This window comes from Bradyrhizobium sp. CCBAU 25338 (assembly GCF_028128965.1).
GTDB classification, from domain to species: domain Bacteria; phylum Pseudomonadota; class Alphaproteobacteria; order Rhizobiales; family Xanthobacteraceae; genus Bradyrhizobium; species Bradyrhizobium liaoningense.
Genome location: NZ_LFKY01000039.1, coordinates 340,639 through 450,457, shown reverse-complemented (window position 1 = coordinate 450,457; position 109,819 = coordinate 340,639). Strand labels below are relative to the sequence as shown.

Annotated in this window: 117 protein-coding genes, 3 pseudogenes and 1 riboswitch (2 of these 121 running past the window's edge); of the genes and pseudogenes, 73 read left to right on the top strand and 47 right to left on the bottom strand. The window is 62.7% G+C overall.

Annotation, left to right across the window (positions count from 1 at the left end; genetic code table 11):
- From ACM42_RS24255 to ACM42_RS24235, 5 genes are all read left to right on the top strand, one after another.
- A protein-coding gene (locus ACM42_RS24255) for a hypothetical protein (RefSeq protein WP_128948367.1) crosses the window boundary here: on the top strand, window positions 1–916 show its 3' portion. Its footprint begins 284 nt before the window's first position; 916 of the gene's 1,200 nt are visible here — the last part of the coding sequence; its start codon lies beyond the left edge, outside the window; its stop codon occupies window positions 914–916.
- Window positions 917–940: 24 nt separating this feature from the next.
- Complete coding sequence (locus tag ACM42_RS24250; protein WP_271530255.1) at window positions 941–1,408, top strand: Rieske (2Fe-2S) protein; 468 nt, start codon at window positions 941–943, stop codon at window positions 1,406–1,408.
- Between the two features lie 35 nt (window positions 1,409–1,443).
- On the top strand, window positions 1,444–2,760 hold the full coding sequence (locus tag ACM42_RS24245; RefSeq protein ID WP_128948369.1) for a YCF48-related protein: 1,317 nt from the start codon (window positions 1,444–1,446) through the stop codon (window positions 2,758–2,760).
- 74 nt (window positions 2,761–2,834) lie between these two features.
- The gene (locus tag ACM42_RS24240) at window positions 2,835–4,295 is read left to right on the top strand and encodes a hypothetical protein (protein WP_271530254.1); all 1,461 of its coding nucleotides are present in this window, start codon (window positions 2,835–2,837) and stop codon (window positions 4,293–4,295) included.
- 28 nt (window positions 4,296–4,323) lie between these two features.
- Window positions 4,324–4,689 carry a hypothetical protein gene (locus ACM42_RS24235; RefSeq protein ID WP_128948371.1) on the top strand — a complete coding sequence of 122 codons (366 nt, stop codon included), beginning with the start codon at window positions 4,324–4,326 and terminating at the stop codon, window positions 4,687–4,689.
- A gap of 272 nt (window positions 4,690–4,961) precedes the next feature.
- Here the strand turns inward: ACM42_RS24235 and ACM42_RS24230 are convergent, their stop codons facing one another.
- On the bottom strand, window positions 4,962–5,300 hold the full coding sequence (locus ACM42_RS24230) for a KTSC domain-containing protein (RefSeq protein ID WP_128948372.1): 339 nt from the start codon (window positions 5,298–5,300) through the stop codon (window positions 4,962–4,964).
- 573 nt (window positions 5,301–5,873) lie between these two features.
- Between ACM42_RS24230 and ACM42_RS24225 the strand changes: the two genes are divergently transcribed.
- The 12 genes from ACM42_RS24225 (at window position 5,874) to ACM42_RS24170 (ending at window position 17,008) form a co-directional block, all read left to right on the top strand.
- Window positions 5,874–7,208, top strand: a complete 1,335-nt coding sequence (locus ACM42_RS24225; RefSeq protein WP_128948373.1) for an MFS transporter — start codon at window positions 5,874–5,876, stop codon at window positions 7,206–7,208.
- Window positions 7,209–7,476: 268 nt separating this feature from the next.
- Window positions 7,477–8,391, top strand: coding sequence for a P-type conjugative transfer ATPase TrbB (gene trbB, locus ACM42_RS24220; protein WP_208757083.1), 915 nt, complete (start codon window positions 7,477–7,479; stop codon window positions 8,389–8,391).
- Window position 8,392: 1 nt separating this feature from the next.
- The gene (locus ACM42_RS24215) at window positions 8,393–8,716 is read left to right on the top strand and encodes a TrbC/VirB2 family protein (protein ID WP_271530253.1); all 324 of its coding nucleotides are present in this window, start codon (window positions 8,393–8,395) and stop codon (window positions 8,714–8,716) included.
- Window positions 8,716–8,979: a VirB3 family type IV secretion system protein gene (locus ACM42_RS24210; protein ID WP_128948376.1), complete on the top strand. Its 264-nt coding sequence runs from the start codon at window positions 8,716–8,718 to the stop codon at window positions 8,977–8,979. Before ACM42_RS24215 ends, ACM42_RS24210 begins: the two co-directional genes overlap by 1 nt.
- Before the next feature lie 10 nt (window positions 8,980–8,989).
- Complete coding sequence (gene trbE / locus ACM42_RS24205) at window positions 8,990–11,431, top strand: conjugal transfer protein TrbE (protein ID WP_128948377.1); 2,442 nt, start codon at window positions 8,990–8,992, stop codon at window positions 11,429–11,431.
- Window positions 11,428–12,156 carry a P-type conjugative transfer protein TrbJ gene (trbJ, locus tag ACM42_RS24200; RefSeq protein ID WP_128948378.1) on the top strand — a complete coding sequence of 243 codons (729 nt, stop codon included), beginning with the start codon at window positions 11,428–11,430 and terminating at the stop codon, window positions 12,154–12,156. The genes trbE and trbJ overlap by 4 nt, the downstream gene beginning before the upstream one ends.
- On the top strand, window positions 12,156–12,524 hold the full coding sequence (trbK-alt, locus tag ACM42_RS24195; protein ID WP_128948379.1) for a putative entry exclusion protein TrbK-alt: 369 nt from the start codon (window positions 12,156–12,158) through the stop codon (window positions 12,522–12,524). Before trbJ ends, trbK-alt begins: the two co-directional genes overlap by 1 nt.
- A complete protein-coding gene (gene trbL / locus ACM42_RS24190) occupies window positions 12,521–13,747 on the top strand; it encodes a P-type conjugative transfer protein TrbL (RefSeq protein WP_271530252.1) in 1,227 nt (408 codons plus the stop codon). Before trbK-alt ends, trbL begins: the two co-directional genes overlap by 4 nt.
- Before the next feature lie 91 nt (window positions 13,748–13,838).
- Window positions 13,839–14,522 (top strand): conjugal transfer protein TrbF, encoded by a 684-nt coding sequence (gene trbF, locus ACM42_RS24185; protein WP_128948381.1) that lies wholly within the window; start codon window positions 13,839–13,841, stop codon window positions 14,520–14,522.
- Complete coding sequence (gene trbG / locus ACM42_RS24180) at window positions 14,519–15,553, top strand: P-type conjugative transfer protein TrbG (RefSeq protein WP_164937377.1); 1,035 nt, start codon at window positions 14,519–14,521, stop codon at window positions 15,551–15,553. Before trbF ends, trbG begins: the two co-directional genes overlap by 4 nt.
- Window positions 15,550–16,761 (top strand): TrbI/VirB10 family protein, encoded by a 1,212-nt coding sequence (locus ACM42_RS24175; RefSeq protein WP_128948382.1) that lies wholly within the window; start codon window positions 15,550–15,552, stop codon window positions 16,759–16,761. The genes trbG and ACM42_RS24175 overlap by 4 nt, the downstream gene beginning before the upstream one ends.
- Window positions 16,762–16,765: 4 nt before the next feature.
- Window positions 16,766–17,008 carry a DUF2274 domain-containing protein gene (locus ACM42_RS24170; protein ID WP_128948383.1) on the top strand — a complete coding sequence of 81 codons (243 nt, stop codon included), beginning with the start codon at window positions 16,766–16,768 and terminating at the stop codon, window positions 17,006–17,008.
- Window positions 17,009–17,183: 175 nt separating this feature from the next.
- Here ACM42_RS24170 and ACM42_RS24165 read toward each other — a convergent pair whose 3' ends face one another.
- The 5 genes from ACM42_RS24165 to ACM42_RS24145 form a co-directional block, all read right to left on the bottom strand.
- Window positions 17,184–18,101 (bottom strand): TauD/TfdA dioxygenase family protein, encoded by a 918-nt coding sequence (locus tag ACM42_RS24165; protein WP_128948384.1) that lies wholly within the window; start codon window positions 18,099–18,101, stop codon window positions 17,184–17,186.
- A gap of 395 nt (window positions 18,102–18,496) precedes the next feature.
- A complete protein-coding gene (locus ACM42_RS24160) occupies window positions 18,497–19,126 on the bottom strand; it encodes an FMN-binding negative transcriptional regulator (protein WP_128948385.1) in 630 nt (209 codons plus the stop codon).
- 1,062 nt (window positions 19,127–20,188) lie between these two features.
- Window positions 20,189–20,422 (bottom strand): hypothetical protein, encoded by a 234-nt coding sequence (locus ACM42_RS24155; protein ID WP_128948386.1) that lies wholly within the window; start codon window positions 20,420–20,422, stop codon window positions 20,189–20,191.
- Window positions 20,423–21,694: 1,272 nt separating this feature from the next.
- Window positions 21,695–21,925 (bottom strand): hypothetical protein, encoded by a 231-nt coding sequence (locus ACM42_RS24150; protein ID WP_128948387.1) that lies wholly within the window; start codon window positions 21,923–21,925, stop codon window positions 21,695–21,697.
- Between the two features lie 178 nt (window positions 21,926–22,103).
- Entirely contained in the window at window positions 22,104–23,081 is a 978-nt protein-coding gene (locus ACM42_RS24145) for a hypothetical protein (protein ID WP_128948388.1), read from the bottom strand.
- Between the two features lie 537 nt (window positions 23,082–23,618).
- Between ACM42_RS24145 and ACM42_RS38515 the strand changes: the two genes are divergently transcribed.
- The 7 genes and pseudogenes from ACM42_RS38515 (at window position 23,619) to ACM42_RS24110 (ending at window position 29,085) form a co-directional block, all read left to right on the top strand.
- Window positions 23,619–23,981, top strand: coding sequence for an excalibur calcium-binding domain-containing protein (locus tag ACM42_RS38515; protein WP_333921836.1), 363 nt, complete (start codon window positions 23,619–23,621; stop codon window positions 23,979–23,981).
- A 103-nt stretch (window positions 23,982–24,084) separates the two neighbouring features.
- Window positions 24,085–24,507, top strand: coding sequence for a hypothetical protein (locus ACM42_RS24135; protein WP_128948389.1), 423 nt, complete (start codon window positions 24,085–24,087; stop codon window positions 24,505–24,507).
- A gap of 17 nt (window positions 24,508–24,524) precedes the next feature.
- Window positions 24,525–24,824 (top strand): annotated as a pseudogene (locus tag ACM42_RS24130) (SOS response-associated peptidase family protein); the annotation flags it as partial.
- A 522-nt stretch (window positions 24,825–25,346) separates the two neighbouring features.
- Complete coding sequence (locus ACM42_RS24125) at window positions 25,347–25,514, top strand: hypothetical protein (RefSeq protein WP_164937378.1); 168 nt, start codon at window positions 25,347–25,349, stop codon at window positions 25,512–25,514.
- 1,139 nt (window positions 25,515–26,653) lie between these two features.
- Window positions 26,654–27,340 (top strand): hypothetical protein, encoded by a 687-nt coding sequence (locus ACM42_RS24120; protein ID WP_128948390.1) that lies wholly within the window; start codon window positions 26,654–26,656, stop codon window positions 27,338–27,340.
- Between the two features lie 226 nt (window positions 27,341–27,566).
- Window positions 27,567–28,802, top strand: a pseudogene (gene tnpC, locus ACM42_RS24115) (IS66 family transposase); the annotation flags it as partial.
- A gap of 52 nt (window positions 28,803–28,854) precedes the next feature.
- Entirely contained in the window at window positions 28,855–29,085 is a 231-nt protein-coding gene (locus ACM42_RS24110) for a hypothetical protein (RefSeq protein ID WP_128948391.1), read from the top strand.
- A gap of 227 nt (window positions 29,086–29,312) precedes the next feature.
- On the opposite strand, the gene ACM42_RS24100 is transcribed toward ACM42_RS24110, so the two are convergent.
- The 4 genes from ACM42_RS24100 to ACM42_RS24085 form a co-directional block, all read right to left on the bottom strand.
- Window positions 29,313–29,585: a hypothetical protein gene (locus tag ACM42_RS24100; RefSeq protein WP_164937379.1), complete on the bottom strand. Its 273-nt coding sequence runs from the start codon at window positions 29,583–29,585 to the stop codon at window positions 29,313–29,315.
- A 342-nt stretch (window positions 29,586–29,927) separates the two neighbouring features.
- Window positions 29,928–30,623, bottom strand: coding sequence for a hypothetical protein (locus ACM42_RS24095; RefSeq protein ID WP_271530251.1), 696 nt, complete (start codon window positions 30,621–30,623; stop codon window positions 29,928–29,930).
- A gap of 117 nt (window positions 30,624–30,740) precedes the next feature.
- Entirely contained in the window at window positions 30,741–31,298 is a 558-nt protein-coding gene (locus ACM42_RS24090) for a type II toxin-antitoxin system VapC family toxin (protein WP_128948393.1), read from the bottom strand.
- On the bottom strand, window positions 31,285–32,058 hold the full coding sequence (locus ACM42_RS24085) for a hypothetical protein (protein ID WP_128948394.1): 774 nt from the start codon (window positions 32,056–32,058) through the stop codon (window positions 31,285–31,287). Before ACM42_RS24085 ends, ACM42_RS24090 begins: the two co-directional genes overlap by 14 nt.
- A gap of 820 nt (window positions 32,059–32,878) precedes the next feature.
- Here ACM42_RS24085 and ACM42_RS24080 point away from each other — a divergent pair.
- Window positions 32,879–33,100, top strand: coding sequence for a hypothetical protein (locus ACM42_RS24080; RefSeq protein WP_128948395.1), 222 nt, complete (start codon window positions 32,879–32,881; stop codon window positions 33,098–33,100).
- An 18-nt stretch (window positions 33,101–33,118) separates the two neighbouring features.
- Window positions 33,119–33,523, top strand: a complete 405-nt coding sequence (locus ACM42_RS24075; protein WP_271530250.1) for a hypothetical protein — start codon at window positions 33,119–33,121, stop codon at window positions 33,521–33,523.
- Window positions 33,524–34,076: 553 nt separating this feature from the next.
- Here ACM42_RS24075 and ACM42_RS24070 read toward each other — a convergent pair.
- Both ACM42_RS24070 and ACM42_RS24065 read right to left on the bottom strand, forming a co-directional pair.
- Window positions 34,077–34,403, bottom strand: coding sequence for a hypothetical protein (locus ACM42_RS24070; protein WP_271530249.1), 327 nt, complete (start codon window positions 34,401–34,403; stop codon window positions 34,077–34,079).
- A 166-nt stretch (window positions 34,404–34,569) separates the two neighbouring features.
- Window positions 34,570–34,794: a hypothetical protein gene (locus ACM42_RS24065; protein WP_271530248.1), complete on the bottom strand. Its 225-nt coding sequence runs from the start codon at window positions 34,792–34,794 to the stop codon at window positions 34,570–34,572.
- Between the two features lie 260 nt (window positions 34,795–35,054).
- Here ACM42_RS24065 and ACM42_RS24060 point away from each other — a divergent pair, with 260 nt between their 5' ends.
- The 5 genes from ACM42_RS24060 (at window position 35,055) to ACM42_RS24040 (ending at window position 39,986) form a co-directional block, all read left to right on the top strand.
- A complete protein-coding gene (locus ACM42_RS24060) occupies window positions 35,055–36,014 on the top strand; it encodes an N-carbamoyl-D-amino-acid hydrolase (RefSeq protein WP_271530247.1) in 960 nt (319 codons plus the stop codon).
- Window positions 36,015–37,233: 1,219 nt separating this feature from the next.
- Complete coding sequence (locus ACM42_RS24055) at window positions 37,234–37,851, top strand: TetR/AcrR family transcriptional regulator (RefSeq protein ID WP_271530246.1); 618 nt, start codon at window positions 37,234–37,236, stop codon at window positions 37,849–37,851.
- 57 nt (window positions 37,852–37,908) lie between these two features.
- A complete protein-coding gene (locus tag ACM42_RS24050) occupies window positions 37,909–39,102 on the top strand; it encodes an MFS transporter (RefSeq protein ID WP_271530245.1) in 1,194 nt (397 codons plus the stop codon).
- Window positions 39,103–39,239: 137 nt separating this feature from the next.
- On the top strand, window positions 39,240–39,659 hold the full coding sequence (locus ACM42_RS24045; RefSeq protein WP_271530244.1) for a DUF4118 domain-containing protein: 420 nt from the start codon (window positions 39,240–39,242) through the stop codon (window positions 39,657–39,659).
- A gap of 129 nt (window positions 39,660–39,788) precedes the next feature.
- Window positions 39,789–39,986 carry a hypothetical protein gene (locus ACM42_RS24040; RefSeq protein WP_271530243.1) on the top strand — a complete coding sequence of 66 codons (198 nt, stop codon included), beginning with the start codon at window positions 39,789–39,791 and terminating at the stop codon, window positions 39,984–39,986.
- Window positions 39,987–40,228: 242 nt separating this feature from the next.
- Here ACM42_RS24040 and ACM42_RS24035 read toward each other — a convergent pair whose 3' ends face one another.
- Complete coding sequence (locus ACM42_RS24035) at window positions 40,229–41,206, bottom strand: LysR family transcriptional regulator (protein WP_271530242.1); 978 nt, start codon at window positions 41,204–41,206, stop codon at window positions 40,229–40,231.
- 121 nt (window positions 41,207–41,327) lie between these two features.
- On the opposite strand from ACM42_RS24035, the gene ACM42_RS24030 reads away from it, so the two are divergent.
- From ACM42_RS24030 to ACM42_RS23990, 9 genes are all read left to right on the top strand, one after another.
- Window positions 41,328–42,365, top strand: coding sequence for a class 1 fructose-bisphosphatase (locus ACM42_RS24030; protein WP_271530241.1), 1,038 nt, complete (start codon window positions 41,328–41,330; stop codon window positions 42,363–42,365).
- Window positions 42,366–42,377: 12 nt separating this feature from the next.
- Window positions 42,378–43,253: a phosphoribulokinase gene (locus ACM42_RS24025; protein ID WP_271530240.1), complete on the top strand. Its 876-nt coding sequence runs from the start codon at window positions 42,378–42,380 to the stop codon at window positions 43,251–43,253.
- A gap of 16 nt (window positions 43,254–43,269) precedes the next feature.
- Complete coding sequence (gene tkt, locus ACM42_RS24020) at window positions 43,270–45,288, top strand: transketolase (RefSeq protein WP_271530239.1); 2,019 nt, start codon at window positions 43,270–43,272, stop codon at window positions 45,286–45,288.
- Between the two features lie 12 nt (window positions 45,289–45,300).
- Window positions 45,301–46,386, top strand: a complete 1,086-nt coding sequence (gene fba / locus ACM42_RS24015) for a class II fructose-bisphosphate aldolase (RefSeq protein ID WP_271530238.1) — start codon at window positions 45,301–45,303, stop codon at window positions 46,384–46,386.
- A gap of 30 nt (window positions 46,387–46,416) precedes the next feature.
- Window positions 46,417–47,877, top strand: a complete 1,461-nt coding sequence (locus ACM42_RS24010) for a form I ribulose bisphosphate carboxylase large subunit (protein WP_271530236.1) — start codon at window positions 46,417–46,419, stop codon at window positions 47,875–47,877.
- Window positions 47,878–47,888: 11 nt separating this feature from the next.
- Complete coding sequence (locus ACM42_RS24005; protein WP_271530235.1) at window positions 47,889–48,296, top strand: ribulose bisphosphate carboxylase small subunit; 408 nt, start codon at window positions 47,889–47,891, stop codon at window positions 48,294–48,296.
- Window positions 48,297–48,392: 96 nt separating this feature from the next.
- Entirely contained in the window at window positions 48,393–49,325 is a 933-nt protein-coding gene (gene cbbX, locus ACM42_RS24000; RefSeq protein ID WP_271530234.1) for a CbbX protein, read from the top strand.
- Window positions 49,322–50,059 (top strand): ribulose-phosphate 3-epimerase, encoded by a 738-nt coding sequence (gene rpe / locus ACM42_RS23995; protein ID WP_271530233.1) that lies wholly within the window; start codon window positions 49,322–49,324, stop codon window positions 50,057–50,059. Before cbbX ends, rpe begins: the two co-directional genes overlap by 4 nt.
- Before the next feature lie 166 nt (window positions 50,060–50,225).
- Window positions 50,226–50,438 (top strand): hypothetical protein, encoded by a 213-nt coding sequence (locus ACM42_RS23990; protein ID WP_028176951.1) that lies wholly within the window; start codon window positions 50,226–50,228, stop codon window positions 50,436–50,438.
- A gap of 20 nt (window positions 50,439–50,458) precedes the next feature.
- Here ACM42_RS23990 and ACM42_RS23985 read toward each other — a convergent pair whose 3' ends face one another.
- Complete coding sequence (locus ACM42_RS23985) at window positions 50,459–51,295, bottom strand: universal stress protein (protein WP_271530232.1); 837 nt, start codon at window positions 51,293–51,295, stop codon at window positions 50,459–50,461.
- A 206-nt stretch (window positions 51,296–51,501) separates the two neighbouring features.
- Here ACM42_RS23985 and ACM42_RS23980 point away from each other — a divergent pair, with 206 nt between their 5' ends.
- Together ACM42_RS23980 and ACM42_RS23975 are read left to right on the top strand one after the other, a co-directional pair.
- Complete coding sequence (locus ACM42_RS23980; protein ID WP_271530231.1) at window positions 51,502–53,049, top strand: Do family serine endopeptidase; 1,548 nt, start codon at window positions 51,502–51,504, stop codon at window positions 53,047–53,049.
- A gap of 266 nt (window positions 53,050–53,315) precedes the next feature.
- Entirely contained in the window at window positions 53,316–53,678 is a 363-nt protein-coding gene (locus ACM42_RS23975) for a hypothetical protein (protein WP_271530230.1), read from the top strand.
- A 12-nt stretch (window positions 53,679–53,690) separates the two neighbouring features.
- On the opposite strand, the gene ACM42_RS23970 is transcribed toward ACM42_RS23975, so the two are convergent.
- Both ACM42_RS23970 and ACM42_RS23965 read right to left on the bottom strand, forming a co-directional pair.
- Complete coding sequence (locus ACM42_RS23970; protein WP_028176955.1) at window positions 53,691–53,984, bottom strand: DUF6496 domain-containing protein; 294 nt, start codon at window positions 53,982–53,984, stop codon at window positions 53,691–53,693.
- 86 nt (window positions 53,985–54,070) lie between these two features.
- Window positions 54,071–54,265 carry a DUF3072 domain-containing protein gene (locus ACM42_RS23965; protein ID WP_028176956.1) on the bottom strand — a complete coding sequence of 65 codons (195 nt, stop codon included), beginning with the start codon at window positions 54,263–54,265 and terminating at the stop codon, window positions 54,071–54,073.
- 115 nt (window positions 54,266–54,380) lie between these two features.
- On the opposite strand from ACM42_RS23965, the gene ACM42_RS23960 reads away from it, so the two are divergent.
- On the top strand, window positions 54,381–54,602 hold the full coding sequence (locus tag ACM42_RS23960; RefSeq protein WP_271530229.1) for a hypothetical protein: 222 nt from the start codon (window positions 54,381–54,383) through the stop codon (window positions 54,600–54,602).
- Between the two features lie 117 nt (window positions 54,603–54,719).
- On the opposite strand, the gene ACM42_RS23955 is transcribed toward ACM42_RS23960, so the two are convergent.
- On the bottom strand, window positions 54,720–54,962 hold the full coding sequence (locus ACM42_RS23955) for a hypothetical protein (RefSeq protein WP_028176958.1): 243 nt from the start codon (window positions 54,960–54,962) through the stop codon (window positions 54,720–54,722).
- Between the two features lie 94 nt (window positions 54,963–55,056).
- Window positions 55,057–55,314, bottom strand: coding sequence for a hypothetical protein (locus ACM42_RS23950; protein ID WP_271530228.1), 258 nt, complete (start codon window positions 55,312–55,314; stop codon window positions 55,057–55,059).
- Between the two features lie 140 nt (window positions 55,315–55,454).
- Here ACM42_RS23950 and ACM42_RS23945 point away from each other — a divergent pair, with 140 nt between their 5' ends.
- On the top strand, window positions 55,455–55,676 hold the full coding sequence (locus tag ACM42_RS23945) for a hypothetical protein (protein WP_271530227.1): 222 nt from the start codon (window positions 55,455–55,457) through the stop codon (window positions 55,674–55,676).
- Here ACM42_RS23945 and ACM42_RS23940 read toward each other — a convergent pair.
- A complete protein-coding gene (locus ACM42_RS23940; RefSeq protein ID WP_271530226.1) occupies window positions 55,673–57,160 on the bottom strand; it encodes an HWE histidine kinase domain-containing protein in 1,488 nt (495 codons plus the stop codon). The two genes, ACM42_RS23945 and ACM42_RS23940, sit on opposite strands and share 4 nt — an antisense overlap.
- Window positions 57,161–57,173: 13 nt before the next feature.
- Complete coding sequence (locus tag ACM42_RS23935; RefSeq protein WP_271530225.1) at window positions 57,174–63,470, bottom strand: HAMP domain-containing protein; 6,297 nt, start codon at window positions 63,468–63,470, stop codon at window positions 57,174–57,176.
- A gap of 271 nt (window positions 63,471–63,741) precedes the next feature.
- Between ACM42_RS23935 and ACM42_RS23930 the strand changes: the two genes are divergently transcribed.
- A complete protein-coding gene (locus ACM42_RS23930) occupies window positions 63,742–64,038 on the top strand; it encodes a hypothetical protein (RefSeq protein WP_271530224.1) in 297 nt (98 codons plus the stop codon).
- A gap of 6 nt (window positions 64,039–64,044) precedes the next feature.
- Here the strand turns inward: ACM42_RS23930 and ACM42_RS23925 are convergent, their stop codons facing one another.
- Window positions 64,045–64,557, bottom strand: coding sequence for a DUF4142 domain-containing protein (locus ACM42_RS23925; protein ID WP_271530223.1), 513 nt, complete (start codon window positions 64,555–64,557; stop codon window positions 64,045–64,047).
- A gap of 93 nt (window positions 64,558–64,650) precedes the next feature.
- Here ACM42_RS23925 and ACM42_RS23920 point away from each other — a divergent pair, with 93 nt between their 5' ends.
- The 3 genes from ACM42_RS23920 to ACM42_RS23910 all read left to right on the top strand — a co-directional run bounded on the left by ACM42_RS23920 (window position 64,651) and on the right by ACM42_RS23910 (window position 65,370).
- On the top strand, window positions 64,651–64,845 hold the full coding sequence (locus ACM42_RS23920; RefSeq protein ID WP_271530222.1) for a hypothetical protein: 195 nt from the start codon (window positions 64,651–64,653) through the stop codon (window positions 64,843–64,845).
- 118 nt (window positions 64,846–64,963) lie between these two features.
- A complete protein-coding gene (locus ACM42_RS23915) occupies window positions 64,964–65,095 on the top strand; it encodes a hypothetical protein (RefSeq protein WP_256439311.1) in 132 nt (43 codons plus the stop codon).
- Window positions 65,096–65,166: 71 nt separating this feature from the next.
- The gene (locus tag ACM42_RS23910) at window positions 65,167–65,370 is read left to right on the top strand and encodes a hypothetical protein (protein WP_131866421.1); all 204 of its coding nucleotides are present in this window, start codon (window positions 65,167–65,169) and stop codon (window positions 65,368–65,370) included.
- Window positions 65,371–65,502: 132 nt separating this feature from the next.
- Here the strand turns inward: ACM42_RS23910 and ACM42_RS23905 are convergent, their stop codons facing one another.
- The 8 genes and pseudogenes from ACM42_RS23905 to ACM42_RS23870 form a co-directional block, all read right to left on the bottom strand.
- Entirely contained in the window at window positions 65,503–65,751 is a 249-nt protein-coding gene (locus ACM42_RS23905; RefSeq protein WP_271530221.1) for a hypothetical protein, read from the bottom strand.
- A gap of 336 nt (window positions 65,752–66,087) precedes the next feature.
- The gene (locus ACM42_RS23900; protein WP_271530220.1) at window positions 66,088–66,570 is read right to left on the bottom strand and encodes a hypothetical protein; all 483 of its coding nucleotides are present in this window, start codon (window positions 66,568–66,570) and stop codon (window positions 66,088–66,090) included.
- Entirely contained in the window at window positions 66,570–66,917 is a 348-nt protein-coding gene (locus tag ACM42_RS23895) for a DUF3147 family protein (protein ID WP_271530219.1), read from the bottom strand. Before ACM42_RS23895 ends, ACM42_RS23900 begins: the two co-directional genes overlap by 1 nt.
- Window positions 66,914–67,501, bottom strand: coding sequence for a phosphatase PAP2 family protein (locus ACM42_RS23890; RefSeq protein ID WP_271530218.1), 588 nt, complete (start codon window positions 67,499–67,501; stop codon window positions 66,914–66,916). Before ACM42_RS23890 ends, ACM42_RS23895 begins: the two co-directional genes overlap by 4 nt.
- Window positions 67,502–67,599: 98 nt before the next feature.
- A pseudogene (locus tag ACM42_RS23885) lies at window positions 67,600–67,748 on the bottom strand (SDR family oxidoreductase); the annotation flags it as partial.
- A 242-nt stretch (window positions 67,749–67,990) separates the two neighbouring features.
- Window positions 67,991–68,542 carry a DUF4142 domain-containing protein gene (locus tag ACM42_RS23880; RefSeq protein ID WP_271530217.1) on the bottom strand — a complete coding sequence of 184 codons (552 nt, stop codon included), beginning with the start codon at window positions 68,540–68,542 and terminating at the stop codon, window positions 67,991–67,993.
- 86 nt (window positions 68,543–68,628) lie between these two features.
- Complete coding sequence (locus tag ACM42_RS23875; RefSeq protein WP_271530216.1) at window positions 68,629–68,856, bottom strand: hypothetical protein; 228 nt, start codon at window positions 68,854–68,856, stop codon at window positions 68,629–68,631.
- A gap of 8 nt (window positions 68,857–68,864) precedes the next feature.
- Entirely contained in the window at window positions 68,865–70,652 is a 1,788-nt protein-coding gene (locus ACM42_RS23870) for a thiamine pyrophosphate-requiring protein (RefSeq protein ID WP_271530215.1), read from the bottom strand.
- Window positions 70,653–70,797: 145 nt separating this feature from the next.
- Here ACM42_RS23870 and ACM42_RS23865 point away from each other — a divergent pair, with 145 nt between their 5' ends.
- Both ACM42_RS23865 and ACM42_RS23860 read left to right on the top strand, forming a co-directional pair.
- Entirely contained in the window at window positions 70,798–71,172 is a 375-nt protein-coding gene (locus tag ACM42_RS23865) for a PRC-barrel domain-containing protein (RefSeq protein WP_271530214.1), read from the top strand.
- Window positions 71,173–71,193: 21 nt separating this feature from the next.
- Window positions 71,194–71,352, top strand: coding sequence for a hypothetical protein (locus tag ACM42_RS23860; protein ID WP_018321727.1), 159 nt, complete (start codon window positions 71,194–71,196; stop codon window positions 71,350–71,352).
- 146 nt (window positions 71,353–71,498) lie between these two features.
- Here the strand turns inward: ACM42_RS23860 and ACM42_RS23855 are convergent, their stop codons facing one another.
- A complete protein-coding gene (locus ACM42_RS23855; protein WP_271530213.1) occupies window positions 71,499–71,963 on the bottom strand; it encodes a winged helix-turn-helix transcriptional regulator in 465 nt (154 codons plus the stop codon).
- Between the two features lie 172 nt (window positions 71,964–72,135).
- On the opposite strand from ACM42_RS23855, the gene ACM42_RS23850 reads away from it, so the two are divergent.
- The 5 genes from ACM42_RS23850 to ACM42_RS23830 all read left to right on the top strand — a co-directional run bounded on the left by ACM42_RS23850 (window position 72,136) and on the right by ACM42_RS23830 (window position 77,109).
- On the top strand, window positions 72,136–72,873 hold the full coding sequence (locus tag ACM42_RS23850; RefSeq protein WP_271530212.1) for an SDR family oxidoreductase: 738 nt from the start codon (window positions 72,136–72,138) through the stop codon (window positions 72,871–72,873).
- Window positions 72,874–72,935: 62 nt separating this feature from the next.
- On the top strand, window positions 72,936–73,937 hold the full coding sequence (locus ACM42_RS23845; protein WP_271530211.1) for an NAD(P)H-dependent flavin oxidoreductase: 1,002 nt from the start codon (window positions 72,936–72,938) through the stop codon (window positions 73,935–73,937).
- A gap of 103 nt (window positions 73,938–74,040) precedes the next feature.
- On the top strand, window positions 74,041–74,460 hold the full coding sequence (locus ACM42_RS23840; RefSeq protein WP_271530210.1) for a hypothetical protein: 420 nt from the start codon (window positions 74,041–74,043) through the stop codon (window positions 74,458–74,460).
- Window positions 74,461–74,578: 118 nt separating this feature from the next.
- The gene (locus ACM42_RS23835) at window positions 74,579–76,144 is read left to right on the top strand and encodes an alkaline phosphatase D family protein (protein WP_271530209.1); all 1,566 of its coding nucleotides are present in this window, start codon (window positions 74,579–74,581) and stop codon (window positions 76,142–76,144) included.
- A gap of 146 nt (window positions 76,145–76,290) precedes the next feature.
- Window positions 76,291–77,109 (top strand): aldo/keto reductase, encoded by an 819-nt coding sequence (locus ACM42_RS23830; RefSeq protein WP_271530207.1) that lies wholly within the window; start codon window positions 76,291–76,293, stop codon window positions 77,107–77,109.
- A 60-nt stretch (window positions 77,110–77,169) separates the two neighbouring features.
- On the opposite strand, the gene ACM42_RS23825 is transcribed toward ACM42_RS23830, so the two are convergent.
- Both ACM42_RS23825 and ACM42_RS23820 read right to left on the bottom strand, forming a co-directional pair.
- The gene (locus tag ACM42_RS23825; RefSeq protein WP_028176979.1) at window positions 77,170–77,400 is read right to left on the bottom strand and encodes a hypothetical protein; all 231 of its coding nucleotides are present in this window, start codon (window positions 77,398–77,400) and stop codon (window positions 77,170–77,172) included.
- A gap of 173 nt (window positions 77,401–77,573) precedes the next feature.
- Entirely contained in the window at window positions 77,574–78,023 is a 450-nt protein-coding gene (locus tag ACM42_RS23820) for a hypothetical protein (protein WP_271530278.1), read from the bottom strand.
- A gap of 161 nt (window positions 78,024–78,184) precedes the next feature.
- Between ACM42_RS23820 and ACM42_RS23815 the strand changes: the two genes are divergently transcribed.
- Together ACM42_RS23815 and hpaD are read left to right on the top strand one after the other, a co-directional pair.
- The gene (locus ACM42_RS23815) at window positions 78,185–78,457 is read left to right on the top strand and encodes a helix-turn-helix domain-containing protein (RefSeq protein ID WP_028176981.1); all 273 of its coding nucleotides are present in this window, start codon (window positions 78,185–78,187) and stop codon (window positions 78,455–78,457) included.
- A gap of 18 nt (window positions 78,458–78,475) precedes the next feature.
- The gene (gene hpaD / locus ACM42_RS23810; RefSeq protein WP_028176982.1) at window positions 78,476–79,330 is read left to right on the top strand and encodes a 3,4-dihydroxyphenylacetate 2,3-dioxygenase; all 855 of its coding nucleotides are present in this window, start codon (window positions 78,476–78,478) and stop codon (window positions 79,328–79,330) included.
- Between the two features lie 10 nt (window positions 79,331–79,340).
- Here the strand turns inward: hpaD and ACM42_RS23805 are convergent, their stop codons facing one another.
- Together ACM42_RS23805 and ACM42_RS23800 are read right to left on the bottom strand one after the other, a co-directional pair.
- Window positions 79,341–80,573, bottom strand: a complete 1,233-nt coding sequence (locus tag ACM42_RS23805; protein WP_271530205.1) for an aminotransferase-like domain-containing protein — start codon at window positions 80,571–80,573, stop codon at window positions 79,341–79,343.
- Between the two features lie 52 nt (window positions 80,574–80,625).
- Window positions 80,626–81,153: a DUF3124 domain-containing protein gene (locus tag ACM42_RS23800; protein WP_271530204.1), complete on the bottom strand. Its 528-nt coding sequence runs from the start codon at window positions 81,151–81,153 to the stop codon at window positions 80,626–80,628.
- 67 nt (window positions 81,154–81,220) lie between these two features.
- Between ACM42_RS23800 and ACM42_RS23795 the strand changes: the two genes are divergently transcribed.
- The 4 genes from ACM42_RS23795 to ACM42_RS23780 all read left to right on the top strand — a co-directional run bounded on the left by ACM42_RS23795 (window position 81,221) and on the right by ACM42_RS23780 (window position 86,629).
- Window positions 81,221–82,951, top strand: a complete 1,731-nt coding sequence (locus ACM42_RS23795; RefSeq protein WP_271530203.1) for a cation:proton antiporter — start codon at window positions 81,221–81,223, stop codon at window positions 82,949–82,951.
- A gap of 191 nt (window positions 82,952–83,142) precedes the next feature.
- Entirely contained in the window at window positions 83,143–84,219 is a 1,077-nt protein-coding gene (ribB, locus tag ACM42_RS23790; protein WP_028176985.1) for a 3,4-dihydroxy-2-butanone-4-phosphate synthase, read from the top strand.
- 131 nt (window positions 84,220–84,350) lie between these two features.
- Window positions 84,351–85,565 (top strand): acyl-CoA dehydrogenase, encoded by a 1,215-nt coding sequence (locus tag ACM42_RS23785; protein WP_239621976.1) that lies wholly within the window; start codon window positions 84,351–84,353, stop codon window positions 85,563–85,565.
- A gap of 140 nt (window positions 85,566–85,705) precedes the next feature.
- Window positions 85,706–86,629, top strand: a complete 924-nt coding sequence (locus ACM42_RS23780; protein WP_271530201.1) for an MBL fold metallo-hydrolase — start codon at window positions 85,706–85,708, stop codon at window positions 86,627–86,629.
- A gap of 111 nt (window positions 86,630–86,740) precedes the next feature.
- Here ACM42_RS23780 and ACM42_RS23775 read toward each other — a convergent pair whose 3' ends face one another.
- Complete coding sequence (locus ACM42_RS23775; protein WP_271530200.1) at window positions 86,741–87,595, bottom strand: DUF1499 domain-containing protein; 855 nt, start codon at window positions 87,593–87,595, stop codon at window positions 86,741–86,743.
- Between the two features lie 288 nt (window positions 87,596–87,883).
- A complete protein-coding gene (locus ACM42_RS23770; RefSeq protein ID WP_271530199.1) occupies window positions 87,884–89,512 on the bottom strand; it encodes a fatty-acid--CoA ligase in 1,629 nt (542 codons plus the stop codon).
- A 65-nt stretch (window positions 89,513–89,577) separates the two neighbouring features.
- Between ACM42_RS23770 and ACM42_RS23765 the strand changes: the two genes are divergently transcribed.
- Window positions 89,578–90,660, top strand: coding sequence for an extensin family protein (locus ACM42_RS23765; RefSeq protein WP_271530198.1), 1,083 nt, complete (start codon window positions 89,578–89,580; stop codon window positions 90,658–90,660).
- 36 nt (window positions 90,661–90,696) lie between these two features.
- Here the strand turns inward: ACM42_RS23765 and ACM42_RS23760 are convergent, their stop codons facing one another.
- Window positions 90,697–91,383, bottom strand: coding sequence for a L,D-transpeptidase (locus tag ACM42_RS23760; RefSeq protein WP_271530197.1), 687 nt, complete (start codon window positions 91,381–91,383; stop codon window positions 90,697–90,699).
- Between the two features lie 331 nt (window positions 91,384–91,714).
- Here ACM42_RS23760 and ACM42_RS23755 point away from each other — a divergent pair, with 331 nt between their 5' ends.
- Both ACM42_RS23755 and ACM42_RS23750 read left to right on the top strand, forming a co-directional pair.
- The gene (locus ACM42_RS23755) at window positions 91,715–92,692 is read left to right on the top strand and encodes a magnesium transporter CorA family protein (RefSeq protein WP_271530196.1); all 978 of its coding nucleotides are present in this window, start codon (window positions 91,715–91,717) and stop codon (window positions 92,690–92,692) included.
- Window positions 92,693–92,897: 205 nt separating this feature from the next.
- Window positions 92,898–93,116: a hypothetical protein gene (locus ACM42_RS23750; protein WP_124159684.1), complete on the top strand. Its 219-nt coding sequence runs from the start codon at window positions 92,898–92,900 to the stop codon at window positions 93,114–93,116.
- Between the two features lie 188 nt (window positions 93,117–93,304).
- On the opposite strand, the gene ACM42_RS23745 is transcribed toward ACM42_RS23750, so the two are convergent.
- Together ACM42_RS23745 and pdxH are read right to left on the bottom strand one after the other, a co-directional pair.
- The gene (locus ACM42_RS23745) at window positions 93,305–94,057 is read right to left on the bottom strand and encodes an SDR family NAD(P)-dependent oxidoreductase (RefSeq protein ID WP_271530195.1); all 753 of its coding nucleotides are present in this window, start codon (window positions 94,055–94,057) and stop codon (window positions 93,305–93,307) included.
- A 50-nt stretch (window positions 94,058–94,107) separates the two neighbouring features.
- Window positions 94,108–94,749 carry a pyridoxamine 5'-phosphate oxidase gene (gene pdxH / locus ACM42_RS23740; RefSeq protein WP_271530194.1) on the bottom strand — a complete coding sequence of 214 codons (642 nt, stop codon included), beginning with the start codon at window positions 94,747–94,749 and terminating at the stop codon, window positions 94,108–94,110.
- Between the two features lie 119 nt (window positions 94,750–94,868).
- On the opposite strand from pdxH, the gene ACM42_RS23735 reads away from it, so the two are divergent.
- Together ACM42_RS23735 and ACM42_RS23730 are read left to right on the top strand one after the other, a co-directional pair.
- Window positions 94,869–95,270 carry an RT0821/Lpp0805 family surface protein gene (locus ACM42_RS23735; protein WP_271530277.1) on the top strand — a complete coding sequence of 134 codons (402 nt, stop codon included), beginning with the start codon at window positions 94,869–94,871 and terminating at the stop codon, window positions 95,268–95,270.
- A 106-nt stretch (window positions 95,271–95,376) separates the two neighbouring features.
- The gene (locus ACM42_RS23730) at window positions 95,377–96,342 is read left to right on the top strand and encodes a J domain-containing protein (RefSeq protein ID WP_271530193.1); all 966 of its coding nucleotides are present in this window, start codon (window positions 95,377–95,379) and stop codon (window positions 96,340–96,342) included.
- A gap of 331 nt (window positions 96,343–96,673) precedes the next feature.
- Here ACM42_RS23730 and ACM42_RS23725 read toward each other — a convergent pair whose 3' ends face one another.
- Entirely contained in the window at window positions 96,674–97,444 is a 771-nt protein-coding gene (locus ACM42_RS23725) for an anti-sigma factor family protein (protein ID WP_271530192.1), read from the bottom strand.
- 105 nt (window positions 97,445–97,549) lie between these two features.
- Complete coding sequence (locus ACM42_RS23720) at window positions 97,550–98,038, bottom strand: sigma-70 family RNA polymerase sigma factor (RefSeq protein ID WP_028180365.1); 489 nt, start codon at window positions 98,036–98,038, stop codon at window positions 97,550–97,552.
- A 171-nt stretch (window positions 98,039–98,209) separates the two neighbouring features.
- Here ACM42_RS23720 and fabI point away from each other — a divergent pair, with 171 nt between their 5' ends.
- From fabI to ACM42_RS23700, 4 genes are all read left to right on the top strand, one after another.
- Window positions 98,210–99,025 (top strand): enoyl-ACP reductase FabI, encoded by an 816-nt coding sequence (gene fabI / locus ACM42_RS23715; protein ID WP_124159677.1) that lies wholly within the window; start codon window positions 98,210–98,212, stop codon window positions 99,023–99,025.
- Window positions 99,026–99,037: 12 nt separating this feature from the next.
- The gene (locus tag ACM42_RS23710) at window positions 99,038–99,637 is read left to right on the top strand and encodes a histidine phosphatase family protein (protein ID WP_271530191.1); all 600 of its coding nucleotides are present in this window, start codon (window positions 99,038–99,040) and stop codon (window positions 99,635–99,637) included.
- Between the two features lie 161 nt (window positions 99,638–99,798).
- Window positions 99,799–100,887, top strand: coding sequence for a chorismate synthase (aroC, locus tag ACM42_RS23705; protein WP_271530190.1), 1,089 nt, complete (start codon window positions 99,799–99,801; stop codon window positions 100,885–100,887).
- Window positions 100,888–100,948: 61 nt separating this feature from the next.
- The gene (locus ACM42_RS23700; RefSeq protein WP_271530189.1) at window positions 100,949–102,136 is read left to right on the top strand and encodes an adenylate/guanylate cyclase domain-containing protein; all 1,188 of its coding nucleotides are present in this window, start codon (window positions 100,949–100,951) and stop codon (window positions 102,134–102,136) included.
- Between the two features lie 72 nt (window positions 102,137–102,208).
- On the opposite strand, the gene ACM42_RS23695 is transcribed toward ACM42_RS23700, so the two are convergent.
- The 4 genes from ACM42_RS23695 to ACM42_RS23680 all read right to left on the bottom strand — a co-directional run bounded on the left by ACM42_RS23695 (window position 102,209) and on the right by ACM42_RS23680 (window position 105,104).
- Window positions 102,209–102,973 (bottom strand): hypothetical protein, encoded by a 765-nt coding sequence (locus ACM42_RS23695; RefSeq protein WP_271530188.1) that lies wholly within the window; start codon window positions 102,971–102,973, stop codon window positions 102,209–102,211.
- 77 nt (window positions 102,974–103,050) lie between these two features.
- Complete coding sequence (clpS, locus tag ACM42_RS23690) at window positions 103,051–103,356, bottom strand: ATP-dependent Clp protease adapter ClpS (protein WP_061878702.1); 306 nt, start codon at window positions 103,354–103,356, stop codon at window positions 103,051–103,053.
- Between the two features lie 133 nt (window positions 103,357–103,489).
- On the bottom strand, window positions 103,490–103,873 hold the full coding sequence (crcB, locus tag ACM42_RS23685) for a fluoride efflux transporter CrcB (protein ID WP_028180358.1): 384 nt from the start codon (window positions 103,871–103,873) through the stop codon (window positions 103,490–103,492).
- A gap of 28 nt (window positions 103,874–103,901) precedes the next feature.
- Window positions 103,902–105,104: an MFS transporter gene (locus ACM42_RS23680; RefSeq protein WP_271530276.1), complete on the bottom strand. Its 1,203-nt coding sequence runs from the start codon at window positions 105,102–105,104 to the stop codon at window positions 103,902–103,904.
- A 122-nt stretch (window positions 105,105–105,226) separates the two neighbouring features.
- Window positions 105,227–105,304, bottom strand: a riboswitch (Fluoride riboswitch).
- 328 nt (window positions 105,305–105,632) lie between these two features.
- On the opposite strand from ACM42_RS23680, the gene ACM42_RS23675 reads away from it, so the two are divergent.
- Window positions 105,633–106,502, top strand: coding sequence for a DUF1194 domain-containing protein (locus ACM42_RS23675; protein WP_271530187.1), 870 nt, complete (start codon window positions 105,633–105,635; stop codon window positions 106,500–106,502).
- A 165-nt stretch (window positions 106,503–106,667) separates the two neighbouring features.
- Window positions 106,668–107,303: a hypothetical protein gene (locus ACM42_RS23670; RefSeq protein WP_271530186.1), complete on the top strand. Its 636-nt coding sequence runs from the start codon at window positions 106,668–106,670 to the stop codon at window positions 107,301–107,303.
- A gap of 4 nt (window positions 107,304–107,307) precedes the next feature.
- Here the strand turns inward: ACM42_RS23670 and ACM42_RS23665 are convergent, their stop codons facing one another.
- Window positions 107,308–108,156: a nucleotidyltransferase domain-containing protein gene (locus ACM42_RS23665; protein WP_271530185.1), complete on the bottom strand. Its 849-nt coding sequence runs from the start codon at window positions 108,154–108,156 to the stop codon at window positions 107,308–107,310.
- 109 nt (window positions 108,157–108,265) lie between these two features.
- Between ACM42_RS23665 and ACM42_RS23660 the strand changes: the two genes are divergently transcribed.
- Window positions 108,266–108,865, top strand: coding sequence for a hypothetical protein (locus ACM42_RS23660; RefSeq protein WP_271530184.1), 600 nt, complete (start codon window positions 108,266–108,268; stop codon window positions 108,863–108,865).
- 295 nt (window positions 108,866–109,160) lie between these two features.
- Here the strand turns inward: ACM42_RS23660 and ACM42_RS23655 are convergent, their stop codons facing one another.
- On the bottom strand, window positions 109,161–109,819 hold the 3' portion of the coding sequence (locus ACM42_RS23655; RefSeq protein ID WP_271530183.1) for an Acg family FMN-binding oxidoreductase. It continues 421 nt past the right edge of the window; only the last 659 of its 1,080 coding nucleotides appear in the window; the start codon falls outside the window, past its right edge — the gene reads right to left on this strand; the stop codon is at window positions 109,161–109,163.

The following is a 109,819-nucleotide window of genomic DNA, read 5'->3' as shown; positions in this document are numbered from 1 at the left end:
CTGGCTCGACAAAGAAACGCCCGCCGACAAACCTATCGCTGGTCTGGACCGTGGCGCGGAGCAGCAACGAATCCTGCTGGAGTCGATGAAGCGGGGAAACACACCGCTGCCGGCATTCGAAGAGGACATCGCAAGAGCCTTAGAGAACGAAGAGACCGTCAACGAGACCAGATTAAATCAGGCAACGTTCGAATTTGTGAGGTCAAAGAAGCTCTACAACGTCGACGAACAGATCAAGCTGTTTACGAACCGGGTCCAGACCATCGACTTTCCGCTGGCAGCCAAGGAAGTGAAGGCGCAATGGCGCGAGATCCAGGAGGCCGACAAGCCGCGCTACCACTGGGTCAAGTCCGACAACGGCAAGATCTATGGACTGACGGCGCTCCATATCACGACAAAGGATTTACCGAAATGGCTTTGGGCGACCTTCGAGCACATTGACAACAAGATTCCGGAATCCCAGGGCGGGCGCAAATTCAATATTGGCTGGAATCTGAAGTCGGTGGATCACTTTGCTTGCCCTCAGGCGCCGCATGATTGTGAACAAGCGCCGGCCAATATCGGTCTCGAAGGCACCAAATGGGCAAACTACCGGCTTCGCGGAACGCAGATCGATTTCGTCGACAGCCGCGGCAACATCACGCTGCTCGCGAATTCGCAGCCCGAAGGCGGCTTCCAGAACACGTCGTCCTGCATCACGTGCCACGCCCGGTCGACGATCGGCGCAACGGCACGCATGTCGGTCTTCAAATGTCAGGGGCAGGGTTCGACGGGTATGCCCAGCCCGGCGTGGTTCGTCGACCCGGCCAACAATCTCAAGTTCGTGCAACTTGACTTTGTCTGGTCTCTTTTCCGAGCTCGACGGGCAAATCATAGCGGAGCTCCCCCGGCTCAGGACCCGCTCTGCTCGAATTAGATCGTTTTGCCTAGGGAGAATGAGATGACAACGAACATTCCCGGTTTCGTACAAACCATCAAAGTCAACGATTTTCTGCCGGGTGATCCACCAATCGACATAACTGACATCGTTCGTCAGGCGGATAGCGGCGCAACTCCGCGGATACTTGCGCGGTTAGAGACGGATAAGCCAGATGGAGAGCAACCGCCGTCACCGCCAAAGTTCTTTTCGATTGCACGGCGATGCACGCATGCCGGCTGCAATATCCTCAAGGGCAGTCCGAACTGGGCGACGGCTGACCGGCCCATTGTGTTCAGCATGCTTGGGGAGGGTGCTACGGCTTATCCGGTCATCCAGTGTCCGTGTCATGGCAGCAGATTCGATCTGACCAGTGGCAAGCGCTTGCTGGGTCCGGCGCCGCCCGGTGCCAATCTGGCTCAATTTGAAACCAGGATCGAGACGGTGGGCGAAGATTCCTTTGTGTTTGTGGCGATAAACGCCATGCCCTGACGGGACGAGTTGGCGGTATTTGGCGGAGGCTGACAATGGCAGCAGCTTTGAAATGGACGGCGACGGGGGCGACACCCAGCCAGCGTTACGACGATGTCTGGTTCTTCAATCCCACTGTCGGATGGGCGGTCAACAGCTCGGGATACGTCCAGAAGACGACCAACGGCGGACAGACATGGGAGACCAAGTTCAAGACACCTATCCTCCCCGGGACTAATCGGCCGGTCTACCTTCGCTGCATGGCTTGGCCGAGCGAGCAGGTGGGGTGCGTCGGAACGCTGACAACCGAGCTCCGCCTCTATCGCACCACGGATGGTGGCGAACACTGGAATCCGGTCACTCTACCGGCCGCCGCGCCAAAGAAGGTCTGTGGATTGTATGCGGTAGATCAGTCCGTCATCTACGGTTCGGGGACCAACGATCCCAGCGACGGAGCTGCAGTGATCAAGAGCAGCGACGGAGGAAATAGCTGGATCGCGATCGACATGTCAACGCACGCGTCGAATTTGATCGACATTTACTTCCAGACCAGGGAACGCGGCTGGGTAGTCGGCGGCTTCTCCGACAAGGCGCAGCCCACATATGATGACGTCAAGCCGGTGATCCTCTTTACTGAGGACGGGGGTGAGACATGGGTCGACCGTCTGAAAGACATGCGCTCCCAATTTGTGGAGGGCACCTGGGGATGGAAGATTCAGTTCCTGAATGACCGGCTCGGATTTGTCTCGCTGGAGAACATGACACAGGCCTTCATTCTCAAGACCGAGGATGGCGGCAAGACTTGGTCGAAGTTTTCGGTACACGGCAATGCCAATATTGAAGGCATTGGCTTCCTCGATTCATCCACCGGTTGGGTCGGCGGGTGGGGCGATGAGGACTTTGCCTCGGGCAAGAGCAGCGTCACGAATGATGGCGGCCAGAGCTGGCAGAATGCGGATTCGATCGGAAAGTTCATCAATCGATTTCGCTTCTTCGGCAACCCCGTCAATCTCGGATACGCCGCGGGACGGACCATCTACAAATATGCACCGGACGTGGCAATCAAAGGCGTCGCACCGGTTGCCGTTGCCGCCGCCGCCCGCGCGGAAACCGAAAGCACTCCGTCCTACGACAAGCAGGTGCCGATCAGATTCCAAGTCCCCGCCGGGAGCGAGCGCGCAACGCTCCATATCTGGAATCGCTTCGGCAAGGAGATGCGAACGCTGATCGATGAAAAGAAGCCCGAAGCAGGGTCTCGGGAAATGGTGTGGGACCGCAAGGACGACCGCGGAGAGGCGGTTCGCCATGGCGTCTACATCTATCGCGTGACGGTCGACGGGAATGCAGAGAGTGGCGTGTTCGCGTTGCGCTAGCCGAGATATCACGCGGAAGGCGTAATCTGTATCTGTGTGGGGCGATTGTGTAGTGATGATCTAGGGAGGGATACGTGATGCAAACGCGCTTTGTCGCTGCCGGAGCTCTCCTTGCCACAATTCTCATGAATGCTCACGCCGCATCGGCGCAGGGAGCGCCGGATGTAACGCCCAAGGTGCTGCCGGACCGGATCGACGATGTACCGGACGCTGATGGGAGCCCGTTTCCGTGCTTCGACAATTTCAGTTGGCGGGCCTTCATCGCCCTGAACTGGCCGGCGCTTGAGGGGCCTGAAAATCGCGGCATGCCGGACCGGACCAAAAAGCCGGGTGATAGCGGACCGCGCGTGTGGGAGACCTACAAGGCGCGCTACGAGGTTTTCGCACCGGGGGCACCAGAACCGAAGGGCTGGACCAGTTACGAGGGGGCGAATCCGTGCGGCGGGGTCGACAACGAGACCAAGACACTGAGCGCATTCAGTCATTTTGCGGACTACAATCAGGCATCATTCGTGCTGGGGAGGCTGGCTAATCCGCTGATCGACCAGAGCAAGATGTATACGCGTTATGAGGTCCGCTTTAGCCGCGAACAGTTTGAGTCGATCGTGGATCCGAACAACAAATGGTACATCAAGCAGAATTTGCCGACGGCGGCGAAGCCTGGGACTTTCAAGGATGGCTCGGTTGAGATCAAGGCAGCCTGGCGCGTGCTCAATCCTGGTGATGGCACCGTTCGCAGCCGCTTCTACATCAACAAGGCGATGGTGTTCGATCCGGTTGCGACGGATCAGCAGGGGACAGTCGTCTGCAATGAACATGAAATTGCGCTGGTCGGATTTCATATCGTCATCAAGACGAAGTTGAGGCCACAATGGATCTGGAGTTCTTTCGAGCACGTCGACAATGTGCCGCCCAGGACTGACGAACCCGATGCCAAGGCCGTGCCTGTCCGATACTCATTCAATTCCGGGTTGCCGCCGCAGGTAGTGGCGCCGATGCCGGCGCCAGGGATGATTTCCGAGACCAACCGGCCCGACCCGAATTTGAAGATGCAGGTTATCCGCGCGCAACCGATTCAGCCGGAAACGATGCAGATGAATCGGAATTACTGGAATCTCCCTGACATCAAGGAGACCGTTTGGGCCAACTACATGCTGGTGATGACGCAGTGGCCGAGAATACCGGGCACGCCCGGCATCGGCAACGCGGGAACGCCATTTCCGACCGGTGTTTCATCCACCCTCGCGAACACGACGATGGAGACCTATCAACAGAGAAACGGCAGAAGCTGCATCGAGTGCCATCAAGAGGTTTCCAACTCGCTGGGCAGGGATTTCGTTGCCTTCATGGGCTTCGACGCTACAGATCCTGTGCAGCAGGCGATCGCCGCGACAGCATTCCGGGCCAGTTCCATCCGTGCTGCGAACGCAACCAGGAACTCGCCGAGCCTGGACTCTGTAAGGGGTCCGTCGCGAACTGCACTGGATGATGATCCATCGGTGCAGGCTTTGGTCCGGATCCTTCAGGAGCCGTGAGATAGAACGCCGAACAGGAGGGCGAAGAATGGCCGGCAAGATTAATACATACGGGGAGTTTCAGGACTTCATGGACGCCTGCTGCGTTAAGGTCCAGGCCGATCCGGACCTCTCGGGGCATGGGCGGTGGTGGCGGCAGATGGATCACAATGAGTTTGTCACCACCGGCGAGGTCAAACATCGGCGCGTAGTGGTGGTTGGCGATCCCGACAATTCAGTTATGGTCCAGGCGCTGCGAGGCGTCCCGCCGGACTTTGCCGACGATCCCGGCGCATTGTTTGGCCGTATGCCGCAAAATGCTGCGGCATTTTTCGATGTGGCCGATATCGACGAAATCGCAGACTGGATCAAACGCGGATGCCCAAACGGCGGGGGTGGCGTACCGGCTTCCTGACATGGTGACATTTCTCGGGAAGGGCTGCTCCGGGCGAGTCCGTTCGTGTGCTTCAGTACCTTATTGAGCGCGGTCCAGGCCGGACGGAGGTCGAGCTGGCCAAGGCAATTCATGGTGACAAAGGATATCAGCGACAGGTCAACCAGGACCTGGTGTTGTTGCTGGGAAAAGCAACCGTCACTCGGCGCGGTGAACCATGGCGATACTATCCCGCCTGACTTTTTCCGCTTCGGAATGCTTCAAGGCCAAGGTAGCTGGTTCTGCCTGCGGTCTCAGTAGCCCGGCACGCGATCCGTCCTGCAATCGTATGGACCGTCCTTACCCGTACCCTCAACCCTCGTATCGTAGAAATGGCCCGTGGACGGAGCGGCGAGCCATTCGTCAACAATCGGCTTCGGCATTTCGAAATAGTGGTAGTAGGTCGTTTTGAGCCGGACGACGACGTACTGATTTGAAGCGTCGTAGCAGAGCCTGTTGACGACACTGCTCCGGGTGATGTCCTGGCAAGTGAAGGGTTTGAGTTCAACCGGCCCGCGATACTTCACATCGACAGACTCTGAATCGGCCCAGGTGGCACTCATCAAGAGGAAGATCAGAGACAGGTAGCGCATTGATTTGCTCATTCATTCGAGTGGGCTGCGACTGTAAGCCTCTGGCCGCTGGCAACGTGATCGGCCCATCCGATGCACGTTTTGTCGCCCTCGATTGCTGGGAATCTACGGTGACAACCCATTCCATGCTGTTCAGTTGGAGGCGGAGATCTTGCGCCGCGCGCACGCTCAGCAGCGCGCTGGGCCGCACCGCGTATACGTGGACGACGACGCAATTCGTCCAAGTCATGCTGAACCCTGACGGTCGGCAGTGGATCAACGAGCTTTGGCAGGCCGAGTGAAAGAAGTGAACGGTTCTGCTGCTGATAGCGATCGAATCCTTGACTTGGTGAAGCACCATGTCGGGCGAAGGTCTCACTGGGACCCCGTTTACAAGAGCGGCAGGCTTGTCGGCTAGATCTGGGAGATATCTTTCGTCACATCAAAACAGCGGCCTGATTGCCCACGTGGACGAGTTGCTTCGCCGGTCCTTTCTTTTTCTACGCCAGCCTACGACCGCCGCAATTTAGCCAAGCCGACAAAAAGCTGGACGCGCTATCGGCTCGAATGAGCAGAGGAGCAAGAAGAGCTAGCATGCGGATTTCAGGGACATGGCGTCTCATCGTGCGCGTTTTTCTCCCATTTGCTGCTGGATACTATCTTTCCTACTTTTTTCGAACGATCAACGCTCTGGTCTCTGATCATCTCGTCTCGGATGCCGGGTTCGGTACTGCCGACCTCGGGTTACTCACGTCGGTCTATTTCCTGGTGTTCGCAGCGGCCCAGATCCCAATCGGTATATTGCTAGACCGCTTTGGCCCGCGTCGTGTGCAAAGTGCGTTGCTCTCGGTCGCCGCCGCAGGTGCTGGCCTATTCGCGATATCCACGGGATTGCCGTCACTCTTGATTTCACGAGCAATGATCGGTCTTGGGGTAGCGGCAGCGCTGACCGCTGGGTTGAAGTCCATTGTTCTTTGGTTTCCCAGAGAACGAGTGGCCTTGCTGAACGGTTACATGATCATGCTGGGCTCCCTCGGAGCGGTAACCGCCACGACTCCCGCCGAGCATCTGCTCACCTGGATCGGCTGGCGCCAGCTCTTCGAAATCCTGGCGGCTGCGACTGGTGCCACGGCCGTGCTCATCTATGTGGTGGTTCCTGAACGAGTCGTCGCCTCATCAACAGTACCAACGCGCGTCACGCTAAGCTCCGTTTTTGGCGACAGGCGTTTCTTGCGAGTTGCTCCGTTATCAGCGACTTGCGTGGGATCGGCCTGGTCCCTGCAGGGGTTGTGGGCCTCGCCGTGGCTGACGGACGTGGAGCGGCTCGATCGTGCGAGCCTTGTCGGGCAACTCTTCACGATGTCGATCGTGCTCTGCGGTGGCGCCTGGTTGTTCGGTACGATGGTCCATTACATCAGACGAAGAGGAGTGAAAGCGGAAACAGTATTAGCGATTGTCGCGGTGCTGTTCATCGCTGCCGAGTTTACCTTGATTCTGCGCGTGCCTCTGCCGTCCATTCTGCCTTGGTCCGTTGTCGCAATTGTCGGAACTGCGACCGTGGTCAGCTTCGCGGTCATCGGTGATTACTTTTCGCCAGAACTCACCGGTCGTGCAAACGGTGCCTTGAACGTGCTGCACTTCGGTTGGGCATTTCTGGCCCAATACGGCACTGGCTTGGTCCTCGAGCAATGGCCCACTGACGATGGTCATAAGTCCGTCCTGGCCTATCAAATTGCCTTCAGTCTCAACGTAACAGTACAGATCGCGGCGTTCGCATGGTTCGCGCTACCGTGGCTCCGATCTCTCAACCGGTGGATGGGTTCGGTTCCACTCTTCATGCCGGTTGGCGGTTCCGACGCACTCGAGCCTACCATCTCGAACGAGCAAGCGGTAGTACTAGTGCCCGCTGACGACGACGCGGAGTGGTGAGCAGCGAACTGCAACGTTTAAACTTTGCCGACGAGCATTGATCAACAACTCTCCGAACCGAACGCGTCCGGTCGAGCAGTTGTAGTATGCTCCCAGTCCTTCTTTTTCTACGCCAATCTACGATCCCCGTAAGCGCTTGTTGCGCCAAGTCAGTCGGTGCCTTTTCTAATCATTCCCATCTGAGGACGCTCTTTAATACCCTCATTCGGTGGGGACGACCGTGGCAATCCATTCCTTTCAATCTGAGGCGAATTCGCGAGGTGCGCGAATGCTTCGTAGCGCGCTTGGCACAGCCATTGCGGGCTACTTGGAAGACGACGCGATCATCGAAGTCATGCTCAATCCGGATGGTCGGTTGTGGATTGATCGACTGTCAAGTGGGTTGGTTGACACTGGAGAAACTCTGTCTGCGGTCGACGGCGAGCGCATCGTTCGTCTGGTGGCACACCATGTGGGCGCCGAGGTGCACGCCGGAGCGCCACGGGTTTCGGCCGAACTGCCCGGGACAGGCGAGCGCTTCGAAGGTCTCTTGCCTCCGGTCGTTGCAGCACCGGCCTTTGCTATCCGCAAGCCCGCCGTCGCCGTGTTTACGCTCGACGACTACGTCGCCAGGGGGGTCATGACCTCGGAGCAGGCGAAGATCCTGAGGGCCGCGGTCGATGCACGGAAGAACATCCTCGTCGCCGGCGGGACCTCGACCGGCAAGACGACGCTGACGAATGCCCTCCTGGCCGAGGTGGCGAAGACCTCCGATCGGGTCGTGCTGATCGAAGACACGCGCGAACTGCAATGCAAAGCACCAAATCTCGTGGCGCTGCGGACCAAAGATGGTGTGGCTACACTATCGGATCTCGTTCGGTCCTCGCTGCGACTGCGTCCTGATCGTATTCCGGTTGGCGAGGTCCGCGGTGCGGAAGCGCTCGATCTGCTCAAGGCTTGGGGTACAGGCCATCCCGGCGGCATCGGCACTATTCATGCGGGCACCGCGGTCGGCGCGCTACGGCGGCTCGAGCAACTCATCCAGGAAGCCGTCATCACAGTTCCGCGGGCCCTGATCGCCGAGACGATCAACGTTATCGCCGTACTGGCGGGGCGCGGCGCTGACCGTCGCCTCGCTGAGCTCGCCACGGTCTCAGGGCTCGGTACCACCGGCGACTACAGCCTTTCAACAGCAGGAGACTGACATGCGTCAGCAATTTCGCTTTCTTCGAGGTACGTCGTTGGCCGCCTACGGCGCCCTGTTTTTGGTAGTTCAACCCGCATGGGCGGCTGGTTCGAACATGCCGTGGGAGCAGCCGCTCAATCAGATTTTGCAGTCAGTGGAGGGGCCGGTCGCCAAGATCATCGCCGTCATCGTCATCGTGGTGACCGGGCTCACGCTCGCGTTCGGGGATTCCTCGGGCGGTTTCCGCAGACTGATCCAGATCGTGTTCGGTCTGTCGATCGCGTTTGCGGCCTCAAGCTTCTTCCTGTCGTTCTTCTCCTTCGGCGGTGGCGTGGTGATCTGATGGATGAGGCGATCACAGGCTTTGTCGTGCCCGTTCATCGCGCGCTCACTGAGCCAATCCTGATGGGCGGCGCGCCGCGATCGGTTGCGATCGTCAACGGCACGCTTGCGGCAGTCCTGGGTCTGGGGCTGCGGCTCTGGATCGCGGGTCTGGTCCTCTGGTTCATCGGCCACATGGCCGCCGTCTGGGCCGCCAAGCGCGACCCCGCTTTTGTCGATGTGGTGCGCCGACATCTGCGCATCCCCGGTCATCTCAACACCTGAGCTCTCGGTCATGATGAACCTTGCTGAATATCGCCATTCCAACGCGCGGCTCGCCGACTTCCTGCCCTGGGCAGCCCTGGTCGACGAGGGAATCATCCTAAACAAGGACGGCTCGTTCCAGCGGACGGCGAAGTTCCGGGGGCCTGACCTCGACAGCGCAGTGCCGGCTGAACTTGTCGCCGTCGCCGGTCGCTTGAATAACGCCTTGCGTCGCCTGGGATCCGGCTGGGCCGTGTTCGTCGAGGCGCAGCGACATTTTGCAGGAGCCTATCCTCCGAGCACCTTTCCGGATGTCGCATCCGCGCTGGTCGACACGGAGCGTAGAGCTCAGTTTGAAGAGGCGGGCACCCACTATGAGTCCAGTTATTTCCTGACCTTCCTCTATTTGCCACCGGAGCAAGGGGCTGCCAAGGCAGAACGACTTCTCTATGAGGGTCGGGATCGCACCGTTGGAGCAGACGCGCGTGAGGTTCTCCGCGCATTTATTGACCAAACCAACCGCGTGCTTCAACTGGTCGAAGGGTTCATGCCGGAATGCGCCTGGCTCGATGATCAGGGCACGCTGACCTATCTGCACTCGACGATCTCGACCAAGCGTCATCGCGTTCGAGTACCCGAAATTCCCATGTACATCGATGCGCTGTTGGCCGATCAGCCGCTTACCGGCGGGCTCGAGCCGATGTTGGGCTCAGCCAACTTGAGGGTTCTGACGATCGTCGGCTTTCCGGGAGCGACGACGCCGGGGATCCTGGATGACCTCAATCTACTGCCGTTTTCGTATCGTTGGTCGACCCGCGCGATCATGCTCGACAAGACCGATGCCGCCAGGCTCGTGACCAGGATCCGCCGACAGTGGTTCGCCAAGCGGAAATCCATCGGAGCCATCCTCAAGGAGGTCGTGACAAACGAGGCCTCGACGCTGCTCGATACCGACGCCCACAACAAGGCGCTTGATGCCGACGCGGCGTTGCAGGAACTGGGGTCCGATCAGATCGGACAAGCCTTTGTCACTGCGACCATCACTGTCTGGGACCTTGATCCCAATGCCGCTGATGAAAAGCTGCGCTTAGTCGAGAAGGTCATCCAAGGCCGCGATTTCACCTGCATGATCGAGACGGTGAATGCCGTCGAAGCCTGGCTCGGTGGCTTGCCGGGCCATGTGTACGCCAATGTGCGGCAGCCACCGGTGTCGACCCTCAACCTCGCCCACATGATTCCGCTGTCGGCCGTGTGGGCCGGCGAGGTGAGGGATCTGCACTTCAAGGGTCCGCCGCTCCTGTTTGGGAAGACCGAGGGATCGACCCCATTCCGATTCTCCCTCCACGTCGGCGACGTCGGCCACACGCTCGTGGTAGGGCCGACAGGTGCCGGCAAGTCGGTCCTTCTAGCTCTGATGGCGCTACAGTTCCGTCGTTACCCGAACTCGCAGGTCTTTGCGTTCGATTTCGGCGGTTCGATCCGGGCGGCCGCGATTGCCATGGGCGGCGACTGGCATGATCTCGGCGGTGGACTGTCTGACGGGGACGAGAACCCTGTGGCTCTGCAACCATTGGCCTGGATCGATGATCCCTCAGAGCGCGGATGGGCCGTGGAATGGATTGGCGCGATCCTGGCGCGCGAAAAGGTCGAGATCACGCCGGAGGTCAAGGATCATCTTTGGTCGGCGCTCACCTCTCTCGCTTCGGCGCCGAGGGAGGAGCGCACCCTCACGGGCCTCTCAGTTTTGCTGCAATCCAATTCCCTGAAAAGGGCCTTGCAACCCTATTGCCTAGGTGGTCCCTCTGGACGCTTGCTCGATGCAGAATTCGAGCGCCTCGGCGAGGCGTCGGTCCAGGCATTTGAGACCGAAGGCTTGATCGGAACGAGCGCTGCCCCGGCCGTGCTGGCGTATCTCTTCCATCGTATCGGTGATCGTCTTGATGGTCGGCCGACACTCCTCATTGTCGATGAAGGCTGGCTTGCCCTCGACGACGAGGACTTTGCCGGCCAGCTCCGCGAATGGCTGAAGACGCTTCGGAAGAAGAATGCGTCTGTCATCTTCGCTACCCAGTCGTTGTCGGATATCGACGGCTCCGCGATCGCGCCCGCTATAATCGAAAGCTGCCCAACTCGTCTGTTACTACCGAACGAACGGGCAATCGAACCGCAGACCACCGCCATCTACCGCCGCTTCGGTCTCAACGATCGCCAAATCGAACTTCTGAGCCGGGCAACGCCAAAGCGCGACTACTACTGCCAGTCGCGCCGGGGCAACCGCATGTTCGAACTTGGGCTTGGTGAAGTCGCGCTCGCCTTTACGGCAGCTTCTTCCAAGACCGACCAGGCTGTCATCGCGCAACTCTTTGCCGAACATGGACCTGACGGCTTTGTGCCGGCTTGGCTCCAGCACCGTGACGTCGCGTGGGCCCTCGACCTGATCCCCAATCTCGTCAATCTGGAGAAATTGCTATGAAGCGTCTTGGTCTATTGGCGGCTGCTGGCACGGTCGCGCTGATCCTGGGCGTCACGGCGCCTGCAAGGGCGCTGATCGTCTTCGATCCCAACAACTACGTTCAGAACGTCCTGACTGCCGCACGAGAGCTGCAGCAGATCAACAATCAGATCACCTCGTTGCAGAACGAGGCGCAGATGTTGATCAGCCAGGCGAAGAACCTGGCAAACCTGCCGTACTCGTCGATACAGCAACTGCAATCTTCCATCCAGCGGACTCAGCAATTGCTGGCCCAAGCCCAGCGCATTGCCTACGACGTCCAGCAGATCGATCGTGCCTTCTCGACGAGCTACGCGCCAGCTACCAGTAGCCAGTCGGATCAGTTGCTGATCGCCAATGCTCAATCGCGTTGGCAGAATTCATATGCCGCAACGCAAGACGCGCTTCGTGTCCAGGCAGGCATCGTTGGCAACCTCGACACCAACCGCGTCCAGACCTCCGCGCTCGCTAGCTCGAGCCAAGGCGCTATCGGTGCCTTGCAGGCGACACAGGCCGGCAATCAGATTCTGGCATTGAACGCGCAGCAGCTCGCCGACCTCACGGCTGTCGTGACGGCGCAGGGCAGGGCGCAAAGCCTTGAAGCCGCGCAACGCGCGGCGGCCCAGGACCAAGGCCGCGAGCAGCTTCGGCGGTTTCTCACGCCAGGGCAGGGCTATCAATCATCCAACGTGCAGATGTTCCACTGATGACCGATATCCGGGCATTCACGGCGTTGTCGCTGCTTACGACAATCGGCGTCCTGGTCGTCACTGCCTGCACGATTCAGCTTCGCGGCGGAGACGGTCCTCCGCCGCCGAAGGCGGAGCAAACGGCAGACGCAACCAGCTCAGACCTCGCGCCCTGCCGCAGCGTCACTGCGGAGCAAGCAGAGCGTTATGAGCGTTGCAAGCAAGTTTGGGCCGAAAACCGCCGTCGCTTCTTTGGCAAGATGGACGGTGCCGCAGTTCCAGGCCGCGACGAATCCGCCGCCGGCGTGGCGCTCGCTCCAAAGGATCAAAGCCGGATCCCCCAGGGATATCCGAACCTGGCGACCCCTGAGGCGAGCAAGCCATGACAGGTACGGGGATCATTGACCAGTTTCTTGAAACGTTCACGCGTTATATCGACAACGGTTTCGGACTGCTCGGTAGCGATGTCGGATATCTCGCAACGACTCTTGCGGCGATCGACATCACGCTCGCCGCATTGTTCTGGAGTTGGGGAACGGACGAGGACGTCATCGCGCGCCTCGTCAAGAAGACGCTCTTCGTCGGCGTCTTTGCCTACCTCATCGGTAACTGGAACAGCCTGGCACGCATCGTCTTCGAGAGCTTTGCCGGTCTCGGGCTGAAAGCATCGGGCGCAAGCCTATCTGCATCGGATTTCCTAAGACCTGGAAAGATCGCTCAAGTCGGCCTTGATGCCGGCCGACCATTGCTCGACTCGATCTCCAACCTGATGGGCTACATCAGCTTTTTCGAGAATTTCGTCCAGATCGTCGTTCTCCTGTTCGCGTGGGTCGTGGTGCTGCTCGCCTTCTTCATTCTGGCGATCCAGCTCTTCGTCACCCTGATCGAGTTCAAGCTCACGACGCTAGCCGGCTTCGTGCTCATTCCCTTTGGCTTGTTTGGCAAGACCGCCTTCGCGGCGGAGCGAGTGCTGGGCAACGTGATATCTTCCGGCATCAAGATCCTGGTCCTGGCCGTCATCGTCGGCATCGGCTCCACCCTGTTCTCGCAGTTCACCGTAGGTTTCGGCGATGCACAGCCGACCATCGAAGACGCGATGACGCTGGTGCTCGCGGCGCTTTCCTTGCTGGGCCTCGGCATCTTCGGCCCGGGTATCGCAAACGGCCTAGTGTCGGGCGGACCTCAACTCGGCGCCGGGGCCGCGATTGGAACAGGCCTTGCTGCTGGCGGCATTGTTGCGGCTGGCGCGGGACTCGCCGCTGGCGGTGCCGGTCTCGCTGGCGGTGCGGTTGCAGGCGCCGCGCGCAGTGGCAGCGCTGTCCTAAGCGGAGCATCAGCCGCATATCGAAGGGGCGGCGTTGCTGGCATCGCGGAGGCCGGCAGCTCTGCTGCGATGAGCCCTTTGCGTCGAGCCGCGGCTGCCTTCGGAGGAGGGCGAGCAGGCGAGCAAGGCGCGAGCACCTCGGCTGAAGGGCAGCCTGATTGGGCGCGCCGCATGAAGCGTGCTCAGACCATTCGGCATGGTGCCTCGGCCGCTGGCCACGCTGTCCGCTCGGGCGATCACGGTGGCAGCGGCTCCTCCGTCGATTTGTCCGAAGGAGAACGCTGAGACGCACCACTGCATCTCCGCCGCACAGCAGCGCCTCAAATCCACCTAGCGCACGACTTGAAACCGATCACTCGATATCAAGGGCAACCCGATGTTCAAACGACCATCAGTTCACTACGGGCGCATGCCCGAGCCGATTACGCCTTATCAAAAGGCCGCACAGGTTTGGGACGAACGCATTGGATCGGCGCGCGTGCAAGCCAAGAACTGGCGCCTAATGGCGTTTGGCTGTTTGATGCTGTCGGCCGGTCTCGCTGGCAGCCTTGTCTGGCAATCGAGCCGGGGATCAATCACGCCGTGGGTGGTGGAGGTCGATCATCTCGGCAAGGCCCAAAGGGTCGCGCCGGCAAACATCGACTATCAACCGACAGATGCCCAGATCGCCTACCATCTGGCGCGCTTCATCGAGGATGTCAGAGGCCTGCCGGCCGACGGCATCGTTCTGCGCCAAAACTGGCTCCGGGCCTATGATTTTACGACCGATCGCGGCGCCGCTGCGCTCAACGACTACGCGCGCAACAATGATCCTTTTGCCAGACTTGGCAAGGCGCAAATCTCCGTCGACGTCTCGAGCGTCATTCGCGCGTCGTCGGAAAGCTTTCGGGTCGCGTGGACCCAGCGCATCTACGACAACGGCTCGTTGAGCTCGACTGAGCGCTGGACTGCAATCCTAACGATCGTGATCGAGACGCCGCGCGATGCCGAACGTCTGCGCAAGAATCCCCTTGGCGTCTATGTCCGCGCCATCAACTGGTCAAAGGAGTTGGGTCAGTGACCAAGACGCCGTCTGACGTTCATTCGAAATGTTCCATTCAGAAAAGCAGGCTCAATTCGGCTTGGCCGGAGTTCGTGAGCTCGAAGCGTGCACTTCTATCCGCTCTTCTGCTTTGCTCGTCCGTGCTCGGTGGGTGCGCGACCTACATTCCGCCGGAGATCAGCTATGACGCTGAAGTTCCTCCGCTGCCGGCGACGCCCGTCGCTCTCGACGACAGATCGCGACCTCTTCACGTTCCGCCCCTCTGGAAGCCTGCTCTCGGCGGCAAGTCGGGAGGGAAAGAAGACGCTGAACCCGTGAGCCGGGTTGAGACCGCAAACGGCGCAGCCCGCGTGGAACCGCGCAAGCGGGGGTATTTCAACGCAGCGCAAATCTACGCCTACAGTCCTGGGGCGCTCTATCAGATTTACGCAGCGCCGGGGCAGATCACGGATATCGCGCTCGAGGAGGGGGAGCAGTTGACGGGATCGGGGCCAATCGCGGCCGGAGATACCGTACGCTGGGTCGTGGGCGATACCGAGAGTGGAAGCGGCGACACGCGGCGCGTCCATATCCTGGTCAAGCCGACCCGAGCTTCGATCGAGACCAATCTCGTCGTCAATACCGACCGGCGCACCTACCTGATCGAGCTCCGCGCCCGCGAACGGCCATATATGCCGTCTGTTGCCTGGTACTATCCAGAAACTGCACGGGAACGATCGCGTTCGGTCGCTCTGAGGCCCATTCTTCCGGACCCGGCGCGGCGCATCTCCCGCTATGCCATCGAAGGGGACAGTCCTCCCTGGCGTCCGATTGCTGCATACGACGATGGGCGCAAGGTCTATATCGAATTCCCGCAAGGCATCGTGCAAGGTGAGATGCCTCCGCTCTTTGTCATCGGTCCGGATGGCAAAACCGAGCTCGTCAACTATCGCGCTTACACCAACGTATTGATCGTCGATCGGCTGTTTGCTGCCGCTGAACTCAGGCTAGGCGGTGAGCACCAGCAGAAGGTCAGGATTGTCAGGACTGACGGGAGGCCGTCGTCATGAACACCCGGAATGTAAACGATGGGGAGCAAGCAGTTCCCCCGGAGACACAATGGGAGCAGTCAGAAAGTTTCCGCTTGAGAGCAGAGCATCCGCGCGTGACAAGATTGTCACGAAAGGTCTTGGCCGGCGGGATCGCGTTTGCCCTGCTTGTCATCGGCGGAGCGGTGCTGTGGTCGCTGCAGAACAATCGCTCCCGTAATCAGGCGGCCGATGAGCTTTACGGTACCGACCATCACAATGTTGCCGACGGAATTACGACGCTGCCGAAGGACTATGCTGGCGTTCCGCGCCAGCCAATACCGCAGCTTGGCCCGCCGCTCCCCGGGGATCTCGGTCGACCGATCCTCGCGGCCCAGGGCCAGCCGCCGACGATCGGCGCTGATCCGGACCAGCAGCGTCGAGAACAAGAGACCGAAGCTGCGCGTATCAGCCGTTTGTTCGCTTCGACCAATGGAAGAGACGTGCGTCCGCCCGTCCCTGCGGCGGTTGGAAGTGACCGCGTGGTGCCACCGAACGCAACGAGCACTGGCGACGATGGATCTGCGCAGAACGGCCAGGACCGCAAGCTTGCCTTCGTGAACGCCTCTGTCGACCGTCGCACGGTAAGCCCTGACCGTGTCACCAGACCCGCTTCACCATACATCGTGCAGGCTGGGACGATGATTCCAGGGGCGCTCATCACTGGAATTCGATCGGATCTGCCAGGCCAAGTTACAGCGCAGGTAACCGAGAATGTTTTTGATACGCCGACCGGCCGCTTTCTTCTTGTGCCTCAAGGAGCGCGCCTGATCGGGATTTACGATAGCCTGGTCACTTTCGGCCAATCCCGTGTGCTGCTTGTCTGGACCCGGCTGATCATGCCGAATGGACGTTCAATCGTTCTGGAGCGGCAGCCTGGCGCTGACACCGCAGGATATGCAGGCCTCGAAGATCGGGTTGACAATCACTGGGGCGAACTCTTTAAGGCTGCGGCACTATCGACGTTTCTGGCGGTCGGGACAGAACTGGGGGCCGGTTCGGACTCCAACAGCAACGACAGCGCCATCATCCAGGCATTGCGACACGGCGCCTCCGACTCATTAAGCCAAACTGGACAGCAGGTCGTTCGGCAGAGTCTCAACATTCAGCCTACTCTGATCGTGCGCCCCGGGTATCCGGTTCGCGTTCTCGTCAATCATGACCTCATACTTACGTCGTATAGAAAGTGACAACATGCCGAAACTCAAAATAGGAGAGCTTCCAGACGACAAGCCCGTCAAAGTGAGCACAGAACTGCCTGCGGCCGTGCATCGTGATCTCATTGCATATGCAGAAGCGCTTACGCGTCAGGGTGGTCAAGTGGTCGATCCGACTAAACTCATCGCGCTCATGTTGGCGCGCTTTATGGCGACGGATCGAGGATTTTCTAAACTGAAACGTGAAGGCCACGCCCCCTCCACTGACGAAGGACAGTGACGCTTAAGCGTCCCCGAAGCTGTTGGTCGACGCAAAATAGTTCCGTAATCAACCCAGGCGCTGCCGAGTTGGCGCTAACAGCTGGATATCGTATCGGAAAGTGTGTTCCCGCGTCTGCCCGGAACAACTCCGATTACCGGGTTCTCTCTGTTTTCAGACGCGAGAGTGCTGGAGTCTAGGTGCGGCTATTCGTTACCTTCAGGCGCGTTACACTACTCCGGCCATCGACGCTGACAGGCACGTCACCCTCGATCGTGGCCCGACGTACGATGCGACGCTGGTCCCCGTAGTCGTTGACCGCGTAATGCTGCGTTGCCCGGTTATCCCATATCGCAATATCGTCCTCTAACCAATTCCAGCGCACGGTGTTTTCGGGTGCGGTGATGTGCGACTGGAAAAGATCAAATAGTTTTTGTCCGTCGTATTTGGAGACCCCAACAAAGTGCTTCACCAAGGCGCCGAGCACTAGCGTCCGCTCGCCTGTTTCGGGATGGACGCGTACGACGGGATGCTCGGCCTCGAAAACTGTTCTGGTGAACACCTCGTCAAAGTGTTTTTTGTCGACATCGCGGACACGTGCCATCCCGGCGTAATCGAAAACATTGCTGTGAACGGCCCATAGGCCCTCGGCAAGCCGTTGTAGCGGCGGCGGCAGATCAAGATAAGCGGCAGCTGTGTTCGACCACAGGGTGTCGCCTCCGAACGTTGGCATTACTACTGCCCGTAGGACCAAAATCTTGGGATAGGCGTCGGCGAAAGTCCCATCTGCATGCCAAACGTCGGCGCGACCGCCGCCGCGAGTGGAATCCAACTCGAGGAGCGACCCCATCCCCTTGGTAGCACCGAGCATCGGATGTGGCACTAGCTTTCCGAGGCGAGCGGCAAAGCGCTCCTGCTCGGCGTCATTGAGATGTCCTTGATTGCGGAAGAAGATCACCTTGTGCTCGAGCAATAAGCTGCTGATCGCGGCGATCGCGTGATCCGGTAGATCGCCTGATAGTTTGATATTTTTGACTTCGGCACCGATGCGCGCTGCACGTTTCACAACATCTGTGCTCGGGATGAAGCCACCGATCAAAGCCATTGCGCTCATCTTGCTTTTCCAAGTCCTGGCCGCTCTTCCTCGCCTCTTGAAGCGAGTAATCTTCAGCAAGCATCGTGCCAAGTACCCGTCAATGCGCACTGAACGAACGGTGGTATTTGGCGCGAGCCATAAACTGAGCCGATGGTTGGGCATGCCAGGCGACGCTGGGAAAGCTATGCCGAATGGACTTTAGCTTACTATGCGCGCTGTACTGGATCTGACACCAGCTTGTGCCTCTGTCAGAATACGGACAACTGTTTCTAAACAGTGCGGTAAGTCCGAGCTGACTGTTCCGTTAGTGAATTTCGCGAGGTAATCGATGGCCCGACCGCTGGAGCCTGGGAGAGCTGTAGATGCAACATCAGGTCGAGCGGCGCTGTTGGCTGGTCATGCACATTTGTGTTTCAGTCCTGAATCGGGATAAGAGCTGCGACTTCCTGGTCCCGCGCCAGTTTGCTCGCCGCTAGGCCGGTGGCGACACCAATGCGATCTGCCGCGGGGCGGTTTTGGCTCATCTTGCGCTTGCCTTCGACTTTGGTGATCGGGATGCGCACGCCGACGATTTCACGCAACTGGGCGGTTATGAAATCCGCGGGCGCATCGCTGACCGCCCAGGGCGTCGCACGTGACGTCTCATGGATATTCGTCAGACGCGTCACGATCTCGAGCAGGCGATTGGGATCCTCGAAGAACTCAATCGGCCCATGGGCGTGGACCGCGATGTAATTCCATGTCGGAACCACATGTTCAGCTTGTCGCTTGCTGGGATACCAGGATGGCGTCACATAAGCGTCCGCGCCAGTAAAGATCGCCAGAGCTTCTCCAATCGGGGCCGTGCGCCATTGTGGATTGCCCTTCGCCAGATGCCCGTACAGCGCGCCGTGTTCGCCTTCGCTCTCATTGAGGAAGAGCGGAAGAGGGGTCGCAAGTGGCCCATCTGATGTCGCCGTGATCAGGTTGGCCAATCGGGCGCAGCGGATTGTCGCTCGAATGTTCTCGATGTCGTCGTCTCGAAACGGGACTGGTATGTACATGAAGGCTCTCCACTGGCAGCGTGGAGATAAACCTAAATCAATATGCTAGAAAACTGCCAGTTTCAGTCGTTCCCCTAACCGTGTTTCAAAACCACTACGTCCTGGCCCCGTCGAGTTGAGCAATCAACGCTGATTATCGTCATTGCTGCAGTGCTAGCAGAGCTTCTTCCGATCAGCTGGGGCAAGCTGGGTAAGACTATCCGCGGCTCGATCGCGGGCACGGCCACCGCGATTCATCACCTGCGCCCACCCGGCGGGCCCGCATCGGATCTGCCTTCCGCGTTGTTCACATATCTTGCAAATGAATTGAGGTCCTAATGTCGTTCACTTATCGCCCTATGCTCAAGACGCAAACGGGTGAGGTTGCTGCCCTGCTCCAGTTGGTCGCGCCCCAACGCGGCGCCTTGCGGCGCGACACTCGATGTACCCGGGCCGCATCGCCGAAATGATCCTGAACGGCGCGCTGAAACCGGCGACACGTTTTGCGAGAACCTCTTGGATCTGGACGACGAGTAATGACGTCGTCGCCTGTAACTCGGCAGGCTGAAACGCGGCGCACGCCAGGTCGGCATCGCGGCCGTTCTGGCTTATAGTGAGCCTATACTCTATCGCGCACTCACGGGACGACGTTTAACGCCAAAATTGCGATCACCGCCGTCACCACTGTGACCGTCATGGTCACGGTTTCGAAGCCGATCCCCCAGCTTCCGTTTTCACCAAGGTCCACCACAAAAGAACCAATCCAAATAGTACGCACGCGCCGCCGTTAACGACGACGCGATTAGCTCTTATATCGACAACGAAGGAACCAAGAATGGCTATTCCCAAAATGAGAAGCGCTACTCCTGTTGCGGCAGTCAAAACGTTAGAACCGTTTTTTCGGGGCATCGCTGCTACTCCGATCTTAGTTAGTCCGAATGGTGACAAGCCTGCTTGCAACTTCGGAGCGTAATTACACTGCGCTAAATGTCTAACCGTTTCCAGTCGCAGCGAACGGCAGCAGAGCCGCCGCCATCGAAGTCTGCTGCAACCGTCTCGATGCTGAACGGCCGCGGATCCGCCTCATCCGCCGGGCTGTTGGTCCTTCGCCGAACTCCAGTCAGGACCGTGGATGCGGACCATCTCGCGATGGGACCACTTGATGAAGGCACGCTCAACACAAAAGGCGGCGGCGACCCCAGCGGCCAGCGCAAGGCCGCAGGCGATGTAGTCGTTCGTGAAATTCCAATAGATATTGCTGCCGGCGACCACGACAAAAGTGAGTGCCATCGCCGTATTGCGAAATGCCTTGACCATTTTGCCCCCAGCAAATTGCCTACGAACTTCCTAGCATTGCGACCCTGAGGATCAGCAGCGTCGACGGGGCGTCCTGCGCCGTCTTTCTGCACGGACCCCAGAAAGCCACGCCCGCATCCGAATGCCGGCAGCGGCCCGGCGATGGTTTCGCCTCGGTCGGGCAGCGCCGCTAGGCGTCCACTTGGGCGCGCTTGTGCAGCGACGTCCCGGCGATACGGTCCAGATCGGGGCCTAGTTTCCGGCCGCGCGTAATATCGCGCTCGACGGTCCGAGGCGGTGTCCTGCTCTTTGCCGGTATCCATCACGCCGATCAAACCGCCATTTTGGCGGTTTGATCGGCGATGGATCCCCGCTGTGCTGCGTCTCCGGATGCATCCCTTCATGAGCCGCCTTCCGCTTCGCGATCAGCTTCGCGCTGCGCCGACGTCAGGTCGCGGCGGATCAGGTTTCGTCGGTTTCGGTTAACGCTGCTTGCCTCGTTATCGCACGAACTAAATGGACGTCCACAAGAATGCGCCTCTGACCCAGAAAGGTCGAGAGGCCATGGTGTAGGGTTGTTGAAGGAGGGGTACGGGAGATTGCATCGATGGAAACGTGGTGTCCAAAGCCAATGGCGCGTTCCCCGACCTGGGGCAGGGGCAACTCGCCTTGGACAGCTTCAGCTACACGATCTCCGACGGTACGCTGGGCGATACGGCAAGCACTAGATGATCTTGGAATCGCGGTCGCTGAGAAGAACCTCGTAGAACAGTTGACCTTTGTTACTCTTCAGGCGCGGCCCACCATTGATTGACCTCGTCATGATTTGCGTCAACACAAGGGAATCACGCTCGCCGGCTCGCCTCGGCCGAGGGAATATCCGCTCCCCGGGGAGGACCGGAGTTGATCGATACAGACCCAAAACGACACGATCGACCCGTTCGGACCTTCGATCGGCACCGGAACTACGGGCGACAATGACTTTGGTGAGCGTTGTTTGAGCTGCTCTGGCTTAGGCGCAGGACTTGATAAGGTATCTTAGGTGTGGTGAGTGTGGGGAAAGGCGGTAGCGCTCCCCCGCTATCAACGATCCCCCCGACATAGCCATGTTTGGGAATAGGGCTGGATTGCCGCAGAGGGCCGCTAGCCGCCCCTTGATATCAATCCGCACACTCCGGTCATCCTCGGCATTAGCCTTTGTCCCGGCACCGCCCGGTCGGCTGGGACTGGCATGCACGACAATGGCCGTCACCAATTCGCGGATGGCCGCGAACTCGGTCGGGGCACCGCGCTTCAACTCTGTAGCCAGTTCCACAACGGCGCGCTTGTAGCGGTCGAGCGCCTTGGGGGCAGGGCGATGATGTTGTCGCCTTCTTTGGCGCTTTCGAGCCCGGCTGCGACCATGATCTTCTCTGCCTCAAGTTCCTGCATGCGGGCGACGAGCTGCTCCGGCGGTATGCCGGCAACTACGAAGCAGTCAACGATCCGCGGCCGAGTTGGCGGCCGAGCGCTTTCGTGCAGCATGTGATCCACGCTGATACGGCAGCCGTGCGACGTTCTGCACCAGATCGCGTGCGGTAATCGACGACATCGGGGATCAAAAGGCACAGCGGATGTAACCGGCTTGATGACCTTGAAGGGCCCCGACGTGCAATATCGTCGGGGCCGTTGCCTAGGAAGCACGCGCAAATCCGTTCTTCATCTATTCAGCGGCTCTAGGAAATGTTTCGTTCGCTGTGAGGCGGCCCTGCGCGCATTGAGTGACTTCGCAAGCACCCGTGCTTTGCGTTATTTTGACGCAAACCTTTGCTGGGGTATCCTGATCATATTGCTCGGAATACCGCCCCGGGTCGGAACTCGAAAACTGCGTCACTGAGCGAGTTTTTTGAACAAAGTAGCCGCCCGGGTGCTTTGGATGGATGCAGTCCCCCACCTGTCCGGCGCTGCAACCCGGGTTGGGGCCGTGCGAACAGGTCTTCATTACGGTATCCGAGGTTACAGGCTGAGTATCCCATACAACCTGGGGCGGATCCCTTACGATGACCTTGGAGTTCGTTTCACCGCCGACCTTTAGCTGAAGAAAAACATCGCCGTTGCCAGTACGCTCAATGACTATTTGCTCCGTTTTTCCCTGAGTCCACTTCTCGGGCTTGCTGACTAGGGTGCCACCTTTTACGAGAGGTGGTGCATCATAGTTTGCATTTGCATCGTCGAGGTTTCTTCCAACCCAGAACGCCTCGAACGTGAGAAAATCTCCCTCTCTACTGCGCAACCAGATAGGCAGCCCCGCCGATTTGTGATTGAGGCAGCTTTCGTAAGCGGCTATGGCTCGCGCCGAGTAAGTTTGTGAAAAATAGCTTGTCGCATAGGAGCTGCGGTAGTCAAATTTCGTAGCTTGAGCTATCCGAACAGCTTTTTCCTTGGCTTCAGCGTAGCTGCCCGAGCCGGAAATCAACCCATAGGAACCACTCAAGGCGCCGCTCTTTTTTGCTTGATCGAATTCCTCCTGACTTGCGGTAAGAACAAAGGCCAGCTCGGTTTCTCCCGTGGCGCGAATGTCCTTCATCTCTTGAACCAAGAAAGCTCGCGGGTCACATTGCGCTTCTGCGTAGTTTGTGAAAGCAAACAATGCGACGGCGCTTGCGCACATAGCGCAAAGGAACGCACTGAGGCGGGTCATTTTCCTAACCTCCGCATGAGATGATTAAACAACCAATGCTTGAGCGCCGCTCACCGCTCGTCAAGGGCGAACGTAACTATTCTTAGTACTTGACATTGCGGCAACGGATGCGTGTACATCAACGGCAGGTCGCCCCGCGTGTTGGAAAAATGCCGCGAACCCAAAAACTCGCCCCAGGGATCGACTGAAAGACCTCATCGCAACACGCGCAGCTAACGCGCGCGTCCCATGCGCGTGATGAGGCGCACGCGATCGCCGTCGCGCTCCATGCGGAGGCGATATCCGTCGTACTTCACCTCATGGAGCCAATCTGGGCCGTTCGGGACCGTGGTGCCTTTGGTTGGCAGGCAAAATTCGAATGAACGCATGCGGGAAAAATAGGCATTCTCGCCTGATTTGCGAGGGCGACTTCGTGAGCGCGGACTAATGGGCTGTGGGCTAGGCTCCACAACCTCTGGCAGAGACATTGCTACCAAGCTACTTGGAATAGACTTTTTTCAGTCAGACGCTTTTGTATAGCACTTCCTTGGTTTGGCCATGCCGCACCTTCCGAACCTCAATCCGGTTCGCCCCGGTCCCGGTCCTGAACAGCGACTGCGCAACTTGCAGCGCAGGTTCCGTGCGGTGTCGTCGCGTCATGATCGTGCTATCAAGCTGCGCCGTGTCATGAACGCGGCGATGGCGATCTCAGCCGTTACACTAGCTGTTGCGGTCTTCGGGGTCTTGGCTTCGAGCCCTTGGCCGGTCACGACAACGCTCAGACATATCGCGTCCGCGCCCAACTGTGAGTTTGCCCGCTTGTTTGGCTTGGCACCGGCGAGGCTGGGAGAGCCGGGGTACTGGAGACATCATGATCGCGACAGGGACGGAGTTGCTTGTGAGCCATGGCCGTCGCGGTAGTTTAAGGTTCGTGTTTCGGCCAATTCTCTAGCGGCCCAAGGCTGAGCTCCAAGACATTTAATGGGGCCCCCAGCCGGAAACATGTTGAAACGGGAGGAGGTAAATGTGGGAGCTTACCTACGAACTGATAAAAGCGCTGATCGTTGAGGCTTTGAAATGGGGAATTCTCGCCCTTGGCGGCTGGCTAATCCTGAATGTTGCGCCAATCACAAGATCGATTGCCAAGAAGGGCATTCCTCGCTCTATGGTCATCACCATCATTGCGGCTGTGACCATATCTGGCTTCCTGAATGGCGCTATCACAATACTCTACAACGATTACCAAATAGCTCGCCTTGGCGAGTGGGGCCAGGATCCTGGTCCCTTGGACCCCAAAAACGTCAACGGCGGTTATGGGCCAGTCACGGCGACTTGTCCAAAAGGCTCTTACGTCGTGGGCGTCCGCAACTACGGTAACACGGCTAAGCCATATTGCATCGGGTGCTTCGTGGCCGTTCAGGTATTGTGCCGAAAGCTGAATAACTGACCTTGTTGTTTGCCCACATGTGCAACCTTTACAGCATCACCACCAACCAAGCCGCCATCCTCGCGCTCTTCCGCGTGGTCAACCGCTACGTCGGCAACCTACAGCCAATGCCCGGAGTCTTTCCGGACTACCCGGTGCCGGTGATCCGCAACACGGAAGGCGGGACTGAGATGACGCTCATGCGCTGGGGCATGCCGCCGCCGCCGCGCGCGGGTGGCCCGCCAGTTACTAACATCCGTAATACGTCATCACCACATTGGCGCGGCTGGCTAAAGCCCGAGAACCGTTGCCTTGTGCCGTTCAACAGCTTCGCCGAATAACCGCTTCCGACGAAGCCGCAACTGAAATCTATCGACGGCTGATGGAGCAACTACAGCGGGCGGGATTGCGGCGGAGCGGTTACATTATTTCCCTCATGATCTGGGCGATAAAGAACAAATCGCAAAGTGAGATATTAAACGAGGCGGTCCTTTTGCAGAACTTGATCGACTATGTTCTGGGGCGCATGGATTACACATCAGTTCTGCGACGAGAGTTTGATTTCCACTCTAAGGGGGCATGCTCATCTCTAAAGTGAAGAAGAAGGCGTACACAGGCAGCTCGAAGCAGCCTGAGGATTAGGCGGGTTTTCTATCCGATCGCGCCGCCCTCGATCCGGTGTGGACGTCATTCACCGATGGATACCAGATACTCAGGTTAGCTGTGTCGGGGGGAACGCAGGTAGCGCTCCCCCGCTACCAACGCTTCAGTATGGCGTTCACTTCGATAGTCCGTCCGATGCTCAGACAAAAGCGACGCATCTTAACGACCTCGCTGCGGTGGCGACGAAGAAATCGAACATGACGTTCGAGGACGTTAAGGAGTTGCCGTTCCCGCTCATGCAGGGTTACCGCATCATGCGCCTTTGCAATCGCGCCCTATATGAAGTGAGGGACGCGAAGCCCGATGGTGTTTCGCGGATCGAAGTCAACGTGGTTCAGCTCGGCATTGCAAAGGGGGAGTTCTAGTGGAGCGAATCCAGTACGCGCCCCGGCGGGGCGCAACGTATGAAGCGTCGCTGGACATCCTCGTGCCTGCGCTCGCGAGGCTGCGTGAATGTCAGACCTCGATTGATGCTCTCGTGCTAATTGACTCGCTGCCGGACATGATCTTGCCCGGCTTGGCTTACGTGGCTTCGCGCCGACAGTACGTTCCGCGCGACGCGGTGCAGGCCGTGGTGACGTACTGCGGGCCGTTGTTCCTAGAGCGGTGCCTGGGGCGTCGTCGTTCGCGAGAACTGCTTAAGCGCTGCCCCAAGCGGGCGGCATGCTCAGGCCTCGTGAGGTACGATGCCTGACAGTCTGTAAGGTTTGTCGCCTCACAAACCTTACGTTCTGGGCGCCTATTATCGTTGTGACACGCGCGTCGTCTAGGTAGCGAAGCCCTCGCACGCGAAAAATAAAGCCGTTGTCGATCCGGGTCAGTTCGCACAAAAGTCGGTCGAGCCGCTGATTCCAGGGCGGGTCATTTATCAAACCGAGGGTATGGGGCAAGGGGAATGCAACTAATCGCTACAAGGCACTACCACGACTGTAATCCCGTCACGCGTGAAGAATACGAGCTGCAAGACCGGATGTACCGTAAGTCTGACGTTGATTTCGTCCTGAGGGTGGCAGGCTCCCTGCCGGGCGATCCCGCAATCGAACAGTCGTACGGTCTCGAAGGTGTATTTGAGTGGCTGCGAGAATGTCCGGAGCAGATCGAACGGACGGTAATCGAGAAGACCTAGCTCGACTCATGGAGCTGGTAGTCACGCGGCACATATGGGGCCGGGGCCTGACCGCGGAGCAGATGCAAGACACCCTTGCGTCTGCTCTCGACGAAGGCCGACGCCACTTAGTGCGCGTCCGCAAGGGACCGGACGAGCAGATGGAGATTGAATTTAAGGCTGAACTAGGGGATGTGGGACGCGCGTTCGTTGAAGCGTCCAAGAGCGCTCCCGACAACCGGCCTAGTTGAACGCCATGAGCTTTGACGGGTTACCGGCGCTTTCGCACTCGCGGTAACAGGCGGGTACGCGATTGTCCCGAGCAAAAATCGCTCGCCGCAATTGAAGGCGAGGCCTCCGTAAGATAGGCTACGCGAGCAGCCATCCGGGAGGCGGCCCATGACAGGCAAAACCTTCAAGCAGCAAGTCATCGGAACGATCTTAATAGTGCTCCTACTTTCCCTACTTTCGTTAGCCGCTAGTTGTTGGGGTAACCCAAATGCTAGCGACCCATATAGCAGCGCCCTGCGGGTCGTTCCTGCGGTTTTGATTCCTATCGGGGCTGCTTGGCTCGCGTTCTGCGTTCAGCGGAGGGTTGCTTTCACGAAAGCCCTCTTTGATGTGTGGCAGAAAATTGTGGTTACAGTTCAGGACTCAATACAGTACACGCATTCGCCAACGCACACGCAGGCTGAATACGCGAAGGTCATGCACAGCCTAAGTTGCCGAATAGATGATGTACGGGGTGCGTTTCGGAATGTAGGGGAAGAGCGCACAGCTTTGTCCCATGAAACCAGAAAATTCGTTTTGGCCATTCAACATGCTAAATCACTAAGCGCCTGCGCAAGTGCGTTGGCGACGTACGGCTTCCCAGAAAAGAAATCTATCGGTCTTTATCCATTCGAAAGTCTAAAGCAGATTTCTGCCGTCATCTCACGCTTGGGCTACGGCAGTTCGATAACGTCGCAAGACTCCGAAATCGCACGGGATACAATATTAGCACTCTGGGGGATACTCCGTGGAGAGTTGTTGAAGGAGCTCGACAGAGATTATCCTGATTACCCTGATACACCGTTCAAAGCTTAGTGGCCTCATCGATGTCACGCTTCATGTGCTCAGCCCGAATATGTATTGAACCTACCGTGCTTGACGCCTCGAATGTACCCGCGCGACACCCGCTCTTCCATCTCGCGCTCTAAGAACTCATTCGCAATCAACAGCGCCTTCACAGCTTCGCGGGCGCGCCGCAAGCTGCGATTGCCTGATCGGCAGCAGCGTCTAAGCTGGCCGCATCTGCTGAGAGATTCGGTGCGTGCCGGCGCACCTGCCACGGATCGAGGTCGTCGTCGACATCGAGGACAAGACCTGTCCCTGCTGCCAGGGCGAGTTACACCGGATCGGCGAGGATAGAAGCGAGCGGCTCGACCTAGTCCCGGCGCAGTTCCGGATCCTCGTGACCCGGCGTCCCAAATATGCCTGCCGTGCTTGCGAGGATGGTGTCATGCAAGCGCCGGCCCCGGCGCGGTCGATCGAGGGCGGACTGCCGACCGAAGCAACCGTCGCCCAGGTTCTGGTGTCCAAATATGCCGATCACCTGCCACTCTACCGGCAGGCGCAGATTTACGCCCGCCAGGGCATTGAGCTCGATCGTTCGACGCTGGCGGACTGGGTGGGGCAAGCAGCCTTCCACCTGCGTCCGTTGCATGAGCGCCTCCTCGGCAAGCTCAGGCAACGGCCCAAGCTGTTCGCCGACGAGACGGCGATGCCGGTGCTCGATCCCGGCCGCGGGCGTACCAAGACCGGCCAGCTCTGGGCCTATGCGGCGGACGACCGGCCGTGGGGCGGTGCCGATCCACCGGGCGTCGCCTATGTCTATGCCCCCGATCGCAAGGCCGATCGACCGATCGCCCATCTGGCAGGCTTCAAGGGAATCCTGCAGGTCGACGGCTATGTCGGCTATGGCAAGCTCGCCGAGCGTGGCGACGTTCAGCTTGCATTCTGCTGGTCGCACATGCGGCGCAACTTCTACGAACTTGCCGCCCCCGGTCCCGCGCCTATTGCAAGCGAGGCGCTCAAGCATATCGCCGAGTTCTATGCCATCGAGAAGGAAATCCGTGGTCGCAGCGCCGACGAGCGACATCTCGTTCGACAACAGAAGAGCCGGGCGCTCGCCGACGCATTCCAAAGGTGGCTGCGAACGAAACTCGGTTTGATCAGCCAAAAGGGTAAGCTGGCCGATGCCATTCGGTATGCGCTCTCACGCTGGGAGGGCCTGACGCGCTTCATCGAAGATGGCCATATCGAGCTCGACAACAACAACGTCGAGCGCTCGATCCGCCCGATCACGCTCAATCGGAAAAACGCACTGTTCGCAGGTTCTGACGGCGGTGCCCAACACTGGGCCGTCATCGCCTCCTTGATCGAAACCTGTAAGCTGAATCACATTGATCCGCTGGCCTACATCACCGATGTGCTCACCAGGATCGTCAACGGTCACACGAACCGCCAACTCGACAGTTTGTTGCCATGGGCCTACGGAAACGGCTAGAATCCGGCCTGGGCGAAGAAAATCGACCAACCGACATTCTTGAGGCGCGCCGATGAGCGACAAGAACATCTTGTGGCAACAGGACGGGGTAGATCCCGGTTGGTTTATAGCCGAACAAATCGGGTCGATTAGGAACAGCACGAGTTACCGCCCGGGCGGTTGGTGGTTCTTGCCTGCTTGGCTGCCCGACACGCAAGAACACGACGTTGGTCCGTTTAAAACCAAAACTGCGGCACTAGCTGAGGCGGAACGGCTGGCAGCCCTCCACAAACGAAAAACATAGAGATCAGCTAACGTCTCGAACCCGTGTGTTCGGAACAGCGCTTACTGTTTTTGCATCCCGCTTTTGCAAAAGACCTATTGGGACAGGCCAGCCTCATTGATGGCGACACGCTAGAGATTCACGGCACCCGTATACGGCTGTGGGGGATTGATGCGCCTGAAACCTCGCAGCTCTGCCGGGGTGACGACAGCTTGCCTTATCGCTGCGGCGTTAAAGTGGCGAGCGCGCTAATCGCGCCGTGTTCGATGCAACCCGTCAACATCTTTGGGCACATAGCTGCGGGCGTATTCCACCAAGGTCTTTAAGTCGCGGCCCAGTTTCCATTCCCACGTATTAGGTGCATTCAAATAGCTTTCTCCGCCAAAATTCTTGCCTATGGCGCGGTCAAGAAGATGGTTTGCGAACGCGTCTATATTGTCTGCAAGTTCAGCGAAGTTATGATGTTCGGGCAACTTCCTGTAAGCCCGTCCGAGACGTGACAGACGATTGAACAGTCTCATACTCTATCTCTCTTTCCACGCGCGCTGTTCACTCGTCCCCGTTAAACCAGTCGGGGTGTTGCTGCCGCATGCGTCCTTCAACCGCTCGAAATTGATTGACCATCATCAAGTCTGATTGAGGGTCTGGGTGGTTCCAGCTTAGCTGGCTCAGCGTTTCTCGGTCGCTCTCAGCTCGCCAAAGATTATGATTGTGGAGAGCAGAATCCAAGAAGTGCTCTCGGTCTGAGTCCGCGAACTTGGACCACGACGGGAAGTCGGTCGGCCTGAAGCGGCGATAAAAGGAAGACCGTAGAGCCGGATCACGGGCGCCAAGTAGCGCTTCGTCCGCCTTCAGCAAGTCAGCTAGCCGCGAGCGTAGAAAGTATCCCGCGTCCACTTGATCGGCGCTTCCACACCACGCGCGGGATGGCATGCGTTCAAGAGGTAGTACAAGACACTCGCCCACCGGGGTGTAACGGGGACTGTTGCTGCTAGCTGCCACGCGCAGGAAAAGACCTTGTGATACGAATAATCGCTGTATCCGTCCAAATATGTTTCATCGTACGGAGTGGACATGCGGGGATTTTTTGCGAGTGCGATGATGGCCGACTCGAACGTTTCATCGCTCAATGAATCGAAGGGGGATTTTCGTTCGAGAAGTTTTTCGAGGATGCTGTCGCTTAATGTTGAATTCGAAAATAGCGCGCAAAGCTCCTGGGTGTCAGTAGGCAAAGAAGCGTGAAGTAAAAATCGATCACCAAAGGGGTCAAACCCACCGCTTGGAAAACTAGCTAGGAGCGTGCAACGGATGCCCCGGTGTTCCCGTTCGTATATTCGTTGCGCGACGCCTGCGTTAACGCCGTAACGGGCTAGGCCGAACTCAATGAATGCGTCATTGCGGAGGTAGAGGATTTCTTCTTGGTGCTTGTTGTCGTCGCGCATGAGAAGCGGCGTTTTGCTCGCGCTCTCTCGCCTTCGTTTCAGCCACTCGACTGCCTCTGACGGTGGGCAGACTTCCAAAAAAGCTCCTTCGATTATCTCTTCCGTGCTCAATGCCATGGTAGACGATCAGCCCCCGCATTCAATTCAAGCTACAATCTCGCGGCGCAGTTGCTTCTCAGCTTCGCCCGCGCCATCAAGCGAATTCGTTTGTTCTTATGGCTGGTCCGCGAGGCCTTAATCTTCGGCGGTTGTCGCGCGATCAGCGGCCGGTTCGAGTTCTAAACTGAGCTGAGCCTTTTCAGGCGGCAGGGGTAAATCAGACAAGCTAATGACCTTGATCTTCGCGAGCGCCCCGAGCGCGGCAACGTCTCCATCGTCGGAGTAAATTTCGGTCGCGCCGTGAACCCTCGCGATGGCAACAATCTGACGGTCGACTTTCACCTTCTGCCAAGGGGCTTTTGTTGGCCCTCGCTTATTCCCGTTTGCGAGCGCTGTGCGCAGCATCGCTGCGGCTTCCAAAGCAGCGCGGGTATCAAATGGCTCGATTGCGAACACGGCGTACTTCTGCAAGTCCTCTACGATTTTCTGAGAGGCTTCCGGCCCGGCTGTGACTAGGGCCTCGCTGAGCGCGGGCGTCGGTATGATGATTTTCGATTTGTCCTGACTCAGTCGGTGCACCAAGTACTGGATTCTATCCCGAGGGCGGGTGATGGGCGCGCCGTCCGCTCCATTCGGAATGCGGGTACCTGGGCGCAGCAACAGCAAGAGATTCGTGGAGTCAATGACCACCATTCTTGCTGCCTCCCGGTCCCTTTCGCATATCGATCAGCTCTTGATATGCGTCGTCTCCCCATTCGGTGGGAATGTCGCGTAGAGCCGCGAGCGCGTCGGTAAGCTGAGTCTCGCGGAGAGCTTCAAAGCTCTCCACCCGGAAGCTCTCAAGTGTCCAAGTGCCGTCCGCATCGCGAGTCCACTTGCCCTTGCCGAACAGTCGCACAGGCTCGAAGAGCTTAGCCCCGAGCTGTTTGGCTATGGCGCGTGTGGTTTCGCAGCCGCTTATCTGTTGAGTTTCGGATTGCAGCGTTATGTGGATGGAGCTGTCTTTGCCGCGAATGCCGGTGACAATGCCGTCAATCGAGCCTTGCTGTTTGACGGTGAATCTATCCTCCACCGCCTCGCGCCCGGGGAAGCGGATAATAACCCCACGGGGCGCGGCGTCTCGCAGCACGCCGACCGCGTTGTCGGCCTTAAGAAGCTTGTTCAGGCTGTTGAAGGCCCGGAGGGTGTCTCCGCTAGCATCCCCCGCGCGTACGGCTACCACGCGTGCGCGGACCTTCGGCATGGCCTCCCGGTCAACACGCGCGTTTAGGATCGTGCTGCCCTTTGTGAGGCCTCGAAAGTGCACCGCGTCCCGCTCGCCAAGTAGCGTTGCTAATTCTGCCATGTACTGAGCTAGCCGTCCCATCGGCATGGTTGCCGGGCTATAGGCGTCAATCCTGAATTGATATTCGCTGCCGTGCGGGCGGGTCGCTTTGTTCGGAGGCTTTGCCATCGGCGTCAACTCTTAAGGGGCGCAGGCCAGTAAAGCAGAGCCGCCTTAATATTACTACCAATGCGGGCGCGAACCGACGAAAGTAGAGCAGGGCGCGCAATCGCCCTGCGCCAGGCCGGACGCGGGGTACTTAAGTCAGGCCGCCCGGTAAGTCTTTGAAAACAATGGTTCGAATTGGGTGGGGGACCGTTCGTAGCGCTCCACTGACTCGAACCCCCGACGGTCAGGAACGACTCTGGCCGCACCTCTGTCCTGATCCTGGAGCCGGGCAGGAAGCCTTGAAAGCCTTACCGAATTTGCCGACCGCGAGATACATCACCGGTGCATCGATTACGGCGATTGGCACGTGTGCGGAAGCGAAGATTGGCTGGTCCATGTCGCGACGAAACAATACAAGCCGATCCAGGTCAACGAACAGTGCGAAGTCTTGGGCTCTTGGGCGATTTGGCAGAGGGCAACGACTGCAGGGCCAGCCTGCATTTACACGCTCCACCGACCCTGACGTCGCGGATGGCCTGGTCGAGAAGGCTCCGGACCTGAAAAGAGATGGCCGAGGCGAAGCCTCCCGACGGCAGCGGCTCGATGGCACCGGACCCGGCGATGGTCAGTCCGCGAGGAACAGGCGCCTAGGTGTATTCACTAGCGCACACCGCAGTTCTCCGGAGGAGAACGGAACATCCGGAGGCGGGGGAATATGGCTATCATCTCATGTTGCTCGCATGGCTATCATCTCATGTTGCTCGCGCTGTTATTGCCAAGTCCAAGCCGTGGTGTAGAGTTCGCGAGATTTTGAACACTCTTAAATTCGACGCCGCCGCGATTGCGTTACGATAGTTTTTTCTTCTGGGGGTTCCCCACCACCGCGCTTTTGCGCGCGGTTCTGGACGAGGTCTGTGAAAAAGTCTTCCGGGCCGAGACCGGAGCCCGTACCCACGTGGCGTCGAAAATTCTGGAAGCTGCGACCAGAGGCGACACATCGCCGGACCGCCTCAAGCAGTTTGTTCGCCAAGCTCTCTCGCAAGCGCCGACGATGTGGCGCTGACCGGCCGAGGGGGCGGGGGTGAATTTCCAGGTCACGGTACTAAAGATCCTGGTGAGCTACCCGGGCGGATTTGCCGTGATGGCCGACCTCAAGCGCGACATGGCGATCTTGGCGACCAGCGGTCGCGATTGGGCCAATCGCACCAAGCGGATGGCTGAGCGCATTCCGGAACTCGACATCTTTTCGCAAGGCCTCATTGAGCGCGAAGACGGCGGCCGGAAGATCACCGCCAAGGGGCGCGTCGTGCTGGAATTCATGGAGACCCGCCCCGCCGCCGAGCCGCCGATGGAGTCGGGACCGGCCGAGCAAGAGGATGCGCCAGTGCCACCGCTCCCGCAGCCCGCCGAACGGGCCAGGCGGCGGCGCGAACGTCGCGAGCGCCGGCGCGAGGCGCGCGAATGGGCGAGGGCGAACGCTTCCTAGCAGCGTCCTTTCAGAAGAAGCCTGGCGCATCTCGACTATAGCTCAGTGCGACGGTGCCAATAGACCGCATATACAGGGCCCGCGCGAAGGAGATTGCTCAGGGGTGTGCTGGTCTTCGCCTTCGGACCCGGTGAAACTCCAAGAACCGGATACCCGCAACCCCAGGCAAAAATCCGAACCCAGTGGGCGCCGTTCTCGGCGAGAACGGCCGCAACGAAATCGCAACGAATTAGGCGAAACGACCGTGAACAAAGCGTGTCGAAAACGGACGCCATGCCGAGAAAAATCAATAACTTAGAGGATATACGCTGCGTTCGGGACGCAGGGGTCGCAGGTTCGAATCCTGCCACTCCGACCATTCTTCCAAAAATCGACGTTTTCCAGAGACTTGGCGGACCGGCCGCCGGCGCCTTGGGAGCGCCTTTTTGCAACGATTTTCGGGGCGGGTCCACGGCCGATTTGGCCGGGCAGGGCGGCTTGTCGCGGCGGCATGGCTCTTTCGCCGACACCGATGATTTGTCTAACTTGTCGCTGCGCGGCAGCCGAGACTCGGCTACCGCCGCGCCACCAGCACGCCCACCAGAAACGCCACCATCAGCGACGGCAGCGGCGCTTCGCGCACCATGCCGCGGACGACGTCTTGCCAGTGCTGCTCCGGGACCAGGCTCGGCGATCGCACGTTGGGCGCCGGCTCGATGCCCCAGCTTGATGCGAGCTCGGCGATTTCGCTTTGCGCCAGACGTACATCATCACGGACCCGGAAGACGGCGGCCTCGGATCGCTCGCGCGGCGCGAGCAGCATCAACGTCTCGACGGCCGTGCGCAACGTCATCTCGCCGTAGCCCTGCAGCCGCACCGACTCCTCGGGGTCCGATGTCATGCGAAATCCGTCACAGCGCGAAGTGGCGCGCGATGGTGAAGGCCGCCGCCGCGCGCGCGATGGGCTCGCCTCAGGTGCCTGCTCATGATCTAGCTCCATGCTCTGCATGGAAATGGCGGCGGCGGAACTTGGTTCCTTACGCGCGATGCGAATCGGTGGGCGCCGGCTATCTCCGCAGCAGCTCGCTCAAGGCCGCCGTCGCCTCGGCGCAGCGGATGTCGTCGATCTCGCGCGACAGGCTGAGCGCGCTCGATCTCAGCTCTTCGAGCTTCCAGCTGTCCGGATGCTGGTTTTCGAGCTGGCCGAGACGCTTGTTCAGATCGTCCAGTCTCGATTGAAGCTGCCCGACGCTGGCGGCCCCATTCACTTTCCAAACGCGTTGTGCACGCATCGTCGTTCCCCTGATAGTCTCACGGCCTTGTGAGAGCGGTTCGTGGCCGGAATGGGAGTTTGTTTTGTCCGGCTTCAGATCGTGGGGAACCGTTGCAGATCGGCAACGAATTTCTCTGGTTTCGGCGCGCGCGCGTCTGGCATCCGCACGAAGATACCGCAGGCACGCAATTTGATTGTGCCATCAGGACGATGGGCCGAGGCGGCCTGTGCGTGCGGCGCAGGCTCAAGCCCGACGCAATCAGAGAAAAGGAATGACGCGTGGCGAGATTTGTGACGATTGCAGCCGGCCAGCTCGGCCCGATCGCGAGGAGCGAGACCAGGACCGCGGTGATGGCGCGGCTGACGGCCTTGATGCGGCAGGCCCGGGCCTGCGGCTGCGACCTGATCGTCTATCCCGAGCTGGCGCTGACCACGTTCTTTCCACGCTGGTATTTCGAGGATCAGGCCGAGATCGACAGTTTCTTCGAGCGCGAGATGCCGGGCCCCGAAACGCAGGCGCTGTTCGATCTCGCGCGCGAGCTCGGGATCGGCTTTTGCCTCGGCTATGCCGAGCTGACGGTCGAGGCCGGAATTGTCAGGCGCTACAACACTTCCATTCTGGTCGACAAGAGCGGCGCGATCGTCCTGAAGTATCGCAAGGTCCATCTGCCCGGCCATGCCGAGCACGAGCCATGGCGCGAGTTTCAGCATCTGGAGAAGCGCTACTTCGAGCCGGGCAGCGGCTTCGGCGTGGCCGATGCCTTCGGCGGCGTGATGGGCATGGCGATCTGCAACGATCGCCGCTGGAGCGAGACCTATCGGGTCATGGGCCTGCAGGGCGTCGAGATGGTGCTGATCGGCTACAACACGCCGGTGCACAATCCGCCCGCGCCTGAGCATGACGATCTCTCGCTGTTCCACAATCATCTGGTGATGCAGGCCGGCGCCTATCAGAACGGCACCTTCGTGGTCGGCGTCGCCAAGGCCGGCATCGAGGAGGGCGTCGACCACATCGGCGGCAGCTGCATCATTGCGCCCTCCGGCGAGATCATGGCGGCCTGCACCACCAAGGGCGACGAGATCGCGCTGGCGCGCTGCGATCTCGATCTCTGCAACTCCTACAAGCGCACTACCTTCAATTTCGACGTCCACCGCCAGCCACATGCGTATGGAATGATCGTGGAGCGGAAGGGCGTGACGACCATGGCGGATGGGACGCCGGTGCCGCGCAAGGGGTGAAGCTCTCCCTCCTGTCATTCCGGGGCGATGCGCAGCATCGAGCCCGGAATCCATCGGGCCGCTGTACAAGCGGTTAAATGGATTCCGGGCTCGCCGTTTTGCGGCGCCCCGGAATGACGCCGGGAAGCTCGGTGTTTCGCTCACGTGTCAAGCCGTCAGCGTGAAAATATTCCACTTTACCGAAATTCGGAATTGTCGTATGTGTCGCCCATCCCGGCTCATCCTTGAGGGGCGACCATGTGGTCGTCATTGTCGCGAGCCGGGCTTGCGGTGGACGCGGCAGCGTCGTGCACGAGAGTCAGGGCAGGGCGGATTGCTCTCCGTGAGCCCGAAACCGCGTGCGGACGAGCGGCGCTGTCAGGTTCGTCTCGCCTGTAAGTTTCCGGCTCCGTCGACAGGGCTGGGAAAACTGCGGCGAAATGGCGGGCCGCGCGTACGGCAAAACCGTGTGGTCCTGGCCGTCGTTGCTACGGTCAAGCTCTTGCGGAGGCGGCAGTCGCGTCAACCGGCGCGATTGCCGGTGAATTTCGTGAGGGCGAGGGAGGCCAGAACGAACTCGGCTCCCGGGAGAGCACGGCATAAGTCGTCCGACCATCGCGCAGGGAAGGCCGGGTGATTGGCTACACCTGTATGCTGCTGTGCGGTTCTTCCTGCGTGTGCATTTCGCGCAGCGGACCGCGGGTGCCGGCCGGCACCCGGTCTTCCCTGCGCCCTCTCGGCTCAAGAGGGTGAGCGACGAAGCAAGGCCTCGGGCGAATTCAGCCGCGAGGATGCGAGGGCGTGTCTGCGATTCAAAATGCGTGTTGGAAGAGCGGCATCGCCGCCTCATCCTCCATCATTGCGAGCGCAGCGACTTGTCCGCCGAAGCCTTCGGCGAAGGCGGAAGCAAACCAGAATCTTTCCACAGCGACAGTTTGGATTGCTTCGTCGCAAGAGCTCCTCGCAACGACCAGGAGGAGAGAGCGTGCGCCAAACTCCATTCTCGTGCCCCGGACGCAGCGCAGCGTCCCTTCGACGGTGCGCTGCAGAGCCGGGGCCCATATCGTTGTTGTCGTACCGTGTCGCCCTGGGTCCCGGCTCTGCGCCGCAACGCTCACGCGTTGCAGCTTGTCCGGGACACGAGTGAGAGCCGCGTCTTCAGAACCGTCCAATCCTCCTCCCCGACCCGCTCACAACCACGTGTCTTTATTCGGGAACAATCATTCCCTATTATGCCGCAATGCAAAAGACTGCCCGCCGATCTCAGTCTGCCCGTCGTCCCGGCCGTCCCCGGGAATTCGACATGGACACCGCGCTCGACCGCGCCGTGCGCGTGTTTCGCGAGCGGGGCTACCATGCCACCTCGATCGGCGACCTCACCGCGGCGATGCGGCTCGCCACCGGCAGCGTGTACAAGGCGTTTCGCGACAAGCATGCGGTGTTTCTCGCCGCCTTCGAGCGCTACACGGCGCTGCGCCAGGAGCAGACCCGCAGCGCGGCGGCGCGGGGCGCAAACGGCCGCGAGCAGATCCGCAACGTGCTGCTGTCCTATGTCGAGCACTCCCAGGGAATCGAAGGACGGCGGGGCTGCCTCGTGGTCGGCAGCGCTGTCGAGTTGTCCGCGCATGACGCGATGGTCGCGGCCTGTGTCAGCGCGCAGCTTGCGACCAACGAAAACTTCATCGCCGGCCTCATCCGCGACGGGCAGGCCGACGGCTCGATCCCCCGTCATGTCGCAGCTGACGACACCGCGCGACTGATGCTCTGCATCACGCAGGGGATGCGCGTCGTCGGCAAGGCGCGCCTGCCGCTCGACGGGGAGCGCATCGTCGGGGTCGCGATGAAGCTGCTCGCCTGAATTTTGTGTCAGAATAGGGAATGGTCATTCCCTAAAGATTATCTGGAGACTATGCGAATGACGATGAATGCCACGATCGAGACCGCACCCGAACCGGATGCGGTGTCGCAGCGCCTTACCTTCGTGCTCGCCGCGGCCTGTGGCATGGTCGCCGCCAACATCTACTATGCGCAGCCGCTGATCGCTCCGATCAGCGCCGCGCTCGGCCTGTCGCATGCCGCGGCGGGACTGATCGTCACCATGACGCAGATCGGCTACGGCACCGGGCTGCTGCTGATCGTGCCGCTCGGCGATCTCGTCGAGAACCGCGCCCTGATCTGCTCGGTGATCACGCTCGGCGCCGCGGCGCTGCTCGCCGCCGCGTTCGCCACCCATGCGCTGCCGTTCCTGATCGCCGCGCTGTTCATCGGCCTCGGCTCGGTGGCCGTGCAGATCATCATTCCCTATGCGGCGCACCTGGCGCCGGCAGCCATCCGCGGCCGCGTCGTCGGCAACGTCTCGACCGGCCTGATGCTCGGCATCATGCTGGCGCGTCCGGTGTCGAGCTTCGTCACCGCGGCCCTGTCCTGGCACGCGGTGTTCTTCTGCTCCGCCGCGCTGATGATCGTGCTCGCAGCCGTGCTCTGGATGACGCTGCCGAAGCGCAAGCCGGTGATGCGGATGCACTACGGCGAATTGTTGCTGTCGATGCCGCATCTGGTGCGGGCCACGCCGCTGCTGCGGCGCCGCGCGCTCTATCAGGCGAGCCTGTTCGGCGCCTTCACCCTGTTCTGGACGGTGGCGCCACTCCAGCTCGCCGGCGAGTTCGGCTTCTCCCAGCGCGGCATCGCGCTGTTTGCGCTGGCCGGCGTCGCCGGCGTGTTCGCCGCACCGATCGCCGGACGCCTCGCCGATCACGGCCATAGCCGCATCGCGACGCTGGTCGCGATGCTGCTCGCGGCCGGCGGCTTCCTCGTGACCTATGTCGGCGCGCCCGGCTCGATGCTGAACCTCGCCTGTCTGGTGGTGGCCGCGATCGCCATCGATATCGGCGTCCAGGGCAACGTCGTGCTCGGCTTCCGCGCCATCTTCGCGCTCGGGCACGAGCACCGCAGCCGCCTCAACGGCCTCTACATGGCGACGTTCTTCGCAGCCGGCGCGGCCGGCTCCGCGGTCGGAGCCTTCGCCTTCGCGCAAGGCGGCTGGGCGCTCGCATCGGCCATTGGCCTTGCCCTGCCCGTCGCCGGCCTGCTCTATGCGGCCACCGAGTAGTTGCCGGTATGGCCGAACTGTGCGATGCGGCCTGTTCGCCAGCCCCGCGAGGACGCAATTTCCGTCTCGCGGCCCCGACGCCGCTGTAGTAAATTGGTTGCAAACGCACCTGGTTAACGGGCGGCGGGGGGACGCTGATGAGGCGTGCGGGGCTGTTTGGCGTAACGTGGGTACGTCCATGGTCGTGGCAGGCGTTTCTGCTCGGGCTGGCCGTCATCGCAATGTCGGCCGTGCTTCAGGGCATCTGCGTCGCGCTCGGCGCAAAGCTCTATTTCGCGGCGTTCCTGCCCGGCCTGTTCGTGCTTGCGTTCGTGGCGGGCGCGCCGGCGGCGGCATTCGCCGCGCTGCTCACCATTCCGCTGGTGTGGTGGGCGTTCATTCCGCCTTTCTTCGCGTTCAATGCGCTGACCAGTGCAAGCGCCGATTCCATCAACCTGTTCTGCTTGCTGGCCATACTCCTGATCGGCCTTGCCGATCTCTGCCGCAAGACGGTGACGATCATCAGAAGCGGCGGGCTGAAGCCTTCCGGCAAGAGCGCGGCAACGAATTCGCAATAAACCCCACCGCGCGCGTTGCGGACGTGCAACAGTCCGGCAACCATCCGCGAACTTGCCGCGCGCCGCTAACTTTTCGAAAAAGATTTGGCCGCAGTTTCTCCCGCGGGAATGACGAGGGAGTTTTCGGACATGAATGGTCACGCCATCCTGGAGAACGTGCGCCGCTACCGCGGCATCGCATCGCTCTATCGCCAGACCGCCGCATTCCGCCCGGGCCAGAGCTGGTCGCTGCTGGAGCAGGCGAGGGATTGGGAAGCGCGGGCGCTGTCGGAGCTGGAAGCCTATTTCGCGACGCGCACGGACCACGCCGCCCCGCTCGCGGCCTGATCGCCGGCCATCGGCGCGGGCGCGAACCGGCCCGCCGAAGCCGCCACCAGCCACGGGGCAAGTACGGAGTTGTCTCCGTCCCCTTCTGTGCTAGCAACGGGCCGATCGAGATCTCCTTCACGTCGGCCCGGGCAAGCGATGACCACCTTCAACCGCATCTTCACGACCGAGCGTCTGCTCCAGATCATCGTGGTGCTGGCGGCGACCGTCGCCATGAAGCTGATGAGCTGAGCGCCGGCCTTCTATCGCCCGCCGAGCTCGGGCATGTCCGGCAGATAATTCGATCCTTCCGAGCCCAGAAAATCGAACATCGCCTGCGCGGGCGGCAGCAGCACCTTGTCGCTGCGGCGGATCACGTACCATTGCCGGACGATCGGCAGGCCCGCGACGTCGAGCACGACGAGCCGGCCCTCGGCGAGCTCATGCGCCACGGTGTGGGCCGAGATGAAGGCGATGCCGAGCCCGGCGATGACCGCCTGCTTGATGGTCTCGTTGCTGCTCATCTCCATGCCGATGATCGGCTCGAGATCCGACTTCTGGAACAAGCCCTCCATCAGCGTCCGCGTGCCCGAGCCGGGCTCACGGGTGAGGAAGGTCTCGTGCACGAGGTCAGTGAGGTTGAGGCCGGAATCCTTCTCCAGCCAGTGGCCCTTGCGCGCGACGATGATGTGCGGATTGCGCCCGAGCTGGCGGACGTCGACGGTGACGTCGGCCGGTGGCCGACCCATCACCGCGAAGTCGAGGTCGTAGCCGTGCATGGCTCCGCGGATCTCCTCGCGATTGCCGATGGTCAGCTTGATCTCGATCTTGGGGTAGCGCTTGGAGAACGCCGCGATCGCATGCGGCACGAAATATTTCGCGGTCGAGACCGCGCCGAGCTTCACCGTGCCGCCGGTCCGCCCCGCGAGCAGGTCGAGCGCGCCCTGGCAATCCGTGATGGCGGCCTCGACCCGCTCGGCCAGCGCCAGCACCTCCTTGCCCGCTTCCGTCAGCAGCATGCCGTCGCCGGTCCGCTGCACCAGCGGCAGGCCGGCGAGGTCCTGCAGCTGCCGGAGCTGCTGGGTCACGGCCGGCTGGGTCAGCCCGAGATGGCTGGATGCCGCCGTCACGCTGCCCTTGGCCGAAAGCGCCGCGAGCGAGCGCAGCTGCCGGATCGTTAGATGCCGGAGCTGGGCCGCCGCATGGCCGGGACCATTATAAGAAAATTCTTTGAGGCTCATTATAAATAGAAATTTTCCTTATTAAGTCGCCCCTGTCAATCTCCTGATGCCGGGACTGATCGCACCGACCTCCAGCGGGGGAGGAAACTGGATGCGGCGCCGGCAGAGGGGATGGACGCAGATGACCGGGCAACTCAGGCTGGACGACCACCTTCAACGGTATTCCGAGACCGCACCCCACGCGCTGGCGGTGGCGGGCGCGGTGGATGCCATCGCGGCAGCGGCGATCGAGATCGCCGATCTCATCGCCTCGGGCGATCTCGCCGACGCTTCGGGCCTGACCACGGGCCGCAACAGCGACGGCGATCTCCAGCGCGATCTCGACGTCCAGGCCGATGCGATCCTGCGCCGCTGCCTCGGCCGGCTGCCGATCGCGGCGCTGGCGTCGGAGGAGATGCGCGAGGCCCAGATCGTCGACCGTCAGGGGCGCATCTGCATCGCGATCGATCCGCTCGACGGCTCCTCCAACATCGACATCAACATGACCGTCGGCACGATCTTCTCGATCCTGCCCGCACTCGACGATCTCTCGCTCGCCTTCCATCAGCGCGGCTCGGCGCAGCTCGCTGCCGGCTTCGTCACTTACGGTCCGCAGACCGCGCTGGTGCTGACGCTCGGCGACGGCGTCGACATCTTCACGCTCGACCGCAAATCCGGCTGCTTCCGCCTCGCGCGCAGCGGCGTGCAGATTCCCGAGGCCTGCGACGAGTTCGCGATCAACGCGTCGAACCGCCGGCACTGGGATCCGCCGGTGCGTGCCTTCGTCGACGAGTGCCTCGCCGGTGTCGAAGGGCCCGCCAATCACGATTTCAACATGCGCTGGATCGGCTCGCTGGTCGCGGAAGCCTATCGCATCCTCACCCGCGGCGGCGTGTTCCTCTATCCCTCGGACGCGCGGCCCGGCTATGGCGACGGCCGCCTGCGCCTCACCTACGAGGCGCATCCGATGGCGATGATCATCGAGCAGGCCGGCGGCTCGGCATCGACCGGGCGCGAGCGCATCCTCGAACTGTCTGCGCAGAGCCTGCACCAGCGCGTCCCGCTGATCATGGGCTCGAGCAACGAGGTCCGGCGCGTCGAGGAGCTGCATTGCGATCCGCTGCTGGTTGCCAGCGTCTCCGCACCGCTGTTCGCGCGGCGCGGCTTCTTCCGGCTCTGAGCGAGGCGCGCCATGTCCAGGAAGCACCCGATCATCTCCATCACCGGCTCCTCCGGCGCCGGCACCACCTCGGTCAAGAAGACCTTCGAGCAGATATTCTTCCGCGAGAAGGTCAACGCCGCCTATATCGAGGGCGACGCCTTCCATCGCTACGACCGCGCCGAGATGCGCGCGCAAATGGCCAAGGAGGCCGAGCGCGGCAACAAGCATTTCAGCCATTTCAGCCCCGAGACCAATTTGTTCGAGGAGCTGGAGCGAGCGTTCCGCGATTACGGCGAGACCGGCACCGCGGTGACGCGGCACTATGTGCACGACGCCGAGGAATCGGCGCTGCACGGCGCAGCACCCGGCACCTTCACCGACTGGAAGCGGCTGCCGGAGAATTCGGATCTGCTGTTCTACGAGGGCCTGCACGGCGCCGTGGTCACGGACAAGGTGAATGTCGCGCGCTATGCGGATCTCAAGATCGGCGTCGTGCCCGTGATCAATCTCGAATGGATCCAGAAGCTGCACCGCGACCGCAGTGCGCGGGGCTATTCCACCGAGGCCGTCACCGACACCATTCTGCGGCGGATGCCAGACTACATCCACTACATCTGCCCGCAGTTCACCGAGACCGACATCAACTTCCAGCGCGTGCCGACGGTGGACACCTCCAACCCGTTCGTCGCGCGCTGGATTCCGACGCCGGACGAATCGATGGTCGTGATCCGCTTCAAGAACCCGCGCGGCATCGACTTCCCCTATCTGCTCTCGATGCTGCCGCAAAGCTGGATGTCCCGCGCGAACTCGATCGTGTGTCCGGGCGCGAAGCTCGACCTCGCGATGCAGTTGATCCTGACGCCGCTGATCATGCAGCTGATCGAGCGCAAGCGAAACCTGAAGTGAACGAGGAGAGAATCCGATGAACATCTCCGTCCACGCCGAAGCCGACCTCACGGCGGTCACGCACCACGATCTCGCCAACGCTGTCCGCTTCCTCGCGGTGGACGCCATCGAGACCTCGCAGTCCGGCCATCCCGGGCTGCCCATGGGCATGGCCGATGTCGCGACCGTGCTGTTCTCGCGCTTTCTGAAATTCGACTCGGCGCATCCGAACTGGCCCGACCGCGATCGCTTCGTGCTGTCGGCGGGCCACGGTTCGATGCTGCTTTATGCGCTGCTGCATCTGACCGGCGGCGATGTCAGCCTCGACGACATCAAGGCCTTCAGGCAGTGGGGCTCGAAGACGCCGGGCCATCCCGAATATGGCCATACGCCTGGTGTCGAGACCACGACGGGACCGTTGGGACAGGGCATCGCGACCGCCGTCGGCATGGCGCTCGCCGAGCGCATCGCCAATGCGCGGCATGGCGACGGCCTTGTCGATCATTTCACCTATGTCGTCGCTGGCGATGGCTGCCTGATGGAAGGCATCAGCCAGGAGGCGATCTCGCTTGCCGGCCATCTCGGGCTCGGCCGGCTGATCGTGCTGTTCGACGACAACGGCATCTCCATCGACGGCCCGACCTCCCTTGCCACCTCCGACGACCAGCTCGCGCGCTTTGCCGCCTCCGGCTGGTCGGTGCGCCGCGTCGACGGCCACGATCCCGAGGCCATTGCACGGGCGATCGCGGAAGAGCGTGAAGCGACGAAGCCCTCGTTGATCGCCTGTCGCACCATCATCGGCTATGGCGCGCCGGAACGGCAGGGCACCGAGAAGGCGCATGGCGCGCCGCTCGGCACCGACCAGACGGCAGCGGCGCGGCGGACGCTTGGTTGGGACTATCAGCCCTTCGTCGTGCCGATCCCGATTCAGAAGGCCTGGCGGATGATCGGGCAGCGCGGACAGCTCGACCGTCTCGCCTGGCTCGATCGCTATGAAAGCGCAACGCCCGAGCAGCGCGATCTGTTTGTCGAGGGCAAGGCCGTGGCTCTGCCCGCCGTCTATGCGCTGGCTGCGGCGAAACTGCGCGAGCGCTTTGCCGGCGAGCGGCCAAAGCTCGCGACGCGGCAGGCCTCGCAACAGGTGCTCGACGGTATCGCCGGAACGATTCCCGGCCTTGTCGGCGGCTCGGCGGACCTGACACATTCGAACCTGACGCATGCCAAGGCGCAGACTCCGGTCAAGAGCGGTGCGTTCACCGGCGATTACATCCACTACGGTATTCGCGAGCACGGCATGGCGGCTGCGATGAACGGCCTCGCGCTGCATGGCGGCTTCATCCCGTACGGCGGCACGTTCCTCGCGTTCTCCGACTACAGCCGGCCGGCGATCCGACTTGCGGCCTTGATGCGGCTGCGCGTGATCCATGTGATGACGCACGACTCCATCGGACTCGGAGAGGATGGCCCGACGCACCAGCCGGTCGAGCATCTCGCGGCGCTGCGCGTCATTCCCAACTTGCTCGTGTTCCGGCCGGCTGATGCCGTGGAGACGCTGGAGGCCTGGGACTGCGCGCTTTCGGCGGAGCATCGTCCGTCCGTGTTGTGCCTGTCGCGGCAGGCCTTGCCGACCTTCCGCAGCGATGCGCGCGGCAAGAACCGCGTGGCGCGCGGTGCCTACCTCGTTGTCTCCCCGGACGGCGGCCGCGACGTGACATTGATGGCGACCGGCTCGGAAGTCTCGATCGCGCTGGAAGCTGCCCGCCTGCTCGCGACCGAGCACATCCGGGCGGCCGTCGTCTCCGCACCCTGCTTCGCGCTGTTCGAGGAGCAGCCGGAAGACTACCGCGCCTCCGTGCTCGGCACCGCGCCGCGCGTCGGCATCGAGGCGGCGGTGCTGGGCGACTGGCCACGCTGGATCGGCGCCGACGGCGAGTTCGTCGGCATGCGCGGCTTCGGCGCCTCGGCGCCCGCGCCGGTGCTGTACCGCGAGTTCGGCATCACGCCGCAAAGCATTGCGGAAGCGGCCCGCCGGGCGATCGCCCGCAAGAGACAATAAGGAGGACGTCCCGTGGCCCGTATCACACTTCGCCAGCTGCTCGATCATGCCGCCAGCCACGGCTATGCCGTGCCGGCGTTCAACATCAACAACATGGAGCAAGGCATCGCGATCATGCAGGCGGCGGCCGAGGTCGACGCGCCCGTCATCATCCAGGCCTCGCGCGGCGCGCGCAGCTATGCCGGCGATCTCATGCTCTCGCACATGATCGACGCGCTGGAGCGGACCTATCCGGACATCCCGCTCTGCATGCATCAGGACCACGGCAATGACGAGGCGACCTGCGCCTCGGCCATCGCCCATGGCTTCACCTCGGTGATGATGGACGGCTCTCTCAAGGCCGATGCCAAGACCGCGGCGGACTACGACTACAATGTCGCGATCACCCGCAGGGTCGTCGATCTCGCGCATTGGGTCGGCGCTTCCGTCGAAGGCGAACTCGGCGTGCTCGGCTCGCTCGAGCATGGCGGCGGCGAGCAGGAAGATGGCCATGGCGTCGAGGGCAAGGTCAGTCACGATCAGCTCCTGACCGATCCCGACCAGGCCGTCGATTTCGTTCGCGCCACCCAGGTCGATGCGCTCGCGATCGCGATGGGCACCTCGCACGGCGCCTACAAGTTCAGCCGCAAGCCGGATGGCGATATCCTGGCGATGCGGGTGGTCGAGGAGATCCACCGCCGGCTGCCAAACACCCATCTGGTCATGCACGGCTCGTCCTCGGTGCCGCAGTCGCTCCAGGATATGTTCAACCAGTTCGGCGGCGAGATGCCGCAGACCTGGGGCGTGCCGGTGGACGAGATCGTCCGCGGCATCAAGAGCGGCGTGCGCAAGGTCAATATCGACACGGATTGCCGGTTGGCGATGACCGCGGTGTTCCGGAAGGTGGCCGCGCAAACGCGCTCCGAGTTCGATCCGCGCAAGTTCCTCAAGCCCGCGATGGACGCGATGCGCGAGCTCTGCCGCGACCGCTTCGAGCAGTTCGGCACCGCGGGTCATGCCAGCAAGATCAAGGTGATTCCGATGAGCGAGATGGCGCGGCGCTATCGCGCCGGTGAGCTCGATCCGCGCATTGGCACGCGTGAGCCGGTTGCGGCCTAATCAATTCAGAGAGAAGAGCAGGAGAGAGCCATGAATGCACATGCAGGAACCGTCCGCGGCAAAGAGCGCTATCGATCGGGCACGATGGAATACGCGCGCATGGGCTATTGGGAGCCCGAGTACACGCCGAAAGACACCGACGTCATCGCACTGTTCCGCGTGACTCCACAGGAGGGCGTGGATCCGATCGAGGCTTCGGCTGCGGTGGCCGGCGAATCCTCGACCGCGACCTGGACCGTTGTGTGGACCGATCGCCTCACCGCTGCGGAGAAATATCGCGCCAAGTGCTATCGCGTCGATCCGGTCCCGGGCTCGCCCGGCTCGTATTTCGCTTATATCGCCTATGACCTCGACCTGTTCGAGCCGGGCTCGATCGCAAACCTGTCGGCCTCGATCATCGGCAATGTGTTCGGCTTCAAGCCGCTCAAGGCGCTGCGCCTGGAAGACATGCGCTTCCCCGTCGCCTATGTGAAGACGTTCCAGGGGCCGGCGACCGGCATCGTGGTCGAGCGCGAACGCCTCGACAAGTTCGGCCGGCCGCTGCTGGGCGCAACGGTGAAGCCGAAGCTCGGTCTATCCGGACGCAACTATGGCCGCGTGGTCTACGAGGCGCTGAAGGGCGGGCTCGACTTCACCAAGGACGACGAGAACATCAACTCGCAGCCCTTCATGCACTGGCGCGACCGCTTCCTCTACTGCATGGAGGCGGTGAACCGGGCGCAGGCCGCCTCCGGCGAGGTGAAGGGCACGTACCTGAACATCACCGCGGGAACGACGGAGGACATGTACGAGCGCGCGGAGTTCGCGAAGGAACTCGGGTCGTGCATCGTCATGATCGACCTCGTGATCGGCTACACCGCGATCCAGTCGATGTCCAAATGGGCGCGGCGCAACGACATGATCCTGCATCTGCATCGCGCCGGTCACTCGACCTATACGCGGCAGAAGAGCCATGGCGTGTCGTTCCGCGTCATAGCCAAATGGATGCGGCTCGCCGGTGTCGACCACATCCATGCCGGCACGGTGGTCGGCAAGCTCGAAGGCGATCCCAACACCACGCGCGGCTACTACGATGTCTGCCGCGAGGACTTCAACCCGACCAAGCTCGAGCACGGCCTGTTCTTCGACCAGTCCTGGGCGAGCCTCAACAAGATGATGCCGGTCGCCTCCGGCGGCATCCACGCCGGCCAGATGCACCAATTGCTGGATCTGCTGGGTGAGGATGTCGTGCTGCAGTTCGGCGGCGGCACCATCGGCCATCCCATGGGCATTGCGGCCGGCGCGACCGCCAATCGCGTGGCGCTGGAAGCGATGATCCTCGCCCGCAATGAGGGCCGCGACTACGTCCACGAAGGGCCGGAGATCCTCGCCAGGGCGGCCCAGACCTGCACGCCGCTGAAGGCCGCGCTCGAGGTCTGGAAGGACGTCACCTTCAACTATCAATCCACCGACACGCCGGACTTCGTGCCGACGGCGCTGGAAACCGTCTGAGGAGATTTGAGATGAAACTAACTCAGGGCTGCTTCTCGTTCCTGCCCGATCTGACGGACGAGCAGATCACCAGCCAGGTGCAGTATTGCCTTGCCAACGGCTGGGCGGTGAACATCGAGTTCACCGACGATCCGCATCCTCGCAATACCTATTGGGAGATGTGGGGTCTGCCGATGTTCGATCTGCAGGACGCCGCCGGCGTGATGATGGAGCTCGCCGAGTGCCGCAGGGTGTACGGCGACCGCTACATCCGCATCAGTGGCTTCGATTCCAGCCACGGCTGGGAATCGGTGCGCATCTCTTTCCTCGTCAACCGGCCGAAGCACGAGGCGGAGTTCGAGCTGGTGCGGCAGGAAGTGGCCGGGCGCGCGATCCGCTACACCACCGTGCGAAAGCCCCCGGCCCACGCCTCTCAATAGCCGTTCTCCTCCGCGCGGAGCTCTCCCTGCTCCGCATCCTTGGCGGACCACTGCTTCGCCGCTCCCAGCGGCGAAGCTCTTTTCTTCGAGGTGCCGATGCTCGATGTTCCCCATGCAACGACGACCGAACAGAACGAGACTCGTTTCGATCTCCGCAAGGAGGCCGAAGCGGCCGGGATCACCGATACGCTGCAACAGCTCGATCAGGAGCTGATCGGGCTCAAGCCGGTGAAGGACCGCGTGCGCCAGATCGCCTCGCTGCTGCTGGTCGAACGTATCCGGCAGCGGGCCGGACTGGCCTCCGCGCCGCCGTCGCTGCACATGTCGTTCACGGGCAATCCCGGCACCGGCAAGACCACGGTGGCGCTGCGCATGGCCAAGATCCTGCACGGCCTCGGCTTCGTGCGGCGCGGGCAGGTGATTTCGGTGACGCGCGACGACCTCGTCGGCCAGTATATCGGCCATACCGCGCCGAAGACCAAGGAGATCCTGAAGAAGGCGATGGGCGGCGTGTTGTTCATCGACGAGGCCTATTACCTGCATCGTCCCGACAACGAGCGCGACTATGGCCAGGAATCGATCGAGATCCTGCTTCAGGTGATGGAGAACCAGCGCGAAGACCTCGTCGTGATCCTTGCCGGCTATGGCGAGCGGATGACGAGCTTCTTCGCCTCCAATCCCGGCTTCCGCTCGCGCATCGCGCACCACATCGAATTTCCTGACTATGCGGAAGCCGAGCTGCTCGTGATCGCTGAGTTGATGCTGAAGGAGCGCGGCTATCGCTTCTCGGCGGCCGCGCGCGAGGCTTTCGAGAAATACATTGAATTTCGCCGGGCCCAGCCGTTTTTCTCCAACGCCCGCTCGATTCGCAACGCCGTCGACCGCATTCGTCTGCGGCAGGCCGATCGCCTGGTGTCCGATCTCGACCGCATGCTCGATGTCGCCGACCTCGAAACCATTGATCCCGCGGACGTCCTTGCGAGCCGCGTCTTCAGCGGTGGCGCCGACGCGCGGAGTGCCAAGCCATGAGCGGAGACATCCTCATCGCCCCATCGATCCTGGCCGCGGATTTCGCCCGTCTCGGCGAGGAGGTCGCGGCCATTGATGCGGCCGGGGCCGACTGGATCCATTGCGACGTCATGGACGGGCATTTTGTGCCGAACATCAGTTTCGGGGCTGACGTCATCAAGGCGATCCGGCCGTTGACGAACAAGGTCTTCGACGTGCATTTGATGATCGCGCCGACCGATGCCTATCTCGAGGCGTTCGCGAAAGCCGGAGCGGACCTCATCACGGTGCACGCCGAAGCCGGCCCGCATCTCGACCGCTCGCTCCAGGCGATCCGCTCGCTCGGGAGGAAGGCTGGCGTCAGCCTTTGTCCGTCGACGCCGGAGGCGACGATCGAATACGTGCTCGACCGCATCGATCTCGTGCTGGTGATGACGGTCAATCCGGGCTTTGGCGGCCAATCTTTCATCGGGTCGCAGATCGAGAAGATCGAGCGGATCAGGACCATGATCGGCGAGCGGCCGATCCGTCTCGAAGTCGATGGCGGCGTCACGCGCGACAATGCCGCTGCCGTGGCCGCAGCGGGCGCCGATACGCTCGTCGCGGGTTCCGCCGTGTTTCGCGGCAGGGGCGCGGCTGAATATGCCGCCAATATTGCGGCCATTCGTGCCGCCGCCGAGGCCGGCCGAGTTCCCCACCTGCAAAACAGTTCTGCGCAGCGGATGCGTGTCAGTGATGGAGGCCGTAACCGGTAGACTACAGGAGGCCGAGCGTTCCTTGGCGCCATTTGGAACTTTGACCCGAGTACGCATTTCCCAGGAACGAGCCGAGCGAGGTTGGGCGCAGCGAATCTTTTGCACAATCGCCATCGGCCTGACGTAAATTAAGGCGATAACCTCGGCAGATGCGAGGGAGGGTCTCATGGAGAACGTACGTCGCTACCGGGCGCTGGCGTCCCTCTGTCGTCAGCAGGCGGCCTACCGGCCGCTCCAGACCTGGGAACTCCTTGGCCAGGCAGAACATTTCGAACACCTCGCCGAAGTCGAACTCAAGGCGCATTTCGACGCGTGCAATGTGCAACGCGACGGGGACGCTACCGCGCCCCCGCCATGGGAAGCTCCCGTCGCGGCGTAATGGCGCCAAGCCGGCTCGACTCAATGCGACATCAGCGTCGGCACTGTCATGGCCTCCAGCATGGCACGGGTGACGCCGCCGAGAACGCGCTCCTGCAACCGCGAATGGCCGTAGCCGCCCATCACCAGGAGATCGAGGCTTTCGTCGGCCGCCAGCGATAGGATGGTCGGCTGAATGTCGGCGCGCGCCGCCGACAGGCTGACCGTGCGGGTCGGCAGTCCGCGCCGGCCGAGATGTTTTGCCAGACTGCTCGCTGAAGCCTCGCCGGAGACGGCGTCGGCCTCGTTGATGGTGATGATCACGATCTCTGCGGCGCGCGCCAGGAACGTCGCTGCGTCGCGCACGGCGCGGGCAGCGAGGCGGCTGCCGTCCCAGCAGATGCCGATCCGGTTCGCCTTGAAGGCGCCACGGAAGGTGTAGGGCAGGAACAGCACCGGGCCGCCCGCTTGAAACAGGATCTCGCCCGGCACGTCGTTGTCAAACGCGCCCTGCGTCGGATCCGGCTGGACCACGATGCTGAGGTCGTGCAGTCGCGCCATCTCGCCGAGCGAGACGGCCGCATCCGCCGGGATCGCGCCGAGCGCATGGCAAGTGTAGGAGATGCCGGCGTTCGCCGCTTCGCTCCTGAACACCGCGAGCGCGGCCTCGGCCCGCTCCACGGCCCGCTCGCGCTCCAGTTCGAACACGGCCGCGACCGCCGCGCCGCCCTCCATCACGTAAGCTGCACTGGTTGCGACATAGCCGACCGCGACCGCGTCGAGATGGGCGTTGAGGTACGACGCGAGCGAAATCGAGCCCTCGATCGCAGACCGCATGGGACGTTCGGTGGGAATGTGGACGAGAATGTCTTTGTACATGGCGCGCCTCCGGTGGACCTCATAAGCGCAGTTTTTCACTGCGCGAAGCGCCCGTGTTGAGCTGCATCAAATGGGCGGCGACGATCTGCCTGCTGCGTCCGCCCTCCCGTTCTTTGCCGAGATTTAATCGAATGGACGGGACGCCGTAAGGTGGCAGCGACCATGTTGAGGGCAAGGCGACACCAGCTCAACATGGATATTTCGACATGAACGATCGCGTCAATTCCGACACCACCACGTCCCGCAAGATCTTGAGGCCGCGCCGGCTCGCGCTGCTCGGCACCGTGGCCGCGCTGGGCGTGGCCGCCCTGTCAATGGCGCCAGGCTCCGCGCCGTTCGGTACGAACTCCTTCATTGCGCCGGCTCAGGCTGCGGAAGCCGCCGCAACGCCGCCGGGCTTCGGCGATCTGGTCAGCAAGGTTAAACCCGCGGTGATCTCGGTGCGGGTCAAGATCGACCAGGACAACGACAAGACCGCGATGCTGCAGCAGAACCGGATGGATTCGGACGAGGATACGCCGTTCGACCAGTTCTCGCGACAGTTCGGCTTCCGCTTCCCGGGCGGCATGAACGGCATGCCGCGCCAGCGCCATCAGATGATCACGGGTGAAGGCTCCGGCTTCTTCATTTCCCCCGATGGCTATGCCGTGACCAACAACCACGTCGTCGACCACGCCGAGTCCGTGCAGGTGACGATGGATGACGGCACGACCTACACTGCGAAAGTCGTCGGGACCGATCCGAAGACCGATCTCGCGCTGATCAAGGTCGATGGCAAGAAGGACTTTCCGTTCGTCAAATTCTCCGACCAGAAGCCGCGTATCGGCGACTGGGTGGTCGCGGTCGGCAATCCCTTCGGTCTTGGCGGCACTGTGACCGCGGGCATCGTCTCGGCCAGCGGCCGCGATATCGGCAATGGTCCCTATGACGATTTCATTCAGATCGATGCGCCCATCAACAAGGGCAATTCCGGCGGCCCGGCCTTCGACATGAACGGCAACGTGATCGGCGTGAACACTGCGATCTTCTCGCCCTCGGGCGGCTCGGTCGGCATCGGCTTCGACATTCCCGCCTCGACCGCCAAGCTCGTCGTCGCGCAATTGAAGGACAAGGGCGTGGTCACCCGAGGCTGGCTCGGCGTGCAGGTGCAGCCCGTGACATCGGAGATTGCCGACAGCCTCGGCCTCAAGGAGGCGCGCGGGGCGATCGTCGACAATCCGCAGGATGGCAGCCCGGCGGCGAAGGCCGGCATTGAGGCGGGGGACGTCATCACCGCCGTCAACGGCACCACGATCAAGGACTCTCGCGACCTCGCGCGCACCATCGCCACCTTGGCGCCGGGCACGTCCGTGAAGCTCGATGTCTTCCGCAAGGGCGACAGCAAAACGGTGACCCTCGCGCTCGGCGAGCTGCCGAACGAGCGGCAAGCCAAAGGAAACGGCAATGCCGACGAGGGCAGGGGGCAGCCGAATGCCGGCGCGCCGCGCCTCGGCCTCAGTCTGGCGCCGGCAGGTGACGTCCAGGGCGCGGGCCAGAAGGGCGTCGTCGTCACCGAGGTCGATCCGCAAGGGCCGGCGGCACAGCGCGGCATTCAGACCGGCGATGTCATCCTCAATGTCGGCGGCAAGGCGGTCGCCAATGTCGGCGACGTCCGTTCGGAGCTGGCGCAGGCCAAATCGTCGGGCAAGCGCAGCGTGCTGTTGCAGGTGAGAAGCGCGGAGGCGACAAGATTCGTCGCAGTTCCGCTCGCGTAGAGTCGCGCGTATCGAGCGACGCAGATCAAAAAAGGCGGCCCTCAGGCCGCCTTTCCTGTTCCGCCTCGAAGTTCCCGTTGGGTTATCGATAACATTCTCGTTAACACAGGAATGGTGAAGCAGTTCGTCCGAAAAAGCCGTGTTCGTTGATCACAGTTCCAGCACCGCTGCGACAAAGGAGTCGCAAGGTGGGTTGCAGTCGTGGAACTCGAACTTGCCGCCGCTTTGTGGAACTTGCCGGCGGTTCGCATTTGATCGGTGCCGACATGGTTCGATTGAAGCTCTCGCGGAGGAGTGCACTGCTCACAGCGTCATTGGTGCTCTGGGGCGGAAACGCGCTCGGACGTGACGACGGCCGCTACGCGAACTCCCCTCTAAAACCATGGTTCGACAGTCTGCGCAGCCAGCTCGGTCCGTGCTGCTCGGATGCGGACGGATTTGCCGTCGCCGATCCCGACTGGGAGTCGCATAACGGGCGTTACCGCGTGCGTCTGGACGGGCAGTGGATCGAGGTGCCGGACGAAGCCGTCATCACCGAGCCGAACCGGGCCGGCCGCACCATGGTGTGGCCGGTGAAGACGGCGTTCGGGATTTCGATCCGTTGCTTCATGCCGGGCAGCATGATCTGAGACGGGTCAGCGTCAGCGCTTGCTGGATTTGCGCTTCGACGACTTCTTAGACGACTTGCTTGACTTAGACGATTTTCTCGACGTCTTCTTGGCACTCTTCCGCTTCGATGCCTTCTTCGGGACCTTCTTGCCCTTCTTGCGCGCCTTCGACAGTCCGATCGCGATTGCCTGCTTGCGGCTCTTCACGCGGCCGCCGCGTCCCCCGCGCCCGCTCTTCGCGGTACCCTTTTTGTAGCGCCGCATCTCGCTTTCGACATCGCTGCCGGAGCTGCGTGAGTAGCGACGTTTCTTTGCCTTACGTGCCATGCATGTTCTCCCTTGGCGAAGGAGAACCACACGGCTCAGCCATGGTTCCGGCAGCGCGTACACAACGTGCAGGCGCGCGACGCAGCCTAGAAGGAGTTCGCTAGCTCGATCTCCGCCTCCAGCGCCTGGATGCGCCGTGCGGCCTCACCGAAGGACAGGTCCCGTGCAAACTGGGCGGGCTGATAGGCCTCTTCGCTCAGCCGCTTCAGCCTGAGACCCTGCGCCCGCGTCATCTGCTCGCCAAGAAAAACCCTGGCGTCGTATTTACCCTGAACCTGCATCTGTTTTCTCCGTTCTGAAATCGTGACTTGACTATATGTTCTTATTTTGTTCTAATAAACCATGGACAACAGAATTAATGAAATTCGACGTAAAATCAGAGTCTTGAGGCTAGAAATGGCCGACGTCGAGGCGTCGGTGCGCGATCTCGTCGAGCGCGACCGCGACTGTACGGAAAGGGCCCTGGCGCAGATGGATCTGCGCCGGAGAATCAACCTCCTGATCGGCGAATGGAAGGCAGCTGGTGGCAGCGACGTTCTGCCTGACGTCCGCGACCGGGTGCGCCTTCGTCCCGCGAAGACGGGCGGCAATCCCGTGCGCGCGAGCGGGCCCCGCTGATCAGGGAGCGGGCGGTGGAAGAGGATCCGGACGCGTATCGGATTTGAAACTGCGCCCGAGTACCAAGAGAAAGGGCCCCGCAATGGGCGGAGCCCTCGATGGATTCCAGGGAGTGGCCTATTTGGTGTTGGTCATGCCGCCCTTGTTCGTCATGGTGCCACCCTGATCGGAGCCGGGGCCGGAGCCGCCTTGGCCGGAAGGATCAGCACCCTTGGAGGACTTGGTGTTGGCGCCGGTGGTCTGCGACGATGACATCGAGGATCCATGCTTGGCCTTGTGTGACTTGGCCTGCACGGCGAACGGCGCGGCGGCAAGGCCGGTTGCCAACATTACGGCGAGAGCGAGCTTGGTCGTCTTCATGCGGGAAACTCCCTGAGTTAATTTGACGCAGGCAGCCAACCGCTCTTCGCCGCAGGAGTTCCCGACAAAGCATCTCCTGCGGGTCACGCGCGCTTCAAGATTGCTTGTCCTCGTCAATGATGAAGACGACGCCAGTGAGCGTCGCACCGATCGCGAACGTCGTCACCAAGGTGAGAGTGAAGACCAGAATGGCCTGGCTTCCGCCGTTATTGAGCAGGTTGGCCACGGCTGGATTGGACAGAACCAGCATGAGGCTGAAGGTGAGGCCGAGGGCCGCGCCCATCATTGCCTGCGTCAGCAGCTTGATAAGTCCGCTGGCAGAGATCAGCTCAGACGACTTATTCGTGCGCATGGGAGTGCATCCCGAATTGGCATGCAAACACCCGCGTGATTGTCTGGTTCCATTCGGTTGAAATAATTGTCATCGCCCGCTTCATCCGACGTTCATGCCGGGCTTGCGAGGATGAGCGCCATCAAAACGGGAACATGGATATGGGTAAGGTAGTCTTTCTTTACCGCTCGCTGGCCTATCGCAACGCGGCTGCGGACATTCTGCGCAAGGCCCGCAGGCTTCCGCGCGGAGCAGAACGAAGCGCGGCGCGCCGCTACGCCAGGGCCCTGCGCGATCTCGCACGGACGGAAGCCTGGCTGGAAGGGCGGGTCCCGCGCGAACCGCGGATGGCCCAGCACATGACGAGCGCGGCGTCCGGTTAACCCGATGCGCGCTGCAATTCTGCGGAGCCGCCGCTGTCGAACTTGCCGGGTCCGGCCGTGGCCGTCTTGCGCGTCAGAGGCACCTCCAGGCGGCACAACAGGCCCTCGGCGCGCCAATCGAACTGCGCCTGTCCGCCAAGCTGGGACTCAACGCTCGCAAGCAGGCTCCGCGTACCGAAGCCGCGAGATTTCGGTGCCATGACCAGCGGACCGCCGGATTCCTCCCAGCTCAGCGTGAGCAGCTCGTCCTCGACCTGCCAGTCGATCGCGAGCTGCCCAGATCGAGTCGAAAGCGCGCCATACTTCGCCGAGTTGGTGAAGAGCTCGTGCAGCGCGAGCGCCAGCGTCTGGGCCGTCGCCGGCAGCAACTGAACCTCGGGACCCGACAATCTGATCTGGTCGCCGAGCGAATAGGGCGCAAGCTCCTCGTCGATCAGCCTGGAGAGCTCGGCGCCCTGCCAGCTCGACAGCGACAGGATGGTGTGCACGCGCGCCAGTGCATTGATGCGTCCCTCGACGGCGTTGACGTAGTCCTTGACCTCGTCCGCCCGGGTGAGGCGCACGATCGACTGCGCCAGCGCCAGCGCGTTCTTGGCGCGATGATCGACTTCCCGCGCCAGGAGATTCTGCCGCTCCTCGGCGCGTTTGCGTTCGGTGATATCGACGGTGACGCCGCTGACGCGCACCACGCGCCCGCTCTGGTCGACCGTCGCCGCCGCCGTGCCGACGCACCAGCGCACCTCGCCGTCGGGCCGCACAATGCGGAACTCAGTTTCATAGGCGCGCGTGCCCTTGTTGAATTCGGCGATCGCCTTGCGCAACTGATCGACGTCATCGGGATGCAAAAGCGCCTGGACGTTGGCCGGATTGACCTCGAAACGCTCCGCGCTGACGCCGAAGATGCGGTACTGCCCCTCGTCCCACATCCAATCGCCGCTGACCCAGTCCCAGTCCCAGGACCCCATCTTTCCGGCAGCGATCGCCATGCTGCGCCGCTGCTCGCTCTCGCGCAGCTTCGCGGTGGAGCTCTCCAGTTCCGCGGTGCGTGCGCGGACGCGGTCCTCGAGCTCGTGGTTCAGCCGTTCGAGCTCGCGCGTCTTGCGGTAGAGCTCGGCAAACACCTTGATCTTGGCGCGCAGCACCTCCGGCACGACCGGCACCGGCACGTAGTCGACAGCGCCCATCTCATAGCCGCGCAACCGGTCGATGTCGCTGACCTGGATGGCCGAGATGAAGATCATGGCGGTCTTCTGGAAACGCGGATGCTCGCGGATCATCGCGGCGAGCTCGAAGCCGTCGAGCTCGGGCATGCAGACGTCGACCAGGATCACCGCGATCTCGGTCTTGAGCAGCACCTCCAGCGCCTCTCGCCCCGAGGAGGCGATCACGAGGTTCTCGCCGAGATCCTTCAGGATCACCTCATAGGCGAGCAGCTTGGCCGGCTGATCGTCGACGAGCAGGATGTTGACCTTTTCCTGGTCCATATGCGGGCCCAACTCAGCGGTGCAGCCACATGCGGATCGCAAGCAGCAATTGGTCGGTGTTGACCGGCTTGGCGAGGTAATCGGACGCGCCGGCTTCGAGGCATTTCTCCCGGTCGCCCTTCATCGCCTTGGCGGTCAGCGCGATGATCGGAAGACGGGCGAAGGCCGGGTTCTCGCGGATCACGCCGATGGTCTGATAGCCATCCATCTGCGGCATCATGATGTCCATCAGCACGATCGCGATCTCCGGATTGGATTCGACCAGTGTAATAGCCTCGCTGCCGGTCGTCGCCGTCAGCACTTTCATGCCGCGTCGTTCCAGCACGCTCGACAGGGCAAAGATGTTGCGGGCGTCGTCGTCGACGAGCAGGGCGGTCTTGCCGATCAAGTCCTCGTCGGAGCTGTTCAACTTCTCCAGCATACGCTGCTTCTCGATCGGCAGCTCCGTGATCACGCGGTGCAGGAACAACGCGGTTTCGTCGAGCAGGCGTTCCGGCGATTCCACGCCCTTGACCACGATGCTGCGCGCCATGGTGTGGAGTTCCGCGTCCTCCTCCGCCGAAAGCTCGCGGCCGGTGAAGACCACGACCGGGATGTTCGACAGTCGCTCGTCGTTGCGGATCTGGTCCAGCACCTCGAAGCCGCTCATGTCGGGCAGCCGGAGATCGAGCACCACGCAGTCACACGGCTGCTCGCGCAGCGTCGAAAGTGCCTCAGCGCCGGTGGCCGTCGACACGATCTCGATGTCGTCGTGGTACAGCAGCTCGCGGATAGAAAGCTGCTCGGCCTCGTTGTCCTCGACGATCAGCAGCCGCTTGCGCCGCGGCCGCGCATATTCCTTGATTTGCGTCAGCGCGGCCGCGACGCCTTCAGGCGTGGTCGGCTTGTTGACGAATGAGAACGCGCCACGCGCCAGCGCATGCTGGCGGTCTTCGTCGAGCGTGATGATCTGCACGGGGATGTGGCGGGTCAACGGATTGTGCTTGAGCTGGCTCAGCACGGTCCAGCCGAGCATGTCGGGCAGGAACACGTCGAGCGAGACTGCTCTCGGCTGATACTGCTTGGCGAGCTCCAGCGCCTCCGCGCCCCGCGCGGCGACCAGAACCTTGAATCCCTTGTCGCGCGCGAGGTCGACCAGCACACGCGCGTAATGCGGGTCGTCCTCGACGATCAGGAGGATGCTGTCGCCAGGCTCGAGGTTCAACCGGTCGTCGGGAAGCTGCTCGATGACGCGCTGCTGCTCCGGCGCGGCCGGCTGCAGCGCAGGCGGCTGGCTGTATTGCTGCGGCGCCGGCGCGGCCCGCGGCGCGAGCGTCGGGCCGGAATATTTCAAAGGCAGATAAAGCGTGAAGGACGAGCCCTTGCCCGGTGTGCTGCGGAGATGGATCTCGCCTCCGAGCAGGCTCGCGAGTTCGCGGCTGATCGCGAGCCCGAGGCCGGTGCCGCCGTATTTCCGGCTGGTGCCGGCATCCGCCTGCTGGAACGCCTCGAAGATCAGTTTCTGCTTCTCCAGGGGAATGCCGATACCGGTATCGGACACTTCGAAGGCGATCACGGCCGGCGCGGAATTCAGCACCGGGTGATCCGTCCCCCAGCCGCCGATCGCGCCGGCGACCTTCAGGCGCACCTCACCTTCGGCGGTGAACTTGAAGGCGTTGGACAGCAGGTTCTTCAGGACCTGTTGCAGACGTTTGGAGTCGGTGACGATGCTGCGTGGCAGGTTCGGATCGACGTCGATCTTGAACGACAGATTTCGGTTATCCGCCTCGTGCCGGAACGGGCGGCCGACGGTCTCGAGCAGGTTTGCGGTCAGGATCTCCTCGGCGTCGACCGTTACCGTGCCGGACTCGATCTTGGAGAGATCGAGAATGTCGCTGATGAGGTTGAGCAGGTCGGTGCCGGCGCCATGGATGGTGCGGGCAAATTCGACCTGCTTTGCCGAAAGGTTGCCATCCGGGTTGTCGCTGAGCTGTTGTCCGAGGATCAGGATCGAATTCAGCGGCGTGCGCAGCTCGTGGCTCATATTGGCGAGGAACTCGGACTTGTATTTCGAGGTCAGCGCAAGCTCGGTCGCCTTCTCCTCGAGCGCGCGGCGAGCCTGCTCGATCTCCTGGTTCTTGCGTTCCACCTCGACGTTGCGTTCGGCGAGCTGCTGCGCCTTCTGCTCGAGCTGGTCGTTGGTCTGCTGCAATTCCCGCTGCTGGGTCTGCAGCTCGCCGGCGAGCTGCTGCGACTGCTTGAGCAGGCCTTCGGTCTGCATCGTCGCCTCGATTGAGTTCAGAACGATGCCGATGGAGTCGGTGAGCTGTTCCAGGAACGTCATCTGCGAGGTCGTGAAGGAGACGAGGGAGGCGAGCTCGATCACGGCCTTGACCTGGCCTTCGAACAGGACAGGCAGCACGACGAGGTTTTTCGGTGCGACGCGGAACAGCGCCGAGTTGATCGGCACCACGTCGGACGGAATGTCGGAGACCATGCGCGGCCGCTTGTCGAGGGCGCACTGGCCGATCAGGCCTTCGCCGAACTGGAGCACGCGCTGATAGGGATAGATACCGTCGCTGGCGTAGGACGCGAGCAGAAGCAGCTGGGAATTGTCCTCGTTCTCGACCTGGTAGATCACGCCGGTATGGGCGTTCACCAGCGGCGACAGCTCGGTGAGCAGCAGCCGGCCGACGGTGGTGAGATCGCGCTGGCCCTGGAGCATGTTGGTGAACTTGGCGAGGTTGGTCTTCAGCCAGTCCTGCTCGGTGTTCACGTCCGTCGTCAGACGGAGATTCGTGATCATCGTGTTGATGTTGTCTTTCAGCTCCGCGACTTCACCGCGGGCGTCGACCTGGATTGATCGCGTCAGGTCGCCCTTGGTCACGGCGGTCGCCACTTCCGCGATCGCGCGCACCTGCGAGGTGAGGTTGGCAGCCAGAAGGTTCACGTTGCCGGTGAGATCCTTCCAGGTGCCGGCAGCACCCGGCACGTTGGCCTGGCCGCCGAGCCGGCCTTCGACGCCGACCTCGCGCGCAACCGACGTCACCTGGTCGGCGAAGGTCGCGAGCGTCTCGGTCATGTTGTTGATGGTGTCGGCGAGAGCGGCGACCTCGCCGCGCGATTTCATCGTCAGGTTCTGCTTGAGGTCGCCGTTGGCGACCGCAGTCACCACCTTGACGATGCCGCGTACCTGCTCGGTCAGGTTCGCAGCCATCAGGTTCACGGTGTCGGTGAGGTCCTTCCAGGTGCCGGCGACACCAGGCACCTGTGCCTGGCCGCCGAGCTTGCCCTCGGTGCCGACCTCGCGCGCCACGCGCGTCACTTCGCCGGCGAAGGCGTTGAGCTGGTCCACCATGGTGTTGATGGTGTTCTTGAGCTCGAGGATTTCGCCCTTCACGTCGACGGTGATCTTGCGGGACAGGTCGCCGCGTGCCACGGCCGTTGTCACTTCGGCGATGTTGCGGACCTGCGTGGTGAGGTTCGCCGCCAAGAGGTTGACGTTGTCGGTGAGATCCTTCCAGGTGCCGCCGACGCCGGGCACGACGGCCTGACCGCCGAGCCGGCCTTCGGTACCGACCTCGCGTGCGACGCGCGTGACTTCGGCGGCGAAGGAGCGGAGCTGCTCGACCATGGTGTTCAGCGTGTCCTTCAGGAGAAGGATCTCGCCGCGCACGTCTACCGTGATCTTCTTCGATAGGTCGCCGCCGGCGATCGCGGTCGCGACCTCGGCGATGTTGCGGACCTGGGCCGTCAGGTTCGAGGCCATGAAGTTGACGTTGTCGGTGAGATCCTTCCAGGTGCCGGCGACGCCGGGCACTTCGGCCTGGCCGCCAAGCTTGCCTTCGGTGCCGACCTCGCGCGCCACGCGCGTGACCTCGCCGGCGAAGGCGTTGAGCTGGTCCACCATGGTGTTGATGGTGTTCTTGAGCTCGAGGATTTCGCCCTTCACATCCACGGTGATCTTGCGGGACAAGTCGCCGCGCGCCACGGCGGTCGTCACTTCGGCGATGTTGCGGACCTGGGCGGTGAGGTTGCCCGCCATCGAATTGACGCTGTCGGTGAGATCCTTCCAGGTGCCGGCGACGCCGGGCACGTTGGCCTGACCGCCGAGGCGTCCTTCGGTGCCGACCTCGCGCGCCACGCGTGTCACCTCGCCCGCGAAGCGGTTGAGCTGGTCGACCATCGTGTTCAGCGTGTCCTTGAGCTGAAGGATCTCGCCGCGCACGTCGACGGTGATCTTGCGCGACAGGTCGCCGCCGGCGATCGCGGTCGCCACTTCCGCGATGTTGCGGACCTGGGCGGTCAGGTTGCCCGCCATCGAGTTCACGCTGTCGGTCAAGTCCTTCCACGTGCCGGCAACGCCGGGTACGTCGGCCTGGCCGCCGAGCTTGCCGTCGGTGCCGACCTCGCGCGCCACGCGCGTGACTTCACCGGCAAAGGCGTTGAGCTGGTCGACCATCGTGTTCAGCGTTTCCTTCAGCTGAAGGATCTCGCCCGACACGTTCACCGTGATCTTCTTCGACAGATCGCCCTTGGCGACCGCAGTTGCGACCTCGGCGATGTTACGGACCTGGCCGGTGAGGTTCGAGGCCATCGAGTTGACGCTGTCGGTGAGATCCTTCCAGGTGCCGCCGACGCCGCGCACGACGGCCTGACCGCCGAGCTTGCCTTCGGTGCCGACCTCGCGGGCGACGCGCGTGACTTCGCCGGCGAAGGCGTTGAGCTGGTCCACCATGGTGTTGATGGTATCTTTCAGCTCCAGAATTTCGCCACGCACGTCCACGGTGATCTTCTTCGACAGGTCGCCGCCGGCGACCGCCGTCGTCACCTCCGCGATGTTGCGGACCTGGGCCGTCAGGTTGGAGGCCATCGAGTTGACGCTCTCGGTGAGGTCCTTCCAGGTGCCGGCGACGCCGAGCACGTTGGCCTGGCCGCCGAGCCGGCCCTCGGTGCCGACCTCGCGCGCGACGCGCGTGACTTCGCCGGCGAAGGCGTTGAGCTGGTCGACCATGGTGTTGAGCGTCTCCTTCAGCTGAAGGATCTCGCCGGAGACGTTCACCGTGATCTTCTTCGACAGGTCGCCGCTCGCGATGGCGGTGGCGACGTCGGCGATGTTGCGGACCTGCGCGGTCAGGTTCGAGGCCATGAAGTTGACGTTGTCGGTGAGGTCCTTCCAGGTGCCGGCCACGCCCGGCACTTGGGCCTGGCCGCCGAGCTTGCCCTCGGTGCCGACCTCGCGCGCGACGCGCGTCACTTCCGAGGCGAACGAGTTGAGCTGGTCCACCATCGTGTTGATGGTGTCCTTCAGCTCCAGGATCTCGCCGCGCACGTCCACGGTGATCTTGCGGGAGAGGTCGCCGCGCGCCACGGCGGTGGTGACGTTGGCGATGTTGCGGACCTGCGCGGTGAGGTTGCCGCACATCGCGTTCACGGAGTCGGTCAGGTCCTTCCAGGTGCCGGCGACGCCGGGCACGATCGCCTGGCCGCCGAGCTTGCCGTCGGTGCCGACCTCGCGCGCCACGCGCGTCACTTCGGAGGCGAAGGAGCGGAGCTGGTCCACCATCGTGTTGATGGCTTCCTTGAGCTGGAGGATCTCGCCGCGGACGTCGACGGTGATCTTCTTGGAGAGGTCGCCGTTGGCGACTGCGATCGTCACCTCGGCGATGTTGCGAACCTGGTTGGTCAGGTTGTTCGCCATCGAGTTGACGCTCTCGGTCAGGTCCTTCCAGACGCCGGTCACCTCAGGCACCTGGGCCTGACCACCGAGCTTGCCCTCGGTGCCGACCTCGCGCGCCACGCGCGTCACCTCGGAGGTGAACACGCCGAGCTGCTTGATCATGGTGTTGACGATGTTCGCCGACTGCAAAAATTCGCCGCCGAGCGGACGGCCATCGACGTCGAGCTTGACGGTCTGGAGCAGGTCACCTTGTGCGACGGCGGCGACCGCGCGTGTGACCTCGCGCGTCGGCCACAGCAGGTCGTCGATCAGCGTGTTGACCGAACCTTCCATGTCGGCCCAGGAGCCTGAGGCGAGGCCGAACTTGACGCGCTGGCGGGTCTTGCCCTCGCGCCCCACCACCTGGCCGACCAGCTCGAGCTGCTGCGCCATGCGCTGGTTGGCGGCGATGATTTCGTTGAGAGTGTCGGCGATCTTGCCGTCGATACCAAGGTAGTCGCCACTCATGCGCACCGAAAAGTCACCGCTGCGCATCGCCTGCAAGGCGAGCAACAGTTCCGCCCGGGAATCCGGATCGGACGTACCGTTGGTTTTTGGCTTTGGGACGCGCCGACCGGAGCGTGACGCAGTTCCGGGATCGAGGTCGCTCATACTGATTCCCCCGCAGACGTCGGCCGAATCCGCGGCACGACGCGTTTGGTCGAAATGAAATAGAGCGTCAGCCAAATTCGAAATCAAGCGCCAACGTGTGGCGCGAGGAAATGGAACCCGCCTTGCTCAGCCCGGCTGAACTAACGAGGGTCCGCCGAATTGGTTCCACGCTATTCAGATTCGTGGAGGCCGCCACTTTGCTCGTCCCGTGCCCGGCATTCATCCTTCGGAACGGAGCGCGAGCCTTAAGGTCAGCCCGCAGAGAACGGATATGAAAACAGGACTCGCCGCCGTCGCCATTATTGTGTTTGCCGCGGGATCGGCTCTGGCACAGGGCGGTGCGCCCAGCGGGCGCGGCGCCGTGACTGGCGATCCCGCCGCGAGCTCCGCCAGCCCGCGGGCGGAAACGCCGACCACCGGAACGGCCAGCCGGTCGAATCCGAGCGGCAGCGGCACGTCGTCTTCGGGCGGCAAGGACGCCAATGGCGATGCGGGCCGGGACAAGATGCCGGAGAGCGATCGCACCGTGCGGCCGCAGAGTCAGCAACATCATCCCAGCGACAAGTAGAAACGACTACTTGTCCGCCATGGTACGCTCGGCGTCCCTGACCTGCGAGCGCAACATCGGGAGTTGTTCGCGCGCGAACGCTGCAAGCGCTGCATTGTCGGGCGCCTTCAGATAGCGCTCGAGCAGTCCGATGACAGATTCATACTCGGGAATCTGCGCGGCATAGAAGCTTCTGACGTAGGTCGGGCCATCCGACATCTCAGGCTCGACCAGGCTCGCGGTCGAGGATGTTGCCTTGCCGACGCGCGGCTCTGCGCCAATGGCCTCCTGGACCTTCTTCAGGCTTTTGTCGCGCTTGGCCGCTTCCTCGGCGCGCAGCGCGGCGAGGTTCTTGACCTCTGCATTGCCCTTGAGGTCGGTATTCTCAAGAAGACCCTGTTGAAATCGGCTGAAATTGTAGACGCCACTGATAACCTCAGTCGCGGTCGGTCGCCGTTCGCCGGGCTTACGCTCGCCAGTATTGTCGGCAAGCGCCGCAGTGTTGATGAACGCCAGGATGAGGACGGCAAGAACTCGCATCGATATCAATGATGAATGGCGGGCGAAGTTCCCTTACCATTACGATCCGGTAAGCGGGTTGCGGCGCGAGAGTTCCGTCCCCACGTCCTCCACATGAAACAGTCTGATATCTTCAGGGATAACGCCGACAATTGTCTTCAGCTTGCCGAGCGAGCCGAAGGACAACCCGCCCACAAGCGCTATTCGCGTATGGCCGACGCCTGGACGGCGCTCGCCAACGAGCAGGATTGGCTCGACGGCGAAATCCCGCCCGTCGCGGTCCACGCTCGTCCAAAGCGGAAGGCGTGAGCCGCTCGTTCTCGTGAATCTGCGTGTGAGACCGCTCACGGAAGGCAAGCGACTGATTTGGGATCATCCGGGACCATTCGATCGCGTCGATTTCCGGTTTCAGAAGGAGGTTTTGGCGATGGCTCCACGTCTGGCTCTTCTTTCCCTCATTCTCGCCTTTGGCGTCTCGGTCGCGTTCGCGACGGTGACGACGTTGCGGCAGGTGCATCTTGAGAACGCATCGGCCGCGGTCCACGCGGTGCGCAGTTAGCACTGCACCGGAACATTCGACGCCGCGGTGCGTAAGCGTTCCGAGACACCAGAACAAGCGAGAGCCCCATCATGGCCCATTCCGACCAAGGTATCGTCAAGGACAAGCGCGGGGAGGAGCAGCCGCGCGACAAGGAGCGTGCACAGTCCGTGCACAAGACGAACCCGAAAGGCTCGCCTTCGCGTGAAGCGACGCGCGATCCCAAGCTGAATGACAATAGCAAGACGCCAGGCTCCGGCGTGATGCCGGACGGCTCGAGCGACGCGACAGGTTAATTCTCACGAGGAACGAATCCCCGCGGGAAGAGTCGACGGATTGCTTCCGGTTGTCATGCCCCCGGTGCGCCGGAAGCAATCTCCAAGGACGGCCCTGGCACCCACCGTGCCGGGGCCGTCTGCTTATTTGCGTCAGCCGCCGGTGCCGCTCTCTGGATCTCCCTGAGTATGTCCGACAGGTCCGCGGCCGAACACGCCAAAGCTGCTCGACTTCACGCCCACGGCGGCATCGACGCCGACGGCGGTCAGTCCAAACCTGAGGAGTTCGCGGACTGCGGCCGCCCGCGTCGGCATTCGGTGCTTGAACCTGAAATCGTCGATGGCGGCCAACTCTTCCGGCGAGAGCATGACCTGAAGGCGCTCGGCGCGAAGGTCGTTCATGGCGATCACGCAAATTGAGTAAGTTGAGTAGTTTACTCAACGAATAAAGCTGGCGAGAGTTCCGCAAGAGTCGACAAAGCCTCCCATGAGTAAATACACAATAGAATCAGCGGGTTAATTTTGAAACGTATCCTGCCATGGCGCATTCTTCTCGAGAGGAGGAGAGGCCATGGCGGATGAAGTCAGGTTACCTCGCAAGCTTTCCGAAGAGCCGGAAGCATCCAAGCCAGTGCGGCCAAGCCACCAGCAAATCATTGACAGGTCGAGCGCTGGGCCAACCGCCCGGGGCTCAGCCGCCGCAATCGCAGATCTCGACGACGGCGAAAGCGAGCTGGTTTAGGGCTTCACGAAGCGGGAGCCCTTCGCCGATGGCGAGTGGGCACGGCGACTGTGCGAGACGATGCGAAGCTTGCGCCTGAGCCACCAGGCCGTCACGGAAACGGTGGCCCAGACCGTCAACGCGGCGATGAAACCGAGCGCGACACTTGCACCGACGGTGGCATGGAAGACGGCAGCGAACGCCGCGAGGCCGATGCCGCCGAGTGCTGCACCTGCGGCATCGAGCGCTGCGGCCTCCTGTCCGCGACGTCGCCCGCTCAGCCCGGCCTTCTCCTTGGCGTGACGCTCATGGCTTTCTATCAGGGTCGCGCTGGCACAGAAGATGGCCGGAAGTGCAAGAAAGAGCCCGCCGACAGAAACGCCGAAATGCGAGCCGATGACTCCCGCGAGCACCGTCGCGCAGCCGCCGAGCGCGAAGCGAACGGCGTATTCGTACCACCGCGTCTGTTTCAATGCCGATGACGACAGCTTCACCAGCATCAGGCGGCACCTCCCAAACCGGCGAGCAGACCAAAGGCGATCCCGAGCCATACGGCAAAGGCAAGGATCGTCGCGGGGAGCGCGCCGAGACGGATCCTCATCAGGAGATGGCAGACGACGAGGCAGTAGCAGGCGAGCGCGATAGCGCCATAGATCATCGTCCAGCTTCCGGCCGCAGCATATTGCGGGCCGTGCTGGACCACGGCGATGCCGAGAGTGGCCAGCGCGACCGACGGCGCCGCGCCGAGAAGCCCGGCAAAGCTCTTTGGCCGCAGCATGTCAGCGAAGATGGCGAACACGGATACGATCAGCCCGCCGGCGACGAAGCGCACGAGATATTCCGTCATGGCCATACCCGCGAGGCTTCAGGCCGCTGCTGCGGTGATTTCGCCAGCGTGAACCGCCTGAACAGTCGCTCGACGACGATGCCGAGCGTGAAGCCTGCCACCACGTCGCTGATCCAGTGCGCCAGCAGCGCCACGCGCGTCAGCGACAACGCCACGGCGAGCGAGCGTGCCAAGCGGCGCGAGGCCGGCGGCAACAGGCCGGCCGCCGAGGCGAGGGCGCCCATATGCACGGCGTGACCCGAGGGAAACGCGTCGTTGGGGCGTCCCGAATAAGGAATACCGTGCCGGTGGCCGCTCACCGTGAGCCGGTCAGGCCTCGTCTGGTCGAATACGGATTTCAAGACATGCGGCACTATCGCCGTCACCAGCGATACCACCAGGACGTGATCGGCAACGGGACGCCGCTGCGGATGCCGGATGCAGGTGTAGAGCCATCCCGCCGCAGCGAGCGCGAGCAGCACATGCTCATCGGCGCCCCAGGTCATCGCCTGGGCGGCATACTCGAGGCCTGAGTTGGTATTGTGTGCGATCTCGTTGGCGATCGCCGTATCGATCCGGGTGGGTTTCACTGTTACGAGCGCCATCGGTCCGCCGGCGAGTTTTCCTCCATGACAATTTTGTAAAGCCCGGAGACATAGAAGGTTCCTGAGTTCTACCGGGGCCTCAGGCCGCGGCGCCGCAACTACGGTTGCCCGGAGCCACCGGCGGCGCCATAGACCTGTCCCGTCGCATAGCTTGCGTCGGCGGCCGCAGCTGCACGTAGATCGAGGCGAGCTCGACGGGCTGGCCGGGACGGCCGAGCGGTGTCATGCCGCCGAATCTTTCGAGCTTCGGACAGCGGGTTACGGGATTGGTCAAGTCGGTATCCGCCATGGGCGCGTTTCCCTTCGCTGCCGAGGACGACAGCGAAGCCGCCGCGAGCGTTCGGCTCGCGGCGTGAACGACGTGCCGGCGGGACAGTTCTTGCTGTGGTTCGACATCATGCTCTCCGCGATGGTCGAGGCTCAATGCGCGGAGACGTTTGTCGTTGCCAAGCGAAGGACGCGGGCCGGCCGGCGTCCTTCAGCAATGCGTTACTTGGATTGACCGACGCTCGGTGCCTTGCCGAGGTTCTTGGCCATGTCGAGGTGGTGCTTCAACGCGGGGAGCGTCTTGCCGGCCCAATCCTTCAGCGCGGCATTGTCGCCGCCCTTGGCGTAGCGCTCGAACAGGGAGACGGCCTCCTCGTGGGCGCTGACCTGATAGGAATTGTAGTCCGAGCTGAAGTCCTTGCCGGTCGCGCTCTTGAGCTTGTCGAGTTTGCTCTGATGGGAGCTGTCGAGCGCGGTCGGTAGCGTCGCCTGCACCTTGCTGTCGTTGACAAGCCCCTTGAGCTCGGTGCTGGTCTTGTTGTGATCGGTCACCATCTGTTGCGCGAAGCTCTTCTCCTGCGCGTTGCCCTTTTGCTGGGCGAGCTTGCTCGATTCGATCTCGAACATGTCGCTGATCGCCACCTGCTTGACGAAGTCGGCAGTGGATGGAGCGACGCCGAGCGCCGAGTTGACGCCGGTCTTCTCGCCGAGCGACTGGGCCAGCGCCGGGCCCGCGAGAGCCACGCAGGCAAGGGCGATGATGGTTCGTTTCATGGTCAGATCCCTCCGATAGGTCGCGCGGCCGTTTGCCCGCGAATGTGCGCCGACCAACACGCCGCAAGAGCCGAGGTTCCTAATCACTAGTCCGCAGGACGGCGACCGGTCCGCGGATTGATCGGGTCGGTCGCCTTTCGCCGCAGCCGCTCCGGAAGGAAAGGCTCCGCCCGCGTGGGGGTCGCATCAGCCCGCACATCCGCGTGGTGCTGCGCCCGCTCATGCGGCGTGCGGTTGTCGTTGATCTGCCGCTTGACGTCGAGGCCTCCGACTGGATCGTTGACGCCGTGCTGGATGTCGCGGAAGTCACTCATTGTACACCTCATTGCTTCCCGGGCAGGATCGATTCGAACATTTGGCGCGCCGCTCCCTTGATCATCCCGCTTTCGTTCGGATCGCCCTTCATCAGGGCGAGCGAGAAATTCTTCGCCTGCTGGAGCGTGATGTGCGGCGGCAGCGGCGGCACCTCGGGATCGGTTTTCACCTCCAGCACGACCGGCATCTCGCTCGCCAGCGCCTGCTCCCAGGCCGAGCCGAGCAGCTGTGGGCTGTCGACGAAGATGCCGGTGAGGCCGATCAGCTCGGCGAAGCGCGAATAGGAGACATCGGGAATGCGCTGCGAAGCCTCGAATTTGGGATCGCCGTTGATGATGCGCTGCTCCCAGGTGACCTGGTTGAGATCTTCGTTGTTGAAGACGCAGACGATGAAGCGTGGATCCCGCCACGAGCGCCAGTATTTCGCGGCCGTGATCAGTTCGGCCATGTTGTTCATCTGCATCGCGCCATCGCCGACCAGTGCGATCACCGGCCGGTCCGGTTGGGCGTATTTCGCGGCAAGCGCATAAGGAACCGCGGCGCCCATCGAGGCAAGGCCGCCGGACAGCGAAGCCGTCATGCCGCGCCGCATCTTCAGGTCCCGCGCGAACCAGTTGGCACACGAGCCGGAATCGCTGGTGATGATGGCCCGGTCGGGCAGGCGCGGGGACAGTTCCCAGGCGACGAGCTGCGGATTGATGGGCGCTGCAGGCTGATGCGCGCGTTCGTCCAGTGTCTTCCACCATCCGGCAACATCGTCTTCAATACCCCGGCGCCAGGCGCCGTCGGCTTTGGGCTCAAGCCGCGGCAGCAATGCGCGCAGCGTCTCGGCGGCGTCGCCGACAAGACCGACCTCCATGGGAAAGCGGATCGACAGCATGCTGGCGTCGATATCGATCTGCACGCCGCGCGCGCTGCCTTCCTTGGGCAGGAATTCGGCGTAGGGAAAGGCCGAGCCGACCATCAGCAGGGTGTCGCACGCCATCATCATGTTGTAGCTGGGCTCGGTGCCGAGCAGGCCGATCGAGCCTGTGACCCACGGCAGGTCGTCGGGCAGCGCGGCCTTGCCGAGCAGTGCCTTGGCGCAGCCGGCCGACAGCCGCTCGGCAACCGCGATCACCTCGTCGGTGGCGTGAAGCGCGCCGGCGCCGACCAGCATCGCGACCTTCTTGCCGGCGTTGAGCACTTCCGCGGCGCGGTCGAGATCGGCCTCACGCGGCGTGATGCTGGGTGGGCTGTAGCCGATGCCGGAATGCAGCGTGCCGTGTTCACGGGGCGGATCCTCATAAGGCTCCTCCTGCAGGTCGTTGGGCAGGATGATCACGGTCGGGGTCCGCCGCGCCAGCGCAATCCGCACCGCGCGGTCGATCAGGTGCCGCACTTGCGCAGGCGAGGATGCCTGCATGACGTAGGCGCCGGCAACGTCCTTGAACATCGAGACAAGATCGAGTTCCTGCTGATAGTGCCCGCCGAGGGCGTTGCGCGACTGCTGGCCGACAATCGCCAGCACCGGCTGGTGATCGAGCAGCGCATCGTAGAGCCCGGTGACGAGATGCGAGGCGCCGGGGCCGGAGGTCGCAATGCAGACGCCGAGTTCGCCCGAGAATTTTGCGTAGGCGGTCGCCATGAACGCTGCCATTTCCTCATGCCGCGCCTGCACGAAGCCGATCTTGCCGTCGGCCCGGTTCATCGCGCCGAACACGCCGTTGATGCCGTCGCCGGGATAGCCGAAGATGTGGCGCACGCCCCATTGATGCAGACGCTGGACGATGAAGTCGGAGACGGTCTGGGACATTGCGTGTGGCCCTTGGTTTGTCAGGTGCATGAAACTCAGAGAACTGCTCGTTTGGTGCGATGTTCCTGACCGCTCACGGAACATGCGCCGGAACGATCCCGTGCCCATCCGGTTGGTTTTGCACGTGGCCGAGTGGAGAATTGCGATGTTGAACCAAGACGAACTGGATCGCAGTGAGACGGGCCGTTTGATCGGCAGCGACAAGGTCGAGGGAACATCGGTCTATGGCGCCGATCGCAACCGGATCGGTTCGATCGAACGCGTGATGATCGACAAGATCAGTGGCCAGGTTTCCTACGCCGTGCTCGGCTTTGGTGGATTTCTGGGGCTTGGCAACGACCACTATCCGTTGCCTTGGCAGTCGCTGAAATACGACACCGAGCTTGGCGGTTATGTCACCGGTATCACCACCAAGGAGCTGGAAGGCGCGCCCAAATATGGCTCACCAAGCGATTGGAACTGGGGGGATGACGCCGCCGTGCGTGGCATCAACTCCTATTACGGCGTCCCCTTCGCTTGAAGCTTCAGGAAAGGAAGATCGATGAGCAAGGAACGGCCCAATGACGATCCCCGGCAGCAGAACGACTGGGGTTCGCATCGACAGACGGACAAGCCCTGGAAGGGCAATCCCGAGAAGGAGCAGGGATCGGACGAGGAGAAACCCGATCTCGAGAAGTGGCACGAGACGAAGACGCACTGAAGGTGTGCCCCACTGCAGGCTACTGAGGCAAGCGCGGCGTCCATGGTGCCGGGCTGCTCTTTTTGAGCCATGCGATCACGAATGACAGCGCGCGCTGGCGCAGACCATTCCGGCGCAGCGCCAGCAATTTCACCAGAGCCGCCGGCTCACCCCACCGCCTGGTCCCGCCCTGGCCCCGCATGCACATGCACCTGCTTGGCGTGCAGCGGCTCGCCGCATCCCGAGCATACCATCACGGGATCAAACAGCTTGCCGCAAATCTTGTGCTCGTGCAGCAGCGGTCGGCCGCGCTCGTCGCCCATATGGGTGTCACCCCAATGCACCATCGCCATGATGATGGGGTAGAGGTCGAGCCCCTTCTGAGTGAGGATGTATTCGTAGCGCTTCGGTGCCTCGGAATACGGGACGCGGCGCAGGATGCCGAAGCGGACCAGCTTCTTCAGCCGCTCGGAAAGCAGATGACGCGTGATCTGGAGCGAGGACTGGAACGCCTCGAACCGGCGCACGCGCAAGAAGCACTCTCGCAGGATCAGAAGCGTCCAGCGGTCGCCGACAACGGCGACGGTGCGGGAGAGCGAGCAGGGCTCCTCGTCCAGCGTGTCCCATTTCATGGTGCGGTCTCCAGCGACAGTCAGTCTGAAAAAGGAACTAACATGAATGGCCAGCGCTATTTCGTAGCAACGCTACCACTCTCCACCTGAATTTGACAGTTCTATTTCGGAACTATAGTCTTCGGTAAACTGCCCGCCGCATGCCTATAGCGGCTCACCGGAGGAGGCGACCTTGCCCAAGCGAAACGCCACAGCGGCCGTCATCGGGGCCGGCGATTTCATCGGCTCCGAAATCGCCAAGAAGTTTGCCGCCGAGGGGTTCTCGATCTTCGCTGGCCGCCGCAATGGCGACAAGCTCGCGCCGTTGGTGCAAGATATCGAAGCTGCCGGCGGTGACATCCACGCGCGCTCGCTCGATGCGCGGAAGGAGGATGAAGTCATCGCGTTCCTCAACGACGCCGACAAGCACGCGCCGCTGGAAGTCTGCATCTTCAATGTCGGCGCCAACGTCAATTTTCCGATCCTCGACACCACCGAGCGCGTGTTCCGGAAAGTGTGGGAGATGGCCTGCTATTCCGGCTTCCTTGCGGGGCGCGAGGCGGCGCGGCTGATGCTGCCGCGCGGCCGCGGCAACATCTTCTTCACTGGCGCCACCGCCTCCTTGCGCGGCGGCAGCGGCTATGCCGCCTTCGCCAGCGCCAAGTTCGGCCTGCGCGCGGTGGCGCAGGCGATGGCGCGCGAACTCGGGCCGAAGAACATCCACGTCGCCCATCTCATCATCGATTCCGGGGTCGACACCGAATGGGTGCGGCAGCGCAGGCTCGAGGCGCTCGGGCCGAATGCGCTCGACAATCCCGACCTCCTGATGCCGCCGTCGTCGGTCGCGAACGCCTATTGGCAGCTCTATCAGCAGCCAAAGAGCGCCTGGACCTTCGAGATGGAGATACGCCCGTTCGGAGAGAAATGGTGACCGCGGCGCAGAAGTCCGGCTAGACTGACCTCAACATCAAGCAAATTCCGGGAGGTACTTAAGTGAAGACCGCGATTACCGAACTGTTCGGCATCGAGCACCCCATCATTCAGGGCGGCATGCATTTCGTCGGCTTTGCCGAGCTGGCCGCCGCCGTCTCCAATGCCGGCGGACTCGGCATCATCACCGGTCTCACGCAGAAGACGCCGGAATTGCTCGCGAAGGAGATCGCGCGCTGCCGCGACATGACCGACAAGCCGTTCGGCGTGAACCTCACCTTCCTGCCGACCTTCTCGGCGCCGCCCTATCCCGAGTACATTGCGGCCATCGTCGAGGGTGGCATCAAGGCGGTGGAGACCGCAGGCCGCAGCCCGGAAGCCTACATGCCGGCCCTGAAGGCGGCCGGCATCAAGGTCATCCACAAATGCACCTCGGTGCGCCACTCCCTGAAAGCCGAACGCATCGGCTGCGATGCCGTCAGCGTCGATGGTTTCGAGTGTGGCGGACATCCCGGCGAGGACGACATTCCCAACATGATCCTGCTGCCGCGCGCGGCGGAAGAGCTGAAGATCCCGTTCGTCGCCTCAGGCGGCATGGCCGATGGACGCAGCCTGGTCGCGGCACTGTCGCTCGGCGCAGCCGGCATGAACATGGGCACGCGCTTCATCGCCACCAAGGAAGCTCCGGTGCATCAGAACGTGAAGAATGCGCTCGTCGCAGCGACCGAGCTCGACACCCGCCTGATCATGCGGAGCTTGCGCAACACGGAGCGTGTCCTGAAGAACGCCAATGTCGACCGCCTGCTCGAGATCGAGCGCGAGAAGGGCGACAAGCTCACGATCGACGATATCCACGATCAGGTCGCGGGCGTCTATCCCAGGATCATGCTGGACGGCCAGATGGACGCGGGCGCCTGGAGCTGCGGCATGGTCGCAGGCCTGATCCACGACATCCCATCCTGCAAGGAGCTCATTGATCGCATCATGGGCGAGGCGGAAACCATCATCCGCAGCCGCCTGATCGGGTTCCTGGACGGGACGGAAGCGACGCGAAAGGTCGCCTGACACCGTCAAACTTCTTAACCACGGCGGCATTTGACCGCTGGAATTGCGCGCGCCGCCTCCTAGATAGGGATAAATTATCCTTTAATAGTTTCAGGAGGCGTCCGTGGTCCTGAAAAACGTTCCCTTCGCAATTGCCCTTGCCCTTGTGATCGCAGGGGGCGGCATTGCGCGCGCTGACGACTACAAGCCCGGCGAATATCTCGGGCTCGATCTCTCCAAGGCCGTTTTGTCGCCGAAGCGTCTCGGGCCGGAGACGCGCTTCGCGCCGCTCGCACTCGAAGCGCGCGGGGGCGTCGAGACGCAGGCTCGCGCTGAGCCTGTCGACGTGCCGAAGAAGGTCGCGGCCGAGCGCGTTCGTGTGGCCGAGCCGAAGGCCGCGCATGCCAGGAGCGCACAGGCGCGCGGCGCGGCCCGCGCCAAGCTTGCGCGCCGCCACGGCAATCCGCTCGACGCGCAGGCAATGGATACCCGCATCCAGACCTGGCCATGCCGCTCCGGCGGTATCTGCAACTGGAAGCGTTAGTCCAGGCCAAAGCCGTCATCGCCGCGTCGTAAAACCGTAGGCGCGGAGTCAAGAAACCGTAAGCTGGCAGTCAAGGAGCGCAGGCACCTTCCGTCGTGATTCGACGAAGGTTCTCTGAATGGCAACGCTCCGCGCCGCGCGCGCATGGACCCGGCGGCAGTTCCTGGTCCGCTCCGCCTCCAGCCTCGCCATCGCCTCGCTTGCGAAGCCCTCGATCAGCCGTGCCGCCGACCGCACGCAGATCGCGGGCGGGATCCAGTCCGGCGATGTCTCGGACGGCTCGGCCGTGATCTGGGCGCGCGCCGACCGGCCCGCGCGGATGCAGGTGGAATGCTCGACCGTCGAGAGCTTCAAAACGATCATTGCGTCGGCTTCCGGCGATGCACTGCCCGACGCTGATTTCACCTCGAAGCTGCTGCTGACGGATCTGCCACCGGGCCAGGATGTCTTCTACCGCGTGCGCTTCGACGACGTCGCCACTGGTCTCGCCGGCGAAAGCCGCCTCGGCCATTTCCGCACTGCGCCGGTTGCCGGCCAGTCGATTTCGTTCCTGTGGTCCGGCGATACCGCGGGGCAGGGCTGGGGCATCGACGTCTCGCGCGGCGGCTATCGCAGCTATCGGACGATGCTCGACAACCGTCCGGACTTCTTCATCCACTCCGGCGACCACATCTATGCCGACTGCCCGATTCCTTCCGAGTTGAAACTGTCGAACGGCGAGACCTGGCGCAATGTCGTGACCGAGGAAAAGTCCGAAGTCGCGCACACGCTGGCGCAGTTCCGCGGCAACTACAAATACAACCACCTCGACGAGCACTTCCGTGCCTTCCACGCTGAGGTGCCGATGTTCGCGCAATGGGACGATCACGAGGTCACCAACGACTGGTCACCGATCGGAAGCTATGATGATGCCGGTTACGCCGATGATGGCACCCCGCGCCTGGTCGCGCGCGCCCGCCGCGCCTTCTTCGACTTCATGCCGATCCGCGACATCGGCGCGCGGCAGGGCCGGGTCTATCGCAAGATCGCCTACGGCCCGCTGCTCGACGTCTTCATGATCGACATGCGTAGCTTTCGCGATGAGACCTGGAACAAGGGCGACGACCATCGCGGCTGGATCCTCGGCGCCGAGCAGCTCGCCTGGCTCAAGCGGGAGCTCGCCGCCTCGCGCGCAACCTGGAAGGTGATCGCGGCTGACTTGCCGATCGGCCTGATCAGCCTGGACGCCGTCGCGCTCGGCAACGGGCCGCCCGACCGACGCGAGCACGAGATCGCCGATCTGCTCTCGTCCATCAAGCGCGCCGGCATCCGCAACATCGTCTGGCTCACCGCCGACATGCACTACACCGCCGCGCACTACTACGACCCGAACGAGGCGCGATTCCAGGATTTCGAGCCGTTCTGGGAGTTCGTCTCCGGCCCGTTGCATGCCGGCACCTGGGGGCCTGGCGAGCTCGACGACACCTTTGGCCCGGTCGCGATGTATCAGCAGGGCTGCAGCGCAGCGCAGGGCGAGAACCTCGCGCCATGTTTCGGACTGCAGTTCTTCGGCAGGGTCGACATCGATGGCCGCAGCGGTGTGATGACCGTGACCTTGAAGGATGTGGACAATCGTCATCTCTGGTCGGTCGATATCGTGCCGCAGCCGCAGGTGCGTCCGGCCGTGGTGGCGCAGCATTCCTAGCCGCGAACCCGAGCTTGATGATTGGCTGGCCAGCGACTCGCGCGCTATAGTCGTTACTCTCGCCGCTTCTTTTCCATCACCGAAGAGTCTGCTCACGCGGCGTTGCCGCAGGCATCGGCGGCTGCGATATCTCAGGAGCCTGTTTCATGGACCATCTGAAAACACAGGGCATCAGCTTGCCCAAGCTCGGCCTCGGTACCTTCCGCATGCAGGGCGATGCCTGCCGCGCCGCAGTCGAGAGCGCGCTGTCGATCGGTTATCGCCACCTCGATACTGCCGAGATGTATGCCAATGAGGAGCCGATCGGCTCGGCCATCGCGTCGTCCCGCGTGCCGCGGGAAGAGCTGCACGTCACCACAAAGGTCTGGCACGAGAACCTCGCCCCTGACGCAATCCGGCGTGCCTTCGATGCCAGCCTGAAGAAGCTCGGGCTCGACCATGTCGATCTCTATCTCGTGCACTGGCCGTCGAAGGCTGCGAACTGGGGCGCGGTGTTCGAGACCCTGATGAAACTACAGGAGCAGGGGCGCACGCGGGCCATCGGCGTTGCCAATTTCACCACCGCGCTGCTCAAGGTCGCGGTCGAGGACGTCAAGGCGCCGATCGCCTGCAACCAGGTCGAATATCACGCCATGCTCGATCAATCGAAGGTGCTGGGCTATCTCCAGGCCAAGTCGATCCCGCTCGTCGCTTATTGTCCTCTGGCGCAGGGGCGCATCGCCTCGGATCCGGTGCTGGCCGAGATCGGCGCCAGGCACGGCGCGACCGCCGCGCAGGTCGCGTTGAAATGGCTGCTCGACCAGGACGGCGTCGCCGCAATCCCGAAGGCCTCGCGCCGCGAGAGCCAACAGGCCAATCTCGACGCGCTGAAGATCACGCTCGACGATTCCGACCGCAAGAAAATCGCCGCGCTGGCGAAGGACAGGCGATGCGTCAATCCCGGCTTTGCGCCGGCGTGGGATTAGCTCCAGTGCTCAGGCAATAGAAATGGCCCCGCGAGGGGCCATTTTGATTCGCGTTGCGCATTAGTCCCAGTGATGGTGGCGGTGGCTGCGCTTGATCACGACCACTCGGTCTCCGCGATGATGACGGTGCCAGCCGCGGTCCTGATGGTGCATGCGATATTCGGCGCGGGCGCCGTACGGACCGTGATGATGATGACCGCGCTTGATCACCACCGTCTCTGCGCTTGCCAGCGTCGGCGCCGCGATCACGAGCGCACCCAGGGCCGCAACCACATAACCAAGTTTCTTCATGATGTCCTCCTCCAAACGAATGCACATCTAAACCGCAGATCGGCGCGAACGTTCCGGAGCAACGGGGAGAGAATTCTGAATGGATGTTCAGGTGAGCATGATCCGGACTCAAAGAGCCGCGTCAGCGCAAAGTGTGCGGCGGTTTCCGATTGGATCATGCTTGGGAATGACGGCTAATCGCAGCGTTGCTGCGCGGGCGTTGGTGCGCCGGTCGCGACGTACTTGCCGTCTTTGATCGTGTACTCGCCGCGCTCGCTGCGATTGTAGATCGCGCGCAGGCTGCCGTCCTGCTGCAGCAGGAGTCCGAATTCGCGAGTCTGATGCAGCGCCGGGAAGAACACCATCACGTCGAGCAGGCCCTCGGCATTGACTGTGGCCGACACCACCTCGTTCTCGTCTTTGGCTTCGCCGAAATTGCGCCGGTACATCACCCGGCCATCCTTCCTGATCTCGTAGGTCAGGAGCGCCCCCTTGTCGCGGTCTGGCCGGGCCGCGCAGTCGACCGCCCACGAGCCGAGCAGGCCCCATTGCTCGACGGTCGCGGCCAGCGTCTCGGCACCGGCCATGGAGGTGAACGCAACCCACAGCACCACGGCCGCGATCCAGCGGTTCAAACGTCGCATCATGTCCTGAAAAACCCCGCCTCGAAGACTTCCAAAGTGTACCATCGCGCCCGCGGCCGTTCCACGGCGGCCGGCGATCACTCGTGAATTTGATCCGCGTCAATGAGGCGGTGCATTTCGAGGGTAGGATGACATTCCCGAAGGCGAACGTGGATAGACCAATGCTGAATCAAGTCGTGGATTTTGCGGGCGAAGTGCTGCCGGGGAGCTGTGCCGTACCGCCTTACTCGGAGGCGGCGTTTCTGACCGAACTGGGCGATCGCTTGCGGTCCTCGCGCATGCGCTGCGACCTCTCGCGCCGCGAGCTCGCCCGCCGCTCCGGAATCTCCGAGCGCTATATCGCCCAGATCGAGGCCGGCAAGGGCAACGTCTCGATCGTCCTGTTGCTGAGGCTCGCCTCCGCGATCCACGGCAGTCAGCCACAGGTGGCCTGACGCTTCGAGGTGACGGCCATGGGGCAGCTCGTACTCGCGGCCAAGGTCACCCATGTTCCATCACTGATGTTGTCGGAGCAGCCCGGCAGCCCGTTGCGTGCCGCGCGAGAGCCGGCGGTCAGCTCCTTGCGCGAGCTGCGCCGGCGAGCGAAAGAGCGCGGCGTCACCAGCTTCGTGGTGTTCGATACCCACTGGCTCTCCAATTTCGGCTACCATGTCAACGCCAATGCGCGGCATCGCGGCTCGTTCACGAGCCACGAGGCGCCGCAGATGATCCAGGATCTGCGCTACGATCTGCCGGGTGATACGCGCCTCGCCGAGGCTATCGCGGGCAGGGCGGCAGACGCGGGTCTCAACGTCACCGCCCACCAGGTGGCCAGCCTCGGGCTCGAATACGGCACCATCGTGCCGATGCACTACATGAACCCGGACGGTTTTGCGAAGGTGGTCTCGGTCGCCTCGCCCCTGTTCACCTCGTTCGAGGAGAGCCGGATCCTCGGTGAAGCCACTCGCCGCGCAATCGATGAATCCGATGAACGGGTCGCAGTCCTCGCCAGCGGGTCGCTCTCGCACCGGCTCTGGCCGAACAAGAAGCTCGGCCCCGAGGCGTGGACGTCGGTCGCCAGCGAGTTCAATCGTCAGGTCGACCTGCGCGTGCTCGAGCTGTGGCAGAGCCGCCGCTATCGCGAATTCCTCGACATGCTTCCGGACTATGCCACCAAGTGCAACGGCGAAGGCGGCATGGCCGACACCATCATGCTGTTCGCCGCGCTGGGCTGGTATGACTACTGCGGCACCGCCGAGCAGCTTTGCGACTATTTTCCATCCTCCGGGAGCGGCCAGGTCAACGTGGAGTTTCACGTCGGGGCGTGAGGCAGCAGCTTCAGGCCCGCTTCTCCACATTGGCGCTGCGGGCCGGCACGCCGAACTCCTTGCGGCACACCTCGGCGAGCGCGGCGACGCCCTCGCGGATCTGCTGATGCGTGGGGCTTGCAAAGCACAGCCGCAGCCGTGAGCGGGAATGGCCCTTGTTGGTCGACCATTCCGGTCCCGGATTGATCGACACGCCGGCGGCGAGCGCGGCCTGGTACAGCTTCAGCGTATCGACCTGGTCGGGCAGCTTCACCCAGAGGAAGATGCCGCCCCTGGGCTCCTCGAATTCGGCGGCCGTCCCGAACTGCTCGTTGAGCGCCTCCATCAGCGTGTCGAGCTTGGTGCGTAGCGCCTTCGTCAAGGCCGGCACGTGGGTCGCAAAATGCGGCTTGCAATAGGCGGCGAGTACCATCTGCTCCAGCGCGCCGGAGCCGGCATCGGTCTTCAACGCCAGCATCCGCGACATCACCTCCCAGGGCGCCACGATGAAGCCGACGCGCAGCGCCGGCGCGATCGACTTCGAGAACGAGCCGATATGGATTACGCCGCCGTTCGGACTCATGGCGTAGATCGCCGGCGGCCGCTGCCCCGACCAGGCGAGGTCGGCGTAACAATCGTCTTCGAAGATGGGCACGCCATACTCCGTCGCGAGCCGCACCAGTTCGGCGCGGCGGCTCTCGGGCATGATGCTGCCGGTCGGGTTCTGCACGGTCGGGATGGTGTAGATGTATTTCGGCCGGATGCCGCGGCTCTTCAGGTCGGCCAGCGTCGTCGCCAGCACGTCCATGCGCATGCCGTCCTTGTCGAGGGGAATGCCGACGACATTGACACCGAGCCGCGCCAGACGGGTCAGGGAGCCCTGATAGCTGTCCTGCTCGAAGATCACGGTGTCGCCGCGCGCCAGCAGCGTGGCGTTGACGAGGTCGAGCGCCTGGAGCGAGCCCGAGACGATCAAGAGATCGTCCACCGTGCAGGTGATACCGGCATCGCGCTTGAGTTTCGTCACCAGGAATTCGCGCAACGGGAGGTAACCCTGCGGGCCGTGTGCGAGACCGTAAGTGGCGAGCGAGCGGCCCTCGCGCCGCAGCACCGTGTTGGTCGCTTCGATCAGTTCGTCGAGCGGCACCTGTTCGGAATCATTGTTGCCGCCGACGAAGCTGTATTTGGCAAGACCCGTCCAGCGCGCAGAGGGGGCCGGCAGCCCTGCCGGAAACAGGGGGGCGAAATCGAAGCTGGACGTCATGGGAGCGTTCCTCGTTTTGTTCTTGTTGAGCGGCGGCTTTGCACCAGCCGCCTTACTTCTTGCCGGCCGTCCTGGTCGGACGGCCCTGGCTGATGAAAGCGTAATGCGCATTGGCGATGCCGCCAACCATCAGGGCCTCGGCCACCGGCTCGGCGATCTCGCCCGTGGCGGCCCAGTCGACGAGGAAGTTGGCCCCGGTCCCGCCGCGCACGTCGTCGGTTGGGATAAAGATCGAGACGGTGGCGAGCGGCTTCAACGCCACCGGCGCCTTCAGATAGCTCTCAACCTGCTTGCCTGCGGTGTCGAAATAGGCGATGCGTTTGACGACCAGCGGCTGGGTCTCGGAGGCGTTGTGCACGCTCAACGTCACCGAGAAGTCGACACGCAGCTTGCCCTGGCTCATCGCGACGCTGGAATAGGCGGGCACGTAAAACCCCCCGGAAACGGCGAGGTCCTCCTTCGGCAGCGCGGTGAGCGAATCGGCAAAGTTCTGTTCGATATTGACCTTGGATTGCGCGGCGGCGGGCACGGCAAAGGCGAGGGGACCTAGCAGCATGGCTGCGACGAGCCATCTCCGCATGTGACGAATTGCTCGCTTGCCGCACCGCAACCCGCCTCTAGGGTGCGGCAAAACGGACCAATTTGGCATGCACGAGCTCATTCGCGACATCACTCTCTCTATCCTGTTTGCCTGGATGCTGGGCCTGCTCGCCCATTTCTCCCGGCAGCCGCTGATCCTGGCCTACCTTATCGCCGGCTTTTGCATAGGTCCATTCGGCGCCGGCTGGGTCCATTCGCAGGAATCGATCAGCGTCATCTCCGAGCTCGGTCTGATCTTCATGCTGTTCATGATCGGGCTCGAGATCGACCTGAAGAAGATCGTGCGGGCAGGGCGGGTGATCCTGTTCGCGGCGGGCAGTCAGCTGCTCGGCGGCTGTCTGCTCGGAGTTCTGTTCTTCGTCGGCATCGGCCTGTCGCTCGGCGGCGGGCATTTCGATGTGGTCTATCTCTGTGTCGCCTGCGCGCTGTCGAGCACCGTCATCATCGTCAAGGTGCTCTACGAGAAACGCGAGCTCGATACGCTGCCGGGCCGCATCACCCTGGGCATTCTGGTGCTCCAGGACATCTTCGCGATCCTGTTCCTGGCGGTGCAGCCGAGCCTGGCCAATCTGCAGGTCGGCGTCATCCTGCTCTCGATCGGCCGCGTCGCGGTGCTGGTCGCCGCCGCGCTTCTGGTCAGCCGCTACGTACTGCCGCGCCTGTTCCACCAGATCGCCCGGCGGCCCGAGCTGATCCTGCTCGGAGCGCTGGCCTGGTGCTTCCTCGTCGCCGAGACCGCCGAGCGGCTCTCGCTGTCGCGCGAAATGGGTGCGCTGATTGCCGGCGTATCGCTCTCGACCTTCCCTTACGCGCTCGACGTGACCGCCAAGGTCACCACGCTGCGCGACTTCTTCATCACGCTGTTCTTCGTCGCGCTGGGCATGACCATCCCCGTGCCCGGCCTCTCGGTGATTGGCCTTGCCTTGATGATCGCGGCGTTCACGGTGGTGAGCCGCCTCGTCACCACGTTCATGCCGCTCTATCTGATGAAGCAGGGCCTGCGCGCCAGCCTGTTGCCGGCGCTGAACCTCGCGCAGATCTCCGAGTTCTCGCTTGTGGTGATCCAGACCGGGGTCGCCGACCACCATATCGCAGCGGAGACGGCAAATGCCACCTCCTTCGCCTTCGTGGTCCTGGCGGTGCTCTCGACCTTCGTGATGACCCGCAGCGACGAGATCACCCGCTGGGCGATCGGGCCCTTGAAGCGGATCGGCCTGCGCGACCTCGACCATGGCAACGGCCATGCCGAGGAGGAGCACGAGGGCGGCCATGGCGAAGCCCGCCGCATCGTCATCCTCGGCTTTTTCCGCGCGGCGAGCGCGCTCTTGGCCGAGATCGAACGGCAGACGCCGGTGTTGCTCGAGCAGATCACCGTGGTCGATTTCAACCCAAATGTGTACCAGACCCTGCTTTCGCGCGGCTTGCATGTGATCTATGGCGACATCAGCAATGTCGATACGCTGCTCCATGCCGGCATCGGCAAATCCGAGATGATAATCCTCAGCGTGCCGGATTCGCTGCTCAAGGGCGCCACCAACGAGAAGCTGGTCCGCCACGTCCGCGCGCTCAATCCGACCGCGCTGATCGTCGCCACGGCCGACCTCCTGGCCGACGTCGGCGCGCTCTACGAGGCCGGCGCCAGCTACGTCACCGTGACCCGGCTCAGCGACGCCCATGAGCTGTTTACCGTGATCGAAGCCGCCCAGGCCGGCCTGCTCGCCGACAAGCGTGCCGAGCTCGATCTGCGGCTCGGTGAGCGGCGCGAGGTGCTGCCCTGACGGCGTCCCGGCCGCCTTCCTTGCGGGCCCTGTGCGCCTATATCCCTGGTATCTTCGGTGCAAGCCTGAAAACCGCTTGGGACAGGCCTGCCCCGGGCATATGCGGTTGCGTCCGGGACACTAGCGTCCCGGGCCAAGTCCAGCTAAGGCGTCCGGCTAAGCCTCCGGCCCATAACCGATAGAGATTGGGAATGCCCGATACCGTCCAGGAAGTCTTGCAGGCCTTTGCCCGGGGTGAGCTCGTCGTCGTCACCGACGACGAGGATCGTGAGGGCGAGGGCGATCTGATCGTCGCAGCCTCGCTCTGCACCGCCGACAAGATGGCCTTCATCATCCGCCATACCTCCGGCATCGTCTGCGCGCCCGTGACGACCGAGGATGCGCGCCGCCTGCGGCTCGATCCGATGGTCGCCCACAACGATTCCGCGCACACCACCGCGTTCACGGTCTCGATCGACTACAAGCCCGATGGCGGCACCGGCATCTCCGCCGAGGAGCGCGCCTCGTGCTGCCGCGCGCTCGCCAATCCCAATGTCGGCGCCAACGACTTCGCCCGGCCCGGCCACATCTTCCCGCTGATCGCCAAGGATGGCGGCGTGCTGCTGCGCTCCGGCCATACCGAGGCTGCCGTGGACCTCTGCAAGCTCTCGGGCCTGCCGCCGGTCGGCGTCATCAGCGAGCTCATGAACGACGACGGCAGCGTGATGAAGGGCGAGCAGGTTGCCCGCTTCGCCGCCCAGCACAAGCTCAAGCACGTCACCATCGCGGATATGATCGCCTACCGTCAGGCGCGCGAAAAACTGATCGAGCGGGTCTCGACCTTCGTCACCGAGAGCCCGATCGGTCCCTTGCAGGGCTATGCCTACCGCTCGCCGTTCGATTCCATCGCTCACGTCGCCTTCGTCTATAACGGCGTTGGCGACGGCAAGAACGTGCTGACGCGCTTCCACAAGCCGAACATCGTCAAGGACACCTTCACCGGTCACAAGCGCATGGCGGTCGTGCTCGAGCATTTCAAGAAATCGGGCCGCGGCGTGCTGGTTTACCTGCGCGATGGCGCGGCCGGCGTCCCCGTGGCGCCGCTGCCGGACGAGTCGTCGACGGAGGCCGACCGCAACCGCCAGTGGCGCGAGGTCGGCGTCGGCGCGCAGATCCTGCGCGACCTCGGCGTCACCTCGATCCGGCATCTCACTTCCTCGGTGCACGACTACAAGGGTCTGTCGGGCTTCGGCATCGAGATCGTCGCCAACGAGCAGCTCGAAAGCTGACCAAGACGTTTCCAGGTTCACGCCATGGCGCGAGCCGGAACGACCGAAACCAGGATGCAATTGAACTTGTTGCCGCGGCGCTTTAGTTTGTCGGGCAATTGTTGACGGAACCAGACGCGAAAGGACGTTTCATGAGCGTGCGCCCTCAGGCCAAGGACAAGCCGGCTGCGGCTTCTTTCCAGTGGGACGATCCGTTCCTGCTCGACGAGCAGCTGACCGAAGACGAGCGCATGGTGCGCGACACCGCCCGCGCCTACGCCCAGGACAAGCTGCTGCCGCGGGTCGCCAAGGCCTATCTCGAAGAGAAGACCGATCGCGAGATCTTCAATGAGATGGGCGAGCTCGGCCTGATCGGCATCACGCTGCCCGAAGAATATGGTTGCGCGAATGCGAGCTATGTCGCCTATGGCCTCGTCGCACGCGAGATCGAGCGGGTCGATTCCGGCTATCGCTCGATGAACTCGGTGCAGTCCTCGCTGGTGATGTACCCGATCTACGCCTATGGCGACGAGAACCAGCGCAAGAAGTACCTGCCGAAGCTCGCCAGCGGCGAGTGGGTTGGCTGCTTCGGCCTGACGGAGCCTGACGCCGGCTCCGATCCCGCCGGCATGAAGACCCGCGCGGAGAAGGTTTCGGACGGCTATCGCCTCACCGGCAGCAAGATGTGGATCTCGAACGCGCCGATCGCCGACGTGTTCGTGGTCTGGGCCAAGTCGGCCGCGCACGACAACCAGATCCGCGGCTTCGTGCTGGAGAAGGGCATGAAGGGCCTGTCGGCGCCGAAGATCGGCGGCAAGCTGTCCTTGCGCGCCTCGATCACCGGCGAAGTCGTGATGGACGGCGTCGTGGTTCCGGAGGACGCCCTGCTGCCCAACGTCTCCGGCCTGAAGGGCCCGTTCGGCTGCCTCAACCGCGCCCGCTACGGCATCTCCTGGGGTGCGTTGGGGGCCGCCGAGGACTGCATGCATCGCGCCCGCCAGTACACGCTCGACCGCAAGCAGTTCGGCAAGCCGCTCGCCGCGACCCAGCTCGTGCAGAAGAAGCTCGCCGACATGGAGACCGAGATCGCGCTGGGCCTGCAAGCCTCCTTGCGCGTCGGCCGCCTGATGGACGAGGGCAAGTTCGCGCCCGAGATGATCTCGATCGTCAAGCGCAACAATTGCGGCAAGGCCCTCGATATCGCCCGCACCGCTCGCGACATGCACGGCGGCAACGGCATCTCGATCGAATATCACGTGATGCGCCACGTCCATAACCTCGAGACGGTCAACACCTACGAGGGCACCCATGACGTCCACGCCCTGATCCTGGGCCGCGCGATCACGGGCATTCAGGCGTTTTTCTAGACGCCTAGGGAGCGAGGCGAGAAAACTCTCCTCCGTCATGGCCGGGCTTGTCCCGGCCATCCACGTCTTGGGCCGTGCGAAGAGCGTGGATGCCCGGCACAAGGCCGGGCATGACGAAGTCAGCAAGGTATGAGCAAGCCATGTCCGACAATGACGACGTCCCGTTCAACCGCAACTTTCCGCTGAAGCCCGGCTTCGTCGAGGAGGTCCGCCCCGGCGTGCGGCGCGTGCTCTGCAACAATCCGAGCCCGTTCACCTTCACCGGCACGGTCAGTTACATCGTGGGCAAGGGCAATGTTGCGATCATCGATCCCGGTCCGGACGATGAGGCGCATGCGTCTGCGCTGCTCGATGCCGTCCGCGGCGAGACGGTGAGCCATATCTTCGTCACCCACACCCACCGCGACCATTCGCCGAACACCGCGCGCATCAAGCAGGCGACAGGTGCGCCGGTCTATGCCGAAGGCCCGCATCGCGCCTCGCGCCCGCGTTTCGAGAGCGAGAAACACAATCCGGAATCCGGCGCCGACCGCGATTTTGCGCCAGACGTCAACCTCGCGCACGGCGACGTCGTCGAAGGCGACGGCTGGCGGCTCGAGGCCGTGGCGACGCCCGGCCACACGGCCAATCATCTGGCATTCGCCTGGCCCGAGCGAAAGTTCAACTTCGTCGGCGATCACGTGATGGGCTGGTCGACCTCCATCGTGGCGCCACCCGACGGCTCGATGATCGACTACATGGATTCGCTGGACCGACTCGCGGCACGCGAGGAGGATCTCTACTTCTCAGGCCACGGCCCCGAGATCTCCGAGGGCCAGCGCTTCGTGCGCTTCCTGATCCGTCACCGCAAGGCGCGTGAGGCCTCGATCCTGCACCGCCTCGCCAAGGGCGAGACCGACATCCCGACGATGGTCCGCGCGATCTATATCGGTATCGATCCGAGGCTGACGACGGCCGCCGGCTACTCCGTGCTGGCGCACCTCGAAGACCTGGTCGCACGCGGCGTGGTCGCGACCGATGGCGATCCCGTGATCGGCGGGACATATCGGATGGCGAACGCGTAGCTCTCCGCCGTCATTCCGGGGCGATGCGCAGCATCGAACCCGGAATCTCGCGCCATATTTTCGAGATCCCGGGTTCGCCGCCTTGCGGCGCCCCGGGATGACGCTAGCGCGTCACTTCTTCACCGTCTTCGCCGGCGCCTTGGGCGGCGCGACCGGCGTCTTCTTCACCGGCTTGAGCGCGTCGGCATCGGCGGCGGTGTTGAGATCGTCGATGAACTTCTTGATGCGCGCGGCGTTGCTGCCGAGATCGCTGTCGAAATTGCGCGAAGCGGAGCGCATGTCGACCCGGGAATCATCGCCATCCGGCACGACCCTTATCGAAACGTCCTCGCGAAAACCCATGATCGGCGTGCGCGCCACCGCCTCGATGCGGCCGATGCGGCGCGGCGGCTGCGGCGCGCGCTCGTCGATGACGATCCATTTGCGCTTGTGCACGAGCTGGAGCGCGATTGCATAGGCGCGGTCGACGGAAATCTCGAGCTCGACGGGCACGATTTCGGGATAGAAGCGGCGCTGCTGCTCCGCCGAGTAGAGGCCGGCATAGACCGCGGTGTTGGTGCCCTCGCCGGTGCGCAGCCGCGCCATCGCGTCGAAGCGCGGCGGATCGATCGGGTCGGTGGTGATGTCGTAGATGGACGGCAGCTTGCGATACTGCAGGCCGAGATAGGCGGGATAGGCGAGGATTGCGCCGTCGATCAGGAAGGCGAGCAGGATGCGCGCCATGCCCCGCGAGCCGTTCTGCCAGATCGCGGCAAAGCCCGCGAGCCCGAACAAGATCGAGAGGCCGGCGATCGCGAGCCCGCCGAAGAAAGTCGCAAGCGCCGGCTTCGGCTCCAGGAAATCGAAGCGGACGACGATGACCGACACCACCACCGCCACCACCGCGAACACGGCCAGATTGCGCGCCCAGCTCGCCAGGCTGGACACGGGCTCCGACTGATAGGGAGCGGAAAACCTGCGGGCCATCGGTGAGCTCTGCCGGATGTTGAGGGCGGCGCCGGCCGATCTGGCGCGACGATACGCCGTTGAGACCACGGCCCGAGAGCAAATTCAAGGGACTCACCCTCCCCTGGATGGGTCCGGGACGAGCGTAGCTCGCCCGTGGTTGATCGCGCAGAGCGCGAGCGGGGTGGGGTGACAGTCTCTCCGTCAGGGCGCTACCCGTGTGGAGAGATCACCCCACCCCGTCTCACATTGCGCTTCGCTCCATGTGAGCCGACCCTCCCCCTCCAGGGGAGGGTGGCAGCCAGCCCTTTACGCCGCCGCGTTCGGGAAGCGATAATCCTTGAACTGGTCGCGCAGCGCCGTCTTCAGGATCTTGCCGGTGGCCGTATGTGGGATGCCTTCGACGAAGGCGACGTCGTCGGGCATCCACCATTTGGCGATCTTGCCATCCATGAACTTCAGGATGTCCTCGCGTTTGGCCTGCTGGCCCTGCTTGAGCTGCACGATCAAAAGCGGCCGCTCATCCCATTTGGGATGGAATACGCCGATCACGGCGGCTTCCGCCACGGCCGGATGGCCGACTGCGAGGTTTTCGAGGTCGATCGAGGAGATCCACTCGCCGCCGGACTTGATCACGTCCTTGGAGCGGTCGGTGATCCGCATGTAGCCGTCCTCGTCGATCGTCGAGACGTCGCCGGTGTCGAAGAAGCCGTCTTCGTCGAGGATGTTGGTGTCGACGCGGTAATAGGCCTTGGCGACCGCGGGGCCGGAGACCTTGAGCCGGCCGAACGTCTTGCCGTCCCAGGGCAGCTCCTTGCCGGCATCGTCGGTGATCTTCATCTGCACCGCGAAGGGCGCATAACCCTGCATCTGGAGCACGTCGAGCTTGGCATCGCCCGTCGCATTGTGGAACGGAGGCTTCAGCGCCGCGACGCTGCCGATCGGGCTCATCTCGGTCATGCCCCACGCGTGACGGACGTTGGAGCCCATGTCGAGGAAGGCCTTGATCATCGAGCGCGGCATCGCCGAGCCGCCGCAGATCACCATCTTCAAATCCGGCAGCTTGAGATTGTTGGCGGCCATGTGCTGAAGCAGCATCAGCCACACCGTCGGCACGCCGGCGGTGTGCGTCACCTTCTCGGTCGAGAGCAGCTCATAGACCGAGGCGCCGTCGAGCTTGGCGCCGGGCATGACCAGCTTGGTGCCCTGCGAGGGCGCGGAAAAGGCGATGCCCCAGCTGTTGGCATGGAACAGCGGAACCACCGGCAGCATTGTCTCGGACGCGCTGGTGCCGAGCGCGTCGACATTGTTGGCCATCAGCGCGTGCAACACGTTGGAGCGATGCGAGTACAGCACACCCTTGGGATCGCCGGTCGTGCCGGAGGTGTAACACATCGCCGCTGCCGTGTTCTCGTCGAACTCCTTCCACTTGAATTTGCCGTCGGCCTCGGCGATCCAGTCCTCGTAGGCGACCACATTTTTCAGCGTGGTCTCAGGCATATGCTCCTTGTCGGTGAGCACGACGTAGCGCTCCACGCTAGGCAACTTGTCGGCGATCTTCTCCAGGATCGGAACGAAGGTGATGTCGGTCATCACGATGCGGTCCTGCGCATGATTGATGATCCAGGCGATCTGCTCCGGGAAAAGGCGAGGATTGACCGTGTGGCAGATGGCACCGATCCCCATGATGCCGTACCAGACCTCGAGATGGCGCCAGGTGTTCCAGGCGATCGTTGCGACCCGGTCGCCGAGCTTGATACCGTCGCGCTCCAGCATCTGCGAGACCTTGAGCGCGCGCTTGTGGATCTCGGCGTAGGTGGTGCGGTGGATCGGTCCCTCGACCGAGCGTGTGACCACCTCCTGCTTGCCATGAATCCTGGCGGCGTGTTCGATGATCCGGTGGCAGAGCAGGGGCCAATCTTGCATCAAACCGAGCATTCCGACGTTCCTCCGAAAAGTCGCTGGGCGCGTTGTCGCTCTCAGCATTGGGCCAAAGACTTGTCATGACTTTTAGCGTGCCGGACTTTCGCCGCAAATGGTCTTGTCGCGGCTATATGTCCGTCGGCGCGGCAATGGTTACCGCCGCGCTCGGGCTGCTGCTCGTGCCTGTCGAGAGGGCAGAGGCGCGAAAACATGCTTCGCCGCTGGACATTTTTGGCATTACCGCACCACGGCCGCGCGCGAAGGTTCACTCCGTCAAGATCCCGTTACCGAGACCCCGTCCCGATGAAGCGCCGAAGACTTCGGACGAGTCTCCGCCGGAGGCAGAGGGAAAGCCGTCTGCCGACCAGCCGAGCGCCGACAAGCCTGCCGAGGCTACATCGCCACCCCAGAAACAGGCCTCAGCCTGCCGCCTCGCGCTGACGGAGGACATTGCGATCGCGCCCTCGATCCCGGACATCCGCGGCCCCGGCGCCTGCGGCGGCGAGGATCTGGTGCGGCTTGAAGCCGTCGTGCTGCCGGACAAGCGCAAGGTGACGGTCAAGCCGGCGGCGATCCTTCGCTGCACCATGGCGTCCGCGATCGCCGATTGGCTGCGCAAGGACATGGTGCCGCTGGCCACCAGCCTCGGCTCGCCCATCAGCGACCTCGACAATTTCGATTCCTTCGAGTGCCGCGGTCGCAACCGCGTCGCCGGCGCGCTGCTGTCCGAGCACGGCAAGGCCAATGCCATCGACATCCGCGCCATCAAGCTCGCCAATGGGCAGTCGATCGGTCTCACGGACCGCACGCTATCGCGCGACGTTCGCGAGCGCGTGCTGCACTCGGTCTGCGCGCGCTTTTCCACCGTGCTCGGTCCTGGCTCGGACTGGTACCATGAGGACCACGTTCATCTCGACCTGGCGCAGCGCCGCAACGACTACCGCATCTGCCAGTGGAACGTCTGGGATCCTCTGCCGCAGGTCGCCCCGCTCCTGCCGGCGGAACGTCCCGAGGAGGCGCCGCCGCGCGAGGTCGCGGCCAAGCCTGAGGCGAAGGAAGGTGCTGACGACGAGCCCGCGGAGAAATCGTCTTCACCTGAAGAGAAATCGCTCCCCGCCAAGAAGTCTCAATCGTCCAAGCAGGCAACAAAAAAGCGCCGGTAAAACCGGCGCCTTTTGTTGTCCAGAGGTCGGAGGCGATCAGTAGCTGGCCGCCTGGCCGGTTTGGCTGTTGCCGAGCGCCAATCGCGAATTGTACGGCGAGTCGCCGTGCTTGGGCTCGAGCACCACGACGAGGGTGCCAACCTTGACGCGATCATAGAGATCGATCGCGTCCTCGTTGGTCAGGCGGATGCAGCCTGACGAGATCGAGGCACCGATATATTCCGGCTGGTTGGTGCCGTGGATGCGGAACAGCGTGTCCTTGCCCCCCGAATAGAGGTACAGCGCGCGGGAACCCATCGGATTGTCCGGGCCGGGGGCGACATAGGTCGGCACGCCCAGACGCGAAATTTCGCCGGGGGTGGGGTGCCAGGCCGGCCACTCGGTCTTGCTGCCCACCTTGGCGATGCCCGACCAGGCCATGGCCTCTTCGCCAACGGTGATGCCGTAGCGGATCGCCTTGCCGCCCTCGAGCACGTAGTAGAGGTAATGGTTGTCGGAATCGACCACGATCGAGCCCGGCGACTCCTTGCGGTGGTATTCGACGATGGCGCGGCGGAACGGCTCTGCAACCGGGGTGTTCTCGTATTTGACCTTGGCGAGCAGTTCCTTGTCCTTCGGCTTGAAGGCCTTGGTGTCGGTCGCCTCATAGTGAGTGGCCTGCATGCAGCCCGACAGCATCAGGCCGGCGGCCAAAATCCCCAACATAACTTTCAGCGACGACATGGTTTGGTTCCAATCAAAACAATACCGTGCGGAAGGCTTGAGCTTGGCGCCCAAGTTCCTCGACTCCGTTAAGCCCATTATCGTTGAAATCCGCCACAATTCCAGCTCTGAAGGGCTTATCCCGCGCTACGAGGGCCCAGCTGTGGCTTTTCTGCCGCAAATTTTGCGCTGTTGTGCGGGTTTTTCGGCAGGACGCGGCGAACTGTCGATTCCGTGCCACGGTTGAGCCTCGGATCGCCACAAGTCCAAACGCCCCGTTAATGTTGTTGTCATCGTGAACCTGCCAGAATCGCGCTAAGGGCTGGCTGTCGCAGGATCTCTGGAGCTTTTCATGTTTTCGGTGTTTGTTCCCTCCGAGTCCGTCCTCAAGAAGGCTGTCATCGAGGATCTTGCGGCTGTGCCGGAGAACGCCGTCTGGATCGACCTGGTCAATCCGAGCGCGGCTGAGGACAAGGCGGTGGAGCGGCTCGCGGGCATCGCCATCCCGACCCGGGAAGACATGCAGGAGATCGAGATCTCCAGCCGCCTCTATATGGAGAATGGCGCGCGCTACATGACGGCGACGCTGATGTGCCACTCCGATACCGACATGCCCAGGACCACGGCGGTGACGTTCATCCTCGGCGACCACCGCCTGGTGACGGTACGGTACGACCTGCCGAAGCCGTTCGCCCTGGTCGAGGCCAAGCTCTCCCGCTCCTGCACGCCTTCCATCACCGGCGAGATGGTGCTGATGGAGCTGCTGGACGCGGTGATCGACCGCTGCGCCGACATTCTGGAGCGCTGCGGCGCCGAGATCGACCAGGTCTCGCATGACATCTTCGAGCCCGAGAGCGAGCGCCATGGGCAGGCAAAGAGGTACTCCCAGATCCTGATCTCGATCGGCCGCAAAGGCGATTTGACCTCGAAGGTTCGCGAGAGTCTGGTGTCGATCGGTCGCGTCGTGACGTTCCTGTCTGCGGTCGTCGAAGGCGTGAAATGGTCGAAGGACATGCGCGAGCAGCTCAAGACCATGCAGCGCGACGTCGCCTCGCTGACCGACCACGCCTCCTATCTCTCCAGCAAGATCACCTTCGTGCTCGACGCCATGCTCGGTGTCGTCAATCTCGAGCAGAACAACATCATCAAGCTGTTCTCGGTGATGGCCGTCGTCCTGATGCCACCGACGCTGATCGCCTCGGTCTACGGCATGAACTTCAAGGTGATGCCGGAACTCGAATGGGTGCACGGCTATCCGATGGCGCTGGTGATGATGCTGATCGCCGCCATCGTCCCGTACTGGATCTTCAAGTGGAAGAAGTGGCTGTAGGAGTCATGCTTGGGCAAAGATCCCTACCGAGATCTTACGCCGCTCGCAGAGACACGGTAGATCGTGTCGCAGAATAGATCGGGATTGAGGCGGCGCCGTGATGTCCGCGCCGTGCCGCAATTCCTCCGGTAAAATTTGAGCGGTGGGCTGAACGTTTGCGCGAAACTTGTCTGCGATAAGCAGTGCGTAGCCGCGAGGAACAGCCATGGTTGAGAAACACATAACGTCGCCCCGCAACGTCATCGATCTGGCGAACTATCGTCAGGTCGTGGCGAGCGGCAAGGCGCCGTCGATGTCGGCACGCATGTGCCGGCACTGTGGTGCTCCGCTGCTCGATGGTGAGAACGACGACGACTGCTCGACTGCATTCAGCACGGCCGCTCCGCGGCCACGCGAGAGGTCGCGTCGGATTCGACTCGATTGAGGAACGGAAGGTAAGGGCGATCCAGGCCTTGCGGCGGCGTTGTCTGGATCGCCTTGCTTCCGCCCGCGAGCTGCAACCAAACTCAGCTGTGCAATTGGGTTCGTCGTTCCGGGGGCGGTCCGCTGGACCGAACCCGGAAGCTCGACATTCCGGGCTCGATGCTTGCATCGCCCCGGAATGACCCTTGCCTAAACGTGCTGGCCGCCGTTGATGTGGATCTCGGCGCCGTTGACGTAAGAGCTGGTGTCCGTGCACAGCACGTAGATGATTTTTGCCACTTCGTCGGGCGTGCCGAGGCGGTGCATCGGGATCTGCTGCTCGACGATCTTCTCGGTGCCCGGCGACAGGATCGAGGTGTCGATCTCGCCCGGGGCGATCGCGTTGACGCGCACCCCGACGCGGCCGAAATCGGAGGCCATCTCGCGCGTCAGCGAGGCGAGCGCGGCTTTGGAGGTGGCGTAGGCGGCGCCCGCGAAGGGGTGCACGCGCGAGCCCGCGATCGAAGTGACGTTGACGACCGAGCCCTTGGCCGCCTTCAATTCCTCGATCAGCCCGCGGGCCATCATGATCGGCGCGAAGAAGTTGACATGGAAGACATGCGTCCAGGTGTCGAGGTCGGTGTCGACCGAGCCGAGCCTGGAGCCGCCCGGACCCTTCGGCGAGATCGCGGCGTTGTTGACCAGCGCATGCAGCATGCCGCCCTCTAGCCGGTTGCGGATATCGGAGATCGCGCGCGCAGTGTCCCTGGGATCGCCGAGGTCGACCTGGATGTGGTCCTCGGGCCCCGCGTCCCACGGGCAGTCCTCCGGGAAGGGATGCCGTGAGCAGGTGATGACGCGCCACCCCGCCGAGGAAAAGCGGATCACGGTGGCGTGGCCGATGCCGCGGCTTGCTCCGGTCAGGAGCAGCGTACGACGCGGCGCATTGGACGAATGCGGCATGGACATCTTTCAGGTCGGCCCAAAGCTCGAGGCAAGTTTCAAGATGAGGATCAAGGGTACATCCGCGTCTTGGACCATTTCTGGCCGGCGGCGTCACGGCGAAATTCGATGCGGTCGTGCAGACGGAAGGGGCGGTCGTGCCAGAACTCGATCCGCAGCGGCGTGATGCGCCAGCCGCTCCAGCCCGGCGGCCGCGGCACTTCGCCGATGACATATCTGGTTGCGACCTTGGCGATGGCCTGCTCGAAGGCGAAGCGGCTCTCTAGCTCTTGCGACTGCTTGCTCGCCCAGGCGCCGATCTGGGCCTGCTTGGGGCGGGTGGCGAAATAGGCGTCGGCTTCAGTGTCGGTCACCGGCGTCACGTTGCCGCGGATGCGGACCTGACGGCGCAGCGACTTCCAGTGAAACAGTAACGCTGCCTTAGGATTTGCGGCGAGTTCGCGGCCCTTCTGGCTGGCGATGTGGCTGTAGAAGACGAAACCCTCGGTATCGAAGCCCTTCATCAGCACCATGCGGACGTCAGGCAGCCCGTCGGGGTCGACGGTTGCGAGCGCCATGGCATTCGGATCGTTCGGCTCGCTCTTGGTCGCCTCGTTCAGCCAGGCCTCGAACAGCGCAAATGGCTCGTCGGCGGCGGTGAAATCACCGGATGTTAAGGGTGTCTGGTGTTTCATCGAAGTCGTGTCGGTCATGTCTGGAGTCCGAGTTGCGTCCCGCGGCCCAAAATGCGTTGTTGTCCGCTACCGCCCTATATAGGGCATGGGAACGCGTTGGCCTATCGGCGATCCGGCCCTCCGGCCTCGGCGTGACGATGATTCTGATCGGGCTCGGCACCGGCGGCTGCAGCTTCTCCCGCAACGACATGAGTGCCTACGCCAAGACTGACGACAGCGATCTCACCGGCTCGATCGCGCGGCCGGCGAGAGACGCGGCGCCCACCGAGACCGATCTCGCCTTCGCGCGCAATGCCGCCTCCGACGTCCTCAGCAAGGGCGACAAGGATTCCAGCCAGCACTGGGAGAATCCCGAGACCGGGGCGCGCGGCTCGGTGACGCCGATCGCCCAGTCCTATGCCGCCGAGGACGGACGCAGATGCCGCGACTTCCTGGCGAGCTACGTCAACGGCAGTACCGAAAGCTGGCTTCAGGGCGCCGGCTGCCAAAGGAGCCGTGGCCGTTGGGAGATTCATACGCTAAAGCCGTGGCGGAGCTAGGTTCACCACGCTCCTAGTTGCAAAAATGCCACTCTCTTCCCACATGATCCGCAGGTGGGGCGGGGAGCCCTTTGAACAATTCGATTTCTTGAAGGAGACGTGACGAATGCGCGACCCCTATGAGGTCTTGGGGGTGCCGCGGAGCGCCAGCGCTGCCGCGATCAAGAGCGCCTATCGCAAGCTGGCCAAGAAGCATCATCCGGACAGCAACAAGGGTGATCCGAAGGCCGCCGAGCGCTTCGCCGAGATCAACTCGGCCAACGAGATCCTCGGCGACGAGGACAAGCGCAAGCAGTTTGACCGCGGCGAGATTGATGCCGAGGGCAAGCCACGCTTCCAGGGTTTTCCTGGCGGCGGGGGGCCGCGCGGCCGCGCGGGTCCCGGCGGGTTCGAAAGCTATACGTTCCGGGGCGGCGGGGCGGGTGGCGCCCCGGGCGGCGGCGCGTTCGAGGATATCCTCAACAGCATGTTCGGCGGCGGGATGCGCGGCGCCCGGCCTGGGGCTGGCGGCGGCGCCCAGTTCGAATTCGATACCGGCGGCATTGGGCTGGATCTCGATGTGAATGTCGCCATGTCCGTCTCGCTGGAAGAGTCGGCCAAGGGGGGCGAGAAGCGCGTCCGGCTGCCGACGGGCAAGGAGCTCAACGTCAAGATTCCGGCCGGCGTCACCGAGGGCCAGCAGATTCGGCTCCGGGGGCAGGGCGAGAGCGCGCAGGGCCATCCGCCGGGCGATCTCCTGATCACCATCAACATCGCGCCGCACCCGTTTTTCAAGGTCGAGGGCGCCGACCTCAGGATCGACCTGCCGGTGACGTTGTATGAGGCGGTGCTCGGCGGCAAGGTCCGCGTGCCCACCCTCGGCAATGCCGTGGAGCTTTCGGTTCCGAAGAACACCTCCAGCGGCCGGACCTTCCGCCTCAAGGGCAAGGGCTTGCCGAAAGCTGGTGGAGCCGGGGATCTCTTCGTTACCATCAGGATTATGCTACCGGACGGGAACGACGCCGAGCTAGAAGCATTGATGGAGAAGTGGCGGGACCACCACCCCTACAATCCGCGTAGCGGGCTCGGCTAGGGCGCGATCGGAGCATTCTCTTGCCGAAAGGATGATGCTCAACTTGGGTCTGAAGCGCAGCGCGCTTCGACGCTGACTTCAAGACGTGTCGGCTGTCCGGCGGGGCAGCCGTCAATAAGGTGCGGCCTCGAGAGGGGGACCAGCGCGGTACCAAAGCCCCAATCGAGGCCGCCCGCGTCGATCGGCGGATCGAACGCTGCTCATTTTCGCGTCATCATCCGGTGCGATAATGAGACGCGCCGATGTCTTGATTCCAAATTTTCAATGACGGAATCGAGGCATCCGCGTCTCGAAGCGCGTCGAGAGCGTGGCTTCGGCCATGGCGCTGCTGTCAGGTGCCGTTCTTCTCTGCCTGGTCGTACACGGCCTGCGCCACCTTCGTCAGCCGCTCGCGATCACCCCCACCGCTGACGACGTAGCCGACGCCGCGTTCGGCCCAGAACAGCGCTCCGTCCTTGTCCGTTCTGGCGTAGCGCATCTGCGTCGCACCAGTCTCGGTCTTGGCGGTGTAAATCGTGTACCGCTCACCCGAGGCGCCCTCATACATCAGGAACGACGCCGGACCGCTCGGCCCGGGCAGAAGCCGGCCACCGACAAGCTTCAGCCCGCTCGCCTCCAGGTTCGGAGCGAACACCGTCCAGCCGCAGCGCCGGGTCAGCCAGGCCTGGAGATGGTCACGCTCGTTGCCGCCGACTTCGACGGGATGGCGGACCTCGACGACGTAGAGGCGGTGGGCATCGAGCGCGTCGGCCGTGAGGCTCTGGAACGTGGAGGGCGCGTTGGCGGCGCCATGTGCCACCCAGCCGGCCGTGCCGCCGGCGACGAAAGCAACCAGCACGGCCGCGGCGGCGCCATAGAGCCATTGCCGCGGGCGGCGCTCCAGCCGCTCGAGCTCCAGCCGTGCCGGCACCGACTCCTGCGCGACGGAATCGTAGCGGGCGTGCAGCATCTCGGCCATGGTCCGCCAGGATTGGACCCGCTCGGCATCGTCAGGGTGGGCGGCGAGCCAGGCCTCGACGTCGGCGCGACGTTCCGTCGGCAGCTCGCCGTCGACATAGGCGTGCAGCTCGTCTTCGGTCACCGGGATCTTGCGGTCGTTCATATCGGTCGTCTCTGGCTCTGCGGCCCAAAAAATCGTTCGTGGCTCAACTTCGCTCGCGTCCTCGACTGGCTGCGGGCGCACGATGTGCGATGCATTACGCTGTCCTCATTTCACCCGCCTGAGCGCCGGGCGCTCACCCTCCAGCGAGGCTTTAACGTGGGCCCGTGCACGTGCCAGGCGCGACATCACGGTGCCGATCGGCACGCCCTGAATGTCGGCGACCTCGCGATAGCTCATGCCTTCCAGCATCACCAGGAGCAGCACCGAACGCTGTTCCTCGACGAGGGTGGCCAGCGCCTTCTCGATGTCACGTCCTTCGGCCTCGGTCCCGCTGGCATCCGGGTTGTTCTCCGTCAGCGGCATGAATTGCGGCCGCCTTGCCAGTGAGCGCCGCCGGTTCTTGTTGAGGTTGGTCAGGATCGTATAGAGCCAGCTCCTGACGTCGCCTCCGAGAAACAGGCGTTCCGAACGCAGCGCGCGCACCAATGTATCCTGCACCAGATCGTCGGCCGCATCCGCATCGCGCGTGAGCGCGCGGGCGTAGCGGCGCAACGCCGGGATCATGACTTCCACACTCTGGCGAAACGCGTTCATTGTTGTCTTGAAGTCCCAGCGTTCGGCGCGAGCGCCTCAACGATCATAACACCCGAGCGGAACGGCTATTCCGGCACTCGAAACAGCGTTAACGCCGCGTATTAGGGCTGTACCGCAGGGGAGGGCTGGTGTACCTCCAGACCTCAACGAGAGTTCGACGGGACGTTCAAGATGGCGCAGAATTCAGGTCTGATGCAGGGCAAGCGCGGGGTGATCCTCGGCGTTGCCAACAACCGCTCGATCGCCTGGGGCATTGCCAAGGCATGCCACGCGGCCGGCGCCGAGCTCGCGTTCACCTATCAGGGCGATGCGCTGAAGAAACGCGTCGAGCCGCTTGCCGCCGAGATCGGCGGTCTCGTGCTCGGCCATTGCGACGTCACGGATGCCGCGACCATCGACGCCGCCTTCGCGGTGCTGAAGGAGAAGTGGGGCAAGATCGACTTCCTGGTGCACGCGATCGCCTATGGCGAGCAGCTCGACGGCCGCTACGTCGACACGACGCAGGAGAATTTTTCGAAGTCGATGCTGATCTCCTGCTACTCTTTCACGGCCGTGGCGCAGCGCGCCGAGAAGCTGATGACGGATGGTGGCTCGCTGATCACGCTCAGCTATTACGGCGCCGAGAAGTGGATGCCGCACTACAATGTCATGGGCGTGGCGAAGGCGGCGCTGGAGGCCAGCGTGCGCTATCTCGCCGCCGATCTCGGCGAGAAGAACATTCGCGTCAACGCCATCTCGGCAGGTCCGATCAAGACGCTCGCCGCGTCCGGCATTGGCGACTTCCGCTATATCCTGAAGTGGAACGAATACAACGCGCCGATGCGGCGCAACGTCTCCACCGAGGACGTCGGCAACAGCGCGCTGTATTTCCTCTCCGACCTCTCGCGCGGCGTCACCGGCGAGGTGCATCATGTCGATTCCGGTTATCACGTGCTCGGCATGAAGCGGCCCGACGCGCCGGACATCTCGCTGGGCGGGAAGGACTAGCCCTAAGCCGGAATGCCCGTGCCCACGATCTACTTCCTTCGCCATGGCGAGACCGAGTGGAACGCGCTCGGGCGACTCCAGGGCACCAAGGACGTCCCGCTGAATGCGCGCGGCCGGGCCCAGGCCGTGCAGGCGGCCGGCATTCTGGCCGATCTGTTCAGGCGCGAGGGAAGGGACAGGGCAGCGCTGCCTTACGTGTCGAGCCCGCTCGGCCGTGCGCGGCAGACCATGGAGCTCGCGCGCGAGAAGCTTGAATTGCCGGCTTCGGACTATTCGCTCGACGATCGCCTGCGTGAGATCGGCTACGGCGTCTGGGAGGGGCTGACGCTGGCCGAGAGCGAAGCCTCCGATCCGGATGTCTATGCGAGGCGCCTCGCCGACAAATGGACCGTCGCGCCCGCGGGCGGGGAGACCTACGCGGCCGTGCAGCTGCGCATGCTCGACTGGTACGAGTCGCTTCTGGTCGATACGGTGGCCGTCGCCCATGGCGGCACCTGCCGGGCCCTGATGGTGGCCCTGGGCATCGAGACCCCCGTCAGCGCTGCCGAGCTCTTTATCGAGCAGGGCGCGGTCTACGTGTTCTGCGACGGCCGGCTGGAGAAGTTTAGTTAGGCTCCTCACCGTCATTCCGGGGCGCCCGAAGGGCGAACCCGGAATCTCGAGATTCCGGGTTCGATGCTGCGCATCGCCCCGGAATGACGGGAACGGGGTTGAATGCCGTGTTCCCGGGCGCTACCACAAGTCAGCACTGACTTACGAGCCAGCGAGCAGCGATGTCCTTCAACACCTTCGGCCACATGTTCCGCGTCACCACCTTCGGCGAGAGCCACGGGGTGGCGATCGGCTGCGTGGTCGATGGCTGCCCGCCCATGATCCCGCTCACCGAGGCCGACATCCAGCGTGATCTCGATCGCCGGCGGCCGGGCCAGTCGCGCTTCACGACGCAGCGTCAGGAGCCGGATCAGGTGAAAATCCTGTCCGGCGTGATGGCGCATCCGGAGACCGGCGTGCAGGTGACGACGGGCACGCCGATCGGGCTCCTGATCGAGAACACCGACCAGCGCTCCAAGGACTATTCCGAGATCAAGGACAAGTTTCGTCCGGGCCATGCCGACTTCACTTATGAGGCCAAGTACGGCCTGCGCGACTATCGCGGCGGCGGCCGCTCCTCCGCACGCGAGACCGCGATGCGCGTTGCCGCCGGCGCGATCGCGCGAAAAGTCCTGCCCGACGTGAGGGTGCGCGGCGCGCTGGTGCAGATCGGCCCGCACAAGATCGATCGCCGCAAGTGGGACTGGGACGAGATCGCCAGGAATCCGTTCTTCTGCCCCGACAAGGACAAGGCCGCATTCTTCGAGACCTATCTCGACGGCATCCGCAAGAGCGGATCCTCGATCGGCGCGGTGATCGAGGTCGTCGCCGAAGGCGTGCCGGCAGGTCTCGGCGCGCCTATCTATGCCAAGCTCGATTCCGATCTCGCGGCCGCGATGATGAGCATCAACGCGGTGAAGGGCGTCGAGATCGGCGCCGGCTTTGGCGCGGCCGAGCTCACCGGCGAGGAGAACGCGGACGAGATGCGCACCGGCAATGACGGCACGCGCTTCCTGTCCAACCATGCCGGTGGCGTGCTGGGCGGCATCTCCACTGGACAGCCGGTAGTGGTTCGCTTCGCAGTGAAGCCGACCTCGTCGATCCTGCAGCCGCGTCTCACCGTCGATCGCAAGGGCACTGATACCGAAATCTTCACCAAGGGCCGCCACGACCCATGCGTCGGCATTCGCGCCGTTCCGGTCGGCGAGGCCATGATGGCCTGCGTGCTGGCCGATCACTTTCTGCGCGATCGCGGGCAGGTTGGACGTTGATGTCGCGGTACTAACCCACCGCGCAGCTTGACGGGCCCACCACTTCATCCGCAAATGGGCTATGAACAGTTCCGAACTCCAGCGCGTCTGCAACTGGCTGATCGACGGCGCCTGGTCGGTTGAGCCGGCCGAGATGATCACAGAATTCTGCGAACGTCTGGTCGCGGCCGGCCTGCCGGTGTGGCGGTTCGGCATCTTCATCCGCACGCTGCATCCCGAAGTCTTCGGCCGCAACTTCATCTGGCGGCAAGGGCAGAATCTCGAAATCGGCAGCGTCGACTTCGAGATCCTGGAGACTCCCGAATTCGCCCGCAGCCCCCTCCGCATCGTGTTCGAGCAGGCGCTGGAGGTCAGGGGGCGCGCGAACGATCCCGACGGTAAGCGCTTTCCGTTTCTCGACGACATGCGCGCCGAGGGTGCGACCGACTATATTGCGGTGCCGGTGCCGTTTCTCGATGGCTCCATCCATGCGACGAGCTGGATTACGCGACGTCCCGGCGGCTTCAGCGACGACGACATCGCGTCGATCCGGGCCCTCATCGCGCCGCTCGCGCGCGTCAGCGAGATCGTCACCCTGCGCCGCACCGCGGAGATGCTGCTCGACACTTATGTCGGTAACCGCGCCGGCGCACGCATCCTCGGCGGCCAGATCCGCCGTGGTCACACTGACACCATGCAGGCGGCTATCTGGCTCTCGGACCTGCGCGGCTTCACTGCGCTGTCGGACCGGCTGCCGGCCGAGACCGTGGTCGAGATCCTCAACGGTTATTTCGACTGCCAGGTCAGCGCGATCCTCGCCCATGGCGGCGAGGTCTTGAAGTTCATGGGAGACGGTCTGCTCGCGGTGTTTCCGATCGACGAATATGTCGGCGATGCCGCGCATGTCTGCGCGCAGGTGCTGGAGGCAGCGCGCGAGTCCCGCGCCAGTGTCGAGGCGCTCGCCTTTCCGGTCGGCGACGTCGTCGAACGTTTCCGCTTCGGCGTCGCGCTCCACGTCGGCAACATCCTCTATGGCAATATCGGCGGCGGCAACCGCCTCGACTTCACCTGCATCGGTCCGGCCGTCAATCTCGCCGCGCGGCTGGAGAAGATCGCGAGCCGGCTCGGCCGCACGATCGTGGCCTCGGAAGGCTTTGCCAATGTCTGCCGGCACGATTGGCAGGAGCTCGGTGAATTTCCGATTGCGGGATTTTCGAAGGCGCAGCGTGTGTATGGGATTTCGGATGAAGCGCCGGCGGTGATGGCCTAGCGGAGAGCGCATGTGTGGCGCTAAAGCTTGATCCGGAAAAGTGCGCAGCGCTCATCCCAATCGCATCGCACTTTAGCTGCCACGGACATATGACTGCTTCAGGCCCAGAGTTATGATCCTCAGAGTGATCCACAGCCTCAGCATCGCGAAGCTGAAGATGAACACGAAGTAGATCAGGTTCTTGGTGAACTGTGTCGCCGACGAGGTCTGCCAGAAATTCCAGATCGCGCTGCGCACCGCTTCCTGTCCATAGGCGAGGGCGACGTTGATGACACCGAGCACGATCACGCTGACGCCGAGCCACACTCCGCGCCGCGCAAACTCACCGATGGCGGCGAACAATGCGATCCTGCCGTCGTTGCGCTCGGCGCGGACGATCATGAGAAGCACCAGCGTCGCGATCAACGCGCTCCAGAATCGCCCGAGATGCGTGAACTGGTCGAAAGCAACGCCATCGAGGCCGGCCATCAGGTGAGGCGCAAACGCGACGTGGCCCGCGGCTGCGGTGCCGAGCGCGGCCGCGAGCATCACCACGGCGATCCGCCACAGAACCGAGAAGGACAGCTTCAACTGTTCCCCGAGCGTCAACTCACCGAGGGAGGATTGGCCTCCGGCCGCCTCGATCGATTGATGTGCCGTGGCAAAGAAGGCCAGCAGCACCGAAATGTCCGCGACGACAATTGCCGGCAAGGCGACCGCGCCGCCGCCAAACGCGATCACCCGCATGGCGGCCGCAAGGATCAGCCAGGGCAGGGCATGCAGCAGCCTGAACGGACCGAAAGAGGTCTCGGGGCGGGCCGGCCTGAGGTCGAGCCGTTTGCGCAGTGCGACTGTCATGTCGCCGTGGTGACACAGGAGATTGAAGCTGCGGTAGAGCGGATCGGTAAAATTGATCCGAAGTGGAAGACAGCGTCCTATTCCTCCGGCTCGGTCGTGAACAGCAGCGGATAGCCCTTGGCGCGGCCGGCGTCGGTGGCGCGTGTCGCCTTGGTTTCGGCAACATCCTTGGTGAACACCGCGACGACGCAGGCACCCAGCTTGTGGGCGGTGATCATCACCTTGTAGGCCTGATCCTCCGTCATGCGGAATTCGGCCTTCAGCACCATGGTGACGAACTCGCGCGGCGTGTAGTCGTCGTTGATGAGGATGACCTTGTGCAGCCGCGGCCGCTCGACCTTGGTCTTTGTCCTGGTTTTCGGCTTGGTGACGGTGTCGTTCATCGTTTCCTGAAACCCGGCCCTGATGAGCTCCAGCCCTCTCATCATATTGCAGGCGCCCGGGCCTCTCCAAGGCGGTCTGCGCGCCGCCTTCATGCCGTTGCGGATGGCAGGGATGCGCCGATCCGCTGGCCCCTTAGGGAAGAGCGCGAACAAACTGCATTGCGGCGATCAGCGCCCCCACGGACAGCACCACCGATGCAATCATGTAGACGGCCGAGGCGACGGTCTGACCGCGCTCGATCAGATACCAGGCATCCAGCGAGAACGTCGAGAATGTGGTGTATCCGCCACAAATCCCCACCGTCAAGAATATCCGGGCGGTCTGCGGCAGGTTCCATCTCGTCGCGAACAGCGCGGCGAAGATGCCGATCAGGAATGATCCCGTCACGTTGATGATCAGGGTGCCCCAAGGAAAGTCGGTGCCGAAAGCGCGGCCCGAACCAATTGCAACGAGGTAGCGCACGACCGCGCCGAGCGCTCCGCCGGCGGCTACAGCCAGAATGTATTGGATGTTCAAGGTCTCGTTCCCTGGTTTGTGACCTGCATTATTCGTCCTTTGCCGCCAGCCCGTTGCGGACCGTGAGCAGCCCGACGAGCGAGACCAGCGCGAAGCCGAGCCCTGCGAGGAACGTGCCTTCGGGACCATATGCGTCCCAAAGCGCGCCGGCGATCACGCTCGCGGCCAGCAGGGCAAGCCCAGTGAACAGGTTGAAATAGCCGAATGCGGTGCCGCGCAGGCTCGGTGGCGCAGCGTCGGCGACGAGGGCCGAGAGCAAACCTTGCGTTAGTCCCATATGCAGCCCCCACAGCACGACCCCGAGCGCGAGGCCGGCCAGATTCGGCAGCAGCGCCAGCGCGAGGTCGGCGCCGGCGAGGAAGACCAGACCGAGTGCGAGCAGGCCGGTCCGGCCGATCCGGTCCGACAGCACGCCGGCCGGATAGGCCGACAGGGCATAGACGATGTTCATCAGCACCAGCACCGCCGGCACCCACATCGCGTTGAGTCCGATGTTCTGTGCGCGCAGAATCAGGAAGGCCTCGCTGAATCGCGCGAGCGTGAAGACGATTCCGATCGCGACGACCCGCCAGTACACCGCCCCGAGTTGTCGCATTGCGGCGAGATTGAGCGGATTCTTCGCAGGCTCCCGGCTCGGGTCGGCGTCCGGCTCGTTCACAGCGAAGGCGATCAGTCCAAATGACAAGAACGCCGGCAGCACTGCCACCCAGAACACGATCGTAAAATTGTCGGCCGTCCACCACATCAGGCCGATCGCGGCGAGCGGCCCGACGAAGGCCCCGATCGTGTCGAGCGATTGCCGCAGCCCGAAGCTCGCGCCGCGCAGGCCGACCGGGGCGATATCGGCGATCAGCGCATCGCGCGGCGCGCCGCGAATGCCCTTTCCGACACGGTCGATAAAGCGCGCCGCCACCAGCCATTCGACGCTGGGCGCGAGCGGGAACAGCGGCTTGGTGAAGGCGGCCAGCCCGTAGCCGAGCGCGGCGAGCAGCTTGCGGCGGCCGAGCCAGTCCGACAGCGCACCGGAGAAGATCTTTGTGATCGAGGCGGTGGCCTCCGCAATGCCCTCGATGAAACCGACGGTGAGCGTGGAGGCGCCGAGCACGGTGACGAGATAGATCGGCAGCAGCGCATGGATCATCTCGGAGGAGATGTCCATCAGCATCGAGACGAAGCCGAGCACCCAGATCCCTCTGGGCAGCGTCGTGCGCGCAGCATTCGGTGTCGGCATCGTCACGTCTTCGTCTTCTCCTGGCCTTCTCCGGCTGGCCTTCGTTACAAGGCAACAAAAAACCCGCCATCGGCGGGTATGTCCATGCTCCCGCCAAAGGCAGAGGCCTTGAGATTGCCTCTCCTCGAGCAGGAGTCATCAGCCCAGCACGGTCATCGACTGCCGGGCGGTTGTCGGGGGACTCCATCCCCATCTGTGCGACCAACCCTAGCATGGAAATCGTGCCGGACAAGTGGGCGGGGCGTGCACTCCACGCTCGCCGCCGTCATTCCGGGGCTCGCGAAGCGAGAACTCAGGCGCGCCCTTGCGCGCCTGATAATCTCGTCATTACCGGTTCGGCTTCTTCGAGCCGCCCCGGATTGACGAAGCCTGTGATCGCGCGTGTTCCGGTGACGCAAGCGCGGCGACACGGCGGCGGTTTCGCGCTGGCACGCAAATTCTTAACTCGAATGTGAAGCGCAAGCGATCTTCGGCCTTTGCGGCAAGGCAATTGCATGTCACCATCGCGTCATACGACGGGAGACTGCGATGCGTTTGCTGTTCTCGATCGGGGCTGTGCTGGTGGCCGGCATGCTTGCTGGAGGGGACGTCGCGGGCATCGCGGCACCGGGACCCAAATTTGAATCGCCTGAGAGTCGACCTCGATCGCAGCGGCTGGCGGCCGACAAGGACGCGCAGACGGTCGACGTCGAACTGATCCTCGCGGTCGATGTGTCCTACTCCATGGACATGGACGAGCTCGCGGTCCAGCGCGAGGGCTATGCTCAGGCAATCCAGTCGAAGGAGTTCCTGCAGGCGCTGAAGCTGGGTCCGAACGGCCGGATCGCAGTGACCTATTTCGAGTGGGCCGCCTCCAGTGACCAGAAGATCATCATCCCCTGGCGGCTGGTCGACGGACCGGAGACGGCGGACGCGGTCGCCGCCGAGATCATGAAGACGCCGATCCGGCGCGCCTCGCGCACCTCGATCTCCGGTGCAATCGCGTTCGCGATGCCGTTGTTCGACGAGGATCCCTATCGGGGCTTGCGCCGCGTCATCGACATTTCGGGCGACGGTCCCAACAACAATGGCGGTCCGGTCACGATCGCGCGCGATGCCGCCCTGGAGAAGGGCATCGTCATCAACGGTCTGCCGATCATGGTCAAGGAGCCGTCCTACTCGACCATGGATATCGACAATCTCGATTTATACTATGAGGACTGCGTCATCGGAGGTCCCGGCTCCTTCGTCATCACGATCAAGGATCGCGACAAGTTCAAGGAAGCGATCCGCACCAAGCTGCTGATGGAAGTCGCCGGCCGCACGCCGGAGCGCCCCGTGATGCGCGTTGCGGACAAGGAGCCGCGCGTCAATTGCTTGATTGGCGAGAAGATCTGGTCCGACCGCTGGGGACGTTAACGTCGCGGCTGAGACCTTTTGCCCATCCCAACCGGCAGTTGAATTTAACTGCTCGTTAACCGGTGCGTGGCCCTAATCAGACTGTTTCCTTCCGTTTCCAGCCAGCATCCCGACATTGCTGGAGCGAACGAAAGCGGGTTTTTCCAACCTGCCTTTGAGCAAGCCATGGCCATCGTCACGTCGAGCACCAACCAGATTTCGCCCGCCAACGAGCGGATGTATCGCCAGAGTGCTCTGGTCGGTGAATGGAAGGGCAATTGGGTCGGCAACAACCAGCCTGTCGGCTTCAAGGTCGTGAACATCCGCGGTGCCCGGGCGCAGGTCGAGTACACCCATAACGGTCGCACCGAGCGCGGCTTTGGCGAGGTCAACGGCACGCTCATCACCTTTGGCGGAGTCACGGTCGGCACCAAGGACGGCAAGAGTATGGTGCTGCTGTTCTCGGTCGGCGGCGTTGGCAAGCAGACCGCGAATTTGGAGAAGCAGGAGCCGCCGGCTTCCGACAGCCGTCTGATGGGAAGCTGGGGTGGCTATTCCAGCGACAACGGCAAGAGCGCGAGCTTCAAGGTGCTCTCGGTCAATGGCAAGGAAGCCCAGGTCAGCGTCACCACCGACGGCGTCACCCGCCAGGGCACTGGCATCGTCTATAAGAACGTCATCATGTTCGGACAGACGCAGATCGCGACCGACGACGGCAAGAACGGCAAGGTCATCTACCAGGTCGGCACGAAATCCTTCGTGGTGCCGGTGACGAAGTATCCGCCGGCGGATTCGTCGTCCTCCGTCGACAAGACGGCATAGCCGCTCACAGCGGCGGCGTCCCGCCGGATCGTATCAGCGCCTTCAATTGGTGGTCGACCTGCCGCAGGATCGCGCAGGCCTGTGCCAGGCCGCCATCCCCGATCAGCCGCCAGATTTCGTCGGACCATTCCACCAGATGGGGAATCGTCAGGGGCAAGCGGGCCGTCTCCAGGAGTGCGCCCTTTTCGTTGATGAGATATCGACGGTTCAGTGCAAACAGCACCTGCGCGATGCACGCGAGCGCTCTGTAGACGCAGCCCGCGACGTGGGTCTGCTCGTCGCGAGCTGTCGCAAGTTCCGCATTGTCGATGCTGAACAGGATTTCCCATTGAAAGCGCCGCAACAAGGCGCGACCCAGATCCTCCGGATAGGGGAGCGCGATTGTCTTGAGCCGCGCGATCGGGCCGTTCGGATCGTGCAGAGGCTGACAATATGCGATCTCGCCCATCCAGATTGCCGAGCAGAAGCCATGTGGATGGCCGGGCTGGTAGGCCATGAGGACTGTACCGTTTCGGCAGTCCATCATGACTCGCTCGACATCGTCGACGTGACGGTAGAGCAGATCGACCTTTTGTCGCTCGACCGACCGCCATGCGCCGCCGACGATCCATGGCCCCCATTCGCCATATCTCGTTACGGTCGCAGCGCCGGGATCGTCGGCGATTTCCTTCACGACGGTCAGGAGCCGATCCGTATCGAGCGGGCCCGCGCTCGAACAATACAGCCCGATGTCGTAGTCGGACGAGGGATGCGCGCTGCCCCGCGCGCGTGAGCCGCCGAGCACGACGGCCTGAACGCCCGATACCTCGGCAAGAACGGATGTCAGGCGGGTGAGCAAGGGATCGTGCGGCATCAGGTGCAGTTCCCCGGGAGGCCTGCAGCCGTGACACCGGCGCGGTCGCTCCGCTGGCATTGATGATGTTCGAGGAGTATAATTTGCTAAATTGTTCACGGTAATCTGAATGTCCAAGTCTGCACTTTCATGTGCTCTTGCAGCTCTCGCGGTGCTCTGCCTCGGCGGAGAGCCGGTCCATGCGCAAGTTGCGCCGCTGAGATATTGGGTTCCCGGCGGACCTTTTGGCCTCAGCGGTGGTGCCGGCCAGAGCTCGGACACCTACGGCAACTTCACGAGCTTCAATACCGGCGATGCCGATTGGCGCACCAGCTCTGCGAACGGTTTCTTCGTCGGCAGCCAACGCGGCAATCTTGGTTTGAGCGGCTTCAGCCAGGCGGGCTCGATCGGCAATTTCAGCGCGCTATCTTATGACAGCACGCAGTTCGGCTATAACGTCAAGACCGCGGGTGGCATGCCGGTCACGTTCTTCGCCGGTTTCGACACGCTGAAGTTCGGCAACGGCATTGGCAGCTCGCTGGCGCCGCTCACCTCCAGCGCTGCGCCCGGCTATGGCGGGTTTGCGGGTGTCGAATTCAAGCCGACCTCCAACCTCAGCTTGTCGTTCGGGGCCGGGTTCATCCAGCAGCAATCGGGACTCATGGACAGTGACATCAACTCGTCGATGCTGCCCGGTGAGTCTCCTGCGCTGGGCGGCCTTCGGCGTTAAAGCGGAATGGCTTTAGGTCGAATCGATTGCCGCGGCTCCTTCACCTCTCCCGCGAGCGGGAGAGGTCGGCGCGAAGCGCCGGGTGAGGGCTTTCTCCTCTTGGGGATTGTCCCATTGCGGAAATACCCTCTCCCCGACCCTCTCCCGCGAGCGGGAGTGCACCTCCGTCGTTGCAGCGATCAAGCCTCACCTAATCACGCTCTATCTAGAACATGATGAAGCGACTTTCCGACAAGATCATGCTTAAACAAAGATCTAAAGCGCGATGACGATTCATCCAGATCTCACCCGCTCTCTAGGATTGCATCACCAGCTCCGGCGGACGCCGCAGCGATCTCGGCAGGTCTGGACCGGTTCCGAAACGCATCACGATATCGGGACGCCGTTCGCCGAGGCCGAGTGAGGCCCCGAATTGCTGCCTCAGCGCCGCCACCTCGACCGGCTGGTTGATGAAGGAATATTTGAGTCCCAGCGCGGTCGCCTGCAATCCGAAGCGCTGGCAGGCGCGGCCGACTGCGATCCAGTGCGACTTGTCGCTGCGATCGGCAGCGAGCACGACGACGCCCGCAGAGCTGTCGAGTTCTTCGCGGTATTTCTTGTTCTCCCCGCTCTCGGTGAAGAAGAGCTTGAGAAGCGGCCGCGCCACCCACGAGGGCAGCGAGGGGTTTCCGGACGCGGGCGAGAACAGCCCGTCCATGGTCGCGAGTGCCTCCGCCTCGTTGAAGCGAATCCAGCTGACGAGCTCGCGCATGAAGGCCTTGTCGCGCATTTGCGCCGAGTTGCCTTCGAGTACGTAGTCGGTGACCCCGGCGATCGCGGCGCGTTCGGTCATCAGGATCGCAGCGACGTTCGGTTCGCGACAGGCATCCTCGAGCCGACGCAATGTCTCCGGTGCGGCCGGCCTGCCGTCGAACGCTGCGCGGGTGCATTGCCTGATCGGAATCGCGGCCGCCA

Excerpts from the sequence above, each read along its gene's own strand:
- ACM42_RS24145 (WP_128948388.1), bottom strand. The coding sequence starts at position 23,081 with ATGACCCGCCTCAGTGCGTTCCTTTGCGCTATGTGCGCAAGCGCCGTC.
- ACM42_RS24215 (WP_271530253.1), top strand. The coding sequence starts at position 8,393 with ATGCGTCAGCAATTTCGCTTTCTTCGAGGTACGTCGTTGGCCGCCTAC.
- ACM42_RS24070 (WP_271530249.1), bottom strand. The coding sequence starts at position 34,403 with ATGACATCGGACCCCGAGGAGTCGGTGCGGCTGCAGGGCTACGGCGAG.
- ACM42_RS23780 (WP_271530201.1), top strand. The coding sequence starts at position 85,706 with ATGTCCGACAATGACGACGTCCCGTTCAACCGCAACTTTCCGCTGAAG.
- ACM42_RS23915 (WP_256439311.1), top strand. The coding sequence starts at position 64,964 with ATGGCTCCACGTCTGGCTCTTCTTTCCCTCATTCTCGCCTTTGGCGTC.
- ACM42_RS23975 (WP_271530230.1), top strand. The coding sequence starts at position 53,316 with ATGGTTCGATTGAAGCTCTCGCGGAGGAGTGCACTGCTCACAGCGTCA.
- ACM42_RS24005 (WP_271530235.1), top strand. The coding sequence starts at position 47,889 with ATGAAACTAACTCAGGGCTGCTTCTCGTTCCTGCCCGATCTGACGGAC.
- clpS (WP_061878702.1), bottom strand. The coding sequence starts at position 103,356 with ATGAACGACACCGTCACCAAGCCGAAAACCAGGACAAAGACCAAGGTC.
- ACM42_RS24170 (WP_128948383.1), top strand. The coding sequence starts at position 16,766 with ATGCCGAAACTCAAAATAGGAGAGCTTCCAGACGACAAGCCCGTCAAA.
- ACM42_RS23920 (WP_271530222.1), top strand. The coding sequence starts at position 64,651 with ATGAAACAGTCTGATATCTTCAGGGATAACGCCGACAATTGTCTTCAG.
- trbJ (WP_128948378.1), top strand. The coding sequence starts at position 11,428 with ATGAAGCGTCTTGGTCTATTGGCGGCTGCTGGCACGGTCGCGCTGATC.
- aroC (WP_271530190.1), top strand. The coding sequence starts at position 99,799 with ATGTCCTTCAACACCTTCGGCCACATGTTCCGCGTCACCACCTTCGGC.
- trbE (WP_128948377.1), top strand. The coding sequence starts at position 8,990 with ATGATGAACCTTGCTGAATATCGCCATTCCAACGCGCGGCTCGCCGAC.
- ACM42_RS24090 (WP_128948393.1), bottom strand. The coding sequence starts at position 31,298 with ATGGTGGTCATTGACTCCACGAATCTCTTGCTGTTGCTGCGCCCAGGT.
- ACM42_RS23785 (WP_239621976.1), top strand. The coding sequence starts at position 84,351 with ATGAGCGTGCGCCCTCAGGCCAAGGACAAGCCGGCTGCGGCTTCTTTC.
- ACM42_RS23820 (WP_271530278.1), bottom strand. The coding sequence starts at position 78,023 with ATGCGACGTTTGAACCGCTGGATCGCGGCCGTGGTGCTGTGGGTTGCG.
- trbK-alt (WP_128948379.1), top strand. The coding sequence starts at position 12,156 with ATGACCGATATCCGGGCATTCACGGCGTTGTCGCTGCTTACGACAATC.
- ACM42_RS23880 (WP_271530217.1), bottom strand. The coding sequence starts at position 68,542 with ATGAAACGAACCATCATCGCCCTTGCCTGCGTGGCTCTCGCGGGCCCG.
- trbF (WP_128948381.1), top strand. The coding sequence starts at position 13,839 with ATGTTCAAACGACCATCAGTTCACTACGGGCGCATGCCCGAGCCGATT.
- ACM42_RS23835 (WP_271530209.1), top strand. The coding sequence starts at position 74,579 with ATGGCAACGCTCCGCGCCGCGCGCGCATGGACCCGGCGGCAGTTCCTG.
- ACM42_RS23935 (WP_271530225.1), bottom strand. The coding sequence starts at position 63,470 with ATGAGCGACCTCGATCCCGGAACTGCGTCACGCTCCGGTCGGCGCGTC.
- ACM42_RS23805 (WP_271530205.1), bottom strand. The coding sequence starts at position 80,573 with ATGACGTCCAGCTTCGATTTCGCCCCCCTGTTTCCGGCAGGGCTGCCG.
- ACM42_RS23955 (WP_028176958.1), bottom strand. The coding sequence starts at position 54,962 with ATGAAGACGACCAAGCTCGCTCTCGCCGTAATGTTGGCAACCGGCCTT.
- ACM42_RS23815 (WP_028176981.1), top strand. The coding sequence starts at position 78,185 with ATGCTGAATCAAGTCGTGGATTTTGCGGGCGAAGTGCTGCCGGGGAGC.
- ACM42_RS23720 (WP_028180365.1), bottom strand. The coding sequence starts at position 98,038 with ATGAACGCGTTTCGCCAGAGTGTGGAAGTCATGATCCCGGCGTTGCGC.
- ACM42_RS23725 (WP_271530192.1), bottom strand. The coding sequence starts at position 97,444 with ATGAACGACCGCAAGATCCCGGTGACCGAAGACGAGCTGCACGCCTAT.
- ACM42_RS23680 (WP_271530276.1), bottom strand. The coding sequence starts at position 105,104 with ATGCCGACACCGAATGCTGCGCGCACGACGCTGCCCAGAGGGATCTGG.
- ACM42_RS24125 (WP_164937378.1), top strand. The coding sequence starts at position 25,347 with ATGACGTTCGAGGACGTTAAGGAGTTGCCGTTCCCGCTCATGCAGGGT.
- ACM42_RS23925 (WP_271530223.1), bottom strand. The coding sequence starts at position 64,557 with ATGCGAGTTCTTGCCGTCCTCATCCTGGCGTTCATCAACACTGCGGCG.
- ACM42_RS24100 (WP_164937379.1), bottom strand. The coding sequence starts at position 29,585 with ATGAGACTGTTCAATCGTCTGTCACGTCTCGGACGGGCTTACAGGAAG.
- ACM42_RS24210 (WP_128948376.1), top strand. The coding sequence starts at position 8,716 with ATGGATGAGGCGATCACAGGCTTTGTCGTGCCCGTTCATCGCGCGCTC.
- ACM42_RS23775 (WP_271530200.1), bottom strand. The coding sequence starts at position 87,595 with ATGGCCCGCAGGTTTTCCGCTCCCTATCAGTCGGAGCCCGTGTCCAGC.
- ACM42_RS23675 (WP_271530187.1), top strand. The coding sequence starts at position 105,633 with ATGCGTTTGCTGTTCTCGATCGGGGCTGTGCTGGTGGCCGGCATGCTT.
- ACM42_RS23965 (WP_028176956.1), bottom strand. The coding sequence starts at position 54,265 with ATGCAGGTTCAGGGTAAATACGACGCCAGGGTTTTTCTTGGCGAGCAG.
- ACM42_RS24095 (WP_271530251.1), bottom strand. The coding sequence starts at position 30,623 with ATGGCATTGAGCACGGAAGAGATAATCGAAGGAGCTTTTTTGGAAGTC.
- cbbX (WP_271530234.1), top strand. The coding sequence starts at position 48,393 with ATGCTCGATGTTCCCCATGCAACGACGACCGAACAGAACGAGACTCGT.
- rpe (WP_271530233.1), top strand. The coding sequence starts at position 49,322 with ATGAGCGGAGACATCCTCATCGCCCCATCGATCCTGGCCGCGGATTTC.
- ACM42_RS24160 (WP_128948385.1), bottom strand. The coding sequence starts at position 19,126 with ATGTACATACCAGTCCCGTTTCGAGACGACGACATCGAGAACATTCGA.
- ACM42_RS24045 (WP_271530244.1), top strand. The coding sequence starts at position 39,240 with ATGAGGCGTGCGGGGCTGTTTGGCGTAACGTGGGTACGTCCATGGTCG.
- ACM42_RS23795 (WP_271530203.1), top strand. The coding sequence starts at position 81,221 with ATGCACGAGCTCATTCGCGACATCACTCTCTCTATCCTGTTTGCCTGG.
- ACM42_RS23670 (WP_271530186.1), top strand. The coding sequence starts at position 106,668 with ATGGCCATCGTCACGTCGAGCACCAACCAGATTTCGCCCGCCAACGAG.
- ACM42_RS23960 (WP_271530229.1), top strand. The coding sequence starts at position 54,381 with ATGGCCGACGTCGAGGCGTCGGTGCGCGATCTCGTCGAGCGCGACCGC.
- ACM42_RS23930 (WP_271530224.1), top strand. The coding sequence starts at position 63,742 with ATGAAAACAGGACTCGCCGCCGTCGCCATTATTGTGTTTGCCGCGGGA.
- ACM42_RS23860 (WP_018321727.1), top strand. The coding sequence starts at position 71,194 with ATGAGCAAGGAACGGCCCAATGACGATCCCCGGCAGCAGAACGACTGG.
- ACM42_RS24175 (WP_128948382.1), top strand. The coding sequence starts at position 15,550 with ATGAACACCCGGAATGTAAACGATGGGGAGCAAGCAGTTCCCCCGGAG.
- ACM42_RS23945 (WP_271530227.1), top strand. The coding sequence starts at position 55,455 with ATGGGTAAGGTAGTCTTTCTTTACCGCTCGCTGGCCTATCGCAACGCG.
- ACM42_RS23970 (WP_028176955.1), bottom strand. The coding sequence starts at position 53,984 with ATGGCACGTAAGGCAAAGAAACGTCGCTACTCACGCAGCTCCGGCAGC.
- ACM42_RS23890 (WP_271530218.1), bottom strand. The coding sequence starts at position 67,501 with ATGGCGCTCGTAACAGTGAAACCCACCCGGATCGATACGGCGATCGCC.
- ACM42_RS23830 (WP_271530207.1), top strand. The coding sequence starts at position 76,291 with ATGGACCATCTGAAAACACAGGGCATCAGCTTGCCCAAGCTCGGCCTC.
- ACM42_RS24035 (WP_271530242.1), bottom strand. The coding sequence starts at position 41,206 with ATGAGCCTCAAAGAATTTTCTTATAATGGTCCCGGCCATGCGGCGGCC.
- fabI (WP_124159677.1), top strand. The coding sequence starts at position 98,210 with ATGGCGCAGAATTCAGGTCTGATGCAGGGCAAGCGCGGGGTGATCCTC.
- ACM42_RS23710 (WP_271530191.1), top strand. The coding sequence starts at position 99,038 with ATGCCCGTGCCCACGATCTACTTCCTTCGCCATGGCGAGACCGAGTGG.
- ACM42_RS23695 (WP_271530188.1), bottom strand. The coding sequence starts at position 102,973 with ATGACAGTCGCACTGCGCAAACGGCTCGACCTCAGGCCGGCCCGCCCC.
- ACM42_RS24110 (WP_128948391.1), top strand. The coding sequence starts at position 28,855 with ATGAGCGACAAGAACATCTTGTGGCAACAGGACGGGGTAGATCCCGGT.
- ACM42_RS23990 (WP_028176951.1), top strand. The coding sequence starts at position 50,226 with ATGGAGAACGTACGTCGCTACCGGGCGCTGGCGTCCCTCTGTCGTCAG.
- ACM42_RS23900 (WP_271530220.1), bottom strand. The coding sequence starts at position 66,570 with ATGCTGGTGAAGCTGTCGTCATCGGCATTGAAACAGACGCGGTGGTAC.
- trbB (WP_208757083.1), top strand. The coding sequence starts at position 7,477 with ATGCTTCGTAGCGCGCTTGGCACAGCCATTGCGGGCTACTTGGAAGAC.
- ACM42_RS23770 (WP_271530199.1), bottom strand. The coding sequence starts at position 89,512 with ATGCTCGGTTTGATGCAAGATTGGCCCCTGCTCTGCCACCGGATCATC.
- ACM42_RS23985 (WP_271530232.1), bottom strand. The coding sequence starts at position 51,295 with ATGTACAAAGACATTCTCGTCCACATTCCCACCGAACGTCCCATGCGG.
- ACM42_RS24025 (WP_271530240.1), top strand. The coding sequence starts at position 42,378 with ATGTCCAGGAAGCACCCGATCATCTCCATCACCGGCTCCTCCGGCGCC.
- ACM42_RS24120 (WP_128948390.1), top strand. The coding sequence starts at position 26,654 with ATGACAGGCAAAACCTTCAAGCAGCAAGTCATCGGAACGATCTTAATA.
- ACM42_RS23870 (WP_271530215.1), bottom strand. The coding sequence starts at position 70,652 with ATGTCCCAGACCGTCTCCGACTTCATCGTCCAGCGTCTGCATCAATGG.
- ACM42_RS23910 (WP_131866421.1), top strand. The coding sequence starts at position 65,167 with ATGGCCCATTCCGACCAAGGTATCGTCAAGGACAAGCGCGGGGAGGAG.
- ACM42_RS24050 (WP_271530245.1), top strand. The coding sequence starts at position 37,909 with ATGACGATGAATGCCACGATCGAGACCGCACCCGAACCGGATGCGGTG.
- ACM42_RS23730 (WP_271530193.1), top strand. The coding sequence starts at position 95,377 with ATGCGCGACCCCTATGAGGTCTTGGGGGTGCCGCGGAGCGCCAGCGCT.
- hpaD (WP_028176982.1), top strand. The coding sequence starts at position 78,476 with ATGGGGCAGCTCGTACTCGCGGCCAAGGTCACCCATGTTCCATCACTG.
- ACM42_RS23750 (WP_124159684.1), top strand. The coding sequence starts at position 92,898 with ATGGTTGAGAAACACATAACGTCGCCCCGCAACGTCATCGATCTGGCG.
- ACM42_RS23665 (WP_271530185.1), bottom strand. The coding sequence starts at position 108,156 with ATGCCGCACGATCCCTTGCTCACCCGCCTGACATCCGTTCTTGCCGAG.
- ACM42_RS23875 (WP_271530216.1), bottom strand. The coding sequence starts at position 68,856 with ATGAGTGACTTCCGCGACATCCAGCACGGCGTCAACGATCCAGTCGGA.
- ACM42_RS24030 (WP_271530241.1), top strand. The coding sequence starts at position 41,328 with ATGACCGGGCAACTCAGGCTGGACGACCACCTTCAACGGTATTCCGAG.
- ACM42_RS24230 (WP_128948372.1), bottom strand. The coding sequence starts at position 5,300 with ATGCGCTACCTGTCTCTGATCTTCCTCTTGATGAGTGCCACCTGGGCC.
- ACM42_RS24155 (WP_128948386.1), bottom strand. The coding sequence starts at position 20,422 with ATGGTCAAGGCATTTCGCAATACGGCGATGGCACTCACTTTTGTCGTG.
- tkt (WP_271530239.1), top strand. The coding sequence starts at position 43,270 with ATGAACATCTCCGTCCACGCCGAAGCCGACCTCACGGCGGTCACGCAC.
- pdxH (WP_271530194.1), bottom strand. The coding sequence starts at position 94,749 with ATGACCGACACGACTTCGATGAAACACCAGACACCCTTAACATCCGGT.
- ACM42_RS23865 (WP_271530214.1), top strand. The coding sequence starts at position 70,798 with ATGTTGAACCAAGACGAACTGGATCGCAGTGAGACGGGCCGTTTGATC.
- ACM42_RS38515 (WP_333921836.1), top strand. The coding sequence starts at position 23,619 with ATGCCGCACCTTCCGAACCTCAATCCGGTTCGCCCCGGTCCCGGTCCT.
- ACM42_RS24010 (WP_271530236.1), top strand. The coding sequence starts at position 46,417 with ATGAATGCACATGCAGGAACCGTCCGCGGCAAAGAGCGCTATCGATCG.
- ACM42_RS24235 (WP_128948371.1), top strand. The coding sequence starts at position 4,324 with ATGGCCGGCAAGATTAATACATACGGGGAGTTTCAGGACTTCATGGAC.
- trbL (WP_271530252.1), top strand. The coding sequence starts at position 12,521 with ATGACAGGTACGGGGATCATTGACCAGTTTCTTGAAACGTTCACGCGT.
- ACM42_RS23800 (WP_271530204.1), bottom strand. The coding sequence starts at position 81,153 with ATGCGGAGATGGCTCGTCGCAGCCATGCTGCTAGGTCCCCTCGCCTTT.
- ACM42_RS23950 (WP_271530228.1), bottom strand. The coding sequence starts at position 55,314 with ATGCGCACGAATAAGTCGTCTGAGCTGATCTCTGCCAGCGGACTTATC.
- ACM42_RS24065 (WP_271530248.1), bottom strand. The coding sequence starts at position 34,794 with ATGCGTGCACAACGCGTTTGGAAAGTGAATGGGGCCGCCAGCGTCGGG.
- ACM42_RS23980 (WP_271530231.1), top strand. The coding sequence starts at position 51,502 with ATGAACGATCGCGTCAATTCCGACACCACCACGTCCCGCAAGATCTTG.
- ACM42_RS24250 (WP_271530255.1), top strand. The coding sequence starts at position 941 with ATGACAACGAACATTCCCGGTTTCGTACAAACCATCAAAGTCAACGAT.
- ACM42_RS24040 (WP_271530243.1), top strand. The coding sequence starts at position 39,789 with ATGAATGGTCACGCCATCCTGGAGAACGTGCGCCGCTACCGCGGCATC.
- ACM42_RS23765 (WP_271530198.1), top strand. The coding sequence starts at position 89,578 with ATGACTTTTAGCGTGCCGGACTTTCGCCGCAAATGGTCTTGTCGCGGC.
- ACM42_RS23755 (WP_271530196.1), top strand. The coding sequence starts at position 91,715 with ATGTTTTCGGTGTTTGTTCCCTCCGAGTCCGTCCTCAAGAAGGCTGTC.
- ribB (WP_028176985.1), top strand. The coding sequence starts at position 83,143 with ATGCCCGATACCGTCCAGGAAGTCTTGCAGGCCTTTGCCCGGGGTGAG.
- ACM42_RS23895 (WP_271530219.1), bottom strand. The coding sequence starts at position 66,917 with ATGACGGAATATCTCGTGCGCTTCGTCGCCGGCGGGCTGATCGTATCC.
- ACM42_RS24085 (WP_128948394.1), bottom strand. The coding sequence starts at position 32,058 with ATGGCAAAGCCTCCGAACAAAGCGACCCGCCCGCACGGCAGCGAATAT.
- ACM42_RS23660 (WP_271530184.1), top strand. The coding sequence starts at position 108,266 with ATGTCCAAGTCTGCACTTTCATGTGCTCTTGCAGCTCTCGCGGTGCTC.
- ACM42_RS24165 (WP_128948384.1), bottom strand. The coding sequence starts at position 18,101 with ATGAGCGCAATGGCTTTGATCGGTGGCTTCATCCCGAGCACAGATGTT.
- ACM42_RS23855 (WP_271530213.1), bottom strand. The coding sequence starts at position 71,963 with ATGAAATGGGACACGCTGGACGAGGAGCCCTGCTCGCTCTCCCGCACC.
- ACM42_RS23905 (WP_271530221.1), bottom strand. The coding sequence starts at position 65,751 with ATGAACGACCTTCGCGCCGAGCGCCTTCAGGTCATGCTCTCGCCGGAA.
- ACM42_RS23760 (WP_271530197.1), bottom strand. The coding sequence starts at position 91,383 with ATGTCGTCGCTGAAAGTTATGTTGGGGATTTTGGCCGCCGGCCTGATG.
- ACM42_RS23745 (WP_271530195.1), bottom strand. The coding sequence starts at position 94,057 with ATGCCGCATTCGTCCAATGCGCCGCGTCGTACGCTGCTCCTGACCGGA.
- ACM42_RS23940 (WP_271530226.1), bottom strand. The coding sequence starts at position 57,160 with ATGGACCAGGAAAAGGTCAACATCCTGCTCGTCGACGATCAGCCGGCC.
- ACM42_RS24245 (WP_128948369.1), top strand. The coding sequence starts at position 1,444 with ATGGCAGCAGCTTTGAAATGGACGGCGACGGGGGCGACACCCAGCCAG.
- ACM42_RS24150 (WP_128948387.1), bottom strand. The coding sequence starts at position 21,925 with ATGCTGCACGAAAGCGCTCGGCCGCCAACTCGGCCGCGGATCGTTGAC.
- ACM42_RS23700 (WP_271530189.1), top strand. The coding sequence starts at position 100,949 with ATGAACAGTTCCGAACTCCAGCGCGTCTGCAACTGGCTGATCGACGGC.
- ACM42_RS24225 (WP_128948373.1), top strand. The coding sequence starts at position 5,874 with ATGCGGATTTCAGGGACATGGCGTCTCATCGTGCGCGTTTTTCTCCCA.
- ACM42_RS24055 (WP_271530246.1), top strand. The coding sequence starts at position 37,234 with ATGCAAAAGACTGCCCGCCGATCTCAGTCTGCCCGTCGTCCCGGCCGT.
- ACM42_RS23735 (WP_271530277.1), top strand. The coding sequence starts at position 94,869 with ATGATTCTGATCGGGCTCGGCACCGGCGGCTGCAGCTTCTCCCGCAAC.
- ACM42_RS23825 (WP_028176979.1), bottom strand. The coding sequence starts at position 77,400 with ATGAAGAAACTTGGTTATGTGGTTGCGGCCCTGGGTGCGCTCGTGATC.
- ACM42_RS24135 (WP_128948389.1), top strand. The coding sequence starts at position 24,085 with ATGTGGGAGCTTACCTACGAACTGATAAAAGCGCTGATCGTTGAGGCT.